Annotated in this window: 101 protein-coding genes and 2 pseudogenes; 67 read left to right on the plus strand and 36 right to left on the minus strand. The window is 73.7% G+C overall.

Annotated features, from left to right (window positions below):
- From SRB5_RS14715 to SRB5_RS14725, 3 genes are all read right to left on the minus strand, one after another.
- Positions 1–1,102, minus strand: a 1,102-nt coding sequence (locus tag SRB5_RS14715; protein WP_153452418.1) for a DUF2332 domain-containing protein, incomplete at its 3' end; no start/stop codon positions are given.
- Positions 1,103–1,109: 7 nt separating this feature from the next.
- A complete protein-coding gene (locus tag SRB5_RS14720; RefSeq protein WP_153452539.1) occupies positions 1,110–1,484 on the minus strand; it encodes a RidA family protein in 375 nt (124 codons plus the stop codon).
- Between the two features lie 60 nt (positions 1,485–1,544).
- Complete coding sequence (locus SRB5_RS14725) at positions 1,545–2,672, minus strand: acyl-CoA dehydrogenase family protein (RefSeq protein WP_153452419.1); 1,128 nt, start codon at positions 2,670–2,672, stop codon at positions 1,545–1,547.
- A 112-nt stretch (positions 2,673–2,784) separates the two neighbouring features.
- Between SRB5_RS14725 and SRB5_RS14730 the strand changes: the two genes are divergently transcribed.
- From SRB5_RS14730 to argF, 4 genes are read left to right on the plus strand one after another with little or no spacing between them, the layout of a single operon-like run.
- Entirely contained in the window at positions 2,785–4,416 is a 1,632-nt protein-coding gene (locus SRB5_RS14730; protein WP_153452420.1) for an AMP-binding protein, read from the plus strand.
- A gap of 9 nt (positions 4,417–4,425) precedes the next feature.
- Positions 4,426–5,229, plus strand: coding sequence for a PaaX family transcriptional regulator (locus tag SRB5_RS14735; RefSeq protein ID WP_323377919.1), 804 nt, complete (start codon positions 4,426–4,428; stop codon positions 5,227–5,229).
- Positions 5,230–5,256: 27 nt separating this feature from the next.
- Entirely contained in the window at positions 5,257–6,510 is a 1,254-nt protein-coding gene (locus SRB5_RS14740; protein WP_153452421.1) for an arginine deiminase, read from the plus strand.
- A gap of 41 nt (positions 6,511–6,551) precedes the next feature.
- On the plus strand, positions 6,552–7,550 hold the full coding sequence (gene argF / locus SRB5_RS14745; RefSeq protein WP_153452422.1) for an ornithine carbamoyltransferase: 999 nt from the start codon (positions 6,552–6,554) through the stop codon (positions 7,548–7,550).
- On the opposite strand, the gene SRB5_RS37725 is transcribed toward argF, so the two are convergent.
- Positions 7,519–8,559, minus strand: a complete 1,041-nt coding sequence (locus tag SRB5_RS37725; RefSeq protein WP_153452423.1) for a peptidoglycan recognition protein family protein — start codon at positions 8,557–8,559, stop codon at positions 7,519–7,521. The genes argF and SRB5_RS37725 overlap by 32 nt on opposite strands.
- A gap of 120 nt (positions 8,560–8,679) precedes the next feature.
- Between SRB5_RS37725 and SRB5_RS14755 the strand changes: the two genes are divergently transcribed.
- Genes SRB5_RS14755 through SRB5_RS14765 form a run of 3 tightly spaced genes read left to right on the plus strand, consistent with a single transcriptional unit; the run spans position 8,680 to position 12,439 of the window.
- Positions 8,680–9,507 carry an enoyl-CoA hydratase family protein gene (locus tag SRB5_RS14755; protein WP_153452424.1) on the plus strand — a complete coding sequence of 276 codons (828 nt, stop codon included), beginning with the start codon at positions 8,680–8,682 and terminating at the stop codon, positions 9,505–9,507.
- Positions 9,461–11,776, plus strand: a complete 2,316-nt coding sequence (locus tag SRB5_RS14760; protein WP_153452425.1) for a bifunctional salicylyl-CoA 5-hydroxylase/oxidoreductase — start codon at positions 9,461–9,463, stop codon at positions 11,774–11,776. The genes SRB5_RS14755 and SRB5_RS14760 overlap by 47 nt, the downstream gene beginning before the upstream one ends.
- Positions 11,777–11,824: 48 nt before the next feature.
- A complete protein-coding gene (locus SRB5_RS14765) occupies positions 11,825–12,439 on the plus strand; it encodes a histidine phosphatase family protein (RefSeq protein ID WP_323377920.1) in 615 nt (204 codons plus the stop codon).
- 95 nt (positions 12,440–12,534) lie between these two features.
- Here the strand turns inward: SRB5_RS14765 and SRB5_RS14770 are convergent, their stop codons facing one another.
- Both SRB5_RS14770 and SRB5_RS14775 read right to left on the minus strand, forming a co-directional pair.
- The gene (locus SRB5_RS14770; protein WP_153452427.1) at positions 12,535–15,081 is read right to left on the minus strand and encodes a polynucleotide kinase-phosphatase; all 2,547 of its coding nucleotides are present in this window, start codon (positions 15,079–15,081) and stop codon (positions 12,535–12,537) included.
- Positions 15,078–16,526: a 3' terminal RNA ribose 2'-O-methyltransferase Hen1 gene (locus tag SRB5_RS14775; RefSeq protein ID WP_153452428.1), complete on the minus strand. Its 1,449-nt coding sequence runs from the start codon at positions 16,524–16,526 to the stop codon at positions 15,078–15,080. Before SRB5_RS14775 ends, SRB5_RS14770 begins: the two co-directional genes overlap by 4 nt.
- Before the next feature lie 84 nt (positions 16,527–16,610).
- On the opposite strand from SRB5_RS14775, the gene SRB5_RS14780 reads away from it, so the two are divergent.
- The 8 genes from SRB5_RS14780 to SRB5_RS14815 all read left to right on the plus strand — a co-directional run bounded on the left by SRB5_RS14780 (position 16,611) and on the right by SRB5_RS14815 (position 23,574).
- Complete coding sequence (locus SRB5_RS14780) at positions 16,611–16,904, plus strand: effector-associated domain 2-containing protein (protein ID WP_153452429.1); 294 nt, start codon at positions 16,611–16,613, stop codon at positions 16,902–16,904.
- 347 nt (positions 16,905–17,251) lie between these two features.
- Positions 17,252–18,850, plus strand: a complete 1,599-nt coding sequence (gene abc-f / locus SRB5_RS14785) for a ribosomal protection-like ABC-F family protein (protein WP_153452430.1) — start codon at positions 17,252–17,254, stop codon at positions 18,848–18,850.
- Between the two features lie 63 nt (positions 18,851–18,913).
- A complete protein-coding gene (locus SRB5_RS14790) occupies positions 18,914–19,825 on the plus strand; it encodes a glutaminase (protein WP_323377921.1) in 912 nt (303 codons plus the stop codon).
- Positions 19,826–19,949: 124 nt separating this feature from the next.
- Positions 19,950–20,321, plus strand: coding sequence for a cell division protein SepF (locus SRB5_RS14795; protein WP_323377922.1), 372 nt, complete (start codon positions 19,950–19,952; stop codon positions 20,319–20,321).
- Between the two features lie 80 nt (positions 20,322–20,401).
- Positions 20,402–21,520 (plus strand): AAA family ATPase, encoded by a 1,119-nt coding sequence (locus tag SRB5_RS14800; RefSeq protein WP_153452431.1) that lies wholly within the window; start codon positions 20,402–20,404, stop codon positions 21,518–21,520.
- The gene (locus SRB5_RS14805) at positions 21,507–21,830 is read left to right on the plus strand and encodes a nucleotide pyrophosphohydrolase (RefSeq protein WP_153452432.1); all 324 of its coding nucleotides are present in this window, start codon (positions 21,507–21,509) and stop codon (positions 21,828–21,830) included. The genes SRB5_RS14800 and SRB5_RS14805 overlap by 14 nt, the downstream gene beginning before the upstream one ends.
- Complete coding sequence (mmuM, locus tag SRB5_RS14810; protein WP_323377923.1) at positions 21,827–22,726, plus strand: homocysteine S-methyltransferase; 900 nt, start codon at positions 21,827–21,829, stop codon at positions 22,724–22,726. Before SRB5_RS14805 ends, mmuM begins: the two co-directional genes overlap by 4 nt.
- Before the next feature lie 50 nt (positions 22,727–22,776).
- On the plus strand, positions 22,777–23,574 hold the full coding sequence (locus tag SRB5_RS14815; RefSeq protein WP_153452433.1) for a thioesterase family protein: 798 nt from the start codon (positions 22,777–22,779) through the stop codon (positions 23,572–23,574).
- Here SRB5_RS14815 and SRB5_RS14820 read toward each other — a convergent pair.
- Genes SRB5_RS14820 through SRB5_RS14850 form a run of 7 tightly spaced genes read right to left on the minus strand, consistent with a single transcriptional unit; the run spans position 23,571 to position 29,609 of the window.
- Positions 23,571–24,167 carry an MBL fold metallo-hydrolase gene (locus tag SRB5_RS14820; RefSeq protein ID WP_153452434.1) on the minus strand — a complete coding sequence of 199 codons (597 nt, stop codon included), beginning with the start codon at positions 24,165–24,167 and terminating at the stop codon, positions 23,571–23,573. The two genes, SRB5_RS14815 and SRB5_RS14820, sit on opposite strands and share 4 nt — an antisense overlap.
- A gap of 42 nt (positions 24,168–24,209) precedes the next feature.
- Positions 24,210–24,872 carry a GntR family transcriptional regulator gene (locus tag SRB5_RS14825; RefSeq protein WP_153452435.1) on the minus strand — a complete coding sequence of 221 codons (663 nt, stop codon included), beginning with the start codon at positions 24,870–24,872 and terminating at the stop codon, positions 24,210–24,212.
- A gap of 45 nt (positions 24,873–24,917) precedes the next feature.
- On the minus strand, positions 24,918–25,922 hold the full coding sequence (locus SRB5_RS14830) for a proline racemase family protein (protein WP_153452436.1): 1,005 nt from the start codon (positions 25,920–25,922) through the stop codon (positions 24,918–24,920).
- Positions 25,923–25,944: 22 nt separating this feature from the next.
- On the minus strand, positions 25,945–26,841 hold the full coding sequence (locus SRB5_RS14835; protein ID WP_153452437.1) for a dihydrodipicolinate synthase family protein: 897 nt from the start codon (positions 26,839–26,841) through the stop codon (positions 25,945–25,947).
- Positions 26,838–28,202, minus strand: coding sequence for an FAD/NAD(P)-dependent oxidoreductase (locus SRB5_RS14840; protein WP_153452438.1), 1,365 nt, complete (start codon positions 28,200–28,202; stop codon positions 26,838–26,840). Before SRB5_RS14840 ends, SRB5_RS14835 begins: the two co-directional genes overlap by 4 nt.
- Positions 28,192–28,464: a (2Fe-2S)-binding protein gene (locus SRB5_RS14845; RefSeq protein WP_323377924.1), complete on the minus strand. Its 273-nt coding sequence runs from the start codon at positions 28,462–28,464 to the stop codon at positions 28,192–28,194. The genes SRB5_RS14840 and SRB5_RS14845 overlap by 11 nt, the downstream gene beginning before the upstream one ends.
- Positions 28,461–29,609 carry an NAD(P)/FAD-dependent oxidoreductase gene (locus tag SRB5_RS14850; protein WP_323377925.1) on the minus strand — a complete coding sequence of 383 codons (1,149 nt, stop codon included), beginning with the start codon at positions 29,607–29,609 and terminating at the stop codon, positions 28,461–28,463. The genes SRB5_RS14845 and SRB5_RS14850 overlap by 4 nt, the downstream gene beginning before the upstream one ends.
- 408 nt (positions 29,610–30,017) lie before the next feature.
- Here SRB5_RS14850 and ssuE point away from each other — a divergent pair, with 408 nt between their 5' ends.
- From ssuE to SRB5_RS14890, 8 genes are all read left to right on the plus strand, one after another.
- The gene (ssuE, locus tag SRB5_RS14855) at positions 30,018–30,566 is read left to right on the plus strand and encodes an NADPH-dependent FMN reductase (RefSeq protein ID WP_153452439.1); all 549 of its coding nucleotides are present in this window, start codon (positions 30,018–30,020) and stop codon (positions 30,564–30,566) included.
- Positions 30,567–30,586: 20 nt separating this feature from the next.
- Positions 30,587–31,597, plus strand: coding sequence for an ABC transporter substrate-binding protein (locus SRB5_RS14860; RefSeq protein WP_153452440.1), 1,011 nt, complete (start codon positions 30,587–30,589; stop codon positions 31,595–31,597).
- A gap of 5 nt (positions 31,598–31,602) precedes the next feature.
- The gene (locus tag SRB5_RS14865; RefSeq protein WP_323377926.1) at positions 31,603–32,427 is read left to right on the plus strand and encodes an ABC transporter ATP-binding protein; all 825 of its coding nucleotides are present in this window, start codon (positions 31,603–31,605) and stop codon (positions 32,425–32,427) included.
- Positions 32,424–33,272: an ABC transporter permease gene (locus SRB5_RS14870; protein WP_153452441.1), complete on the plus strand. Its 849-nt coding sequence runs from the start codon at positions 32,424–32,426 to the stop codon at positions 33,270–33,272. The genes SRB5_RS14865 and SRB5_RS14870 overlap by 4 nt, the downstream gene beginning before the upstream one ends.
- Positions 33,269–34,582: an LLM class flavin-dependent oxidoreductase gene (locus tag SRB5_RS14875; RefSeq protein ID WP_153452442.1), complete on the plus strand. Its 1,314-nt coding sequence runs from the start codon at positions 33,269–33,271 to the stop codon at positions 34,580–34,582. Before SRB5_RS14870 ends, SRB5_RS14875 begins: the two co-directional genes overlap by 4 nt.
- Before the next feature lie 4 nt (positions 34,583–34,586).
- Complete coding sequence (locus tag SRB5_RS14880; RefSeq protein ID WP_153452443.1) at positions 34,587–35,471, plus strand: TauD/TfdA dioxygenase family protein; 885 nt, start codon at positions 34,587–34,589, stop codon at positions 35,469–35,471.
- Between the two features lie 61 nt (positions 35,472–35,532).
- Positions 35,533–36,984, plus strand: a complete 1,452-nt coding sequence (locus SRB5_RS14885) for a flavin-containing monooxygenase (protein WP_153452444.1) — start codon at positions 35,533–35,535, stop codon at positions 36,982–36,984.
- 9 nt (positions 36,985–36,993) lie between these two features.
- Entirely contained in the window at positions 36,994–37,395 is a 402-nt protein-coding gene (locus SRB5_RS14890) for a nuclear transport factor 2 family protein (RefSeq protein WP_153452445.1), read from the plus strand.
- A 79-nt stretch (positions 37,396–37,474) separates the two neighbouring features.
- Here SRB5_RS14890 and SRB5_RS14895 read toward each other — a convergent pair whose 3' ends face one another.
- From SRB5_RS14895 to SRB5_RS14905, 3 genes are all read right to left on the minus strand, one after another.
- Complete coding sequence (locus SRB5_RS14895) at positions 37,475–38,341, minus strand: universal stress protein (RefSeq protein ID WP_153452446.1); 867 nt, start codon at positions 38,339–38,341, stop codon at positions 37,475–37,477.
- Positions 38,342–38,550: 209 nt separating this feature from the next.
- Positions 38,551–38,763, minus strand: a complete 213-nt coding sequence (locus SRB5_RS14900) for a DUF397 domain-containing protein (protein WP_153452447.1) — start codon at positions 38,761–38,763, stop codon at positions 38,551–38,553.
- A complete protein-coding gene (locus SRB5_RS14905; RefSeq protein ID WP_323377927.1) occupies positions 38,760–39,632 on the minus strand; it encodes a helix-turn-helix domain-containing protein in 873 nt (290 codons plus the stop codon). Before SRB5_RS14905 ends, SRB5_RS14900 begins: the two co-directional genes overlap by 4 nt.
- A gap of 244 nt (positions 39,633–39,876) precedes the next feature.
- On the opposite strand from SRB5_RS14905, the gene SRB5_RS14910 reads away from it, so the two are divergent.
- Both SRB5_RS14910 and SRB5_RS14915 read left to right on the plus strand, forming a co-directional pair.
- Complete coding sequence (locus SRB5_RS14910) at positions 39,877–40,632, plus strand: GNAT family N-acetyltransferase (RefSeq protein ID WP_323377928.1); 756 nt, start codon at positions 39,877–39,879, stop codon at positions 40,630–40,632.
- Positions 40,629–41,468 carry a lysophospholipid acyltransferase family protein gene (locus SRB5_RS14915; protein WP_323377929.1) on the plus strand — a complete coding sequence of 280 codons (840 nt, stop codon included), beginning with the start codon at positions 40,629–40,631 and terminating at the stop codon, positions 41,466–41,468. Before SRB5_RS14910 ends, SRB5_RS14915 begins: the two co-directional genes overlap by 4 nt.
- On the opposite strand, the gene SRB5_RS14920 is transcribed toward SRB5_RS14915, so the two are convergent.
- Genes SRB5_RS14920 through SRB5_RS14930 form a run of 3 tightly spaced genes read right to left on the minus strand, consistent with a single transcriptional unit; the run spans position 41,461 to position 43,985 of the window.
- A complete protein-coding gene (locus tag SRB5_RS14920) occupies positions 41,461–42,624 on the minus strand; it encodes an oxygenase MpaB family protein (RefSeq protein WP_153452449.1) in 1,164 nt (387 codons plus the stop codon). The two genes, SRB5_RS14915 and SRB5_RS14920, sit on opposite strands and share 8 nt — an antisense overlap.
- A 28-nt stretch (positions 42,625–42,652) precedes the next feature.
- On the minus strand, positions 42,653–43,708 hold the full coding sequence (locus SRB5_RS14925) for a polyprenyl synthetase family protein (RefSeq protein ID WP_153452450.1): 1,056 nt from the start codon (positions 43,706–43,708) through the stop codon (positions 42,653–42,655).
- Positions 43,701–43,985: a polyprenyl synthetase gene (locus SRB5_RS14930; RefSeq protein WP_153452451.1), complete on the minus strand. Its 285-nt coding sequence runs from the start codon at positions 43,983–43,985 to the stop codon at positions 43,701–43,703. The genes SRB5_RS14925 and SRB5_RS14930 overlap by 8 nt, the downstream gene beginning before the upstream one ends.
- A 288-nt stretch (positions 43,986–44,273) precedes the next feature.
- On the opposite strand from SRB5_RS14930, the gene SRB5_RS14935 reads away from it, so the two are divergent.
- The 3 genes from SRB5_RS14935 (at position 44,274) to SRB5_RS14945 (ending at position 53,232) form a co-directional block, all read left to right on the plus strand.
- Positions 44,274–51,461 (plus strand): amino acid adenylation domain-containing protein, encoded by a 7,188-nt coding sequence (locus SRB5_RS14935; RefSeq protein ID WP_153452452.1) that lies wholly within the window; start codon positions 44,274–44,276, stop codon positions 51,459–51,461.
- 71 nt (positions 51,462–51,532) lie between these two features.
- Positions 51,533–52,846 carry an MFS transporter gene (locus SRB5_RS14940; protein WP_153452453.1) on the plus strand — a complete coding sequence of 438 codons (1,314 nt, stop codon included), beginning with the start codon at positions 51,533–51,535 and terminating at the stop codon, positions 52,844–52,846.
- 44 nt (positions 52,847–52,890) lie between these two features.
- On the plus strand, positions 52,891–53,232 hold the full coding sequence (locus tag SRB5_RS14945; RefSeq protein WP_153452454.1) for a VOC family protein: 342 nt from the start codon (positions 52,891–52,893) through the stop codon (positions 53,230–53,232).
- Between the two features lie 81 nt (positions 53,233–53,313).
- On the opposite strand, the gene SRB5_RS14950 is transcribed toward SRB5_RS14945, so the two are convergent.
- Together SRB5_RS14950 and SRB5_RS14955 are read right to left on the minus strand one after the other, a co-directional pair.
- Complete coding sequence (locus tag SRB5_RS14950; RefSeq protein ID WP_153452455.1) at positions 53,314–54,522, minus strand: helix-turn-helix domain-containing protein; 1,209 nt, start codon at positions 54,520–54,522, stop codon at positions 53,314–53,316.
- A gap of 103 nt (positions 54,523–54,625) precedes the next feature.
- Positions 54,626–54,820 carry a hypothetical protein gene (locus SRB5_RS14955; protein WP_153452456.1) on the minus strand — a complete coding sequence of 65 codons (195 nt, stop codon included), beginning with the start codon at positions 54,818–54,820 and terminating at the stop codon, positions 54,626–54,628.
- Positions 54,821–55,052: 232 nt separating this feature from the next.
- On the opposite strand from SRB5_RS14955, the gene SRB5_RS14960 reads away from it, so the two are divergent.
- From SRB5_RS14960 to SRB5_RS37105, 13 genes are all read left to right on the plus strand, one after another.
- On the plus strand, positions 55,053–55,724 hold the full coding sequence (locus tag SRB5_RS14960; protein WP_153452457.1) for a LuxR C-terminal-related transcriptional regulator: 672 nt from the start codon (positions 55,053–55,055) through the stop codon (positions 55,722–55,724).
- Between the two features lie 62 nt (positions 55,725–55,786).
- Complete coding sequence (locus SRB5_RS35880; RefSeq protein ID WP_194292934.1) at positions 55,787–56,530, plus strand: PaaI family thioesterase; 744 nt, start codon at positions 55,787–55,789, stop codon at positions 56,528–56,530.
- A 140-nt stretch (positions 56,531–56,670) separates the two neighbouring features.
- Entirely contained in the window at positions 56,671–56,868 is a 198-nt protein-coding gene (locus SRB5_RS14970; protein WP_153452458.1) for an MbtH family protein, read from the plus strand.
- A gap of 69 nt (positions 56,869–56,937) precedes the next feature.
- Positions 56,938–58,737, plus strand: coding sequence for a non-ribosomal peptide synthetase (locus SRB5_RS14975; RefSeq protein WP_323377930.1), 1,800 nt, complete (start codon positions 56,938–56,940; stop codon positions 58,735–58,737).
- The gene (locus SRB5_RS37495) at positions 58,734–60,023 is read left to right on the plus strand and encodes a cytochrome P450 (protein ID WP_323377931.1); all 1,290 of its coding nucleotides are present in this window, start codon (positions 58,734–58,736) and stop codon (positions 60,021–60,023) included. The genes SRB5_RS14975 and SRB5_RS37495 overlap by 4 nt, the downstream gene beginning before the upstream one ends.
- Positions 60,020–61,333, plus strand: coding sequence for a M20/M25/M40 family metallo-hydrolase (locus SRB5_RS14985; RefSeq protein WP_153452459.1), 1,314 nt, complete (start codon positions 60,020–60,022; stop codon positions 61,331–61,333). The genes SRB5_RS37495 and SRB5_RS14985 overlap by 4 nt, the downstream gene beginning before the upstream one ends.
- Positions 61,326–62,177 carry a GNAT family N-acetyltransferase gene (locus SRB5_RS14990; RefSeq protein WP_153452460.1) on the plus strand — a complete coding sequence of 284 codons (852 nt, stop codon included), beginning with the start codon at positions 61,326–61,328 and terminating at the stop codon, positions 62,175–62,177. Before SRB5_RS14985 ends, SRB5_RS14990 begins: the two co-directional genes overlap by 8 nt.
- The gene (locus tag SRB5_RS14995; protein ID WP_323377932.1) at positions 62,174–62,764 is read left to right on the plus strand and encodes a hypothetical protein; all 591 of its coding nucleotides are present in this window, start codon (positions 62,174–62,176) and stop codon (positions 62,762–62,764) included. The genes SRB5_RS14990 and SRB5_RS14995 overlap by 4 nt, the downstream gene beginning before the upstream one ends.
- The gene (locus tag SRB5_RS15000) at positions 62,761–63,786 is read left to right on the plus strand and encodes a BtrH N-terminal domain-containing protein (protein ID WP_153452461.1); all 1,026 of its coding nucleotides are present in this window, start codon (positions 62,761–62,763) and stop codon (positions 63,784–63,786) included. The genes SRB5_RS14995 and SRB5_RS15000 overlap by 4 nt, the downstream gene beginning before the upstream one ends.
- Positions 63,783–65,174, plus strand: coding sequence for a DegT/DnrJ/EryC1/StrS family aminotransferase (locus tag SRB5_RS15005; RefSeq protein ID WP_323377933.1), 1,392 nt, complete (start codon positions 63,783–63,785; stop codon positions 65,172–65,174). The genes SRB5_RS15000 and SRB5_RS15005 overlap by 4 nt, the downstream gene beginning before the upstream one ends.
- Positions 65,171–65,479, plus strand: coding sequence for an acyl carrier protein (locus SRB5_RS15010; protein WP_194292935.1), 309 nt, complete (start codon positions 65,171–65,173; stop codon positions 65,477–65,479). Before SRB5_RS15005 ends, SRB5_RS15010 begins: the two co-directional genes overlap by 4 nt.
- On the plus strand, positions 65,472–66,743 hold the full coding sequence (locus SRB5_RS15015; RefSeq protein ID WP_153452463.1) for an ATP-grasp domain-containing protein: 1,272 nt from the start codon (positions 65,472–65,474) through the stop codon (positions 66,741–66,743). Before SRB5_RS15010 ends, SRB5_RS15015 begins: the two co-directional genes overlap by 8 nt.
- Positions 66,740–70,048 carry a non-ribosomal peptide synthetase gene (locus tag SRB5_RS37105; protein ID WP_153452464.1) on the plus strand — a complete coding sequence of 1,103 codons (3,309 nt, stop codon included), beginning with the start codon at positions 66,740–66,742 and terminating at the stop codon, positions 70,046–70,048. Before SRB5_RS15015 ends, SRB5_RS37105 begins: the two co-directional genes overlap by 4 nt.
- Positions 70,049–70,335: 287 nt before the next feature.
- Here SRB5_RS37105 and SRB5_RS15025 read toward each other — a convergent pair whose 3' ends face one another.
- The 7 genes from SRB5_RS15025 to SRB5_RS15055 are packed head-to-tail and all read right to left on the minus strand — an operon-like array spanning position 70,336 to position 76,880.
- Positions 70,336–71,439 carry an acyl-CoA dehydrogenase family protein gene (locus tag SRB5_RS15025; protein ID WP_153452465.1) on the minus strand — a complete coding sequence of 368 codons (1,104 nt, stop codon included), beginning with the start codon at positions 71,437–71,439 and terminating at the stop codon, positions 70,336–70,338.
- Positions 71,440–71,464: 25 nt separating this feature from the next.
- A complete protein-coding gene (locus SRB5_RS15030) occupies positions 71,465–72,604 on the minus strand; it encodes an acyl-CoA dehydrogenase family protein (protein ID WP_153452466.1) in 1,140 nt (379 codons plus the stop codon).
- Positions 72,582–73,370 carry a thioesterase II family protein gene (locus SRB5_RS15035; protein WP_153452467.1) on the minus strand — a complete coding sequence of 263 codons (789 nt, stop codon included), beginning with the start codon at positions 73,368–73,370 and terminating at the stop codon, positions 72,582–72,584. Before SRB5_RS15035 ends, SRB5_RS15030 begins: the two co-directional genes overlap by 23 nt.
- Before the next feature lie 9 nt (positions 73,371–73,379).
- Positions 73,380–74,651, minus strand: coding sequence for a sulfate adenylyltransferase subunit 1 (locus SRB5_RS15040; RefSeq protein ID WP_153452468.1), 1,272 nt, complete (start codon positions 74,649–74,651; stop codon positions 73,380–73,382).
- Positions 74,651–75,583, minus strand: a complete 933-nt coding sequence (gene cysD, locus SRB5_RS15045; RefSeq protein ID WP_153452469.1) for a sulfate adenylyltransferase subunit CysD — start codon at positions 75,581–75,583, stop codon at positions 74,651–74,653. Before cysD ends, SRB5_RS15040 begins: the two co-directional genes overlap by 1 nt.
- Positions 75,580–76,143 (minus strand): adenylyl-sulfate kinase, encoded by a 564-nt coding sequence (cysC, locus tag SRB5_RS15050; RefSeq protein ID WP_153452470.1) that lies wholly within the window; start codon positions 76,141–76,143, stop codon positions 75,580–75,582. The genes cysD and cysC overlap by 4 nt, the downstream gene beginning before the upstream one ends.
- Before the next feature lie 2 nt (positions 76,144–76,145).
- Positions 76,146–76,880: a sulfotransferase-like domain-containing protein gene (locus SRB5_RS15055; protein ID WP_323377934.1), complete on the minus strand. Its 735-nt coding sequence runs from the start codon at positions 76,878–76,880 to the stop codon at positions 76,146–76,148.
- A 290-nt stretch (positions 76,881–77,170) separates the two neighbouring features.
- On the opposite strand from SRB5_RS15055, the gene SRB5_RS15060 reads away from it, so the two are divergent.
- The 12 genes from SRB5_RS15060 to SRB5_RS15115 all read left to right on the plus strand — a co-directional run bounded on the left by SRB5_RS15060 (position 77,171) and on the right by SRB5_RS15115 (position 88,028).
- Positions 77,171–77,335, plus strand: a complete 165-nt coding sequence (locus SRB5_RS15060; protein WP_153452471.1) for a lysine biosynthesis protein LysW — start codon at positions 77,171–77,173, stop codon at positions 77,333–77,335.
- Positions 77,332–78,219 (plus strand): lysine biosynthesis protein LysX, encoded by an 888-nt coding sequence (gene lysX / locus SRB5_RS15065; protein WP_323377935.1) that lies wholly within the window; start codon positions 77,332–77,334, stop codon positions 78,217–78,219. Before SRB5_RS15060 ends, lysX begins: the two co-directional genes overlap by 4 nt.
- A complete protein-coding gene (gene argC / locus SRB5_RS15070) occupies positions 78,207–79,241 on the plus strand; it encodes an N-acetyl-gamma-glutamyl-phosphate reductase (protein ID WP_323377936.1) in 1,035 nt (344 codons plus the stop codon). Before lysX ends, argC begins: the two co-directional genes overlap by 13 nt.
- A 27-nt stretch (positions 79,242–79,268) precedes the next feature.
- Entirely contained in the window at positions 79,269–80,111 is an 843-nt protein-coding gene (locus tag SRB5_RS15075) for a [LysW]-aminoadipate kinase (RefSeq protein ID WP_153452472.1), read from the plus strand.
- Positions 80,108–81,214 carry a M20/M25/M40 family metallo-hydrolase gene (locus tag SRB5_RS15080; RefSeq protein ID WP_153452473.1) on the plus strand — a complete coding sequence of 369 codons (1,107 nt, stop codon included), beginning with the start codon at positions 80,108–80,110 and terminating at the stop codon, positions 81,212–81,214. The genes SRB5_RS15075 and SRB5_RS15080 overlap by 4 nt, the downstream gene beginning before the upstream one ends.
- Positions 81,211–82,056 carry a transketolase gene (locus SRB5_RS15085; RefSeq protein ID WP_153452474.1) on the plus strand — a complete coding sequence of 282 codons (846 nt, stop codon included), beginning with the start codon at positions 81,211–81,213 and terminating at the stop codon, positions 82,054–82,056. Before SRB5_RS15080 ends, SRB5_RS15085 begins: the two co-directional genes overlap by 4 nt.
- A complete protein-coding gene (locus SRB5_RS15090; protein ID WP_153452475.1) occupies positions 82,053–83,021 on the plus strand; it encodes a transketolase family protein in 969 nt (322 codons plus the stop codon). The genes SRB5_RS15085 and SRB5_RS15090 overlap by 4 nt, the downstream gene beginning before the upstream one ends.
- A gap of 77 nt (positions 83,022–83,098) precedes the next feature.
- Entirely contained in the window at positions 83,099–83,293 is a 195-nt protein-coding gene (locus SRB5_RS15095) for an ApyA family aminopyruvatide-related RiPP (protein ID WP_153452476.1), read from the plus strand.
- A gap of 41 nt (positions 83,294–83,334) precedes the next feature.
- Positions 83,335–84,204 carry a multinuclear non-heme iron-dependent oxidative enzyme ApyH gene (gene apyH, locus SRB5_RS15100; RefSeq protein WP_323377937.1) on the plus strand — a complete coding sequence of 290 codons (870 nt, stop codon included), beginning with the start codon at positions 83,335–83,337 and terminating at the stop codon, positions 84,202–84,204.
- The gene (locus tag SRB5_RS15105) at positions 84,189–85,067 is read left to right on the plus strand and encodes a hypothetical protein (protein WP_153452478.1); all 879 of its coding nucleotides are present in this window, start codon (positions 84,189–84,191) and stop codon (positions 85,065–85,067) included. Before apyH ends, SRB5_RS15105 begins: the two co-directional genes overlap by 16 nt.
- Positions 85,068–85,069: 2 nt before the next feature.
- The gene (locus SRB5_RS15110; RefSeq protein ID WP_153452479.1) at positions 85,070–87,043 is read left to right on the plus strand and encodes a B12-binding domain-containing radical SAM protein; all 1,974 of its coding nucleotides are present in this window, start codon (positions 85,070–85,072) and stop codon (positions 87,041–87,043) included.
- Between the two features lies 1 nt (position 87,044).
- Positions 87,045–88,028: an SAM-dependent methyltransferase gene (locus SRB5_RS15115; protein WP_153452480.1), complete on the plus strand. Its 984-nt coding sequence runs from the start codon at positions 87,045–87,047 to the stop codon at positions 88,026–88,028.
- Between the two features lie 4 nt (positions 88,029–88,032).
- Here the strand turns inward: SRB5_RS15115 and SRB5_RS15120 are convergent, their stop codons facing one another.
- The 3 genes from SRB5_RS15120 to SRB5_RS15130 form a co-directional block, all read right to left on the minus strand.
- The gene (locus SRB5_RS15120) at positions 88,033–88,860 is read right to left on the minus strand and encodes an SAM-dependent methyltransferase (RefSeq protein WP_153452481.1); all 828 of its coding nucleotides are present in this window, start codon (positions 88,858–88,860) and stop codon (positions 88,033–88,035) included.
- 89 nt (positions 88,861–88,949) lie between these two features.
- Complete coding sequence (locus SRB5_RS15125; protein ID WP_153452482.1) at positions 88,950–89,495, minus strand: TetR/AcrR family transcriptional regulator; 546 nt, start codon at positions 89,493–89,495, stop codon at positions 88,950–88,952.
- Positions 89,496–89,542: 47 nt separating this feature from the next.
- Complete coding sequence (locus SRB5_RS15130) at positions 89,543–90,913, minus strand: MFS transporter (protein ID WP_153452554.1); 1,371 nt, start codon at positions 90,911–90,913, stop codon at positions 89,543–89,545.
- Between the two features lie 377 nt (positions 90,914–91,290).
- Here SRB5_RS15130 and SRB5_RS15135 point away from each other — a divergent pair, with 377 nt between their 5' ends.
- On the plus strand, positions 91,291–91,914 hold the full coding sequence (locus SRB5_RS15135) for a DUF4232 domain-containing protein (protein WP_153452483.1): 624 nt from the start codon (positions 91,291–91,293) through the stop codon (positions 91,912–91,914).
- Between the two features lie 76 nt (positions 91,915–91,990).
- Here the strand turns inward: SRB5_RS15135 and SRB5_RS15140 are convergent, their stop codons facing one another.
- Positions 91,991–94,315: a heavy metal translocating P-type ATPase gene (locus SRB5_RS15140; RefSeq protein ID WP_153452484.1), complete on the minus strand. Its 2,325-nt coding sequence runs from the start codon at positions 94,313–94,315 to the stop codon at positions 91,991–91,993.
- 180 nt (positions 94,316–94,495) lie between these two features.
- Between SRB5_RS15140 and SRB5_RS15145 the strand changes: the two genes are divergently transcribed.
- The 4 genes from SRB5_RS15145 (at position 94,496) to SRB5_RS15160 (ending at position 97,135) form a co-directional block, all read left to right on the plus strand.
- Positions 94,496–94,777: a hypothetical protein gene (locus SRB5_RS15145; RefSeq protein ID WP_153452485.1), complete on the plus strand. Its 282-nt coding sequence runs from the start codon at positions 94,496–94,498 to the stop codon at positions 94,775–94,777.
- Positions 94,774–95,172, plus strand: coding sequence for a PIN domain-containing protein (locus SRB5_RS15150; protein ID WP_323377938.1), 399 nt, complete (start codon positions 94,774–94,776; stop codon positions 95,170–95,172). Before SRB5_RS15145 ends, SRB5_RS15150 begins: the two co-directional genes overlap by 4 nt.
- A 783-nt stretch (positions 95,173–95,955) precedes the next feature.
- Positions 95,956–96,525 carry a hypothetical protein gene (locus SRB5_RS15155; protein WP_153452486.1) on the plus strand — a complete coding sequence of 190 codons (570 nt, stop codon included), beginning with the start codon at positions 95,956–95,958 and terminating at the stop codon, positions 96,523–96,525.
- A gap of 22 nt (positions 96,526–96,547) precedes the next feature.
- A complete protein-coding gene (locus SRB5_RS15160) occupies positions 96,548–97,135 on the plus strand; it encodes a hypothetical protein (RefSeq protein ID WP_153452487.1) in 588 nt (195 codons plus the stop codon).
- Positions 97,136–97,685: 550 nt separating this feature from the next.
- On the opposite strand, the pseudogene SRB5_RS36515 reads toward SRB5_RS15160, so the two are convergent.
- Positions 97,686–98,166: pseudogene (locus SRB5_RS36515) on the minus strand (type 1 glutamine amidotransferase domain-containing protein); the annotation flags it as partial.
- A gap of 115 nt (positions 98,167–98,281) precedes the next feature.
- On the opposite strand from SRB5_RS36515, the pseudogene SRB5_RS15170 reads away from it, so the two are divergent.
- A pseudogene (locus SRB5_RS15170) lies at positions 98,282–99,168 on the plus strand (LysR family transcriptional regulator).
- Between the two features lie 93 nt (positions 99,169–99,261).
- Here SRB5_RS15170 and SRB5_RS15175 read toward each other — a convergent pair.
- Positions 99,262–100,686 (minus strand): SPFH domain-containing protein, encoded by a 1,425-nt coding sequence (locus SRB5_RS15175; RefSeq protein WP_153452488.1) that lies wholly within the window; start codon positions 100,684–100,686, stop codon positions 99,262–99,264.
- Positions 100,687–100,753: 67 nt separating this feature from the next.
- Positions 100,754–101,260 carry a hypothetical protein gene (locus SRB5_RS15180; protein ID WP_323377939.1) on the minus strand — a complete coding sequence of 169 codons (507 nt, stop codon included), beginning with the start codon at positions 101,258–101,260 and terminating at the stop codon, positions 100,754–100,756.
- A gap of 410 nt (positions 101,261–101,670) precedes the next feature.
- Here SRB5_RS15180 and SRB5_RS15185 point away from each other — a divergent pair, with 410 nt between their 5' ends.
- The 8 genes from SRB5_RS15185 (at position 101,671) to SRB5_RS15220 (ending at position 112,363) form a co-directional block, all read left to right on the plus strand.
- Positions 101,671–101,886, plus strand: coding sequence for a hypothetical protein (locus tag SRB5_RS15185; RefSeq protein WP_153452489.1), 216 nt, complete (start codon positions 101,671–101,673; stop codon positions 101,884–101,886).
- Positions 101,886–102,437, plus strand: a complete 552-nt coding sequence (locus SRB5_RS15190; protein ID WP_194292936.1) for a MauE/DoxX family redox-associated membrane protein — start codon at positions 101,886–101,888, stop codon at positions 102,435–102,437. The genes SRB5_RS15185 and SRB5_RS15190 overlap by 1 nt, the downstream gene beginning before the upstream one ends.
- Complete coding sequence (locus tag SRB5_RS15195) at positions 102,434–102,967, plus strand: TlpA family protein disulfide reductase (protein WP_153452491.1); 534 nt, start codon at positions 102,434–102,436, stop codon at positions 102,965–102,967. The genes SRB5_RS15190 and SRB5_RS15195 overlap by 4 nt, the downstream gene beginning before the upstream one ends.
- On the plus strand, positions 102,964–104,775 hold the full coding sequence (locus SRB5_RS15200; protein ID WP_153452492.1) for an ABC transporter ATP-binding protein: 1,812 nt from the start codon (positions 102,964–102,966) through the stop codon (positions 104,773–104,775). Before SRB5_RS15195 ends, SRB5_RS15200 begins: the two co-directional genes overlap by 4 nt.
- Positions 104,769–105,212: a S26 family signal peptidase gene (locus SRB5_RS15205; RefSeq protein WP_153452493.1), complete on the plus strand. Its 444-nt coding sequence runs from the start codon at positions 104,769–104,771 to the stop codon at positions 105,210–105,212. Before SRB5_RS15200 ends, SRB5_RS15205 begins: the two co-directional genes overlap by 7 nt.
- Positions 105,213–105,435: 223 nt before the next feature.
- Positions 105,436–108,738, plus strand: coding sequence for an ABC transporter permease (locus SRB5_RS37500; RefSeq protein ID WP_153452494.1), 3,303 nt, complete (start codon positions 105,436–105,438; stop codon positions 108,736–108,738).
- A complete protein-coding gene (locus SRB5_RS15215; protein ID WP_153452495.1) occupies positions 108,735–111,470 on the plus strand; it encodes a hypothetical protein in 2,736 nt (911 codons plus the stop codon). The genes SRB5_RS37500 and SRB5_RS15215 overlap by 4 nt, the downstream gene beginning before the upstream one ends.
- Positions 111,467–112,363, plus strand: coding sequence for an ABC transporter ATP-binding protein (locus tag SRB5_RS15220; RefSeq protein WP_153452496.1), 897 nt, complete (start codon positions 111,467–111,469; stop codon positions 112,361–112,363). Before SRB5_RS15215 ends, SRB5_RS15220 begins: the two co-directional genes overlap by 4 nt.
- Before the next feature lie 4 nt (positions 112,364–112,367).
- On the opposite strand, the gene SRB5_RS15225 is transcribed toward SRB5_RS15220, so the two are convergent.
- Complete coding sequence (locus SRB5_RS15225; protein WP_153452497.1) at positions 112,368–112,997, minus strand: hypothetical protein; 630 nt, start codon at positions 112,995–112,997, stop codon at positions 112,368–112,370.
- Positions 112,998–113,228: the final 231 nt, after the last annotated feature.

The raw sequence follows: 113,228 nt of genomic DNA on the forward strand, positions 1-113,228 counted from the left end.
CGAGGAGAACACCTCCCAGAAGCGCCTGAACTACGACACCGTCCAGCCGAAGCCCATGAGGCGCCGCCGTCGCCAGGAACCGTTCCCGCCCCGCCCCCAGCCGCGTCGCGACGACGAACGGGCGCCCCCCGCCGACCCGCCGCGGCTCCAGCGACACGTACGCGAACGGCGCCGTGGCGGACGACGCCGCCGCCAGCCGCTCCAGCTCACCCGACACCGCCTCCCACTCCCCCCGCGGCACGTACTGCCGCATCACCGAGTGCCACACCACCGTCAGCACCCCCGGCTCCACCGCGACCCCCGCCAGGAAGTCCGCCGCCCCGGTCCGTTCCACCCGCGCCGGCAGCGTGCCCGCCAGTGTCAGGGCGCCGGACAGGCGCGCGTGGCGGGCGGACTGGTCCGGCCAGACGTATGAGCGCAGCGCCAGCGCGCCCGCCTCCGTCAGCGGGTCGATCGGCGTGAGGTCGCAGCCCCGCCGCTCCGTCACCCGCAGCGACGGGTGGGCGGCCGCCGCTTGCGTCAGCCAGGCCGGCGGTGTGCCCCGCCAGGCGTCCGTCAGCCGGACCGGGGAGTCCGGCGGTCCCCACGCGAAGCCGTCGGACTCGTACCGGAAGGCCTCCGCCCGGAGGTTGAGCCCCGCGCTCGCGCCCAGCTCCAGCAGGCGGACCGGGAGCGGGTGGTGGGCGACGGCGTCCAGCAGGCCGGCGAGGAGGGCGTTCGACCGGCCGACCTCGTTCGTCTGCGGGGGCCGCGTCATCCAGTCCCGGATCCAGGGCAGCTCGCCGCCCACCGTCTCCCGGAACGCCTCCCAGCAGGCGTCCGCCTCCGCCGGGGTCCAGCGTCCGCCGGCGGACGGGTAGTACGCGGCGAGGGCGGGGGCGCGGCCGGTGAGGACCAGTGCGTGGACCCCGCCGGCCAGCCGCAGCGCGATCGCGTCGGGGCCGGGGGCGTCCTCGTAACCCTCGACGGCCGCCGCGCACGGGCCGCCGGTGCGGACGTCGCGAGCGGCGCGGCGCAGGAGGTCGGCGTAGAGGGGTGAGTCGAGCTGGGCACAGGCGTCGGCCTGCCACTCGATCATGTCGGCGGCGCGTTCGAGGGTCATGCACTGATCATGGCAGGACGGCAATCCCGTCCAGCTCGACCAGCGCCTCCTCGTCCCACAGCCGCGTCACACCGATCAGCGCCATCGCCGGATACGTGTCCCCCGCCCGCCTGCGCCAGATCCGCCCCAGCTCCGCCGCGTGGTCGCGGTAGTCCCCGGGGTCGGTGGCATACACCGTCACCCTTGTCAGCCGGGAGGGGTCACCGCCCGCGGCGGCGAGGGCGGTGAGAAGGTTCCGCAGCGCCTGCTCGAACTGCGCAGGGAGGCCGTCGCCGGTGATCCGGCCGTCGGTGTCCAGGGCCGTCTGGCCGGCGAGGAACACGAGCGTGCCGCCGGTGGCGGTGACGGCATGGCTGAAGCCGGAGGGCTTGGCGAGGGACATCGGGTTGACGTGGTGCACGGTCACAAGGCACTCCTTCGGAAGAGGGGGCGATGACAGGGCTCACCGGTAAAGCTCCCGCGCGATGATCCCCCGCTGCACCTCGGTGGCCCCCTCGTAGATCCGGGGTGCGCGGACCTCGCGGTAGAGGTGCTCCAGCGGGTGTCCCTCCTGGAGGGCCCGCGCGCCGTGCAGCTGGACGGCGGAGTCCACGACCCACTGGGCGGTCTCCGTGGCGAACAGCTTCGCCATCGCCGAGCGTTTGGCGACGTCCGGGGCGCCGCGGTCGTACGCGCAGGCCGCCGCGTACACCAGGAGGCGGGCCGCCTCGGTGCGGGTGGCCATCTCGGCGAGCCGGTGGCCGACGGACTGCAGGTCCTTCAGGGGTCCGCCGAACGCCTCGCGGCGGCCCGCCCAGTCCACCGACGCGTCCAGCGCCGCCTGTGCCATGCCGACGGCGAAGGCGCCGACGGAGGGGCGGAAGAGGTTGAGGGTGCGCATCGCGACGCCGAAGCCGGCGTCGGGTTCGCCCAGGACGTCGTCCGGTGACACGGGGACGGCGTCGAAGCGCAGGGAGCCGATGGGGTGCGGGGACAGCATCCGCAGCGGTTCGCCGGTCAGGCCGGGGCGGTCGGCGGGGACGAGGAACGCCGTGACGCCGCGGGAGCCGGCGTCCGCCGTGGTGCGGGCGAATACCGTGTAGACGTCGGCGGCGGGGGCGTTGGAGATCCACGTCTTCTCCCCCGTCAGCCGCCACCCGGCGCCGTCGCGGGCGGCCGTCAGCGCGAGGGCGCCGGCGTCGGAGCCCGCGCCGGGCTCGCTCAGCGCGAACGCGGCGACCGCCCGCCCGGCGCGCACCCCGGGCAGCCAGCGCGCACGCTGCTCCTCCGTGCCGGCCTGGGCGACGGGGCAGGCGCCGAGGCCCTGCAGGGCGAGCGCCGTCTCGGCCTCGGTGCAGGCGCGGGCGAGGGATTCGCGCAGCAGGCACAGGTCGAGGGCGCGGACGGCGGGCCCGTCGGAGGGGAACACCCGCTCGAGCAGCCCGAGTTCGCCGAGGGCCGCGACGAGGGGGCGGTTCACCTCGCCGGGCGGGCCCGCGTCGGCGAGGGTACGCAGCGGTCCGGCGGCCAGGGCGCGCAGCTCCGCGCACCAGCGCTGCTCCTCGGGGGCGAGTTCGTACGCGTCGGGCATCGGATGACCTCCTCGTCGCCGACACGCACGTTATCGCGCACTGTTGACTGTCGTCACCGTGACGCTACGCTCGAAACGATTCTGCAGGCGTACGCAAGGGGGCGATTCCGCCATGCAGCTCAAGCCTTCCGCGCACGCCGACAGCTTCGCCCGCGACCATCTGCCGCCGGGCGACGAGTGGCCGGAGCTCCGCTTCGCCCTGCCGGAGCTGCGGTATCCCGATCAGCTCAACTGCGGTGCGGAGCTGCTGGACCGGACGGTCGAGCGGTTCGGCGCGGGACGGACGGCGCTGCGCGACGGCGGGGGTCAGGTCTGGTCGTACGGGCGGTTGCAGCGCCACGTCGACCGCATCGCCCACACGCTGGCCTCGGACCTCGGCGTCCTCCCCGGCAACCGGGTGCTGCTGCGCGGGCCCACGACGCTGTGGCTGGCGGCGTGCTGGCTGGCGGTGATGAAGGCGGGCGCGGTGGCGGTGACCGTGCTGGCGCAGCAGCGGGCGCACGAGCTGCGGACGATATGCCGGATCGCCGAGGTCACGCACGCGCTGTGCGACGTGCGGTCGGTGGACGAGCTGGCGAAGGCGGAGGTGGAGGGGCTGGCGGTCACGGCGTTCGGCGGGGAGGCGCCGGACGATCTGCTGCGGCTGGCGGCGGGGAAGCCGGAGTGCTTCACGGCGGTGGAGACGTCGGCGGACGACGTGGCGCTGATCGCGTTCACCTCGGGGACGACCGGCCGGCCCAAGGGGTGCATGCACTTCCACCGGGACGTGCTCGCGATCGCGGACACGTTCTCGGCGCATGTGCTGAAGCCCGTACCGGAGGACGTGTTCGCGGGCAGTCCCCCGCTGGGCTTCACCTTCGGGCTGGGCGGGGTGCTGGTCTTCCCGCTGCGCGCGGGCGCGTCCGCGCTGCTGCTGGAGCAGGGCGGGCCGGACCGGATGCTGCCGGCGATCGCGGAGCACGGGGTGACGGTGCTGTTCACGGCGCCGACCGCGTACCGGGCGATGCTCGCCAAGCGGGCCCCGTACGACCTGAGCGGTCTGCGCCGCTGTGTGTCGGCCGGCGAGAACCTCCCCGAGGCGACCTGGCGGGCCTGGTACGAGGCGACCGGGCTGAAGATCATCAACGGCATCGGGGCGACGGAGATGCTGCACATCTTCGTCTCCGCCGCCGACGACGCCATCCGCCCCGGCACCACGGGCGTCCCCGTCCCGGGTTACGAGGCCGCGGTGGTCGGCCCCGACCTGACACCCGTACCGGACGGGACGCCGGGGCTGCTCGCGGTGCGCGGGCCGACGGGGTGCCGCTATCTGTCGGACCCGCGCCAGCGGGAGTACGTGCGGGGCGGGTGGAACATCACCGGCGACACCTATGTCCGTGAGCCCGACGGGTACTTCCGGTACGTCGCCCGCGCCGACGACATGATCATCTCCGCCGGGTACAACATCGCCGGCCCCGAGGTCGAGGACGCCCTGCTGCGCCACCCCGGCGTCGCGGAGGCGGCGGTCGTGGGGCGGCCGGACCCGGACCGGGGGGAGGTCGTCGTGGCGTACGTCGTACGGGCTCCGGGGGCCGGGGAGCTGGGTGCCGGGGACCTGATCGAGTTCGTACGGGCCGAGATCACGCCGTACAAGTGTCCGCGCGAGATCCTCTTCGCCGACGCCCTGCCGCGCACCCCGACGGGCAAGCTGCAGCGGTTCGTTCTGCGTGAGCACGAGCGGCGGCGGACCGACGCCGATCGATAGAGTGATCGAGTGGCAGAACAGCGCACCCCGCGATCCCTGATCGTCACCTTCTACGGCACGTACGGGCGCGGCCCGGGCACGGGCCCGCTGCCCGTGTCCGCCCTCATCCGGCTGCTCGGCGCGGTCGGTGTCGACGCGCCCGCCGTGCGCTCCGCGGTGTCGCGGCTGAAGCGGCGCGGGTTCCTGGTCGCCGAGGGCGGGCTGTACACGCTGTCGGAGTCCGCGCGGGTGACGCTGGAGGACGGCGACCGGCGGATCTACGAGCGGCCGCTGCTGAAGGACGACGGGGAGTGGCTGCTGGCGGTGTTCTCCGTGCCCGAACAGGAGCGCGGGAAGCGGCATCTGCTGCGCTCGCGCCTGGCGCGGCTGGGGTTCGGACAGGCGTCGCCGGGGGTGTGGATCGCGCCGTCGCACGTGTACGAGGAGACGCGGCACACCCTGGTGCGGCTGGGGCTGACGTCGTACGTGGAGCTGTTCCGCGGGACACACGAGGGGTTCACGGCGACGGCCGACGCGGTGGCCTCGTGGTGGGACCTGGACGCCGTCGCGGCCATGCACCGGGTGTTCCTCGCCGGGCAGGAGCCGGTGCTGCGGCGCTGGGCGGCGGCCGACGCCCAGCCCACGCCCGAGGAGGCGTACCGGGACTATCTGCTGGCGGTGGACGCCTGGCGGCAGCTGCCGTACGCCGATCCGGGGCTGCCGTCGTCGCTGCTGCCGGAGGACTGGCCGGGGGTGCGGGCGGCGGAGGTGTTCGCGGCGCTGCACACGCGGCTGCGGGCACGCGGCGCGGAGTTCGTCGTCCCGGCGCCCTGAACACCGGTGTCGTGGCAGGGTGACGTCATGACCCCACCCGCGCACCCTGCCGGCGGTGGCTTCGGCGTCGGCTCCGAGACCGGGCGGCTGCGCCGCGTGATCCTGCACCGGCCGGATCTGGAGCTGAGACGGCTCACCCCGACCAACAAGGACGCCCTCCTCTTCGACGACGTGCTGTGGGTGCGCCGCGCCCGCGAGGAGCACGACGGCTTCGCGGACGTGCTGCGCGACCGCGGTGTCGACGTACACCTGTTCGGCGATCTGCTCGCGGAGAGCCTCGACATCCCCGAGGCCCGCGAGCTGATCCTTGACCGGGTCTTCGACGAGAAGGAGTTCGGGCCGCTGGCCACGGACCGGCTGCGCGCCTCGTTCGCCGCGATGCCGTCCGGGCAGCTCGGCGAGGCGCTGGTCGGCGGGCTCACCAAGCGCGAGTACCTGGAGGCGTACGAGGAGCCCGCCTCCGTCCGCTTCCATGTGATGGACCCCGACGACTTCCTCCTCGGCCCGCTGCCCAACCACCTCTTCACCCGCGACACCTCCTGCTGGGTGTACGACGGGGTGTCGATCAACGCCATGAAGTGGCCCGCCCGGCAGCGCGAGACCGTCCACTTCGAGGCGATCTACCGCCACCACCCGCTCTTCGCCGGCGCCGCATTCCACACCTGGTCCGCCGGCCAGGCCGACTACCCGTCGACCATCGAGGGCGGCGACGTCCTGGTCCTCGGCAACGGCGCGGTGCTCATCGGGATGAGCGAGCGCACCACCCCGCAGGCCGTGGAGATGCTGGCGCGCGGGCTGTTCCAGGCCGGCTCGGCCCGTACGATCGTCGCCCTGGACATGCCGAAGCACCGGGCGTTCATGCATCTCGACACCGTGATGACGATGGTCGACGGCGACACCTTCGTCGAGTACGCGGGGCTCGGCATGCTCCGCTCGTACACCATCGAGCCCGGCGCGGGCGGCGAGGAGCTGAAGGTCACCGACCATCCGCCGGAGCACATGCACCGTGCGATCGCCGCGGCGCTGGGGCTGGAGAGGATCCGGGTGCTCACGGCCGCGCAGGACGTGCACGCGGCGCAGCGGGAGCAGTGGGACGACGGCTGCAACGTGCTGGCGGTGGAGCCGGGGGTGGTCGTGGCGTACGAGCGGAACTCCACGACGAACACCTATCTGCGCAAGGAGGGCATCGAGGTGATCGAGATCCGGGGCAGCGAGCTGGGCCGGGGACGGGGCGGCCCGCGGTGCATGAGCTGTCCGGTCGAACGCGATCCTGTATGGTGATGCATTCACTCGTATATACATAAGGAACCGGGAGCCCGACCATGGCGATAGAGCTGAGTGGCCGCCACTTCCTCAAGGAGCTGGACTTCACCGGCGACGAGCTGCGCCAGCTGGTCGGCCTCGCCGCGCAGCTCAAGGCCGCCAAGGCGATGGGCGTCGAGGAGCGGCTCCTCACGGGGAAGAACATCGCCCTGATCTTCGAGAAGACCTCCACCCGCACCCGCTGCGCGTTCGAGGTCGCCGCCGCCGACCAGGGCGCGACCACGGTCTATCTCGACCCCTCGGCCTCCCAGCTCGGACACAAGGAGTCCGTGAAGGACACCGCCCGCGTGCTCGGCCGGATGTTCGACGCGATCGAGTTCCGGGGCACCGCCCACACGGACGTCGAGGAGCTCGCCGCCCACGCCGGGGTGCCCGTGTTCAACGGGCTCACCGACGACTGGCACCCCACCCAGATGCTCGCCGACGTGCTCACGATGATCGAGCACTGCCCCAAGCCGCTCGAGGAGCAGAGCTTCGCCTATCTGGGTGACGCCCGCTTCAACATGGGCAACTCGTATCTGATCACCGGCGCGCTGCTCGGCTTCGACGTCCGCCTCGTCGCGCCCGCCGCGTACTGGCCGGCGGAGGAGATCGTCGCCGAGGCCCGGAAGATCGCCGAGGGCACGGGCGCGCGGATCACCCTCACCGCGGACGTCGCCCAGGGTGTGGCGGGCGCGGACTTCGTGGCCACGGACGTATGGGTGTCGATGGGCGAGCACAAGGACGTCTGGGACGAGCGGATCACCGCGCTCAGGCCGTACGCGGTGACCTCCGACGTGCTGGCGGCCACCGGGAACCCGGACGTGAAGTTCCTGCACTGCCTGCCGGCCTTCCACGATCTGGGCACCGAGATCGGCCGGGAGATCCACGAGCGGCACGGGCTGACGTATCTGGAGGTCTCGGACGAGGTCTTCGAGTCCGCGGCGTCCGTCGTCTTCGACGAGGCCGAGAACCGGATGCACACCATCAAGGCGCTGCTGGTCGCCATGCTCGGCTGACCCCGGCGAAGCGGTCGGCGTACCGGGCGTACTCCGCCTCGACGACGCCCGGCGACGGGACGTGCGACGTGCCCGGCGGGACGGCGATCTGCGTCCCGGGCGGCCGGGCGTCGTCCGCCACGACCGCCGTCTCCGGCGTCTTCGGCACCGGTACGGCGGCGGTGGCCGCGCGGCGGTACGGGGGCAGCGCCTCGCCCGTGAGGCCCTGGAGGCGGGCGGCGGCCTCGCGGATCGCCGGGAGGCGGGCGGAGAGGGCGGCGCCGGGGCAGGAGGTCTCGTAGCCGGCGTCGTGGCCGGCGATCGCCGGGACCGTGATGGTGGTGCCGGCGGGGAAGCGGGCGTGGTCGTTGCTGGAGACCAGCCGCACGCCCTCGCGGGGGTCGATGAGCGAGCGCCCCAGCTTCCAGGCGGCGAACGCCGCGATCGCGTGCTCCATCACCGCCGGTACGGGCTGTCCCGCGGTGAACGTACCGAGGGCCGCGATGCCCGTCGTACCGCGATTGAAGCCCTGCGCGTGGGCGCCGACCACCGCGCGTTCGATGCCCCCCGCGCGGCCCTCGTAGATGGTGCCGCAGCGGTCGACGAGGAAGTTGTAGCCGAGGTCGTCCCAGCCGCGCACCTCCGTCTGGCCCGTGTACAGGGCGCGGATGATGCCGGGGGCGTCGGCGCAGTCGTAGCTGTTCGGGGAGTCCGTGTGGTGGACCACCACCGCCGTGACGCGTCCCGCGTACTTGGGCGGGGGCCGGTCGCGGGCGGTGTCGTGGATCCACGCCGAGCGCGGCACGATCGTCGGCCGGACGGCCGCGTGGAACACGGTCAGCGGGGGACCCGCCGCCCGGGGCTGGGCGGGAGCCGGCGGGGCGCCGCCGCCCGGCGCCAGCCAGACGCAGAGGCCGGCCACCAGCGCCGCCGCGGCGGCCAGTGCCGCGAGCAGCCGGGGCCGGGTGCGTATTCGCCCGGCGAGTGCGCCGTGCCCGGGTATATGTCGAAACCCTCTCAAGCCACGCATGTCCTCCACGATCGGCCGACCCGCCCGGGCGCGCGAGCGGACAGCGCCACGCGGACGACGGTCCGTACGGCTATCGCGTACCCGTGACGACGGTCACGGTTCGGTGATAGCTTCGGTTCCATGAGCCCGTTCACCGGATCAGCCGTGCCCACCGAGAACTGGCAGCACATCCGGCTCGACGTCACCGGCGGCGTCGCCACGGTGACCCTCGACCGGCCGGAGAAGCTCAACGCGCTCACCTTCGGCGCGTACGCCGATCTGCGCGATCTGCTCGCCGAGTTGTCCCGCTCCCGCGCGGTGCGGGCCCTGGTGCTGGCCGGGGAGGGGCGGGGGTTCTGCTCCGGCGGGGACGTCGACGAGATCATCGGCGCCACGCTGGGCATGGACACCGGGCGGCTGCTCGACTTCAACCGGATGACCGGGCAGGTCGTACGGGCCGTCCGCGAGGCCCCGTTCCCGGTGATCGCCGCCGTGCACGGGGTGGCGGCGGGGGCCGGCGCGGTGCTGGCGCTGGCCGCCGACTTCCGGGTCGCCGATCCGTCGGCGCGGTTCGCGTTCCTGTTCACCCGGGTCGGGCTGAGCGGCGGCGACATGGGCGCCGCGTATCTGCTGCCGCGCGTGGTGGGCCTCGGGCACGCGACGCGACTGCTGATGCTGGGCGAGCCCGTACGGGCCCCCGAGGCCGAACGCATCGGGCTGATCAGCCTGATGGCCGACGAGGGCCGGGCGGACACCGCCGCGCAGGACCTCGCGCGCCGGCTCGCCGACGGGCCCGCGCTGGCCCACGCCCAGACCAAGGCGCTGCTCACGGCGGAGCTGGACATGCCGCTGGCCGCCGCCGTGGAGCTGGACGCCAGCACGCAGGCGCTGCTGATGAACAGCTCCGACTACGCCGAATTCCATGCGGCGTTCACGGAGAAGCGGCCGCCCGAGTGGCAGGGGCGGTAGCGCCGTGCGGGTGGCGGTGGCCGGCGGCGGACCGGGCGGGCTGTACGCCGCCGCGCTGCTGAAGCGGCTCGATCCGGCGCGGGAGATCACGGTCTTCGAGCGCAACGCCCCCGACGACACCTTCGGCTTCGGGGTCGTCCTCTCCGACGAGACCCTCGGCGGCATCGAGCACGCCGACCCCGGGGTGTACGCGGCGCTGCGGGAGGAGTTCGTCCGCTGGGACGACATCGACATCGTCCACCGGGGGAAGTCCCTGCGCTCCGGCGGCCACGGCTTCTCGGCGCTCGGACGGCGCCGGCTGCTGGCCGTGCTGCACGAGCGGTGCCGGGAGCTGGGGGTGTCGCTGCGGTTCCGTACCGAGGCGCCGCCCGTCGGGGAGCTGGCTTCCGCGTACGACCTGGTGATCGCCGCGGACGGGGTGAACAGCGCGGCGCGGGGCGCGTACGCCGACGTCTTCCGCCCCCGGGTGGAGGAGCACCGGTGCCGGTACATCTGGCTGTCCGCGCCGTTCGCGTTCGACGCGTTCCGGTTCGAGATCGCGGAGACCGAGCACGGGGTGATGCAGCTGCACGGGTATCCGTACGCCGCCGACGCCTCCACGGTGATCGTGGAGATGCGGGAGGAGGTGTGGCGGCGGGCCGGGCTGGACCGGTGCGGGGAGCGGGAGTCCGCCGAGCGGTGCGCGGCGTACTTCGCCGACGCGCTCGGCGGGCGGGCGCTGACGGGGAACCGGTCGCTGTGGACGGTGTTCCGTACGGTGGTGTGCGAGCGCTGGTCGGCGGGGAACGTGGTCCTGCTGGGGGACGCGGCGCACACGGCGCACTTCTCCGTCGGGTCGGGGACGAAGCTGGCCGTGGAGGACGCCCTCGCGCTGGCGGCGTGTCTGCGTGAGCGGCCCGGTGTGCCGGAGGCGCTGGCGGCGTACGAGGCCGAGCGGCGGCCGGTGGTCGCGTCGACGCAGCGGGCGGCGCGGGCCAGCCTCGAGTGGTTCGAGGAGCTGGAGCGGTACGCGGGGCAGCCGCCGTACCGGTTCGCGTTCAGTCTGCTGACCCGCAGCCGGCGCATCACGCACGGCAATCTGCGGGTACGGGATCCCGGCTTCGTCCGGGCCGTGGAGGCGGAGGCGGGGGTGCCGGAGGGCACGCCGCCGATGTTCACGCCGCTGCGGCTGCGGGGGCTGACGCTGCGCAACCGGGTGGTGTGCTCGCCGATGGACATGTACTCCGCCGTCGACGGCCTTCCGGGGGACTTCCACCTCGTGCATCTCGGGGCGCGGGCGCTGGGCGGGGCGGGGCTGGTGATGACGGAGATGGTGTGCGTCAGCCCCTCGGGGCGGATCACGCCGGGGTGCACGGGGCTGTGGAGCGACGAGCAGGAGGCGGGCTGGCGGCGGATCACGGGATTCGTGCACGAGGCGGCGCCCGGCACGGCGATCGGCTGCCAGCTCGGGCACTCCGGGCGCAAGGGGTCCACGAAGCTGATGTGGGAGGGGATGGACGATCCGCTCCCGGCCGGCAACTGGCCCCTCGTCGCGCCGTCCGCGCTGCCGTACCGGGCGGGGGTCAGTCAGGTCCCGCACGCGCTGGACGCCGCCGGACTCGGCGCGATCCGCTCGCAGTTCGTGGCTGCCGCCCGCCGGGCCGCCCAAGCGGACTTCGACCTGCTGGAGCTGCACTGCGCCCACGGCTATCTGCTGTCCGGCTTCCTCTCCCCGCTCACCAACCACCGCACCGACGCCTACGGCGGCCCCCTCGACGCGCGGCTGCGCTTCCCCCTCGAGGTCTTCGACGCGGTACGGGAGGTGTGGCCCGCCGACCGGCCGGTGACGGTACGGATCTCGGCCACCGACTGGGCGCCCGGCGGGACCACGGCGGACGACGCCGTCGCGATCGCGCGGGCGTTCGCGGCGCACGGGGCGGACGCGATCGACGTGTCGACGGGACAGGTCGTCGCCGGGGAGCGTCCGGCGTTCGGCCGCTCGTACCAGACGCCGTACGCGGACCGCATCCGCGCGGACGTGGGCGTGCCGGTGATCGCGGTCGGCGCCATCTCGTCCTGGGACGACGTGAACTCGCTGCTCCTGGCGGGCCGCGCGGACCTGTGCGCGCTGGCCCGCCCCCATCTGTACGACCCGCACTGGACGCTGCACGCCGCCGCCGACCAGGACTACACCGGCCCCGGCGCGCCCTGGCCCGCCCCGTACCTGGCCGGCTCGCGCAAGCCGCCGACGGGGCGGACGGACGCGCCGAAGCCGCGGCCGGCGCTGTGACCGGCGGCTCGTACCGGTCGGCGCACACCACTGAGTTACCGTGATCATGTGACGACTCTCTTCCTCGCCCGGCACGGCGAAACCGTCTGGCACACGAGCGGCCGGTACGCCGGCATCAGCGACATCGACCTCACCGACCTCGGGCTGGCCCAGGCCGAGGCGCTGGGCACCTGGGCGGGGAAGGCGGAGCTGGACGCCGTCTGGTCCTCACCGCTGTCGCGCGCCCGGGCGACGGCGGCCCCCGCGGCCCGGGCGGCCGGGGTGGAGCTGCGGACCGACGCGGACCTGACGGAGCTGGACTTCGGCACGCTGGAGGGCCGCACCCTCGCCCAGGTCGCCGCCGAGGACCCGGACGCGGTGACGGCGTTCGAGGCGGACCCGGTGGCGAACCCGGTACCGGGCGAGGAGGACCCCCGGGCGGCGATGCGCCGCGGGACGGCCGCGCTGTGGCGCATCACCCACGCGCACCCGGGGCAGCGGGTCCTCGTCGTGTGGCACGGCACCCTGATGCGCCTGGTCCTGTCGGACCTGCTGCACATGCCCCCGGGCGACTACCGCCGCGTCTTCCCGGACATGCGCAACGGCGCCCTGACCGAACTCCGGATGGTGGAGCCCGGCCGGGTGAGCCTGCTGTCGTTCAACTCGCGGACGATGCCGTTCTGAGGTGGTACGCGGTCCCCTCCCGCCCGGGGGCCACGCCCTTCTCAGGCTAGCGCCCGCCACCGACAGACCCCGCGGTTATCCACAGCCCCGCCGGCTCACAGCCGCGGGTCCACCGGCTCCGACTCCAGCGCCAGGACCGCGAACACCGCCTCGTGGACGCGCCACAGTGGTTCGCCGTCCGCCAGGCGGTCCAGGGATTCCAGGCCCAGGGCGTACTCGCGCTGGGCCAGGGAGCGCTTGTGGCCGAGGAAGCGCTGGCGCAGGCGGGCGAGGTTGTCGGGGCGGGTGTACTCCGGGCCGTAGATGATCCGCAGGTACTCCCGGCCGCGGCACTTCACGCCCGGCTGGACGAGGCGGCCGTCGGCGTTGCGGACCAGCGCCGCCAGCGGCTTGACGACCATCCCCTCGCCGCCCGAAGCGGTCAGCTTCAGCCACCAGTCGACCCCCGCCGCCACCGACGCCTCGTCCGACGTGTCGACGAACAGCCGTCCCGTACGCCGCAGCAGCCCGGAGCCGTCGGCCTCGACCAGCCGGTCCAGCCACGCCAGCTGACGGTCGTGCGGCACGCCCGCGTGGCTGCGGCCCTCCGAGGCGAGCAGCTGGAACGGCGCCAACTGCACCCCCTCCAGCCCCTCCGTCGTCCAGCAGTAGCGCCGGTACGCCTCCGTGAACGCGTCCGCGTCCGCGGAGCGGTCCCGCTGCCGGGCCAGCAGCCCACCGGTGTCCACCCCGCGCGCCTGTGCCGCCTCGAGGGCTCCCAGCGCGCCGGGGAACACCGCGCGGGCGGCGGCGCCCACCGCCGCGTACTGGTGCCGCAGCAGTCCCGTCGCCTTCAGCGACCAGGGCAGCAGCTCCGCGTCCAGCAGCAGCCAGTCGGTGTCCAGTTCCTCCCACAGCCCCGCGCCGGTGACGGCCGCCCGCACCCGGTCGAGGAACCGCCCGGTCAGCTCCGCGTCGTCGAAGAACGGCCGCCCGGTACGGGTGTGCAGCGCGCCGGCGCCGAACCGGCCGTCCCCGTCGCGGGTGACCAGGGCCACCGCCCGCGAGCCCATGTGCTTCTCCTCGCACACGACCTCGCGCACCCCGTCCGCCCGGTACGCGGCGAACGCCTCCGCCGGATGCTCCAGATACCCCTCGACGTCGGACGTGGCGGTGGGCGCCATGGTCGGCGGCAGGTACATCAGCACCCGCGGATCCACCGCGAACCGGCTCATCACCTCCAGCGCCGCCGCCGCGTTCTCCTCCCGTACGGCGAGCCGCCCCATGTGCCGCGTCTCGACGATGCTTCCCCAAGCTCTCGGCTTCGCTCGAGCAGGGGATACCCCAATCCCGAGCACGTCCGCCAGATCCAGCGGCCGGCCGTCCGCGCCCCCGGGGGCCTCGGTGGCCAGCGGCTTCACCGGCTCGTACCAGACCTGCTCGGCGGGTACGTCGACCAGCTCGCGCTCCGGCCACCGCAGCGCGGTGAGCTTGCCGCCGAAGACGGCGCCGGTGTCGAGGCAGATGGTGTTGTTCAGCCAGGACGCCTGCGGGACCGGGGTGTGGCCGTACACGACGGCCGCGCGGCCGCGGTAGTCCTCCGCCCACGGGTAGCGCACGGGCAGGCCGAACTCGTCGGTCTCGCCGGTGGTGTCGCCGTACAGCGCGTGGCCGCGCACCCGGCCGGAGGTGCGGCCGTGGAACTTCTCCGGCAGGCCGGCGTGGCAGACGACGAGGTTGCCGCCGTCGAGGACGTAGTGGCTGACGAGGCCGTCGACGAAGGTCCGCACCTCGTCGCGGAACGTGTCGTCCTCCCGCTCCAGCTGCTCGATGGACTCGGCGAGCCCGTGCGTGTGCTGCACCTTGCGGCCCTTGAGCCAGCGGCCGAGTTTGTTCTCGTGGTTGCCCGGCACGCACAGCGCCGTACCGGCCGCCACCATGCCCATGACGCGGCGCAGTACGCCGGGGGTGTCCGGGCCGCGGTCCACGAGGTCGCCGACGAACACGGCCGTGCGGCCGTCGGGGTGGGCGCCGTCCGCGTAACCGAGCTTCGCGAGCAGCGTCTCCAGTTCGGAGGCGCAGCCGTGGATGTCGCCGATGATGTCGAAGGGGCCGGTGAGGTGGCGCAGGTCGTTGAAGCGGCGCTCGAGGGTGATCTCCGCGGCGTCGACCTCCTCGACGCCGCGCAGCACGTGGACCTTGCGGAAGCCCTCGCGCTCGAGGCCCCGCAGTCCGCGGCGCAGTTCGCGGCGCTGGCGGGGGATGACGTGGGCGGGCATGTCCTTGCGGTCGGGCTTGCGGGCGTTGCGCTCCGCGCAGACCTTCTCCGGGACGTCGAGAACGATCGCGACGGGCAGCACGTCGTGTTCGCGGGCCAGGGCGACGAGCTGGCGGCGGGCCTCCTGCTGGACGTTGGTGGCGTCGACGACGGTGAGGCGGCCGGCGGCCAGGCGCTTGCCGGCGATGTAGTGCAGGACGTCGAAGGCGTCGCGGCTGGCCGACTGGTCGTTCTCGTCGTCGGAGACCAGGCCCCGGCAGAAGTCGGAGGAGATGACCTCGGTTGGCCTGAAGTGCTTGCGGCCGAAGGTCGACTTGCCGGAGCCGGTGGTGCCGATGAGGACGACGAGCGAGAGGTCCGGCACGCCGAGGGTGCGGGTGGTCATGCCGCGGCCTCCTTCCTGGTGAACGTGGCGAGCTGGGTGGGCGGTCCGACCTCGGGGTCGTCGGGGCCGACGGGGGTGTACGCGACGGTGTAGCCGTGCCGGTCGGCCACCGCCTCGGCCCAGGTGCGGAATTCCGTACGGGTCCACTCGAAGCGGTGATCGGAGTGGCGGGAGTGGCCGGCGGGGAGGGTCTCCCAGCGGACGTTGTACTCGACGTTCGGCGTGGTCACGACCACCGTGCGGGGGCGGGCGGCGCCGAACACCGCGTACTCCAGGGCGGGCAGCCGGGGCAGGTCGAGGTGTTCGATCACCTCGCTGAGGACGGCGGCGTCGTAGCCCTTGAGGCGGCTGTCGGTGTACGCCAGCGAGCCCTGCAGGAGGGTGACGCGGTCCGCCTGCCGGGGGCCCATGCGGTCCAGGCGCAGGCGGCGGGCGGCGACGGTGAGGGCGCGGACGGAGACGTCGACGCCGACGACCTCGGTGAAGCGGACGTCCTTCAGCAGCTCGCCGACCAGCTGCCCCTGCCCGCAGCCGAGGTCCAGCACGCGCGCGGCGCCGGAGTCCCGGAGCTCGCCGAGGATCGCCTCGCGGCGCTGGACGGCCAGGGGTACGGGGCGCTCCTCGGTGTCGACGGCCTCGTCGACGGCGTTGTCCAGCTCCTCGGCCTCGGTGTCGTCGGTCTCCGCGAGCCGCGCCAGCTCCAGCCGCTCGAGGGCACGGCGGGCCAGGGACCAGCGGCGGGACAGATAGCGGGCGGTGATCAGCTTCTGCTCGGGGTGGTCCTCCAGCCAGCCCTCGCCGGCGCGGAGCAGCTTGTCGACCTCGTCGGGGGCGACCCAGTAGTGCTTGGCGTCGTCGAGGACGGGAAGCAGGACGTACAGATGCCGCAGGGCGGCCTCGAGCCTCAGCTCGCCCTCCAGCGTCAGGGACACGTAGCGGGACTCGCCCCACTCCGGGAAGCCGGGGTCGAGGGCGACGGGGTCGGCGGTGACCTGCCACCCCATCGGCTCGAACAGCTTCCGGACCAGGTCTGCGCCGCCGCGCGCGGGCACGGCGGGGACCTCGATCCGCAGCGGCAGGGGCTGCGCGGCGCGCTCGGGCCGGGTGTGGCAGATGCCGCGCATCGCGGTGCCGAAAACGCCGCTGAGGGCGACGGCGAGCAGCGAGCTCGCGGCGTACGGCCGGTCGTTCACGTACTGCGCCAGCGCGGAGTCCGGCGCCCCGCCCCTCCCCTTGCCCTTCCCCCGCCGCACGAGGGCGACGGGATCGACCTCGAGCAGCAGCGCGGCCGTGCACCGCTCCTCCCCCGCCTCCGGGTAGAAGACGTGCGCGGTGCCGTGCGCGGTGGAGAAGACCTGCGCCTTGTCGGGGTGCTTGTGCAGCAGGAACCCGAGGTCGGTGGCGGGGTGCTCGGGGGTGCCGGTGGTCGAGATGGTCAGGAACATGGGGGTGAGTATTCAGGGTGGGGTGGGGAGCTGACCATGCATATTCCGGTTCGGGGAATGGGTCGCCCGCGGCAGACTTCTCACATGTTCGTCGAATTCATGCGACGCCCCGAGGGCCGCGCCCTCGTCCTGGACGTCCTGCCCGCGGTCTTCCCCTGGGTGAGGTATCTGCCCGCGTCCGACGTGCGCGAATTCTCCGTGGAGCTGGTCGACGCCCTCGCGGCATCGGCCGACCTGGACAACCCCGCGGGCCTCGCCCAGCTGGTGACGGCGTGGCGCAACACGGCGGAGATCCATTCCGACCCGGACCTGCACGCGGCCCTGCGGACCGCCCACACTGGCGAGGACTACGGCCCGGTGCCGGACCCCGGGGAGTGAGCCCGAAACGCGGAGATCGCGCCACCCCGCCGGGCTACTGTCGTTGCGGCTGCCGGCGGCCGGCACCAGGCAAGACGGCCTGAGCTCGTCGCCTCGCGATATCCTGTACCAGCTGCCCCACGTAAGCCGCTGTTCGGCCGGGGGTCCGGGGGTTACCCCCGGGAGAAAACAGTAAGGAGCTGCGGACATGGCGGGTGACGACGACATCTCCGGGTGAGACCCGGATGTGATCGACCGCGGGCAGGCGCGCGAGGCGCCGCCGGGCGGTCTCCACGTCGTTCCCTCCGCCCCCTGTCCGCGCCGGCAGGAGCATCCCCCTGCCGCCTCCCCCGCGAGGTTCCCCACCCATGTCCGAATCCGCCGTCATCTGCTCGAACCTGTCCTTCGCCTGGCCCGACGACACCCCCGTCTTTGACGACCTGTCCTTCACCGTCGGAACGGGCCGTACCGGCCTCGTCGCCCCCAACGGCGCCGGCAAGTCCACCCTGCTCAAGCTGATCGCCGGCGAGCTGACCCCCCGCGGCGGCTCCCTGACCGTCACCGGCACCGTCGGCTATCTGCCCCAGTCCCTCCCCCTGACCGGTGATCTCACCGTCGGCGAGGTGCTCGGGGTGGCCGGCGTGATCCGGGCCATCGACGCCGTCGAGGCCGGGGACGTGGCCGAGGAGCACTTCACCGTCATCGGCGACGACTGGGACATCGAGGACCGCACCCGCGCCCAGCTCGACCGCCTCGGCCTCGGCGACCTCACCCTGGACCGGAGCCTGGCCACGCTGAGCGGTGGCCAGATCGTCACCCTGGGACTGGCCGCCCAGCTGCTGAAACGGCCCGACGTCCTCCTCCTGGACGAGCCCACCAACAACCTCGACCTGGCCGCCCGCCACCGCCTCTACGACGAGCTCGACACCTTCACCGGCGCCCTGCTCCTGGTCAGCCACGACCGGGCGCTGCTCGACCGCATGGACCGCATCGCCGAACTCGAACGCGGCGCACTGCGGCTGTACGGCGGTGACTTCACGGCGTACGAGGAAGCCGTCCGCGCCGAGCGGGAGGTCGCGGAGAAGAACATCCGCAACGCCGAGCAGGACCTCAAACGCGAGAAGCGCGAGATGCAGCAGGCCCGGGAACGCGCCGAACGCCGCCAGTCCAACGCCGCCCGCAACCTGAAGAACGCCGGCCTCCCGAAGATCGTCGCCGGTGGTCTGAAGCGCAGCGCCCAGGAGTCCGCCGGCCGGGCCGGCCAGACGCACGCTTCCCGGGTCGGCGAGGCGAAGGCCCGGCTCGACGAGGCCGAGCGCTCCCTGCGCGACGACACCCACCTCGTCCTGGAGCTGCCCGACACCGGCGTCCCCGCCGGGCGCACCCTCCTGCACGGCGAGGGCCTGCGGATCCGGCTCGGCGACACGGACGTCTTTGGCGCCGGAGGCGTCGACCTCGACATCCGCGGCCCCGAACGGATCGCCCTCACCGGCCCCAACGGGGCGGGCAAGTCCACCCTGCTGCGGCTGATCGACGGCGGCCTCGAGCCGGACGGCGGCGAGCTGCGGCGGGCCGGCGGACGGATCGCGTACCTCTCGCAGCGGCTGGACCTGCTGGACCCGGACCGTACGGTCGCCGAGAACTTCGCCGCGTTCGCCCCGCACCGTACCCAGGCCGAGCGGATGAACCTCCTCGCCCGCTTCCTCTTCCGCGGCGCCGGCGCCCAGCGGCCCGTGGGCGTGCTGTCCGGCGGGGAGCTGCTGCGGGCCACCCTCGCCTGCGTGCTGTGCGCGGAGCCCGCCCCGCAGCTGCTGCTCCTGGACGAGCCGACGAACAACCTCGACCTGGTGAGCACCCGGCAGCTGGAGAGCGCGCTGAAGGCGTACCGGGGGGCGTTCGTGGTGGTCAGCCACGACGAGCGGTTCCTCGCCGAGATCGGTGTGGAGCGGTGGGTGAAGCTGGGCTGAGCGCCCCGCCGGACGGCCCAGTCCCGCGCGCGGGACCGGGCCGCCGCGCCTAGCGTGGCGGGCGTGGACTACCAGCCGCTGCTCGACGAGATCGCCGCCGGGGTGCGGCCGCAGATCGGGCGCGGCGCCGTCGCCTCGTACATCCCCGCGCTCGCCGGCGTCGGCATCGGGCACTTCGGGATGGCCGTCGCCGACATCGACGGGCAGGTGGCCGGGGTGGGCGACTGGCGGCGGCCGTTCTCCGTGCAGAGCATCTCCAAGATCTACACCCTGGCCCTGGTGCTCGCGGAGGGCGGCGAGGACGTCTGGCGGCGGGTCGGGCGCGAGCCGTCCGGCACCCCGTTCAACTCCCTGGTGCAGCTGGAGTACGAGAACGGCATCCCCCGCAACCCCTTCATCAACGCCGGGTCGCTGGTGGTGACCGACCGGCTGCTCAGCCTCACCGGCGACGCGCGCGGCGCGCTGCGGACGTTCCTGCGCGCCGAATCGTGCAACCGCGGCGTCGACTTCGACATCGCCGTCGCCGACTCCGAGGCCGAACACGGCCACCGCAACGCGGCTCTCGGCCACTTCCTCGCCGACCTCGGCAATCTGGAGAACGACGTCGCGGACGTCCTCGCGCACTACTTCTCCCAGTGCGCCCTGGCCATGAGCTGCCGCGATCTGGCCCTGGCCACCGGGTTCCTGGCCCGGCACGGGCTGCGCGGCGACGGCAGCCGGCTGCTGTCCGTACGCGAGGCCAAGCAGGTCAACGGGGTGATGCTGACGTGCGGGGCGTACGACGCCGCCGGCGAGTTCGCGTACCGGGTGGGGCTGCCCGGCAAGAGCGGTGTCGGCGGCGGCATCGTGGCCGTCGTCCCGGGGCGGTGCACGGTCGCCGTGTGGAGCCCCGGCATCGACGAGCAGGGCAACTCCGTCGCCGGGGTCGCGGCGTTGGACCACTTCACGACGCTCACCGGATGGTCGGTGTTCTGAGCCGGACCCCGTTGTCGGTGGTCCTCGTTAGACTCGGCCGATGTCCGCACGTAAGGCACGAGAGATCCAAAACGGGGTTCGGATCCATGTCCATCAACGACGCGCGAACGTATGAGGTGGTCCGGTGAACGGACAGGACGTCACCGACGAGCAGTGGCGGGGGCTGGCCGAGGTGGTGCCCCTGCGGGGCAACGAATGGCCGTCCTGGACGGGGCACGAGGCGCTGCCGGAGACCGCGCCGGCCGAGGACGCGCGGCGGTTCGTCGTGATCCGCTGCCAGTGCTTCGCCGACGCCCGCCAGGTCGCGGAGTATCTGATCGCGCAGGTCCCGGTGCTGCTCGATCTCACCGTGGCCGACCACGACGTGGCCAAGCGCATCCTGGACTTCGCCAGCGGTGTCACGTTCGGCATACGCAGCACGATGCACCGCGTCGACCGGAACGTCTTCCTGCTGGCGCCGGTCGGCACCGAAGTGGAGCTCATGGCGGAGCGATAGCGCGGTTCTCCATCCGATCGGGCGAAGCGCGCGCAGGCGGAACGGTTCGGCGGGCCCGGCGATCACTAGCGTGTGCCGCCATGACCTCGCTCCTCGGCCTCACCGAACTGCGGCTGTCCACGTTCCGGTGCCACCGCGGACGGACCCTCCCGCTCGGCCCGGTCACCGTGCTCACCGGGACCGGCAAGTCCAGCGCCCTCCAGGCGGTCGCCGTCCTCGCCGCGCTGGCCGGCGGCGACCGGCTCCACGAGTGCTTCCGCGCCGTCCCCGGCGGCGCCCGGGCGTGCATCCCGCACACGGCCAGACCCGACGGCGGCGGGCGGCGGGGCTTCCGGATCGGCTGCAGCGCCGACGGGCCGTTCGGCGAGGTGCATCTGGACGTCGCCGTGCAGGCCGAGCCCGAACTGCGCATCGTCGGCGAGCGGTTGACCGGCGCCGGGCTCGAGCTGTTCTCGACCGCCTTACGCGATCCGGGGCGCCGGCAGGTGCAGGCCGGCTGGCGCACCGCCGGCTCGGTGCCCGTCACCCGCGCCCCGATGCCCGACGACCGGCTCGGTACGGCCTTGCTCCCGCTGCGGGTCGCCGGGCGCACCGAGGGCGAGCGGCTGGTGCTGGAGGCCGCGGAGCAGATGGTCGTGGCGCTGCGCTCCGTCTTCCCCTGCGAGCCGCGCCCCTCCTCGATGCGCGGCGCGGTGCCCGCGGACACCGCCGCGCTGCGCCCGGACTGCGGCAATCTGGCGTCCGTGCTGCACCGGGTCCGCGACGACGACGGGCACCCGGCCCTCGTCGACGCGGTACGCGGCTGCGTCGGCGAGCCGCTGCGCGACGTGCTCACGGAGGAGCTCCCGGGAGGTGTCGTACGCGCCGTCCTCGACCGCGGCGGCCGGCACACCCCGGTCGGCGGCCTGGGCGACGGCGAACTGCGGTATCTGGCCCTCGCGCTGACCCTGCTCGCCGGTCCCGGCGTACGCGCGGTCGACCCGGCCGGCGAGATCGCCCCCGCCCGCCAGGGCCTCACCGTCCTCGCCGACGGGCTGGACCGCTCGCTGGACGCCGCACGGGCCGCCGCGCTGCTGCGGCTGGCGTCCTCGGCGTGCGCCGGCGGGACCGTACGGCTGCTGACGTCGGTGGCCGGTCCGGCGGCGGCGGACGCGGGCGGCGGGATCACGGTGGTAGACCTGGGGCATGACGAAGCATGACGTGGCCGGACTGCAGCAGCGGCTCGTGGAGTTCGCCGCGCGACGGGACTGGGAGCAGTACCACACACCGAAGAACCTGGTCGCGGCGCTGAGCGTGGAGGCGTCCGAGCTGGTGGAGATCTTCCAGTGGCTGACGCCCGAGGAGTCCGCGCGGATCATGTCGGACCCCAAGGACGCCTTCCGGGTACGGGACGAGGTCGCCGACGTGCTGTCGTATCTGCTGCGGCTGTGCACCGTGCTGGACATCGATCCGCTGGACGCGCTCGCGGCGAAGATCGAGCGCAACGAGACCCGCTTCCCCGCCCCGTGAGCACCCTGGCCGCCGCGCTCGCCGCCGGACCCGTGGTCCTGGACGGCGGGCTGTCCAACCAGCTCGAGGCCCAGGGATGCGACCTCTCCGACGCGCTGTGGTCGGCGCGGCTCCTCGCCGACGCGCCCGGGGAGATCGCGGCCGCGCACGCCGCGTACGTCCGGGCGGGAGCGCGCGTGGTGATCACGGCGAGCTATCAGGCGACGTACGAGGGCTTCGCGCGGGCCGGCATCGGCCGCGAGAGGGCCGCTGAGCTGCTGGCGTCCAGTGTCCGGCTGGCGTCGGACGCCGTCGGGCCGGACGGGTGGGTGGCCGCCTCGGTCGGGCCGTACGGGGCGATGCTCGCGGACGGCAGCGAGTACCGGGGCCGGTACGGGCTCACCGTGCGGGAGCTGGCGCGGTTCCACCGGCCCCGGGTGGAGACCCTGGCCGCCGCCGGGCCCGCGGTGCTGGCGCTGGAGACGGTGCCGGACGCCGACGAGGCGGAGGCGCTGCTCGGGGTGTGCGCGGACGTGGGGGTGCCGGTGTGGCTGTCGTACACCGTCGAGGGCGGGCGGACCCGGGCCGGGCAGCCGCTGGAGGAGGCGTTCGCGGTGGCGGCGGGCAACGACCGGGTGATCGCGGTGGGCGTCAACTGCTGTGCGCCGGCGGAGGTGGGGGAGGCGGTCGCGGCGGCGGTGGCGGTCACCGGGAAGCCCGCGGTGGCGTACCCGAACAGCGGGGAGGCGTGGGATCCGGGGGCGCGGGCCTGGCGGGGCGGCGCGGGGCGGCCGCTGGCGGGGGCGCGGGAGTGGGTGGCGGCGGGGGCGCGGCTGGTCGGGGGGTGCTGCCGGGTGGGGCCGGGGGAGATCGCGTGGCTGGCGCGGGAGGTCGGCGAGAACCCCCCTGACATCTGAGCAAGCGCTTAGTAAACTCGCTGGGGTCCATCGCACCAGGGAGGCCCCGTATGACCGTCTCGACAGCCGAAGCCTTCTACGAACGGGCGGCCGGCGGCCGGTTCCTCTCCACCCGCAACACCACCGGCCCCTGGGACCCCGCCTCCCAGCACGCCGGCCCGCCCGCCGCGCTGCTGGCGCTCGCCGTCGAGGAACGGGCCGGGCGGCGCGGGGAGTTCCGGATCGCGCGGCTGACGTACGAGATCATGCGGCCGGTGCCCGTCGCGCCCGTCACGGTGCGCACCCGGGTGCTGCGCGAGGGGCGCAGCGTCGAGCTGGTCGAGGCCGAGCTGGCCCCCGACGACGGGCCCGCGGTGATGCGGGCGACGGCGCTGCTGCTGAAGGCCGCGCCCGGCTCCGTACCGGAGGTGCGGCCCGACCCCGAGGTGCCGGGGCTCGAGGAGGCGCTGGGGCGGGAGTTCTTCCCCGTGCCGTGGGAGCAGGGCTATCACACGGCGATGGAGCTGCGCTTCACGGCCGGGTCGTTCCTGGAGCTCGGGCCGGCCACGGTCTGGTTCCGGATGCGGGTGCCGCTGGTCGCGGGCGAGGGGATCACCCCGCTCAGCCGGGCCCTGGTCGCCGCGGACTCGGGCAACGGGATCAGCGCGACGGTCGACTACAGCCGCTACGTCTTCGTGAACCCGGACCTGACGGTCGGCATCGACCGCCACCCCGAGGGCGAGTGGGTCTGCCTCGACGCCCGCACGACGATCGACGCGGCGGGCATCGGCCTGGCGGAGGCGGGGCTGCACGACGAGAAGGGGCCGCTGGGACGCAGCGCGCAGACGCTGTACGTGGCGCCGCGTTAGGCGCTCTCCCCCGGCGCCAGCCACCGCATCGGCGCCCCGCACTTCTCCTCCACCCAGCCGACCGCCCCCTCCAGCCCCCGCTCGTTGATCTGCGCGTCATGGATGCCGAAGGCCCGCTCGGGGGCGATCGCGCGGACGAAGTCGATGGCCTCGCTGACCCGCATCCAGCTGCCGTGGAGCGGGACGAGGAGGGTCTCGACCGGGGCGTCCGGGACGTGGAGGGAGTCGCCGGGGTGGTAGACGCCGTCGACGAGGTAGGCGAGGTTCGCGCAGTTCGGTTCGTCGCCGTAGATCAGGGCGTGGCGGCCGCCGTGGGCCGAGATCCGGAAGCCGGCCGCCGTGAAGGTCTCCCCCGCCGTCACGGGGACGAAGTCGACGCCGGGCAGGTCCGCGTCGGCGGGGGCGTAGACCGTGGCCGGGTGGTCCTTGAGGTGGGCGGGGTCGATGTGGTCCGCGTGTTCGTGGGAGATCAGGACCGCGTCCGCGCCCCTCAGCGCCTCGGGTTCGGACCAGATGCCGGGGTCGATGACCAGGACGCCGCCGCCGGGCTGTTCGTAACGGACGCAGGAGTGGGTGTACTTGATCAGCCGCATGGCGCGGATGCTACGTGGGGCGGGCGGCACCGCACACGTGGTTTAACCCGCCGCCCACAGGGAGCGGACGTGGCCCAGATGGCGGGTCATGCACACCTGTGCGCCCGCCTCGTCGCCCGCCGTCATCAGGTCGAGGAGTTCCAGGTGTTCGCGGGCGGAGGGGAGGAGTTCGCCGCTCGCGTCCAGGGCCTTGAGGCCGTAGAGGCGGGAGCGGTTGCGCAGGTCGCCGACCGTCTGGACCAGGTGGTCGTTGCCTGCCAGGGCCAGCAGGGAGAGGTGGAAGCGGCGGTCGGACTCCAGATAGCCGATGAGGTCGTGGTCGTGGGCGGCGCGCACTATCTCCTCGGCGACCGGGCGCAGCGCCTCCAGGTCCGCGCGGGCGGCGGTGCGGGTGATGCGCACGACGGTGGGGATCTCGATCAGGGCCCGGATCTCCGTGTACTGGTCGAGGTCGCGGTCGCTGACGGCCGTGACCCGGAAGCCCTTGTTCCGTACGGGCTCCACCAGGCCCTCCCCCGCCAGGTCGAGCATCGCCTCCCGGACGGGGGTGGCCGAGATGCCGAAGTCCACGGCGAGGGCGGGCGCGGAGTACACCGCGCCCGGCCGCAGTTCGCCGGAGATCAGGGCCGCCCGCAGCGCGCCGGCGACCTGGTCGCGCAGCCGCTCGCGGCCGGCGTTGAGATCGCGGCGTTCCAGAGGGCCCATGGGGCGGGGGTCCTTTCTGCGGGTGGGGGGACACCGTACAAGCTGTCAGAGCAGGAAGCCCGCCGGGAACGGGTCCTCCGGGTCGAGGAAGTACTGCGCCGTCCCCGTGATCCAGGCCCGTCCCGTCACCGTCGGCACCACCGCCGGCAGACCGCCCACGGTCGTCTCGCCGACGAGCCGGCCCGTGAACCGGGTGCCGATGAACGACTCGTTGACGAAGTCCGCCCCCAGCGCCAGCTCCCCCCGCGCGTGCAGCTGCGCCATCCGCGCGGAGGTGCCCGTACCGCACGGGGAGCGGTCGAACCAGCCGGGCTCGATGGCCATCGCGTGCCGGGAGTGACGGGCGTCGGAGCCCGGGGCGGCGAGGTAGACGTGCTTGAGGCCGCCGACCTCGCCCAGCTCCGGGTGGACGGGGCGGTCGGGGGAGGCGTTGACCGCCGCCATGACGGCCAGGCCCGCGGTGAGGAGGTCGTCCTTGCGGGCGCGGTCGAAGGGCAGGCCCAGGGCGTCGAGTTCCACGAAGGCGTAGAAGTTGCCGCCGAAGGCCAGGTCGTACGAGACGGTCCCGAACCCCGGCACCTCCACCGTCCGGTCCAGGCCGGCGCAGTACGCGGGGACGTTGGTGAGCGTCACTGAGCGCGCGGCGCCGTCCGCCACCTCGACGTCCACCGCCACCAGCCCGGCGGGCGTGTCGAGGCGGACGGTGGTGACCGGTTCGGTGACCGGCACCATGCCCGTCTCGACCAGCACCGTCGCCACGCCGATCGTGCCGTGGCCGCACATCGGGAGCAGCCCCGAGACCTCGATGAACAGCACCCCGTAGTCCGCGTCGGGCCGGGTCGGGGGCTGCAGGATCGCCCCCGACATCGCGGCGTGGCCGCGCGGCTCGTACATCAGGAGGGTCCGCAGATGGTCGAGGTGTCCGGCGAAGTGCAGCCGCCGCTCGGCCATCGTGGCGCCGGGGACGACGCCGATGCCGCCGGTGATCACGCGGGTGGGCATGCCCTCCGTGTGCGAGTCCACGGCGTGGAACACATGACGCGTGCGCATGGGGCTACCTCCGGTGGACGGGTCAGCGCAGACCGTCGGCGACGGCCTTCTCGGTGGCGGCGCGCACGGCGGCGGCCTCGTCGCCGGTGAGGGCGGCGCGCGGCGGGCGGACCGGGCCGCCGTGGTGGCCGGTGAGGTCCATGGACAGCTTGATGGACTGGACGAACTCGGTGCGCGAGTCCCAGCGCAGCAGCGGGTGCAGCGCCTTGTACAGGGGCAGCGCGGTCGTCAGATCGCCGGCGACGGCCGCGTGGTAGAGGCGGGCGCAGTCCGTGGGGAAGGCGTTGGGGTAGCCGGCGATCCAGCCGACGGCGCCGGCGATCGCGAGCTCGAGGAGGACGTCGTCGGCACCGATCAGCAGGTCCAGCCCGGGGGCGAGTTCGGCGATGCGGTACGCGCGGCGGACGTCGCCGCTGAACTCCTTGACGGCGACGATCGCGCCGTCGCCGTGCAGCCGGGCGAGCAGCTCGGGGGTGAGGTCGACCTTGGTGTCGTACGGGTTGTTGTACGCGACGATCGGCAGGCCGGAGCGGGCGACCTCGGCGTAGTGGGCGCGTACGGCCGTCTCGTCGGCGCGGTAGGCGTTGGGGGGCAGCAGGAGCACGGAGGCGCAGCCGGCCTCGGCGGCCTGGTCGGTCCAGCGGCGGGACTCGGCGCTGCCGTATGCGGCGACGCCGGGCATGACGCGGTCGCCGCCGGCGACCTCGACGGCGGTGCGGACGACGCGGGCGCGCTCGTCGGCGGTGAGCGTCTGGTACTCGCCGAGGGAGCCGTTGGGGACGACGCCGTCGCAGCCGTTGTCGAGGAGCCGGCGGACGTGGGCGGCGTAGGCGTCGTAGTCGACGCTCAGGTCCTCGCGCAGGGGCAGCGCGGTGGCGACCATGATGCCGCGCCAGGGGCGGTCGGGGGTCCAGGTCATGGGGGTGGTGCCTTTCCGGTGTCGGGGGTGGTGACGAGTGCGGCCAGGGCTCCCAGGGGTACGGGGGCGGCCAAGGGCCTTCGGTCGGTATGGGGTTGCTTTACGAGGCAGCTGACCGCGGGGCCGCACATGCGGCCCTGGCACCAGCCCATGCCGGCGCGGGTCAGCAGCTTCACGGTGCGGGCGTCTCGGGCTCCGAGGTCTGTTCCGGCCTCGCGGATGCGGCCGGCGGTGACCTCCTCGCAGCGGCAGACGTCCGTGTCGTCGGTGAGCCAGTGGGGCCAGCCGGGGCCGGGGGCGTGGACGGCGGTCATGGTGGCGGCGAAGGCGCGCAGGCGGTCGCGGCGACGGCGGAGGGTGCGGACGCGGCGGGGGTCGGCGGGGCGGGCGAGGAGGCGGGCGGCGACGGCGAGTCCGGCCAGCTCGCCCTCGGTGCGGGCGAGGGGGCCGCCGCCCACGCCGCTGGTTTCGCCGGCCGTCCAGAGGCCGGCGACGGTGGTCTCCTGCGTTTCGTCGACGACGAGGGCGCTGGTGCCGTCGGCCAGGGTTCGGGTCCCGGCGCCCAGGGTCACGGCGAGGTCCGTCTGCGGGACGAGGCCGTGGCCGACGGCGAGGGCGTCGCAGGGGATGCGGCGTTCGGTGCCGGGAACGGGGCGCCAGGTCGCGTCGAGGCGGGCGACGGTGACGGCGGTGACGCGGTCGGTACCGTGGGCCTCGGTCACCGCGCTGCGAGTGAGGGGGCGGACGCGGTGCCGGATCAGCGCCGCCCCGTGGCGCAGGCCCTCTCCCGCCTTCCCGAGGGCCCGGGGATGCCGGGCGTACGGCACGTAACTCGCGGCCTCCACCAGCGCCGGGACCCGTGCCCCCGCGGACGCCAGCGTGCCCGCGACGGCGAGCAGCAGCGGGCCGCTGCCGGCCACCACGATGCGGCGTCCCGGCAGCGCCCCGCCGGACTTGAGCATCGCCTGCGCCCCGCCCGCGCCCACCACGCCGGGCAGCGTCCAGCCGGGGAAGGGGAGGTGCCGCTCGTACGCCCCCGTCGCCAGGAGCACCGCCCGCGCCCGGATCCGTACCGGCTCCCCCGACGCGCCGTCGTCGCCGGTGACCGCGTGCACCGTCCACAGGCCGGCGTCGCGGGTCACCGCCCAGACATGGTGGCCGGGGAGGTGGTCGGCGGTGAGCCTGCGGCGCAGGCCGGTGTACGCGCGGTCGGTGACCCGGCCCCGGTACAGCTGGCCGCCGACGTGCGCGGCGGCGTCCAGCAGGGCGACGCTCAGGCCCTGTTCGCCCGCGGCGACGGCGCCCGCCAGGCCCGCGCTGCCGGCGCCGATGACGGCGAGGTCGTACGGGTCAGAGGTCATGGCCGTGGCCCTCCTGCGTGGTCACGGCGTCGCCGGGGCGGACGGGGACGAGGCAGGCGCGGCGGTTGGGTTCGCCGTTGACGGTGGCGAGGCAGTCGAAGCACTGCCCGATGCCGCAGAAGGCGCCGCGCGGCCGGCCGCCGACCCGGGTCGTACGCCAGGCGAGGATGCCGTTGGCCCACAGGGCGGCGGCGATGGACTGGCCCGCGGCGGCGGTGAGCTCCCGGCCGTCGAAGGTGAAGGTGACGCTCTCCCGGCTCACGCGGCGAACCTCTCCGGTCGGAACGGGCGTATGTCCAGCGGCGGTTCGCCCCCGGTCAGACACGCCGCGACGATCGCCCCCGTGGCCGGCGCGAGGCCGATGCCGGCGCCCTCGTGGCCGCAGGCGTGCAGCAGGCCGGGGACGCGGGGGTCGGGGCCGATCGCGGGGAGGTGGTCGGGGAGGTACGGGCGGAAGCCGGCGTACGTGCGGATCGCGCGGACGCCCGCCAGCAGCGGGAACAGCGCGGTCGCGCCGGCCGCCAGCCGTCCCAGCGCCTCGGTGGACAGCGTCCGGTCGAAGCCGACGCGCTCGCGGGTGGCGCCGATGAGCACGGGTCCGGCCGGGGTGCCCTCGACCACCGGGGAGGACTGCAGGGCGGCGGAGTCGCTGGCCACGTCCGCCACATAGTCGGCCGCGTACACCTTGTGCCGTACGACGCGCGGCAGCGGCTCCGTGACCAGGACGAACCCCCGCCGGGGCAGCACGGGAAGCTCCACGCCCGCGAGCCGGGCGAGGTCTGCGCCCCAGGTCCCGGCGGCGTTGACCACGGCGGGCGCGTGGATCTCGCCGGCGCTCGTCCGCACGCCGCGGATCCCCCGCGGGCCGTGCAGTACGGCGTGAACCTCCACCCCCGGTCTGGCATCGACCCGGCCCCCTGCGGCGCGCAGCAGATGTGCGGCGGCGAGGGCGGGCATGACCTGGGCGTCCTGAGGGTAGTGGACGCCGCCGGCCAGACCGGGGGCGAGGTGGGGCTCCAGATCGTGGAGCCGGTCCTCGGGGACGTCGTGCGTGACGACGCCGCTGTCACGCTGCCGGGCGGCGAACGCCCGCAGCGCGGTGGCCCCGTGGGTGCCGGAGGCGACGACGAGGCCGCCCTTGGCCTCGTACTCCACCGCCGACGGCAGTGCGCGGGCCAGATCGGCCCACAGCCGGCCGGAACACAGGGCGAGTTCCAGCTCGGGTCCGGGCTCCTTGTCGGAGACGAGCAGATTCCCCTCTCCGGCGCCGGTCGTACCGCCGGCGACGGAGCCGCGGTCGAGCACGGTGACGCTCAGTCCCGCGCGGGCGGCGTAGTAGGCGCAGGCAGCACCGACGACACCGGCACCGACGACGATGACGTCCGGGGAGGGGGTTCCGCTGGACACTACAATAATATTTCACATGGCACCGCGGGTGCCAAGGGGGCTCCCCGACGGGCCCGTTGCCCCGGGCCGGCGCGGCCCCGCACACTCCTCCGAACGCCGCGGCGATCCATATTCCGAGATTCATCGGTAAATGATTGACGGCAGACCCGAGTTACCGTCATGCTCATTCTCGTGAGCCCTTCAGACATTCTTGTCTCGCGCCTGGACGTCGACCTTCGACGACACGCCAGCGCCCGCTGTTCCATGGCCTTCTGAGCCGGACAGCACTGCAACTTACCTGCTCACAGGCCCAAAAAGGCTTTCCTTTCAGGTTTATTAAATCTCTGTGAAATTTCGCCGCACATGGTTTTGCCGCCAATTTCACGCTGCCGTAACGGCATTCACCCCACCTCCGCCCTGGAGTGATTCATGACGTCCATTCTGGCCGTATCCGGAAGCCCCTCGGCCCACTCGCGGACCGCGCTCGTCGCGGACCATGTCGTGGACCGGCTCACCATGACCGGCTTCGACGCCCGCCATCTGTCCGTCCGCGCGCTGCCGCCCGAGGATCTGCTGTACGGCAGGGCGGACACGCCCGCCGTGGCCGCCGCCGTCGACGCCGTCGCGCTGGCGGACGGCGTGATCGTCGCGACGCCCGTCTACAAGGCCGCGTACACCGGGGTGCTCAAGGCGTTCCTCGATCTGCTGCCGCAGTCGGGGCTGGCGGGGAAGACCGTTCTGCCGCTCGCCACCGGTGGCACCACCGCCCATCTGCTGGCCATCGACTACGCGCTGCGCCCGGTGCTCACCGCGCTCGGCGCCCGTCATGTGGTCGCCGGCTGCTTCCTGCCGGACACCGCGATCGGCCGGGACCCCGACGGGTCCGCCCAGCTCACCGCCGAGGCGGGGCTGCGGCTGTTCGACGTCGTCGACGAGTTCGTGCACGCCCTGCCGGCGACCGCCGACCTGGCCCGCTGACCCTCACAAGGAGCATCCGCATGTCCCTCATCACCCCACGCCGGAACTTCCTCGCCCTGATCGGCGCCGCGGCGCTGACCGCGGGCTGCGGCACGGCCTCCGGCAGCGCGGGCGGCAACGGCCGCACCGTCTCGTACCAGGGCTGGGCCGGCACGGTCACGCCCGCCGAACTGGCCCAGGACCTCGGCCATCTCGACGGCCTCGAGCTCGACTGGGTCGGCAACACCATCAGCGGCCCGCAGGACATCCAGTCCGCCGCGGCCGGCGACGTCACCTTCGGCGGCGCCTTCAACGGCGCGGTCGTCAAACTGGCCGCCGCCAGGGCCCCGGTGACCTCCGTCATCAGCTACTACGGCGTCGACAAACGCCAGTTCAGCGGCTACTACGTGCTCGAGGACGGCCCCATCCGCTCGGCCCGCGACCTGACCGGCGCCAAGGTCGGCATGAACACCCTCGGCGCGCACGCCGAGGCGATGCTCGACATCTACCTCAAGAAGCAGGGCGTATCGCAGGACGGCGTCGAGCGGCTCGCGCTGCCGCCGGTCAACACCGAGCAGGCGCTGCGCCAGGGCCAGATCGACGTCGCCGTCCTCGGCGGCATCCTGCGCGACAAGGCCCTGGAGCGCGGCGGGATCCGCCCGCTGTTCGACGACTACAAGCTGCTGGGTGCCTTCAGCGCCGGTACGTACGTCATCGCCGACCGGTGGCTGGAGCGCAACCCGGACACCGCGAAGGAGTTCGTCACCGGTGTGGCGAAGGCCCTCGTGTGGTCGCGGGAGACCTCCCGGGAGGAAGTCGTCGACCGGATGACCGGGATCGTCCGCAAGCGCGACCGCGACGAGGACACCGACCCGCTGAAGTACTGGCACTCCTACGGCGTCGCCACCCCCGACGGGCGGATCGAGGCGAAGGAGCTCCAGCTGTGGATCGACTGGCTGGGCGACCGCGGGGACGTCGACCCCCGGCGGATCAGGGCGGCCGACCTCTACACCAACGAGTTCAACGGCCTCGTCACCAAGAACGGGGGCTGAGTACCGTGACCGCGAAGATCCACTTCGAGTCCGTCGGCAAGACTTTCCCCGTCCGCAAGACACGCGGCAGCGGCAGTGCCGGTAAGGTCGTCGCCCTCCAGGGCGTCGACCTGGAGATCCCGGCCGGCGAGTTCGCCGTCGTCGTCGGCCCCTCCGGCTGCGGCAAGTCGACGCTGCTCGACCTGCTCGCCGGGCTGTCCACGCCCACGACCGGCCGGGTCCTGCTGGACGGCGCCCCCGTCACCGGCCCCGGCCCGGACCGCGGCATCGTCTTCCAGCAGTACGCGCTGCTGCCCTGGCGCACCGCCCGGGGCAACGTCGAGTTCGGCCTGGAGGCGACGGGGATCCCCCGGCGCGAACGCGCCGAACGGGCCCGGGAGTTCCTGGCCCTCGTGGGGCTGAGCGGCTTCGAGGACCGGCATCCGCACGAGCTCTCCGGCGGGATGCGGCAGCGGGTCGCGATCGCCCGCTCCCTCGCGTACGACCCGGACGTACTGCTGATGGACGAGCCGTTCGCCGCGCTCGACGCGCAGACCCGCGAGTCGCTGCAGGACGAGCTGCTGCGGATCTGGCGGCGCACCGGAAAGACCGTCGTGTTCATCACGCACAGCATCGAGGAGGCCGTCTTCCTCGGCGGCCGGGTGGCCGTGCTCACCTCGCGCCCGGGCCGGCTCAAGGCCGTCGTGCCCATCGACCTGGGCGCCCGGCACGACGGCGGTGACGTGCGCTCCAGCCCGGAGTTCGCCGCCCACCGGCACCGGATCTGGGACCTGCTGCACGAGGAAGTCACCCGCGCGCAGCGGCTGGAACGCCAGGGGGCACCCGTATGAGCACCCTCACCGCAGAGCGGCCGGCGACGGCCGTCCCCGCCGCCGATCCACCGCACCGGCTGCGCCGCGCGGGCGGACTGCTGCTCACCGCCGTCACCCGGTCCGTGGCGATCGCCGCGCTGCTGGCGCTGTGGGAGGTCGCGCCCCGGCTGGGGCTCGCCGACCGGACGTTCCTGCCGCCGTTCAGCGAGGTGGCCCGCGAGTGGTGGACGATGCTCGCCGGCGGGGAGCTGACCGAGCACGTCGAGGCGAGCCTGATCCGCTCCGGCGCCGGCTTCGGACTGGCCGTGCTGGTCGCCGTACCGCTGGGCCTGCTGATCGGCTGGTACCGGCCGGTCGCGGATCTGCTGGGCCCGCTGCTGGAGCTGTTCCGCAACACCGCGGCCCTCGCCCTGCTGCCCGTCTTCGTGCTGCTCCTCGGCATCGGGGAGACCTCGAAGATCTCGATCGTGCTGTACGCCTGCACCTGGCCGATCCTGCTCAACACCATCAGCGCCGTCCGCACCGTCGACCCGACGCTGCTGAAGCTGGCCCGCTCCATGGGGCTGCCGGCCCCCCAGGTCTTCCGGAAGGTGATCCTCCCGTCCGCCGTGCCGACCGTCTTCACCGGCATCCGGCTGGCCGGGGCGACCGCGATCCTCGTGCTGGTGGCCGCCGAGATGATCGGCGCCAAGGCGGGGCTCGGGTATCTGATCACGTCCTCGCAGTACAACTTCGCGATCCACCGGATGTACGCCGGGATCCTCACGATCTCCCTGCTGGGCGTCCTCCTCAACCAGCTCCTCGTGGCCCTCGAGCGCCGCTTCACCCGCTGGCGGACGCCCGCCGGAAAGGACCGCGCATGACCCGGCAGTTCCACCTCAACGCCTTCCTCATGGGCGTCGGCCACCACGACGCCGCCTGGCGCCACCCGGCGAGCGACCCGGCGGGGGTCACGGACCTCGCGCACTTCCGCCACCTCGCCCGGGTCGCCGAGCGGGGCACGCTGGACTCCGTCTTCCTCGCCGACGGCCTGTCCCTCCTGGGCGACGCCCGCTACAACGCGCTCGGCGGCTTCGAACCGCTCACGCTGCTGGCGGCGCTGGCGGCCACGACGGAGCACATCGGGCTGATCGCCACCGTGTCCACCACGTTCAACGAGCCGTTCCCCGTGGCCCGCGCGTTCGCCTCGCTGGACCACCTCAGCGGTGGCCGGGCCGGCTGGAACATCGTGACCTCCGGGAATCCCGCGGAGGCCCGTAACTTCGGCCTCGCCGAGCATGTGGCGCACGCCCGGCGCTACGCCCGCGCGGACGAGTTCCTCGAGGTCGCCAAGAAGCTCTGGGACAGCTGGGACGCCGACGCCGTCGCCGCCGACAAGGCACGCGGGATCTACGCCGAGGAGGGCCGCGTCCGGGCGATCGACCACGAGGGCGAGCACTTCACGGTCGCCGGCCCCCTCAACGTCCAGCGCTCCCCGCAGGGCCGGCCGCTGCTCGTCCAGGCCGGATCCTCCGAGGACGGCAGGGAGTTCGCCGCCCGGCACGCGGAGGCCGTGTTCACCGCCCAGCAGACGCTCGCCGACGCCCAGGCGTTCTACAAGGACCTCAAGGCCCGCACCGCCCGCCACGGCCGCTCCCCCGACGCCGTCCGCGTCCTGCCGGGCATCGTCCCGGTGATCGGCTCCACCGAGGCCGAGGCCCGCGCGCTGGACGAACAGCTCACCGGGCTGCAGGTCCCCGCGTACGGGCTGGCGCAGCTGTCCGGGATGCTCGGCACCGACCTCACCGGGCTGCCCCTGGACGGGCCGCTGCCCGAGCTCCCCGAGGAGCGGGACATCAACGGCAACAAGTCCCGCTTCACCCTCGTCGCCGACCTCGCCCGCCGGGACGGGCTGACCATCCGGCAGCTCATCGCGCGCCTGGGCGGCGGGCGCGGGCACCGGGTCGTGGCCGGCACGCCGGAGCAGATCGCCGACTCGCTGCAGGAGTGGTTCACCCAAGGGGCGGCCGACGGCTTCAACATCATGCCGCCGCTGCTGCCGTCGGGCCTGGAGGTCTTCGTCGACGAGGTCGTGCCGATCCTGCGGCGCCGCGGCCTGTTCCGCACCGAGTACACCGGGCGCACCCTGCGCGAGCACTACGGGGCGCCCGTCACCACCGAAGAAGGGAAGTAACACCATGACCAGCATCGACATCCGGCGCATCGGCGGCCGTGTCGGGGCCGAGATCCGCGGCCTCGACATCTCCCGCCCGCTGCCCGCCACCACCGTCGCCGAAGTCAACCGGGCGCTCCTGGAGCACAAGGCCGTCTTCTTCCGGGACCAGGACCTCGACGACGACGCCCAGCTCCGCTTCGCGGCCTCCTTCGGGGAGCTGACCACCGCGCACCCCACGGTCGCGGCGGTCGACGGGCAGCCGCACATCCTGCCTGTCGACGGCGAGGAGGGCGTCCGCGCCAACCGCTGGCACACCGACGTGACCTTCGTCCGTACGCCGCCGAAGGCCACCTCCCTGCGGTCGCTGGTCGTCCCGGCGTACGGCGGTAACACCCTCATCGCGAACACCGCCGCCGCGTACCGCGATCTGCCGGACGTACTGCGGGAGTTCGCCGACGGGCTGCGGGCGGTGCACACCAACGCGTACGACTACGCGGAGCCCAAGACCGAGAGGGCGGCGGAGCACCGCCGGGAGTTCACCTCGCGGGTCTACCGCACCGAGCATCCGGTGGTGCGGGTGCATCCCGAGACGGGTGAGCGGAACCTGTTCATCGGCGGCTTCGCCCAGTCGATCGTCGGCCTGTCGCCGTCGGAGTCCCGCGACCTGCTGCGGATCCTCCAGTCGTACGTGACCCGCCCGGAGAACATCGTCCGCTGGACGTGGGCCCCCGGTGATCTGGTGCTGTTCGACAACCGGATCACCCAGCACTACGCCCCCGACGACTACGCCGACCAGCCCCGGCTGCTGCACCGGGTGACCGTCGCCGGCGACGTCCCCGTGGGGATCAGCGGCGAGCGCAGCCTCGCCCTGGAGGGCGACGAGGCGCACTACACCCCGGCGGCCTGAGCACGGCGGGTGGTCCCGGCGCGGGGGTGCGCCGGGACCACCCGGCCGGGATGATGTGCGGATGAGAGTCTGCGTGGTCGGGGCGGGCCCCGGGGGAATCGTCGCCGCGAAGGTGCTGCTGGACGGCGGCTTCGACGTCACCGTCTACGACAAGTATCCGCAGGTCGGCGGGATCTGGTCGGCGGGCGGATGCTACGACGGGCTGGCCAATCAGGCGCCGCGGCGGGTGTTCGAGTTCGCGGATCTGCCCAACCGGCTGCACTACGCGGGGGCGGCGGACACGCAGCGGTATCTGGAGGAGTACGCGCGGACGTTCGGCGTGCTGGAGCGGGTGCGGTCCGGGACCGAGGTGGTGTCGGTGCGGCCGGTGTCGGGGTCGTGGGAGGTGGGGGTACGGGGCGGCGAGGGCGGTTCGTACGACTACGTGGTCGTGGCCAGCGGGGCGCATCACCATCCGTATCTGCCGGAGTTACCGGGTGCGTTCCCCGGGACGGTGCTGCATTCCAACGACGTACGGGCGGGTACTTTCGCCGGCCGGCGGGTGGTCGTCGTCGGGGGCGGGAAGTCGGCGCTGGATCTGGCCACGCGGGCTTCTCGGGAGGCGGCCTCCGCCACGCTCGTCCAGCGCAAGGTCAACTGGATGATCCCGGAGAAGTTCCTCCTCGGCACGGTCTCCAACAAGTGGATCCTGTTCAACCGCCTCGCCGAGGCCCTTCTCCCCCGCTACCACGACCCCGCGTACGTCCGCGGCCTCGACCGCCTCCCCGACGGGATCAAACGGGCGGCGTGGTGGCTCATCACCCGCGACACCCTGGCCTCCACCGGCCTGTACGGCCTCCCCCGCCGGCTCCGCCCCGCCCACCCCCTCCCGTTCCATCTGGCGCACGCCGGGGTGATGCCCCGCGGTTACACCCGGGCGGTGCGGCGCGGGTCCCTATCCGTCCGGGTGGCGGAAGTCGCGTCGTACACCCCGGAGGGGCTGCGGCTGTCGACCGGCGAGGAAATCCCGGCGGACGTGGTGGTGTTCGCGACGGGACACCGCAGGGTCTTCCCGTTCCTGGACCCGTCGGTCGAGACGCACGACGCCGCCGGCCGGCTGCGCCTGTACCGGGGCATCGTGCCCCCGTCCGCGCCGGGCCTGGCCTTCGTCGGCTTCCGCCAGATCTTCAACAACCCCCTGGGCATGGAGCTCACCGCCCACTGGCTCACGGCCCACTTCGCCGGCCGGCTGCGCACCGCCCCGTCGCCCGCGGAGATGGAGGCGGCGATCACCGCCCGCCTGGCCTGGCAGGAGGCGGCCCTCCCGGGCTCCGGGGGCTACGACTTCGGCGCGTACGACATCCACACGGCGGACGAACTCCTCGGCGACCTCGGCCTGCGCCCCCACCGGGCGTCGAACCCGCTGGCGGAGTATCTGCTGCCGGGCGCGGTGGCGCACCGGTACCGGGGGCTGGGGCGGGTGGTGGTCCGCAAGATCGATTCCCGGGAGCGTCCGGCCGGCGGGCGGTGTTAGCGTCCGCCCATGTCCTCACGTACCGAAATCGACGCCCTGGCCGCCGAGTTCTTCGGCGCCTTCGACAACCGCGGCGGCAAGCCCGCCGACCTCGACCGGATCCGCCGGCTGATGATCCCCGGCGGGGTGATCGTGGTGACGGGGCCGCAGTACGCCGTATACACGGTGGACGAGTTCATCGAGCCGCGGCACAGGCTGCTGAACGAGGGGCGGCTGGTGGAGTTCTCGGAGTGGGAGACGTCCGGGCACACGGAGATCATGGGCGACATCGCCTGCCGCTCGGGCGGCTATGCCAAGTCCGGCACGCTGGACGGGGAGCCGTACGGGGGCGAGGGGCACAAGACGTTCCAGTTCGTCCGCACGCCGGAGGGCTGGCGGATCGCGGCGTTCTCCTGGTTCGACGAGCCATAGGCTCACGGGAGCGGTGGTCGCCGCAGCCACCAGCTCGCTGTGGACGGACACCGCTCCCGTGAGCGACGCGTCTGGGGCGTCAGTCGTGCGCGACCACCGCGACCGGTGCCACCGAGTGGTGCATCACCGCGTGGGCCACCGACCCGATGTGTACGCCGAACGGGCTGCGGCGGACGCGGCGGCCGACGACGACGAGCGCGGCCTCCTTCGATTCGTCGATCAGCCGGCCCGCCGGGCTGCCGAAGCCGGACTTCTCGGCCACCTCGACCTCGGGGTACTTCTCCCGCCAGGGCTTCAACACCTCGGCCAGCGCGCCGGCCTGCGCGTCGGCGATGTCGTCGCGCGGGTCGTAGCCACCGGCCAGGGCCAGGCTGTTCACGTACGGGGACGGCAGGTTCCAGGAGTGCACGGCGGTCAGGGGGGCCGACCGGCGCCGGGCCTCCTCGAAGGCGAAGGCGATCACCAGGTCGTCCGGGTGTGCGACGTCCAGCCCCAGCACGACGGACCGGCCGTCGGAGACCTCGCCCCCGGCCCGGACCAGCACCACGGGCCGGTCGGTACGGGCGACCACGGACTGGCCCACGGACCCCACCAGGAACCCGCCGATCCCGCCGAGCGCCCGCGAGCCGAGCACCAGCAGCTCCGCGTCCGCGGCGGCCTCCAGCAGCACCTCGGCCGGCGCGCCGTTGCGCTGCTCGACCGTCACCTCGACCTCGGGGTGCCGGGTCTTCAGCGCCTCCACGGCCTCCCGCGGAATCCGCTCGGCCCAGTGCTGGTGCGTCTCGTCCCCCAGGAACGACGCCAGCGCCATCGGCTCCGGCACCGGCTGCCACACGTGCACCAGGGTCACCGCCAGCCCCCGAAGCCCCGCCTCACGCGCGGCCCACTCCGCGGCGGCGCGGCTCTCCGTCGAGCCGTCGAGTCCAACGATGATCGTGCCGGGCATGACGCCCACCTCCTGCTGTCAGCTGTCCAGCTCCGAGCGTCCCGACCGTCGGCTCCCACCAGGCCCACCGACCGGGCCCACCGGAACCGGAAGCGTCCGTCCGCTTTCAATCACATTCTCACTCTCCCTCTCCCGCCCCCGGGAGGCGGGGTACCGCCGGGCCAGTCCGATGGGCCGGTCGTCCCTTCCCGGGGGGACGGTCGGCTCCGTCAGCCGTGGTTCCTGGCGAACTCCACGAGCCCGGCGAACCCCTCGCGGGTCAGGGTGAGGCGGGGGCCGTTCGGGTCCTTGCTGTCGCGGATCAGGAACTCGCCGGTGGCGCGGGCGTGGTCGGGGGCCCATTCGACGCACTGGCCGCCGTCGCCGCCGCTGTAGGAGCTCTTGACCCACCGCACGGACTGAGAGTCTGTCCTGCTGCTCATTTGACGTGATCCTCCATGATCCGACGAATCAGGGACAGCGATTCTTCCTCGGACAATGCCGCCATGCGAAGCCGATCGAACATGGCGACGGCATCCGTCACCACGCCGGGAGTGTCGTCCACTTGACCGCCGTGAGCGGGAGACTCGGTGTAGACAGCGTGGGGTGCGTTGTTCAACGAGAGCAGCGTACAAGGCAGATGGCTGGGCGCGGCACCCGCTGTAAACGGCAGCACTTGCACCATGACGTGCGGCGATTCCATCAGTCCGCCCAGATACTCCAGTTGCTCGGCCATGACGGACGGGCCACCGACGCAGGTACGCAGGACACCTTCCTGGATCACGACCCACAAGAGGGGCGGCTTGTCGCGGTCCATGGTGGCCCGACGCCTTATGCGCAGCTCAACGCGCTCTTTGATCTGATCCTCGGTCTCACGTGGGCGGGCAGCGCGGAAGACGGCCGTCGCGTACGCCCGCGTCTGCAGCAGCCCCATGAGGAACGTGCACGAGTAATCCGTGATCCCGCTCGCCGACTCCTCCATGGCGATGTACGGCACGAACCACTCCGGGTGCCCCTGCTTGCTCAGCTTGGCCCGCAGTCGGGTGTACACCCCCGGCGTTCCGGCCACGCGGTCCATCGCCTGGGCGAAGGCCTCCGACGCCAGCACCATGCCGTTCTCGACCTTGCAGACCTGCGCCGGCTGGTAGTGCAACGCCTCCGCGAACTCCCTCTGGGACATGCCGAGAGCTTCCCTCAGCGCTCTCGTCTCCCGCCCGAAATACGCCGCGGCGTTCATGGGTTCCCGCACCTGGTCCGCTCGCTCGCTCACGCGATCAACCCCCGGCATTCCGCGTTCCTCGGCATCCTTCAAGACCTTGGTAACGTACCGCCCCGACGTGCGCTGCGTGACAGAAGAGTCACACAGGGTGGCGATGCGATCGACCCGCGCCGGGGCCCGGCAGGTCACAAGGGCAGGCGGAACGCACAGGCCACCCCGTCGTTCAGCGGTTGCACATGCGTTCGCTTGGCCGTGGTTACGCGGAGGTCAGGCGGTGCGGGGAGAAACGGGGCGTAGGCCGCCGAAGGCTCGTCCCCACCCCCGCAGGGAGCTCCCCGTGACCGTGTCACCCGTCGTCGAAAGCCCCGCCGGTACCAACTACATCGTAGGACTCGCCCAGAGCGACGACGACGTGCGGGCCGCCCAGCGGCTCAGACACGACGTCTTCGCCGGGGAGATGGGCGCCCGGCTCGAGGGCGGGCTGCCCGGGCACGACGTCGATCGCTTCGACGCCTTCTGCGATCACCTCGTCGTCCGGGACGCCGTGAGCCGGCAGGTCGTCGGGACGTACCGGCTGCTGCCGCCCGAGCGGGCCTCCCTCGCCGGGGCGCTGTACGCGGAGGGCGAGTTCGACCTGGGCGCGCTCGACCCCGTACGGGCGGACCTGGTCGAGGTGGGCCGGTCCTGCGTACACCCCGGGCACCGGGACGGGACGGTCATCAGCCTCATCTGGGCCGGCATCGCCCGCTATATGACCGACCGGGGCCACAACTGGCTGGCCGGCTGCTGCTCCATACCGCTGGCCGACGGCGGCACGCGGGCGGCCGGTACGTGGGAGCGGGTGCGGGGGCGGAACATGGCGCCGGAAGAGTTCCGGGTCCGGCCGCTGCGGCCCTGGACGCCCGAAGGGATCGCGCCGGCGAAGGGCGAGCTGCCCGCGCTGCTGCGCGGCTATCTGCGGCTGGGCGCCTGGGTGTGCGGGGAGCCCGCGTACGACCCGGAGTTCGACGTCGCCGACCTGTACGTACTCCTGCCGATGAACCGGGTCAACGAGCGCTACCTGCGCCACTTCCTCTCCCTGGTCCCGGCGTGAGCGCCGTCTGGCTCCCCACCGCCCCCTGCACCCCCGCCGGCTGCGTCGACCCCGCCCGCACCGGGGCGGCCGCGGTCCGCGCCGTCCTGCGGCTCACGGCGCTGGCGGCCCTGCTCCTCGCCGGGATCGCGGCCTCCCCGCTCGGCGGCCGCGTCCCGGACGCGGTGATCCGCCGCTGGGCGCGGACGACGGTCCGGGCGGCGGGAGTACGGGTACGGATCACGGGGGCCGCCGTGGACCGGGGCGGGGTGCTGCTGGTCGCCCCGCATGTGTCGTGGCTGGACATCCCGCTGCTCGCGGCGGTGCGTCCGGCACGGATGCTGGCCAAGGCGGAGATCGCCGGCTGGCCCCTGGCCGGCCGGCTGGCGGCCCGGGGCGGCGCCCTGTTCATCGACCGCGACCGCGTCCGGACGCTGCCCGGCACGGTCGCGGTGCTGGCGCGGGCCCTGCGCGCCGGCACCGCCGTGACCGTCTTCCCCGAGGGCACCACCTGGTGCGGCCGCGCCCACGGCCCCTTCCGCCGCGCCGCGTTCCAGGCGGCCCTGGACGCCGGCGCCCCGGTCCAGCCGGTCCGTATCACGTACAGCCGGCCCGACGGCCACCCGGCCACCGCCCCGGCCTTCGTCGGCGACGACACCCTCCTCGCGTCCCTGTGGCGGGTGCTCACGGCGCGGGGCGTGACGGCGGAGGTGGAGATCCGGCCCCCGGTCCCGGCCGGCGCCCACGCCGACCGCCGCGCCCTGGCGGGGGCGGCGGAGGCGGCGTGCGCGGCGGGGGGCGGGCCGGATCCGCACCCGGCTCACCACCACCGCCCCCGTACGGCTCACCTCACGTGACTACCGTCGCCGCCGGCGGCACCCACCGCCGGGTGCGCGGCACGGTGGAGCTGACGCCGAAGTCCTTCTTCAGCTGCTCCGGGATCGCGTAATGCATCACGCGCCCGCGGGTGAGCGACGACAGCTCGAGGACCGACGTGAGATGACCGAGCCGGTCGAGCGCCCACGCCCCGAGGGGTGAGCGGTCCTCGATCGTCTCCAGGACGCCGAGCAGGGTGGGGACGAGCCTGGTGACGTTGTCCCAGGCGGTGGCCGGGACCTCGAGCCAGTCGGCGCAGGTGTCCCCCAGCAGATAGCGGATGAGGGCGGACACGACGGGGTCGAAGAACGTGCCGGGGACGATCTCCTCGTACATGTCGATCAGCTGGCGGGTCAGATGGGCGCCCTCCGCCGAGGGACCCATGTGCCGGGTCATGTACAGGTCGAGGAAGCCGCGGGCGTCCTCCAGGGTGCGGGGAGCGGCGTCCTGGTCGACGCCGAGCATCGCCCCGACCACCCGCCAGGCGTAGTAGTAGGCCTCGGCGCCCTCGGTCGACATATGGATGTTCAGCCGGTGCAGGCAGTCGAGGACCAGGAGGGAGAAGGCCATCTGGCCGCCGATCATGTCCTCCTGGCAGATCGGCACCCCCAGCGACGCCGTGTCCCAGCGGTCCCCGCGCGCGAGGTGGTAGCGGATGGAGGCGTGCAGCAGCCGCACCTTCTGCGCGGCGGGGACGAAGCGGCTGCCGGCCTCGAAGGCGTCGGGCTGCATCAGATAGACCGTGAACTGGCCGGTCTCCGCCATCCGCTTGGCCGGGAAGTTCAGCGCGTGGCTGGCCGAGAGCAGCTTCGCGGCGTGCGGGATCAGATAGCAGGCGGGCATGGAGGCGAAGGACAGCGCCGTGGAGATGTGCACGTTGTTGTCGATGAAGAAGAGCCGCGCCCGCTCCATCTCGTCCCAGTCCACCCAGGCCGGCGGTGTCGCGGTGGCCTCCAGATACTCCCGGGCGACGTCCGGCAGCCCGTCGGGCAGGGGTGAGCCGGCGGTGGAGACGTAGCGCATCAGGGTGTTGAACGTGCCGACCTCCCCTCGTTCGAACATGGTGGCCACGACGGCGTCCGCGAGTTCGTCGCCGGACTCGCGCAGCGCGTCCATCGAGGCATCGGTGCAGGTCATGTCAGTACCCCTTCGTGGGACTGGACGGTCAGCGGTGACGGTCGGTGGCCAGCCGGGCCAGTTCGGCCAGGGCCCGCCGGGCGTGGCCGGGCAGGCCGAGCCCGTCCAGCCGGCCGACGGCCTCGCCGACGCGGGAGGCGATCAGGTCCTCCACCTGTTCGGGGGCCTTGAGGGACAGGAGCAGTTCGCGCACCTCGTGCAGGTGCTCCTCGTCGAGGTCACGGCGTCCCAGCAGGGCGGTGAGCCGGTCCCGCTCGGCGGGCCCGGCGGTCTGCCAGGCCAGGGCGAGGAGGGTGGTGGGCCGGTGGGCGCGGATGTCGTCCAGGGCGGCCTTGCCCGTACGGCCGGTCTCGCCGAACAGGCCGAGGAGGTCGTCCCGCAGCTGGAACGCCTCGCCCAGGGGCAGTCCGTACGCGGAGAGCCCGGCGCGCAGGGCCGGGGCGGCGCCGGCGAGCCGGGCGCCGATGAGGAGGGGCTGTTCGACGGTGTACTTGGCGGTCTTGAAACGGGCGACCTTCAGGGACACGCCGGGGTCCGGGCCGGCGCCGGTGTGCAGGATCTCCAGACACTCGCCGGCGATCAGTTCGCGGGCGAGTGCGTCCCATACGGGCCGGGCTCGGGCGAGGTAGGCGGCGGGGAGGCCGCTCGTGACGAAGAGGCGGCCGGCCAGGGACATCAGATGGTCGCCGACCAGTATGGCCAGACAGCGGGCGGCGGCGGCCCGGGTCCCCGGGCGGCCGGGGACGGCCTCGCGCAGGGCGACATGGGGCGTGGGGAGGCTGTGGCGCAGGGGGCTGTCGTCGATGAGGTCGTCGTGGACGGTCGCCGCGGCGTGGACCAGTTCCATCGAGGCGGCCGCGCGCAGCAGGGCCTCGCCGTCGGGCTGGCCGGCCGCGCGCCACCCCCAGTAGCAGAAGGCCGCCCGCAGCCGCTTGCCGTGTGCGGCGGCCTGCCGCAGCTGCTCGGCCACCGGCTTCAGGGAGGCGTCGACGGCGAGCAGTTCACCGGCCTCCTCGGACAGGAAGCCGTCCAGTTCGGCGTCGACACGGTCCTTGAACCCGGCGGGATCCCAGGTCTCAGACATCGCCACCGGCCGCGGCGCGCCGGGCGAGCACGTGCTGGGCCAGTACCTCGAGATGGGCGGGCGGCGGCGCCCCGACGCGGTCCAGCGCGATCCGGCCCCGCGCCATCAGGTCCTGCTGCGCGTCGGAGGCGAGCTCCGGCCCGTCGGACCGGCGCAGCAGCTGCCGTACGGTCCCGGCGGCGGAGCCGAGGGCGTCCACCGCCAGATCCGCCAGCCCCGCCAGGAGCAGCACCGCCCGCTCGTCCGGCCCCCGGCCGCCCTGTTCGGTGTGTGTCATGTGTCCCCCAGTGGTTCGCGTACGCGGTCGTCCGCGCCGCGACGGCGCGGACCGCTCGCCCCCAGAACATCCGACCGGAGACCGTCGGGGCTGGTCACCGGGCCTCAAACCACACCTTCGCGGGAACCGGACCGGATCCGCCGGCCGGCCACGTCACCACCACGTCCACAACACCCCCCCGGGTCCACGCCCGGGTGGACGCGGTGGGACGGGTCGCGTGGTTATCGTCCGGGCGAGATCAGCCCGCCGTTTCGCCCCGCGAGGGTTCGCGCAGGAAGAGGACACCGCATGAGCGATCAGACCTCGCAGCCGACCGGGGGTGCCGGGGCCGGTGCGACGATCGAGGAGAAGCGGCGGGCGTTGCTGGCGCGGCGGTTGCGGGCGCAGCGGGCGGGGGACGAGCGGATCGTGCCGGTGGGCCGGGACGGGCTGCTGCGGGCTTCCTACCAGCAGGAAGGGCTGTGGTTTCTGGAGCAGTCGGCGCCGGGGGCCACGGTGTACAACGTGCCGTTCGCGCTGCGGCTGCGCGGGGCGCTGGACGTGGACGCGCTGGCGGAGGCGCTGTGGGCGCTGGTCGTGCGGCACGAGAGCCTGCGGACCCGGTTCGAGGCGCGGGACGGCGCCCCGTATCTGGTGATCGGTCCGGAGCCCGGTGAACGGGCGCTGGACGTGGAGGACTTGGCGGGACAGGAGGAGCGGGTCACCGAGCTGGCCGCCGCGGACGCCGTCGAGCCCTTCGACCTGGAGCGCGGGCCGCTGATGCGGGTCCGGCTGCTGCGGCTGGCCGACGACGAGCACGTACTGCTGTTGTGCCTGCACCACATCATCTCCGACGGCTGGTCGGCGGGCATCCTGACCCGGGATCTGGCCGCGCTGTACGGGGGCGCCGAGCTGCCCCCGCTGCGGGTGCAGCCCGCCGACCACGCGGCCTGGCAGCGGCAGCGGCTGGCCGGGGAGCGGGAGCGGGCGCAGCTGGCGTACTGGAGGGAGCGGCTGGCGGGGGTGCCGACCGTGGACTTCCCCACCGATCACCCCCGGCCCCCGGCCCCGTCGTTCGCCGGGGCCACCGTGGAGCGCACGCTGCCCGTCGCGCTGGCCCGGCGGCTGCGGGAGCTGGCGGGGGCGGAGCAGACGTCGCTGCTGGCGGTGCTGCACGCCGGGTTCCTGGCGGTGCTGACCCGGTACACCGGTCAGGAGGACATCGCGCTGGGCTCGGTGTTCTCCGGGCGGGCGCACCCCGACACCGAGCCGCTGGTCGGCTTCTTCGCCAACACCCTGGTGCTGCGGGCCTCCTCGGACGGCAACCCGACCTTCCGTACGCTGCTGCGGCGCTGCTCGGACGCCGTCATCGGGGCGCTCGCCCATCAGGACGTGCCGTTCGGCACGGTGGTGGACGCGCTGCGGCCGGAGCGGGCGCAGGGGCGCAATCCGCTGTTCCAGATCAGTCTGACGCTGCAGGCGGCGGGCACCGGCGGCCCGGAGTTCACGCTGCCCGGCATCACCGTCGAGCCGCTGGACGTGACCGCGGTGCACTCCCGCTTCGACCTCGGGGTCACGCTGGTGGAGCAGGCGGACGGCGGGCTGGAGGCGCTGCTGGAGTACTCCACCGATCTGTTCGCGCGCAGTCGTATCGAGCGGCTCGCCGCGCACTTCCACCGGCTGCTCGAGCAGGCGGTGGCGCATCCGGAGCGGCGGATCGCCGACTTCGACCCGCTGGGCGAGCGGGAGCGGCGCCGGGTGCTGGAGGAGTGGAATCCGGCGCCGGTGATCCGCCCGGAGGACGGGCTGCTGCTGCACGAGCTGGTGGCCCGGCAGGCGGCGGAGCGGCCCGGGGCGACCGCCGTGCGCTTCGCGGGGCGTGAGGTCTCGTACGGGGAACTCGTCGGCGCCGGCTGCCGGCTGGGGCGGCTGCTGCACGACGGCTACGGCGTGGCGCCCGGGTCCGTCGTGGGGCTGCTGCTGGAGCGCGGTACGGAGCTGCCGGCCGCCCAGCTGGGGGTGCTGGCGGCGGGGGCGGCGTGGCTGCCGCTGGACCCGCAGTACCCCGCCGACCGCCTCGCCGCCCAGCTCGCGGACGCGGGCGCGGACGTCGTCCTGACCACCCGGGACCTGGCGGACCGGGTGCCGGACGGCGTCACGCCCGTCTGCCCGGACGATCCGGCGGTACGGGAGGCGCTGGCCGCGCTCCCCGCCACGCCGCCGCGGGTGGAGGTGTGCGGCGACGATCTGGCGTACGTCATCTACACCTCCGGCTCCACCGGCCGCCCCAAGGGCGTGATGATCAGCCACGCCGCCGCCGCCAACTTCGCCCTGAACGCCCGGGACCTGTTCGGCCTCGGCCCCGGTGACCGGGTGCTGCAGTTCGCCAACCCCGCCTTCGACGTCAGCGTCTTCGACGTCTTCGGCGCGCTGGCGTCGGGGGCGGCCGTGGTGGCGGCGCCGCGCGGCACGCTGCTGGACCCGGACGCGCTGGCCGTGCTGCTGCGCGAGGAGCGGGTGACGGTGTCGGACCTGCCGCCCGCGATGCTGCGGCTGCTGGACCCGGAACCGCTGACGGACCTGCGGGCGCTGTGGGTCGGGCTGGAGGCCTTCCCCGCCGAGCTGGTGAACCGCTGGCGCACCCCGGGCCGCGCCTTCCACAACGGCTACGGCCCCACCGAGGCCACCGTCGCCTGCGTCGACTACGCCTGCCCGCCCGGGACGATGCGCGCCGCGCCGCCGATCGGCCGGGCCATGACGAACCACCGCGCGTACGTCCTCGACGACTTCCTGCGCCCCGTCCCGCCGGGCGTCCCCGGCGAGTTGTACGTGGCGGGGGCGGGACTGGCGCGCGGGTATCTGGGGCGGCCGGACCTGACCGCGGAGAAGTTCCTCCCGGACCCCTTCGGCCCGCCCGGCACCCGGATGTACCGCACCGGGGACCTGGTGCGCTGGAGCGAGGACGGGCTGCTGACGTTCCAGGGCCGGGCCGACCGCCAGATCAAGATCCGCGGTCTGCGCATCGAACCCGGCGAGATCGAGCACGCGCTGGGCGCCTGCCCCGGCGTCGCGCAGGGCGTGGTGGTCGTCCACCACCAGGGCACCCCGCAGGCCCGGCTGACCGGCTACGTCGTACCGGAGCCGGGGGAGAAGCCCGACGGCGAGGAGATCCGCGCCCTCCTGATGGACCGCCTCCCCCTGCACATGGTCCCCTCCGCCGTGCTCACCGTGGACCGGCTGCCGCTGACCCCCTCCGGCAAGCTGGACCACGCCCGGCTGCCGCTGCCGGAGGCGCAGACGGAGCACGTACCGCCGGCGTCCGGCACCGAAGAGGCGCTGGCCGCCGTCTGGCAGGAGCTGCTGGAGCTGCCGGACGGGCGGGTCGGCGCGTACGACGGCTTCTTCGATCTGGGCGGCACGTCGCTGCAGGCCACCCGGCTGATCTCCCGGATCCGGGACCGGCTCGGCGCGGCGATCGGGGTGCGCGAGCTGTTCGGCGCGCCGGTGCTGCGGCGGATGGCGGCGCTGGTGGACGCGGCGGCCGCCGCCACGGACGCCGCGCCCGTGCCGGTCGGGCGGGAGCGGGAGCTGCCGCTGTCCCGGCAGCAGGAGGGGCTGTGGTTCCTGCACCAGCTGGACCCCGGGGCCACCGTGTACCACGCCCCGCTGGCGCTGCGGCTGCGCGGGCCGCTGGACGTGGCCGCGCTGCGCACGGCGCTGGCGGGGCTGCTGGCGCGGCACGAGGTGCTGCGCACCCGGCTGGTCACCGACGGCGGGCAGCCCCGTCAGGTGATCGACCCGGTCCCCCCGGTGCTGCCCGACGGGGCGATGCCCGCGGCCGGGTACGACGAGGCGCGGCGGCTGATCGCCGCTGTCGTCGGGGAGCCGTTCGACCTGGCGGCGGAGCACGCGGTACGGATCCGGCTCGTACGGGCGGGGGCGGACGATCATCTGCTGCTGCTGGCGATGCATCACATCGTGACGGACGGCTGGTCCACCGGCGTGCTGCTGCGCGACCTGACCGAGCTGTACGCGGCGGCCCGCGAGGACCGGCCCGCGGACCTGCCCGAACTGCCCGTGCAGATCGCGGACTACGCGGTCTGGCAGCGCGGCAGGCTCACCGGGCCGGTGCTGGAGGAGCAGCTGGCGTACTGGCGCGGCCGGCTGACGGACCTCCCGGAGCTGGACTTCCCCACCGACCGGCCCCGCCCCGCGGACCCCACCCAGGCGGGCTCCTACTTCGACTGCGACCTCCCCGCCGAGCTGGCCGGCCGGCTGCGCGAGCTGGCCCGCGCCGAGAACGCCTCCGTGCTCGCGGTGCTGCAGGCGGGTCTGCTGGTCGTCCTCAACCGGGCCACCGGCAAGGACGACATACCCGTCGGTTCCGTCTTCTCCGGCCGCACCCGCTCGGAGTTCGAGCAGCTGATCGGCTTCTTCGTCAACACCTGTGTGCTGCGGACGAGCACGGCCGGCGACCCGACCTTCCGCGAGCTCGTCGGACGCTGCCGGACCGGGGTGCTGGAGGCGCTGGCCCACCAGGACGTGCCGTTCTCCATGGTGGTGGAGGACCTCAACCCCGAGCGGGTGCCGGGGCGCAATCCGCTCTTCCAGATCAGCCTCACCCTGCAGAGCGGCGCCACCGCCGAGGTGTCGCAGCGCTGGGGGGAACTGGCGGTGCGCAACGAGTTCCTGGCCGCCTCCACGGCCCGCTTCGACATCGGCATCGCCGCAACCGAGCGCCCGGACGGCAGCATCAACCTGCAGTACGAGTACGCCTCCGAGCTCTTCGACGCCGACCGGATCGCCCGTACGGCAGGACATCTGGCGCATGTCCTGGCCCAGGCCGCCGAACGGCCCGACGGGCACATCGGCACTCTGGCGATCGCCACGCCCGCCGAACACGCCGAGCTGGTACGGCACAGCCGCGCCCGCACCCACGACGCCCCGGCGGGTTCGCTGTACGGGCTGTTCGCCCGCCGGGTCGCCGAGCGCCCCGACGCGGTGGCCGTCACCGACGGGGACGGGCGGCTGACGTACCGCGAACTCGACCGCGAGGCCGGGCGGATCGCGGCCCGGCTGCGGCGCCACGGGGTCGCCCGCGGTGATCTGGTGGGCCTGTCGGCGGGCCGGTCGGCGGCGATGGTGGCCGGACTGCTGGGCATCCTGCGGGCCGGCGCCGCGTATCTGCCGCTGGACCCCGCGCTGCCCGCGGACCGGCTGGCGTTCATGCTGTCGGACGCGGCCGTCAAGACCGTACTGGCCGCCCCGGACACCGGGCTGCCCGAGGGGCCGTGGAACGTCGTCCCGCTGACCTGCGCGGACGAGGAGGACATCGAGGACCCGGCCGCGGTCGGCCCCGGCGACCTCGCCTATCTCATCTACACCTCCGGTTCGACCGGCACCCCCAAGGCCGTCATGGTCCCCCACGGCAACGTGATCCGGCTGCTGGACAGCGCGGACGTGCTGGGCTGCTTCGGGCCCGACGAGGTGTGGTCGCTGTTCCACTCCGTCGCCTTCGACGTCTCCGTCTGGGAGCTGTGGGGCGCGCTGGGACGCGGGGGCCGGCTGGTCGTCGTACCGCAGGAGGCGGTGCGGGTGCCGGAGGAGTTCTACGCGCTGCTGGTACGGGAGCGGGTCACCGTGCTCAGTCAGACGCCGGCCGCGTTCCGGCTGGTGGTCGCCGTCGACGAGGAGCAGGGGCGGGAGCTCGCCCTGCGGCATGTGGTGTTCGGCGGGGACGCGGTGGACGCCGACTCGGTGCTGCGGTGGTTCGACCGGCACGGGGAGGAGTCGCCGCGGCTGGTCAACATGTACGGGATCACCGAGACCACCGTCCACACCACGTACCAGGTGCTCACCCGGGAGCTGTTCGCGCCGGGCCGCAGTCCCGTCGGCGTACCGCTGCCGGATCTGTCCGTCTGGATCGTCGACCCCGCCGGACACCTCGCGCCCCTCGGGGTGCCCGGCGAGATGCTGGTCGGCGGGCCCGGGGTGGCCGACGGCTATCTGGGGCGGCCCGAGCTGACCGCGGAACGCTTCGTGCCGGACGGCTTCTCCGGGGAGGGGACCGGGCGGCTGTACCGGTCGGGCGACCTGGCGCGGCGGCTGTCCGACGGCACCCTGGACTATCTGGGCCGCATCGACCAGCAGGTCAAGATCCGCGGCTTCCGGGTGGAGCCCGGCGAGGTCACCGCCGCCCTGACCGCCCACCCCGAGGTCACCGCCGCGATCACCGCCGTCCGCGGCGACGGCGACGCCCGCCGGCTCATCGGCTACGTGGTCCCGGCCCCGGACGCCGCCGCAGACCTGCCGGCCCGGGTACGCGCCGCGCTGGCGGAGCGGCTGCCCGCCTACATGGTCCCCGCGGCGATCGTGCCGCTGGAGACGATCCCGCTGACCAACAACGGCAAGCCCGACCACCGCGCCCTGCCCGCCCCCACCACCGCCGCCCGGGCGTCCACGGCCCCCGCCACCCCCGACGAGCGGCGGCTGGCCGCCCTGTGGGAGGAGGTGCTGGGCACGGGCACGGTCGGCGCCGACGACGGCTTCTTCGACCGCGGCGGCAGCTCGCTCGACCTCATCCGGCTGCGCGCCCTGATCGACGCGGAGTTCGGCGTCCGGCCCGAGGTGCGCGCCCTGTACGGCACGCGCACGGTACGGGACATGGCGCGGGTGATCGCGGCGGGCGGGCGGACCGCGGCGGGCTCGCCCCTGGTGGAGCTGCGGGCCACGGGCGGCGCACCGCCGCTGTTCCTGGTGCACGCGGTCGGCGGCTCGGCGGCCCCGTATCTGCCGCTGGCCCGCGACCTCGGCGAGGAGCTGCCGGTGTACGCGCTGGAGGCCCCCGCGCTCGGCGGCGGGCCCGCGCCCGGTTCCGTGACCGAGACGGCCGCGCGGTATCTGGCCGCCGTGCGGGAGGTGCGGCCCGAGGGGCCGTACCGGTTCGGCGGGTGGTCGTACGGCGGGGCGGTGGCGCTGGAGATGGCGCGACTGCTGCCCGGCGGGGAGCGGGAGCGGGCGCATGTGGTGTGCCTGGACACGGAGTTGCCGGCGGGCGGCGGGGCGCGGCCCGACGAGGCGGAGCTGCTGACCGCGTTCGCCGCGGACGTGGCGGGGCTTCAGGGGGGCGATACGCCCGTACCGGATGCGGAATCGCTGCGGGCGCTGCCGGCCGGGGAACGGACCGGGGAGATGCTGCGGCTCCTCGAGGAGGCGGCTCTGGTACCCTCCGGCATCCGGGACGAACTCCGGGTCCGGGTACGGGTGTTCACGGCGAACCTGCTGGCCCTGCACGACCACCGGGCCGCCCCGGGCGCCGGGCGCGTCACGCTGCTCTCCGCCGCCGGCGGACCCGCGCACGACCTGGACCGCTGGCGCGCCCTGGCCGGCGGCGGCCTGGACCACCGGACGGTTCCCGGCACCCACCACACCATGCTGCACCCCCCGCAGCTGCGGACCCTGGCACGGACCCTGCGGGAGGTGGTGGCCGGGGAGTGAGCCCCGCAGCGAACCCTGATCGAGCCGGGGCCCCGGCGGCCCCGCCGACGCACAGTGAGGTGGAAAGGCGAATGAGCGGTCCACAAGGACGGCGACCTGGCGGGCTCTGGCGGAACACGGACTTCATGCGGCTCTGGTCGGGTGAGAGCCTGTCGATGTTCGGCGCCCAGATATCCATCGTGGCGGTGCCGCTGCTGGCGGTGAACACGCTGGACGCCACCCCGTTCGAGATGGGTGTGGTCAACGCGGCGCAGTTCCTGCCGTTCCTGCTCTTCACCCTGCTCGCCGGGGTGTGGGTGGACCAGCAGCGCAGACGGCCGCTGATGATCGGCGCCAATCTGGGCCGGGCCGTGGTGTACTCGCTGATCCCGCTGGCCATCGCGCTGGGCATGCTCGGCATCTGGGGGCTGGCCGTCCTCATCTTCCTGGCGGCGACCATGACCGTCGTCTTCGACCTCGCGTACCAGTCGTATCTGCCGTCGCTCGTCGGCACCGAGCATCTGGTCGAGGCCAACGGGAAGCTGGAGGGCAGCCGTTCCGTCGCCACCGCGTCCGGGCCGGGTATCGCGGGTCTGCTGGTCGGGCTGGTCAGCGCGCCGGTGACCATTCTGGTCAACGCGGTGACGTATCTGGTCGCGGCGGTCACGGCGATGCGGATCCGTACGCCGGAGGAGGCGCCGGCGCCGGCGGGGTCGCAGGGGTCGATCCCGGCGCGGATCGCCACCGGGCTGCGGCTGGTGGGGCGCAACCCCTATCTGCGGGCGATCGCGGGCGAGGCGTCCACCTACAACCTCTTCAACCAGGCGCTGTGGGCGGCGCTGATCCTCTATCTGACGCACGAGCTGGACTTCTCGCCGCTGACCGTCGGCATCGTGCTGGCGATGAGCGGGGTCGGGGCGTTCCTCGGCAGTCTGGTCGCCGGCTGGTGCGGGCGGCGCTTCGGGCTGGGGCGGGCGCTGCTGGTCGCCATGCTCCTGGGCTGCGCCTCGCCGCTGATCATTCCTGCCGCGCCGGACAGCGCGTACGCGGTGCCGGTGGTGGCGCTGGCGCTGCTGCTCAACGGGGCCGGGGTGGTCATCTGCAACATCCAGGTGATCAGCCTGCGTCAGACCGCCGTGTCCGGCGAGGTGCTGGGGCGGGCCAACGCCGGCTACCGGTTCCTGGTCACCGGCGCGGCGGCGCTCGGCTCGCTGCTGGGCGGCACGCTGGGTGAGCTGTTCGGGCTGCGGGCCACCCTGGTGATCGGCGGACTCGGTACGATCGCGGCCCTCGGCTTCTTCGTCGGATCGCCCATCCCGGGGCTGAAGGACCTGTCCGAGATCACGGCGGCCGGGGCGGAATCCGGCGCGAAGAAGGCCGTCGGGGACGAGGATCCGGTGGTCTGAGCTCGGCGCCCCCGGTCCGTACTACAGGAGAGGAACGGTCCGTCATGGCCGTGCAGTTGCAGAACGTCGTCATCGACTCCGCCGACGCCGGGAAGCTGGCGTCCTTCTGGGCCGAGGCCACCGGCTGGGAGCGCGCCGAGTGGTCCACGGCCGAGGAGGCGATGGTCCGTAATCCGGCGGGCGTGAACCTGTACTTCATGCGGGTGCCGGAGGAGCGGGCCGGGAAGAACCGCGTCCATCTGGACGTCGGCGCCGGGCCCGGCGGGACGGCCGGGGAGGAGATCGCCCGGCTGACCGCCCTGGGCGCGCGGGTGCTGGAGCGGCACGAGGGCAACACCGTGCTCGCCGACCCGGAGGGCAACGAGTTCTGCGTGACCGCCGACTGACCTGGCGCCCGCGGCGCGGGTGATGCTCCGCTCCGGGAGGTCACCCGCGCCGCGGGCGCCAGGGGTGGGGCAGCCGGTCCGCTACGCCCTGCTCTCCGCCGCCGCCCGCCAGACCTCGGCGGCGAGGTCGATCATGCCGCGCTGCTGGGACTCCTCCGCCAGCGTCCGCAGATCGTCGAACGCCGCGGCGTCGCCGCGGGCGGCCCGGATCCGGCACCGCAGCATCGTCAGCCGCGCCCGGTCCCGGAACACCAGCAGCTCGCCGGACTCGGCGGCCTGCTCGCACAGCTCCCACGCCTCGGTGAGGTCCCCGTACGCGTGGGCGAGCTGGGCCCGCAGAAAGAGGTACTCCTGGCCGTGCCGGCTGCTGCCCACCAGCTCCAGGGCCGACTTGGCGTCGTCCAGCCGGTTCCTGGCGTACTCCAGCCGCGGCGGGTTGGCCTGCAGCGCCAGCGCGCAGGCGGCCAGCCGCAGCCGCAGCCACAGCGTGAGGTCGTCCCGGCTGTCCAGCACCGTCAGAGCCTCGTTCAGCAGCGACGCGGCCCGCTCGTAACTCCCGTGTCTGGTCGCCACGGTGGCCGCGGTCCACAGCGCCTCGGCGGCCAGCGCGCCACGCTCACCGCGCAGTTCCTCGCACACGGCGCTGCTGATCGACAGGGCCTCGGCCAGATCGCCGAGCTCCGTCACCACGGACGCCAGCAGCAGCTTCAGCCGGATGGTGTCCGGTGTGGACAGTCCCGCCTCGGCGGCGATCCGCAGGCCCTCGAAGGCCGTGGTCCGCGCCGCGTTGACCTCGCCGAGGTGGCGCTCGCGGCGGGCCAGCAGATAGTAGGCGTGCACCTGCGGGATGGCGTAGCCGAGCCGGCGGCTCTCCGCCACCATGTGCGCCAGCGCCTCCCGCTCCCGCTCCGCCTCACCGGCCTCGCCGTACAGCCGGGCCAGCTGGGCGTAGGCCTGCCAGCGCAGGGCGCTGTCGGCGTCGTCGCTGCGCGACAGCGCCGACTCCAGCTGGCGCCGCAGACTGTGGCCCTCGTCCGCGCCCGGCAGGGCGAGGGCCGTGGTGACGATGTCCAGCAGGCTGGACATCTCCACCTGATCGAACGCCGACACGGGGACATCCAGTTTTGCCGCCAGCCCCTCGACCACTCTGGCCGTCGGCGGGCGCGAGCCCGACTCGAGCCGGGAGAGATAGGCGGCGGAGATATCCGGGCCGGCGAGGGCGGTCTGAGTCAGAGCCCGCTGCTTCCTCAGCTGGCGCAGACGCCGTCCGAACGCAGGCTGTTCGAGCATTCACTCTCACCCCCAACTAGAAAACGACACGCTAAATTATCACCTCATCCTGTCAATCCTTGACCTGGTGGGTCAAGTTCAATTATTCGAGCTTTCCTCGTTATTACGGGTGGCCGATTATCGGCTTCTCGACCTGCCACCCGACCGGCCACTCGATGTCGGTCGGATCCGTCGCCCGCACGGTCGCTCTCGTCCCGGCCTGCCCGGCCTCACCGACCGCGGAGTACACCGTTCCGGTGCACACCGCCGCCACGGCCAATGCCGCGACACCCAGGGCGAGTTGCTGGAACCTCGTCATCTTCGCTCCTCCAGGAAAGCCGCCGCGCCAAGCCCACGGCCGGGTCGCCGCAGCGGTCGGACGGACGCAGGGGTTGTGCCCCGCACGCGTTACCGTAGGGTCACTTTCCGCTCTCTGCAAGTATTGACAAGACTTGACAGAGGGCCATACTTTGCCGGGCGTCAGCTGATGTTCCGTCAGTCCGTGACCCGGACCGGCGGTCCAACGCGTCCGGCAGGGTGAGGAGTCGAGCGTGTCCATCAAAGTCCTGATCTGCGACCAGCTACCGCTCATTCGGGACGGACTGCGCACCGCACTGGACGCCTGTCCGGACATCGACGTGGTGGCTACGACCGACAGCGCCCTGCAGACCGTCATCCTGTCGCGTACGCACCACCCCGACGTGGTGCTGATCGGTCTCTCCGAACCGGCCCCCGATCTGGATCTCATCCGCCGGCTCTGCTCCCAGGAACACCCCGACCGGCGGCTGCCGCGGGTGGTGGTCTTCCAGTTCGAGTACAGCGACGCCGAGGTCGCCGATCTGCTGGCGGTCGGCGCGAAGGGCCTGATCAGCCGGGACTCCACCAGCGAGGAAGTGATCGTCGCGACCCGCTCGGCGGCCCGCGGCCGCACCGTGCTGGGCCCGGACATCGTGGAGCGGCTGGTCGGCTGGTTCCGTGACCGCGGCACCGCGTCGCCCGCCGGCGACCGCCCGGAGGCGGCGGCGCTGACCCGCCGGGAGCGGGAGGTGCTGCAGCTGATCGGGCGCGGTATGTCGATCGAGGACGCGGCGGCCAAGCTGTTCATCGGGGTCAGCACGGTGCGTACGCATCTGCACCGCATCCGCCACAAGGTCGCGCTGAAGGACCGGGCCCAGCTGGTGGCGTTCGCCTACCAGGCGGGCCTGATGCGCGAAGCCATCTGAGCCCCGGCCACCCGCCTGCCCGTACGGGACGCGCCGGCCACCGCACCCGCCGAGGAGAGCCCGTGACCGCCCCGCACGCCGACCCCACGCACTTCACGCTCTCCCCCCGCTTCAACGGCCCGCCCACCACCGCCAACGGCGGCTACGCCTGCGGCTACTTCGCCGGACTCGCCGCCGCCGCACACGGGCCGGACGTCTCCGTCACCCTGCTCGCCCCGCCCCCGCTCGGCCCCGGCCTCGTCCTGCGCCCCGGCCGCCGCAGGTCGCAGGTGCTGCACGGCGAGCGGCTGATCGCCACGGTGGCCCCCGGGAGCGGCGGGTTCGACGCCCCCGGGCCGGTCGGCACCGGGGCGGCGGCGGAGGCGGCGACCCGCTTCACGGGGACGGTGGGGCACCCCTTCCCCACCTGCTTCGTCTGCGGCACCGACCGGGCCCCCGGCGACGGTCTGCGGCTCACCCCGGGACCGGTGGCGGACCGCCCGGACACCGTGGCCTGCGTGTGGACGCCGGACGAGTCGGTCACCGGGCCCGGCGGGGACGTACCGCTGCCGGTCGTGTGGGCCGTACTGGACTGCCCGGGCGGCTGGTGCGGCGACCCGGCGCGCGAGCCGATGGTCCTCAGCCGGATGACCGCCCGGGTCGGCCGGCGGCCGGAGCCGGGCCGCCCGTACGTGGTCACGGCCCGGCGGCTGCGGCGAAGTGGCCGCACCGCGGTGCACGCGACCGCGCTGTACGACGCGCGGGGGGATCTCCTGGCCGAGGCGTCCGCGGTGTGGGCCGCGGTGGCGCCGGCGTCAACGGCATGACTACGCCCGTCCCGTCGCACGTCCACACCCGGGCCCTCCCCAATTCCACAGCCGCGTGGACGCCCCGCGGGCACCTCGCCGCATAGCTTCCCTGTGAGCTATCCGGACGGAGCGCCGACCGCGACAGGGAGTGCACCGAGATGACCGCCCAGGAATCCGAGACCGCCCGCTATCGCGTCGTCGTCAACGACGAGCAGCAGTACTCCCTGTGGCCGGCCGGCAAGGAAGTGCCCGGCGGCTGGCGGGCGGTCGGGCCGGAAGGCGACCGGGCGGCCTGTCTCACGTATATCGCGGAGCACTGGCGCGACATGCGTCCCCTCAGTGCCCGCCGCGGCTGAATTCCCCCTTCCCGCCCGCGTTCCGATTCCGTTTCCGGCGCTTGTCGTCCCCGGCAGAAGGATTCCGTTGTGGCCACCGATGCAAGAATGCGTGATCCGCTGCGCGCCGGCCGCGCGCAATCCGTTCCCCGGCTCTTCGCGATACAGGCGGAGTTGACCCCGGACGCCGTCGCGGTGAACGACGGAGGCACCCGGCTGGATTACGCCGCCCTGGACGCCGCGTCCAACCGGCTGGCCCACGCCCTGATCGCCGCCGGGGTGCGGCCGGGCGACCCGGTGGGCGTCTGTCTGGAGCGTTCCGTGCGGATGGTCACGGCGCTGCTCGCGGTGCTGAAGGCCGGCGGCGCGTATCTGGCGCTCGACACGGGCCAGCCGCGCGAGCGGCACCGGATCCTGCTCGAGGACGCCCGGCCCGGGGTCGTACTGACGGAGGAGAAGTTCGCCGGGGACGTGTCCGGGCTGGGCGCCGGGTGTCTGGTGCTGGACGGGGCGGACGCCGGCTGGGAGCGGCAGCCCGCCGGCACCCCGGAGGTCGCGCTGGACGGGGAGAGTCCCGCGTACATCGCGTACACCTCGGGCTCGACGGGCCGGCCCAAGGGGGTCGTGGTGCCGCACCGGGCGGTGCTGCGGCTGGTGACCGGGCCGAACTTCCTGACCGTCGGCGCGGACGACGTGGTGCTGCAGTTCGCGCCGGTCGCCTTCGACGCGTCCACCCTGGAGCTCTGGGCCCCGCTGCTGAACGGCGCCCGCCTCGCCCTGTGCCCGCCCGGCCGCGTCTCCCTCGACGAGCTGGCCGCGGTGGTGGAGCGGGAGGGCGTCACCATCCTGTGGCTGACCGCCGGGCTGTTCCACCAGATGGTCGAGGGCCCGCTGGAGCGGCTGTCGGGCGTACGGCAGCTGCTGGCCGGCGGCGACGTGCTGTCCGCCGCCCACGTGGACAAGGCGCTCGGCGCACTGCCCGGCGTGCGGCTCGTCAACGGCTACGGGCCCACCGAGAACACCACGTTCACCTGCTGCCACGTGATGACCGGACACCTGGACTCCGACACCGTCCCCATCGGCGTCCCCGTGACCGGCACCCGGGTGTACGTGCTGGACGAACACGGCGAGCCGGTGCCCGACGGGGAGCCGGGCGAACTGTACGCGGGCGGCGACGGGGTGGCCCTCGGCTACCTCAACCAGCCCGAACAGACCGCCGAACGGTTCGTCACCGACACCTTCGGCCCGGAGCCCGGCCGGCTGCTGTACCGCACCGGCGATCTGGTGCGCCGCCGCCCCGACGGGGTGCTGGAGTTCCTGGGGCGGGCCGACAGCCAGGTGAAGATCCGCGGCTACCGCGTCGAACCCGGCGAGATCGAGGCCGCCCTGCTGGCCCGCGAGGAGATCACCGACGCCGCCGTCGTCCCCCAGGACCAGCCCGGCGGGCGCCGGCTGGTGGCGTTCTACGTGGGCGACTTCGGTCTGTCCGTCCCCGAGCTGCGCGCCGCGCTCGGCGCCGTACTGCCCGCGTACCTGGTGCCCGGGGCGTTCGTCCGCCTGCCCGAGCTGCCCCTCACCGCCAACGGCAAGGTCGACCGTGCGGCGCTGCTCGGCGAGATCTTCCGCGACCGGCCGGAGATGGGCAGCGACTACCGGGCCCCCGAGGGCGCGGTGGAGCGGGAGCTGGCCCAGATCTGGGGCGATCTGATGGAGATCGACGAGATCGGCGCCGACGACGACTTCTTCGAGCTGGGCGGCCACTCCCTGATGGCCGTCCAGATCACCGCGCGGATCACCGCCCGCTGGGGCGTCGACGTCACCGCGCGGAACTTCTACGAGAACCCCACCGTCGCCGAACTCGCCGAAGTGATCGAGGAGCTGACCCAGTGAGGATCACCGTCCCCGCGGCGGACACCGTGCTCGACCCGGACTCCGTCGACCTCTTCGACCCCGCCCTGTACGCCACCGGCGACCCGCACGCGGTCTGGCACGTGCTGCGCGCGCGGTCCCCCGTGCACAAGCAGACCCTGCCGGACGGCCGCTCGTTCTGGTCGGTCACCCGCTACCGGGACGTCAACGACGTACTGCGCGACCACACGCGCTTCACCTCCAGCAAGGGCACCCTGCTGTCCATCCTCGGCTCACCGGACCCGGCGGGCGGCAAGATGATGGCCGCCAGCGACCCGCCCGTGCACACGGCGATCCGCGAGCCGCTGATGAAGGTGATGTCGCACCGGGCGCTGATCGACCGGCAGCCGCAGATCCGCCGCATCGTGCACCGCACCCTGCTGGGGCAGCTGCTGGACGGCGGGGTGTGGGACGTCGCCACGGCCGCCGCCGACTTCCCGATGGCGTTCACCGGCACCCTGATGGGGCTGCCGGAGCGGGACTGGCCGCGGCTGACGCGGCTCACGACGATGGCGATCGCGCCCACCGACTCCGAGTTCCAGGAGGGCAGCGGGCACGCCACGCTGGTCGCCGCCCACCACGAACTCTTCGACTACTTCTCCCGGTTCGTCCGCCGGCACCGGGGCGGCGACGACGATCTCGTCGGCTATCTCTGCGCCATGGACGCGAACGGGCGCAAGCTGCGCCACGACGAGATCGTCTACAACTGCTACAGCCTGCTGCTGGGCGCCAACGTCACCACCCCGCACGCCATCGCCTCCAGCGTGCTGGCGCTGATCGAGCACCCCGCCGAGTACCGGCGGCTGCTGGCCGACCCGACGCTGGTGGCGACCGCCGTCGAAGAAGGCCTGCGCTGGTCGTCGCCCGCCAACCACTTCATGCGGTACGCGGTACGCGACCTGAAGCTGCACGGCACGCAGATCCGCGCGGGCGACGCGCTGGTGACCTGGCTGGGGTCCGCCAACCGCGACGAGGACGTCTTCGCCGACCCGTACCGCTTCGACGTGGGACGGCGGCCCAACCGGCATGTCGCCTTCGGCTTCGGCCCGCACTACTGCATCGGGGCCCCGCTGGCGAAGATCGCGCTCAACCTGCTCTTCGAGGAGATCGTACGGATCGTCGAGCACTTCGAGATCGCCGGTCCCGTCGAGCATCTGGAGTCCAACTTCGTGGCCGGCATCAAACGGCTGCCGCTGACCGCACGGCTGCGCGACGGCGGCGAGGAGCTGCTGCGCGACGCCGTGCAGGAGGGGATGAGCGTCCGATGACCGATCCGCTCGGCCTGGCCCAGCGGCTGATCCGCTTCGACACCGTCAACCCGCCCGGCGCCGAACGCGACTGCGTGCTGTGGGTACGCGACCTGCTGGACGGCGCCGGACTGGACACGCGGATCGTCGCCCGGGACCCGCAGCGCCCCAATCTGATCGCCCGGCTACCCGGCCGTGGGCTCGCGGCGCCGCTGCTGCTGCACGCGCACGTGGACGTCGTCCCGGTGGCCGGGCAGGACTGGACCCGGCCGCCGTTCTCCGCCGAGGTGGTGGACGGCGAGCTGTGGGGGCGCGGCTCGGTCGACATGAAGGGGCATCTGGCGATGATGCTGGCCGCGCTGCTGCGGCTGGCCGCCGCCGGCACCCCGCCGGCCGGGGACGTGATCCTCGCCGTCGTACCGGACGAGGAGGCGGGCAGCGGGACCGGGGCGAAGTACCTGGTCAACGAGCATCCGGAGCTGTTCGACGGGGTACGGTACGCGATCGGCGAGGACGGCGGCGCCGAACTGGGTCTCGGCCGGCAGGTGCGGCTGCACCCCATCGTGGTGGCCGAGAAGCGGGCCTGCTGGGTCCGCGCCACCGTGCACGGCGAACCCGGCCACGGCTCCCGCGTCGCGGGCCCGGGCGGCGCGGCGCACAAGCTGCTGCGGCTGCTGACCGCCATCGACGGCGGCGGCCTCGGCGTCGAACTGACGCCGGTGGTGGACCGGATGCTCGCCGAGCTGTCCGCGGTCCTCCCCCCGCCGTACGACAAGCGGCTCGCCGCCTTCCGCGCCGACCCGGCGGACCCCGCCGCGCTCGCGGACCTGGACGACGCCGACGCCCGCTATCTGCGCTCCCTGGTGCAGCACACGGTGAACGCCACCGTGATCCACGGCGGCACCGGCACCAACGTGCTGCCCGCGCACATCAGCGTCGACCTCGACGGGCGGCTGCTGCCCGGCGACTTCGGCCGCGAGGAGTTCCTGGCCCGGCTGCGGGAGCGGGCCGGCGTCGAGATGGACCTCGAGATCCTCGTCGAGGGCGAGCAGATGCCCGAACCCGAACTGGACGGCTTCTACGAGCGCCTGGCGGACGTGCTGAAGGCGCGGGACCCCGGGGGCGTGACGTTCCCGATGGTGACGACGGCGTCCACCGACGCCCGGCTGTTCCCGCAGCTGGGGATCCGCTGCTACGGCTGGCTGCCGCTGCTCCACGACCCCGCCCGCTCGTACCGGGGCCGGCTGCACTGCCCCGACGAGCGGATCGCCGTCGAGGCGCTGGAGTTCGGCGCCGCCTGCTTCACCGACCTGCTGCTGGACCATGACTGAGGGGCCCGGGCCCGAGGTCACCGCGCTGGACCGCGCGGCGGCCGACCGGCTCGCGGACACGCTGGCCGCGCTGACCCGGGCCGCCTACCGGGGCTCGGACCCGCTGCCGGGACTGCCGGTGCCGGACGGGGCGTTCGAGACCGCCGCCGATGTACGGGCCGCGCTGGCGTCCGGCGCGACGGTGTGGCTCGCGTTCCTGACGCCCGGCAGGCCCGTCGGGGCGCTGCGGGTCCTCCCCCGGCCGGACGGGGCCTGGCGCATCGCCCGGGTGTCCGTGCTGCCCGCCGCCCGCGGGGCCGGGATCGCCCGGCGGCTCATCGCCGCGGTGGAGGTCGCCGCGCTGCGGGCCGGGGTGCCGGTGCTGCGCCTGGACGCGGTGGTCGAGCGCTGTCTGCCCTCGCTGTACGCCCGGCTGGGCTTCGCCCCCGTACGGCACTGGGCCAGCGGGGACAAACCGCTGACCGAGGTCACCATGGAACGGCTGCCGGGCGCGGCGCCGCTGCCCCGGCCGCGCGCCTGGCAGTCCCCCGGCCGGCTGCCCCGCCTGCACTGGCTGCTCACCGCCGACGGACTCCTCGCCTCCACGACCCCCCACCGGGCCGGGAAGCTGGCCGGGATCGACGTCTGGCACGGCGCCGGGGACCTGCGGACCCTTCTCGTCTCGCGCGGGGGCCGGCCGACCCGGGCCGGCGTGCTGTTCCCCGGCCGGCGCGCGGACACCGCCGTCCATCTGATGCCCCGCACCGCCGACCCCCGGCTGCAGGCCTGGTGCCGGCTGCCACCGGGGACGGAACTCCCCTGGCCGAATAACCATGTCCCTACTCAGGCAGGCAGGTCCACGTGAAGGAACGCTCCCGAGCCGTCCCGGTGGACCTGGCGCCCTACGCCGACAACACCGGGATCACCTCCGCGCGGGCCACCGCCGCCGGCGCCTTCAACCTGTGGGGCAACACCTTCCCCGCCGGCGAACTCCCGCCCCCGGGCACGGCCGTCGTCGACGGGCTGCCCTTCCGCTTTCCGCTCGCCCCGGCCGGCGAGCCGGACAACGTGCGCTGCGCCGGCCAGCTGCTGCCGCTGCCGCCCGGCCGGTACGACTGGATCCAGCTCCTCGCCGCCGCCGAGCGCCGCACCGAGGACCAGGCGCTGCTGCACTACGCGGACGGCGCGGTCGACCCGGAGTGGCTGCGGGTGTCGGACTTCTGGCCGCAGACCCGCTCCCGCTTCGGCGCGGCGCCCGCGTACGAGTGCCGGGTGCTGCACTACCCCCGCCACGTGGACGACAAGTTCGGTCCCGTGGTGTGGCGCCACCGGGTGCCCGTACCGCGCGAGAGCGACCTGGCCGCGGTGCGGCTGCCGGATAACCCGGCCATCCACGTCTTCGCCATGACGCTGGTCCCGGCGCTCGTCCCGGCGACGGAGGGCGCGGCATGAGCGTCCTGCTGGAGGACATCCGGCCCTGGCGGCACGATCTGGGCGGCTGTCTGCACGGCTGCCTGGCCACCCTGCTGGAGAGCCGGGGGGTCACCGCGCTGCCCGTGCTCGGGGCCGCGTGGACGTTCCGCCACTTCCCCGGCGGGGTGCGGCGGGAGGAGTACTACTACCCGTGCCGCGCCGGGGATTCGCTGCTGCAGGCCCTCGCCCCGTACCACCCGGTGCGGTCGGAGTGGCACGAACCGGCGGACGCGGCGGCGGGCTGGCGGGAAGTGCGCGAACAGCTGAGCGCCGGGCACGCGGTGGCCGTCGCGGTGGACAACTTCGAGCTGAGCTTCCGGCCCGCGTACCGGGACGTGCACTCCAACCACCTCGTCGTCGTGCACGGCTACGACGAGGAACGCGGCACCGTACGGGTGCTGGACGCCGTACCGCCCGCGTTCCACGGCGACATCCCCCTGGCCGAGCTCACCGCCGCCCGGAACTCGGGCAACGACCTGGTGCACGAACGGGACATGTTCTTCACCGGCGTACACATCGGCAACCGCTGGCTGTCCGTCGAACTCGGCGTCCCCGCCGACGAGTTCCCGCCCCTGGACCGGGACGAGGCCGACCGGGTGCTGCGGCTGAACCAGGAGCACTTCGCGGCCCGCCCCGACGGCGACGGCTACCGCGGACTGGCCGGCCAGGAGGCGTTCCTCACCGGCATGGTCAAGCGCCTCGCGGCCGGTGAGGCGATCCGCGACGAGCTGTTCGTCGCCGCCGGCGCCGCCCTCGCGTGCACCGCCGTACACGCCGACTGGCTGGCCCTGGCCGGCCGCACCCTGGACCACCCCGGCCTGCTCGAGCAGGCGCGGGCGGTGGACCGGGTCGCCCACCACTGGTCGGCGGTACGCATCTTCGCCGCGCTCACCAGCGACGGCGAGGTGTCCCCCGCCCGGCTGGCGCGGCGGGTGGACGCCCTGATGCGGGACCACGAGAGCGCCCTGACCGGGCTGGAGCAGGAAAGGACGCGACTGTGACCGGACGACAGGCGGACCGGCTCGCCATGCTGGGCGGGCGCCGCGCCGTGCCGAAGGAGCTGCGCATCGCGCCGTGGCCGCGGGTCACCGGGGAGGACGAGGCCGCGGTGATGCGGGCGCTGGCCTCGGGGCGGTTCACCGCCGCCGCGGCCGGCGAGCGGGAGATCCCGGGGCTGGAGCGGGAGTGGGCCGAGTTCACCGGCACCCGGCACGCGATCGCCGTCTCCAACGGCACCGCGGCCCTGTCCCTCGCCCTCGCGGCGCTCGGCGTGGAGCCCGGGGACGAGGTGGTGGTGCCGGCGCTCAGCTTCGTCGCGACGGCCGCCGCCCCCCTGCATCTGCTGGCGGTGCCCGTGTTCGCGGACATCGACCCCGTGACGTACAACATGACGGCCGCGGCGTTCGAGGCGGTGATCACGCCGCGTACGAAGGCCGTGGTGGTCGTCCATCTGCACGGGCTGCCCGCCGACCTGGACGAGATCGGCGCGATCGCCGCCCGGCACGGGATCGCCGTGGTCGAGGACGCGGCCCAGGCGCACGGCGCCGAGTACCGGGGCCGGCGGGTGGGGTCCATCGGCGCGATCAACACCTTCAGCCTCAACGTCAGCAAGAACCTGGCCACCTGCGGCGAGGGCGGGCTGATCACCACCGACGACGACGCCCTCGCCACCCGGACGACGATGCTGCGGCAGTTCGGCGAGCTGATCGAGGGCAGAGGCAGCCGGTCGTACGTGTCGCATCTGCTCGGCTGGAACAACAAACCGGCCGCGCTGCAGGCGGCGTTCACCCGCAGCCAGCTGGAGCGCTTCGGGACGGAGGCCAAGCAGCGGGACGCCAACGTGCGGCGGCTGCTGGCCCGGGCGGCCGCACTGCCCGGGTTCGTGGCGCCGTCCGCGCCGGCGGACCGGACGCACGCCTGGCACATCCTGCGGTTCCGGGTGGATCCGACGGCGTTCGGGCTGGCGCCGGAGCTCGCGGGACCGCTGCGGGCCGTGGTGCAGCGGGCGCTGCGGGCGGAGGGGGTGCCGGCCGCTCCGTACCAGCTGATGCCGCTGCCCGCGCAGCCGGTGTTCCGGGACCGGTCGGGGTTCGGCGGGCTGCCGTGGTCGCTGCACGGGACGCCGGAAGTGCCCTGCGGGCCCGAGGGGTTCCCGGCCGCGTACCAGGTGCTCGACGAGTCCTTCGCGCTGCAGAAGGCGCATCTGCATCCGGACGCCGGACCGCTGCTGGACCGGTACGCCGACGCGTTCGAGAAGGTCTGGGAGCGCCGCGCCGACCTGCTGGGCATCGCGGCGGCGCTGGAGCACACGCCCCCGTGGGAAGAGGCCGGGCGGATCGCGGCGGCCGAATGGGACGCCGCGTTCGCGGGTGGAGGAGAAACGGAATGAACGAGCAGGAGAGCGTCGCGCGGGAGATGACCGCGATCTGGTGTGAGGTCCTCGATCTGGGGGCGGACGAGATGGATCCCGACGAGTCGCTGTTCGAGGTCGGCGGGACCTCGCTGCAGGCGGTGAAGCTGATGACCCGGATCCAGGAGGCGTTCGGGGTCGAGCTGGAGCTGACCGTGGTGTTCGCCGAGGGCAGTGTGGCGCGGCTGACGGAGCTGGTGGAGGCCGATCTGCTGGCCGAGCTGGACGCCCTGGAACCGGCGGAGGTCGAGCGGCTGCTGCGCGAGGAGGCGCAGAATGGCTGACGCCGCCGCGCTGCCCGCGCTGGCGGTGGTGTACGACTCGGGCGCCGCCAGCCCGGTGGAGATCGCCACGGCGGCGCGCGGGCTGTGCCGGCCGGTGCTGGTGGCCGACCCGGCGGCGCCCGCCGTCCAGGGGTCGCTGCCGGTGTTACGGGCGCTCGGCACCCTCGTCGAGCACCCCGCCGGGACCGATCCGGACGTGACCGTACGGCGGTTGAAGGAGCTCGGGGTCACCGCGGTGACCACCTTCGCGGACCCCTGTCTGGACCTCACCGCGGCGCTGGCCGAGGCGCTGGGCGTGCGCTTCCACACCCCGGAGACCGCCCTGGCGCTGGGCGACAAGCTGCGCCAGCGGTCCCGGCTGGCAAAGGCCGGACTGCCGGCCGTGCGGTACGCGAAGGTGTCGGAGCCCGGGGACATCGACGGGGCGCTGGCGGAGGTGGGCCTGCCCGCCGTGCTCAAGCCGCGGCACAGCGCGGGCAGCCGCAACACGCTGCCGGTCGCGACCCCGCGGGAGTTCCGGACGGTCGCCGGGGAGCTGCTGGCGCTCGGGGAGCGCGGTCTGATCGCGGAGGAGTATCTGACGGGCGACCCCACGGTGGCCGGTGAGCGCTGGGGCGACTACGTGTCGGTGGAGTCGGTGGTGGACGGGGAGCGGATCACGCACCTGGGCGTCACCGGCAAGGAGCCGCTGGCCGAACCGTTCCGGGAGGGCGGGATCTTCTTCCCGGCCACGCTCGGCGCCGGGCTGTCCGGGGAGATCCTGGAGCGCACCGCCGGGGCGCTGCGCGCGCTGGGGATACGGTCGGGGGTCACCCACACCGAGTTCAAGCTGACCGCCGGCGGCCCCCGGCTGATCGAGGTCAACGGGCGGCTCGGCGGCTTCATCACCGACCTGGTGGGGCGTGCCACCGGCGTCAGCCCGCTGCGTATCGCCCTGGAGAACGCGCTCGGCCTGCCCGCCCCCGTACCGGAGCGGATCGACACGACCGCCGCCCGCGTCACCTTCCAGCACCTGTTCCAGCCCCCGGTCACCGCCACGGCCGTCGCCTCCGTCACAGGCGTCAAGGAGACCAGGAAGCTGCCGGGAGTGGCCCGGGTGGAGCTCGTGCGGCGGCCCGGGGACCCGGTGGACTGGCGGCAGGGCACGCAGAGTTTCACCGCCATCGTCTACGGCGACGCCCCCGACCACACGGCGCTCGCCGCCACCCTGGCCGCGGTGGACGCCGGCCTGTCGATCACCTACGACGGCGAGGAGCTTCCATGACCGGACCGGACGCCGCGGGCAGCGGGCTCGCCGACATCAAACGGCAGCTGCTGGAGGCCCGGCGCAGCCGGCAGCGCGCCGCGGCCGCGCAGCGCGACCGCATCGAGCGCGTCGACCGCGGCGGCCGGCTCGACGTCTCCGAACAGCAGCAGCATCTGTGGCTGCTGGACCAGCTGGCCCCCGGGCAGGCGGTCTACAACGTGCCGTACGTGCTGCGGCTGCGCGGGCGGCTGGACGTGCCCGCGCTGGCCCGGGCGCTGCGGGCGCTGGTCGAGCGGCACGAGGCGCTGCGCACCCGCTTCGGGTCCGGGCACGGGGTGCCGTACCAGATCATCGACGAGGCGCCGGACCAATGGCCGCTGCCCGTGGACGAGTTGCCGCGGGGCGACCGACTCGGCACCTGGATCCGGGAGCGGGCCGCGGAGCCCTTCGATCTGGCCGCCGGGCCGGTCTTCCGGACGCATCTGCTGCGGCTGGGCCCCGAGGAGCACGTGCTGGCCATGTGCCTGCACCACATCGTCGTGGACGGCTGGTCGGTGGGCGTGCTCACCCGGGAACTGGCCGCGCTGTACGACGGCGCGGAGCCGGCGGCGCCCGCGATCCAGCCCGCCGACCACGCGGCCTGGCAGCGCCGCCGGTCCGGGGAGCGGCTGCGCGGGCAGCTCGACTACTGGCGCGAGACGCTGGCGGACGTACCCGTACTGGACTTCCCCGCCGACCGGGCCCGTTCCCCGCAGCCGTCGTGGACCGGGGCGCAGCTCCTGGCGACGCTGCCGCCGGAGCTCGGGCCCGCCGTCTCCCGGCTGGCGCGCGAGCGCAAGGCCCCGCTGCTGGCCGTGCTGCAGGCCGCGTTCCTGGTGGTGCTCGGCAAGTACACCGGCGGCGAGGACCTGGCGGTCGGGTCGGTGTTCTCCGGCCGCACCCGCAGCGAGGTCGAGCCGCTGGTCGGCTTCTTCGCCAACACTCTCGTCCTGCGCACGAGCATCGCCGGCGATCCGGCGTTCGACGAGCTCGTGGGCCGCTGCCGGGAGACCGTGCTGGGCGCGCTGTCCCACCAGGAGGTGCCGTTCGGGACGCTGGTGGAGGAGCTGCGGCCGGCCCGGCTGCCGGGGCGCAATCCGCTCTTCCAGATCAGCTTCACGCTGCTGACCGGCGCGATGACCGGCAGCTTCCGGCTCGGTGAGCTGGACGTGGACACCCTGCCGTCCGATCCGGGCACCGCCCGCTTCGACCTGGCGTTCCAGGTCGAGCAGGACGTGGACGAGCGGATGGAGCTGTGGCTCGAGTACTCCACGGAGCTGTTCGACCGGGACCGGATGGAACGCCTTGTCGGGCACTTCCGCACGGTGCTCGAGCAGGTGGTGGCCGATCCGGGGCTGCGGCTGTCCGAGCTGCGGCTGGTGACCGGGCTGGAGCGGGAGCGGCTGCTCGAGGACGGGAATCCGGAGCCGGTGGTACGGGCCGGGGACGGGCTGCGGCTGCACGAGCTGGTGTCCCGGCAGGCCGCCGCCACCGGTGAACTGCCCGCCGTGTGCTTCGGCGGTGAACGGCTGACGTACCGCGAGCTGGAGGCCCGGGCGAACCGGCTGGCCCACCTGCTGGGCGGGTACGGGCTGGGGCCGGACGCGGTGGCCGGGGTGCTGCTGGAGCGCGGGACGGCGATCCCGGTGGCGGAGCTGGCGGTCCTCAAGGCCGGCGGGGCGTTCCTGCCGCTGGACCCGGGGCATCCGCCGGAGCGCCTCGCCGCGTGTCTGGCCGACGCGGGGGCCCGGGTGGTCGTCACCACGTCGGACCTCGCCGCCGGGCTGCCCGGCGGGGTGCCGGTGCTGCGGCTGGACGATCCGGCCGTACGGGAGCGGCTGGCGGCCGCCCCGGACACGGATCCGGGGGTCGCGGGATCGGCGGAGGATCTGGCGTACGTGATCTACACCTCCGGGTCGACGGGGGCGCCCAAGGGCGTGATGGTGCCGCACCGGGCCGTGACGCACTTCGTGCTCAACACCCGGGACATGTTCGGCGTCGGCCCCGGTGACCGGCTGCTGCAGTTCGCGAACCCGGCCTTCGACGTGTCGCTGTTCGACCTCTACACGGCGCTCGGGTCCGGGGCGGCCGTCGTCGGCGCCCCCCGCGACACGCTGCTGGACCCCGACGCGCTGCAGCGGCTGATGGAGCACGAGGGCATCACCGTGGCCGACGTACCGCCGGCCGTGCTGCGGCTGCTCGACCCGGAACCGCTCACCGCGCTGCGGGCGCTGTGGGTGGGGCTGGAGGCGTTCCCCGCCGAGCTGGTGAACCGGTGGCGGACCGCGGACCGGGAGTTCCACAACGGGTACGGGCCCACCGAGGCCACCGTCGCCTGCGTCGACTACCGCTGTCCGCCGGGCCCGATGACCGAACCGCCGCCGATCGGCACCCCGATGCCCAACCACCGCGCGTACGTCCTGGACGCGGAGCTCGAGCCGGTGCCCGTCGGCGTGCCCGGCGAGCTGTATGTCGCCGGGACCGGGCTGGCCCGGGGGTATCTGGGGCTGCCGGAGCAGACGGCCGAGCGGTTCCTGCCCGACCCGTTCGCGGGCGACGGGCAGCGGATGTACCGCACCGGTGACGTGGTGGTACGGCGGGCCGGCGGCGAGCTGGAGTTCCGGGGCCGGGCCGACCGGCAGGTCAAGATCCGCGGGCTGCGCATCGAGCCCGGCGAGGTCGAGCACGCCCTGGCGCGATGCCCGGGGGTGGCACAGGCCGCGGTGACGGTCGACGCGCCCGGGACGCCGCGGGCGCGGCTGATCGGCTACGCCGCCGCCGGGCCGGGGGCCGATCCCGATCCCGGGGAGCTGCGGGGGATGTTGCTGGACGCGCTGCCGGCGCATCTCGTACCGGCGGTGATCCTGGTGCTGGAGCGGCTGCCGCTCACGGCGAACGGCAAGCTCGATGTACGGGCACTGCCCGCGCCGGCCGCGGACGGCGGGGGCGGGCACGTCGCGCCGGAGACGGAGACCGAGCGGCAGCTCGCGGCGGTGTGGGCGCGGTTGCTCGACACGGCGCGGGACGGCATCGGGCGGCAGGACGGGTTCTTCGAGCTGGGCGGCAACTCGCTGCAGGTGACCCGGCTGGCCGCCCGGATCCGGGAGGTCTTCGGCGTCGAGCTGGAGCCCCGGGTGCTGTTCACCCACTCCCGGCTGGACGAGCTGGCGGGGCAGGTCGACCGGGGGCTGGCCGAGGCCCTGGCGGCGGAGGAGGCCCTGGCGGCGGAGATCGGCGAACTGTCGGAGGAGGAGCTGGACCGGCTGCTCGCCGAGGAGGCCTGACCTCACCCAGACCACCGGCCGGCCCGCGGGCCCCCCTCCACCGGGCCGGCCGGTACCGGATCCGCGCCCGCGGCGGCCGGCGCGGACGTACGTGCCCCGGGAACCGACGGGGGCCCGGGAACGTACGACCGCCCGATGTGGCGCCCCCCGGCGCCGCATCGGGCGGCAGCATGGGCCGGAGGCGATCGCCGGACTCCCGCCCGCGCCCGGAGCCTCTGCGCTCCCCCGGGCTCCCGGCCCGGCGTGTCCGGGCGGCGGGGCGCGGACACGCTTCGGCGACACCTCCCTCAGGCGGATTGCCCGGTGCGCGCCCTCAGCAGTGGCAGCACCTCCGCCCGCAGCCGGGCCGGGGAGCCCAGGGCGCGGGCCTCGTACAGCGCGCGGCGGTAGTACAGCTGGGCGTCGCAGTCCTCCGTGAGCCCGTACGAGCCGTGCACCTGCAGCACATCGCGTACGCAGGCCACGGCGACCTCGGCCGCCATCGCCAGCCCCTGCGCGGCGGTCAGCCGGCAGTCCTCCCCGAGGTCGGCCTCGCAGGCGGCGGCCCGGACCAGCAGCCGGGCGGCATCGATCCGCACCGCGAGCCGGGCCAGGGTGAAGGCGACGGACTGCTGCCGGGCGATGGGCTTGCCGAACTGACGCCGCTCCCGGGCCCGTTCGCAGCCCAGCCGCAGTGCTCCGGCGCCGAGGCCGACGAGGTACGCGGCCTGGAGGATCCGCCGCGAGGCGGTGAGCCCCGCGCGCCCCGCGTCGTCGAGCGGGATCCAGGCCCGCACCGGGGCCCGTACCGCCCGCGCCGCGTACAGCTCGCTGCGCCCGAGGTCCGACTGGCGCCGCAGGCGCACGGCGTTCCGGTCCAGCAGCGCCGTACGGGGCTCGCCCTCCGGGGTGCGGCCCGTGACGAGCAGCAGCCCGGCCTCGGCGGCGCCGACGAGGTGACGCCGTTCGGCGGTGAGCCGGCCGTCGGCGCCGGTGTCCAGGGGCCGGTCCCAGGGGTCCGCCGCGCCGTCGCGCCATGCGGCGGTGACGGTGGTGCCGGCGGCGATCCCGTCCAGCAGCGGGTCGGCGGGGCGCCCGGCGCGGCGGAGGGCCTCGGCGGTCAGGACCGTGTCCATCAGGGGGCCCTGGTAGAGGAGTTCGCCGAGGGCTTCGCAGACCCCGGCGAGGCTCTGCAGGGCGTACAGGTCGCCGGGGGCGGAGGTGTGGTTGAGGGCGGGGATGCCGAGGCCGGTGAGGGCCTGGGCGACCATGGCGCGGACCTCGGCGCCGTCGTCGGGGGCGTGCGGGGAGCGGTCGGCCATGCGCCGGACGAGGGGGGCGAGTTCGTCGTCGAGTACGTCGGTGAGGGCGCGGCGGATCTTGACGTGGGCGGGGGCGGGGGTGGTGTCCATGGGTGAGTCCCAGTCGGTCGGAGGCTCAGCCCGGGAGGCCCAGCCCGGATGCGATGAGCGTGAGCATGACTTCGGAGGTGCCGGAGGCCAGGGTGAGGCCCGGGGCCTCGCGTACGGCGGCCTCCAGGACGTCACCGGGGGCGTCCGGGTCGTCGGCGGCGAGGAGGGCGTCCGGGCCGCAGAGGTCGGCGGCGGCCAGGGCCACCGCGCGGGCGGTCTCGCCGGCGGCGTACTTCGCCGTCGCGGAGTGCAGGGCGTCGGGGCTTCCGGCGTCGAGGTCGTTGACGCAGCGCCAGGCGAGGAGGCCGGCCGCCCGTACCTCGGCGTCCAGGGCGACCAGCCGGTCGGCGTGCGCGGCGGCGTCGTCGCCGGTCAGGGAGCCGAGCGCCGTGTCCAGCCAGTACCGGGCCTTCGCCCGGAACTCGACGCCGGTGCGCTCCAGCCCCAGCACCTCGCCGATCAGCTGCCAGCCCTCGTCGGCCTCCCCGAGCACGTCGTCCCGGGTCAGCCGGATCCCGCCCAGCTCCACCCGGTTGAACCGGTCGGTGCCGATCGCCCGCAGCGGTGACACCCGGACGCCCGGGGAGTCCAGCGGCACCAGGAAGACGGTGATGCCGTGCATGCCGACGTCGGACGGGGTGGTGCGGGCGGCGCACAGGGCGAAGCCGGCGAGGTGGGTCTTGGCGCTGTAGACCTTGGTGCCGGTCAGCCGCCAGCCGTCGCCGTCGGGGACCGCCCGGGTGCGCAGGGCGGCCAGGTCGGAGCCCGCGTCCGGTTCGCTGAACAGCACCCCCGCCAGGCCCTCGCCGCGGGCGAGCGGCGGCAGCAGCCGGGCGCGCTGGGCGTCGGTCCCGTACCGCAGGACGGCCAGGCCCACGATGTCGATGGTGAGGGTGTGCGCGATGTCGGGGATGCCGCGGGCGATCAGCTCCTCGGTGAGGAGGGCCTTCTCCGCCATGCCGGTGCCGAGGCCGCCGTACGCGGCGGGCCAGTTGGGGGCGAGGAGGGACCGGGCGCCGAGCTTGCGGTAGACGTCGAGGAGGCCCGGTTCGGTGCCGGGGCGCGAGCGCGCGGCGGCCGTCTCCGCGCGTACCTCGTCGGTGTCCAGGACCTCCCGTACGGCCCGCAGGTACTGCGACTGCTCAGGCGACGGAGTCAGCCGCATCGGCTCCCCCGTGTTCGTCCAGCGCGCGCTGCATGGCCTCGCCGAGCAGCGAGGTCAGGGCCTCGGGGGCGTCGAGGAAGGCGTAGTGCTCGCCGGGCAGGACGGACAGATGGCAGCGGCCCGGGGCGGCGTACTGGTCCCACCCGGTCATCTGGCCGGGGCGGATCTCCTTGTCGGCGTCCCAGCCGACGGCGTACAGCGCGCCGGGGAGGCGGACCGGCTTGTCGAGGTGGTAGGCGCGGTTGGCCTCCACGTCGCCGCGCAGCACGCCCAGGCTCATGTCGATCAGCGCGGGATGCGGCTCGCCGCCCATGGCCCGGACCAGCGCGGTCAGTTCCACGGCGAGTTCGTCGTCGGTAAGGCCGAGGAAGCGGCCGTACGGGCCGTCGTGCGGGGACACCTGGGAGGAGATGAACACGGCGTCCGGGGTGGGCAGCCCCTGCTCGTACAGGTGCAGGGCGGCGGCGAAGCCGGGGAGGGCGCCGGCGCAGTGGCCGAAGAAGCCGAACGGGCGGTCCAGATACGGCAGCAGGGCCTCGGTGAGCGGTCCGGCGAGCTCCTCGTAGGTGCCGTAGTGCGGCTCACGCAGCCGGTTCTCCCGGCCGGGCAGCTGGATACGGATCACCTCGGCGGGGCCGACCCGCTGCGGCCACCTGTGGTACATCGACGCCCCGGTCCCGGAGTACGGGAGGCAGAACAGCCGGGCGGGGGCGTCGTCCTGGGGTTTGCGCAGCAGCCAGCGCGGCGGGCGTGGGGCGGGGGGCATGGGCGGGGATCACCTCGGGGCGGTGGTGGGTGCGGCGGCCATTCCGGCGGCGAGGGTCGTGCCGTCGGCGGGGTCGATGAGGAGGAAGGCGCCGGTGAGCCGGGAGTCGGCGTAGGCGTCGAGCGCCAGGGGCTCGGCGGTGCGCAGCCGGACGCGGCCGATGTCGTTGGCGGTCAGGCTGCCGGGGTCGCGGTCCTCGGTGAGGTCGGCGAGCGCGAGGCGGGAGGGGATCTCCGCGACGACGGCCCGGACGGTCCGGGTGGTGTGCTTGACCAGGACCCGCCGGCCGGGGGTCAGCGGGGAGTCGGCGACATGGCAGACGGTCGCCGTCACGTCCCGGGTGACCGGCGCGGGGGCGGCGGCGGAGGCGATCAGGTCGCCGCGGGACACGTCCAGGTCGCGGTCCAGGCGCAGGGTGGCCGACTGCCCGGCGCGGACGGCGGGGGCCGCGGTGCCCAGCACGTCGATGGCGGTGATGCGGGCGGTGTGGCCGGCGGGCAGGACGGTGACCTCCTCACCGACGCGGAAGGCGCCGCGGGCGACCTGGCCGGCGTAGCCCCGGTAGTCGGGCAGGTCGGGGGTCTGGGGGCGGATCACGTACTGGACGGGGAAGCGGGCGGCGCCGTCGGACGGCTCGTCGCCGGCCCGTACCGTCTCCAGATGCTCGAGCACGGTGGGGCCGCCGTACCAGTCCATGTTCTTCGACGGCTCCACCACGTTGTCGCCGGCGAGGGCGGAGACGGGGATCGCGGTCACCCGGTTCATGCCGAGCTTCCCGGCGTACGCGGAGAACTCACCCGCGATGGCGGCGAAATCGGCCTCCTCGTAGCCCACCAGGTCCATCTTGTTCACCGCGAGCACGATCTCCGGCACCCGCAGCAGTGCGGCGAGGGCGGCGTGCCGGCGGGTCTGTTCGACGACGCCGTTGCGGGCGTCGATCAGGATCACGGTGAGCCGGGCGGTGGAGGCGCCGGTGACCATGTTGCGGGTGTACTGCACGTGGCCGGGGGTGTCGGCGAGGATGAAACGGCGGCGGGGGGTGGCGAAGTAGCGGTACGCCACGTCGATCGTGATGCCCTGCTCGCGTTCGGCGCGCAGGCCGTCGGTGAGCAGCGCCAGGTCGGGGCCCCGGTCTCCCCGTGAGGCGCGCGTCACGGCCTCCAGCTGGTCGGCGAGGACGGACTTGGAGTCGTGCAGCAGCCGTCCGACCAGGGTGGATTTGCCGTCGTCGACGGAGCCGGCGGTGGCGAACCTGAGCAGGGCGGGCGGTGCGTCGGTCATCAGAAGTACCCCTCGCGCTTGCGGTCCTCCATGGCGGCCTCGGACAGCTTGTCGTCGGCGCGGGTGGCGCCGCGCTCGGTCAGCCGGGAGGCGGCGATCTCGGTGATGACCTGCTCGACGGTGGTGGCGTCGGAGTCCACGGCGCCGGTGCAGGACATGTCACCGACGGTGCGGTAGCGCACCCGCCGGCGCTCCACCCGCTCGCCCTCGCGCGGGCCGCCCCAGTCGCCGGGCGCCAGCCACATGCCGCCCCGGTGGAACACCTCGCGTTCGTGGGCGTAGTAGATGGACGGCAGCGCGACGCGCTCGCGGGCGATGTACTGCCAGACGTCCAGCTCGGTGAAGTTCGACAGCGGAAAGACGCGGACGTGCTCGCCGGGGGCGTGCCGGCCGTTGTACAGGTTCCACAGCTCGGGGCGCTGGCGGCGCGGGTCCCACTGGGAGAACTCGTCGCGCAGGGAGAAGATCCGCTCCTTGGCCCGGGCCTTCTCCTCGTCCCGCCGCCCGCCGCCGAACACGGCGTCGAACTTCCCGGCGGCGATCTTCTCGGTCAGCGGCAGCGTCTGCAGCGGGTTGCGGGTGCCGTCCGCGCGCTCGGTGAGGACGCCGCTGTCGATGTACTCCTGTACGGAGGCCACATGGAGCTCGAGGCCGTGCTTCTCGGCCGTACGGTCGCGGAAGTCCAGCACCTCGGGGAAGTTGTGCCCGGTGTCCACGTGCAGCAGCCCGAACGGCACGCTGCCGGGCGTGAAGGCCTTCACCGCCAGATGCAGCATGAGCAGGGAGTCCTTGCCGCCGGAGAACAGCAGCACCGGGTTCTCGAACTCCCCGGCCACCTCCCGGAAGATGTGCACGGCCTCCGACTCCAGCGCGTCCAGATGACCCAGGTCGCACCGGCCGGCGGCCACCGAGGATGCCGCTGTGGTGGTCATACGAGGCCTCTCTGCTCGAGCAGCGCGTGCAGCGCCGCCACCGACTCCGCCACGGTCCGCCGGTCGGAGGCGATCCGCAGCTCGGGCGACTCCGGCTCCTCGTACGGATCGTCCACGCCGGTCAGCCCGGTCAGTTCACCGGCCGCCCGGCGCGCGTACAGCCCCTTCACGTCCCGTACGGAGCAGACCTCCACCGGCGCGGCGACGTGCACCTCCAGATACGGGACGCCGGCGGCGAGATGGCGTTCGCGCACCTCCTTGCGGGCGGCGGCGTACGGGGCGATCACCGGGACGAGGACGAGGACCCCGTTGCGGGCGAGCAGTTCGGCGACCAGGCCGATGCGCCGGACGTTGGTGTCCCGGTCCTCGCGGGTGAAGCCGAGGCCGGCGGACAGGGCGCGGCGGACCTCGTCGCCGTCCAGGATCTCGGTGCGGCGGCGGCCGTCCTCGCCGAGCCGCTGGGCCAGGGCCTCGGCGAGGGTGGACTTGCCCGCGCTGGGGAGGCCGGTGAGCCAGAGCGTGGCGCCGGGCGGGCAGGTGCAGGTGGGCGGGGGTGTCATCCTCACACCGTCAGCCGGTGGGCGTGGAGCCGCTCGTAGAACGGGAGCTGGTGCGCCAGATGACCGCTGAGGACGGGGTGGCGGGCGACGTCCACGTAGTCGGGGCGGGCCTTGGCCGCGAAGCCGCTGCTGGCGCTCGCGTCGGAGTGCCAGCGGCTGCTCGGCTCCCATTCGCGGCGGGATTCGGGGCGCCAGTTCAGGGCGTCGGGGACGAAGGGGATGCCGACGGCGGCGCAGTAGGCCTCGACGACCTCGCGGGGCTTTTCCGTCAGGTCGTTGCCGTCGATGACCAGGGGGGAGGTGCCGGTCTGTTCCCGTACCGCTTTGAACAGCTCGTACTGCGCCTCGAAGCCGATCTGGTGGCAGGACACGTCGGGGTTGACCGCGTGGTACGAGGCGATGGTCTCCCGGGGGTGGCGGATCAGGAACGTGTGGATCGCGTCCGCGCCGAGGAAGTCCCGGTCGGCGAGGGCTTCGGGGTAGCGCTCGTCGGTGGTGTCCTTGAAGAACAGCGGGCCGGCGGCGGCCTGTGTGCGTATCGCGGCCAGCAGGTCCCGTTCGGTGTGGACGAACTTCCCGGCCACCTCGACCTTGCCGAACTCGGCGAGGTAGGAGAACGGCTCGTGCAGCACCTGGAAGTCGCCCCGCTCGCACATCATGCGGAAGAAGGCGGTGGAGCGGCTGCGGGGCGCGCTCCACAGCGCCAGGATCCTCGGTCCGGTTCCGGGGTCGCTCACGGGATTCCCTCCAGGGCCCGCGGCATTCCCCCGGGCCGGTCGGCGGAGGCCAAGTCAGACATGCGCGCGGGGCGGTGTAAAGGAGCGCACGGCCGGTACGGGCAAAGAGCGACGCCGTGTCGACGTGGCGTCGACCCGGCGGGGGCCGGCGTCGACACCCGCCCGGTACGCGGCACCGTCTCGTCGACCCGGCGGCGGCCCGCATTCATCGTCGCGGTGGACGTAAGGGAGGGGCCCGGCCGGATCTACTGTCCTGCGTTCCAGAGCCGTCGGAGGAAGGGAACTGCGACATGGTCACCTGCCCGGAATGCGAGGGCTCCACCACCCTCACGGAGCAGCCGAGGGTGGGCGAGATACTCGAGTGCGGCGACTGCGCCAGCGAGCTGGAAGTGCTCACGCTGGAACCGCTGCAGGTCGCACTCGCTCCCGAGGTCGAAGAGGACTGGGGAGAGTGACCCCCGCCACGCGCCCGGCTGATGCCGCCCCGTTCGGGGTCCTGGCCTCACGGCTGCGGACCGACGAGAAGCGCGTCCTTGAAGCGCTCGAACGACGGCGCATGCCCTATGAGTTCGTCGACAGCCGGGCGCTGTGGCGGGACCTCGCGGACACCACGGCCCGCTGGCCGGTCGTCCTCAACCGGGAGATCGGCCACACCCGCGCCCTGTACGCCGCCCGGGCCCTGGAGGCCGCCGGCTGCACGGTGCTGAACTCGGCCCGCGCCATCGAGCTGTGCGGCGACAAGTACCTCACCTCCGTGGCCCTGCGCGACGCCGGGCTGCCCACGCCGCGCACCGCGCTCGCGCTGACCCCGCAGGCCGCGCTCGACGCGCTGGAGGCGATCGGCTATCCGGCGGTGATCAAGCCGCTGACCGGGTCGTGGGGGCGGCTGGTGGCCAAGCTGCCGGACGCCGAGTCCGCGGCGACCGTGCTGGAGTACGTGGCGGCGCTGCCCTCCCCCGCCTCCCATCTGGTGTACGCGCAGGAGCTGGTCGACAAGCCGGACCGGGACATCCGCGTCATCGTGGTCGGCGACGAGCCCGTCGGCGCGGTGTACCGGCGGAGCAGCGACTGGCGTACGAACGTGGCCCGCGGTGCTGAGACCCTGCGGTGCGAGGTCACCGACGACATCGCCAAGCTGGCCGTGACGGCGGCCCAGTGCGTGGGCGCGGACATCGCCGGGGTCGACCTCATCGAGGACGCGGCGGGGCAGCTGATGGTGCTCGAGGTCAACCACGGCGTGGAGTTCTCCGGCTTCCGGCGGGCGCTGGGCGACGACGCGCCGGTGGCCGACCGGATCGTGGACCTGCTGGCGGCGAGGAGCGCGTCGTGCTCCGGGTAGCGGTGGCGGGCGGGGCCGGGTACATCGGCGGCGAGTTGCTGCGGCTGCTGCTGGGCCACCCCCGGGTCGACGTCGCTCTGGCCACCTCCGACTCGCTGGCCGGGCGCCGGGTGGACGGGCCGCACCCCAATCTGCGCGGGCGCACGGATCTGACGTTCGTGCGCCACGGGGAACTGGCGGACCGGCAGGGCTCGTACGACGTGCTGTTCCTCGCCCTGCCGCACAAGAAGACCATGGGCGCGATGGCCGGATACCTGGACCTGGCGCGGACGGTGATCGACCTGTCCGGCGACTTCCGGCTGCGCGACCCCGAGGTGTACGCGCGCTACTACGGCACCGCGCACACCGCCCCGGAGCTGCTGGGCGGCTTCACCACCGGACTGCCCGAGCAGCACCGGGACGCGCTGCGTACGAGCGACCGGATCTCCGTGCCCGGCTGCATGGCGACCGCCGGGATGCTGGCCGTGCAGCCGCTGGCGGACGCCGGCCTCCTCGACGGCGAGGTGACCGTGGACGCCAGGACCGGCTCCAGCGGCTCGGGGGTGTCGGCGGGCGAGGCCAATCTGCACGCCGAACGCAGCGGCGCCATGCGGCTGTTCGCCCCCGCCGGCCACCGCCACGAGGCGGAGGTCGCGCAGGCGTCCGGGCTGCCGGTGCGGATGACCGCGACCGGGGTGGAGGCGGTGCGCGGCGTGCAGGTGCTGTGCGGGGTGCGGCTGGCCGGCGGGGCGGGCGGGTCCGAGGTGCGGGCCGCGTACCGCAAGGCGTACGAGGGCGAGCGGTTCGTCCGCCTGGTCGCGTACAGGCGCGGCGCCTACCGGCTGCCGGAGCCCAAGATCCTCTCCGGCTCCAACTACTGCGACGTCGGCTTCGCGGTCGGCGACGGGGGCCGCGCCACCCTGGTCGGCGCCCTGGACAACCTGGTCAAGGGCGGTGCGGGCAACGCCGTGCAGTGCCTGAACGTGCGCTTCGGCTGGCCGGAGGACACCGGGCTGGAGTTCTTCGGCCTGCACCCCAACTGACGATCCGACCCCAGGCAAGGGACGAGCATGCAACAGACCCTCGTGGTCAAGTGCGGTGGCCACGGCGCCGTGGATCCGCAGGCGGTGTGCCGGGACCTCGCCGAGGTGCGGCGCGGCGGACGTGACGTGGTGCTGGTGCACGGCGGTTCGGCCGACATCGACGCGCTGGCCGCCCGCCTCGGCCTGCCGGCCCGCCGGCTGACCGCCCCGGACGGGGTGTCCGCCCGCTACACCGACGAGGCCACCCTGGAGGCCGTCCATCTCGCGCTGGCCGGCATCGCCAAGCCCCGCCTCGTCCGGGCGCTGGACGCCGCCGGCGTGCCCGCGGTGGGGCTGACCGGGCTGGACGGCGGGCTGCTGCGGGCGCGGCGCAAGAGCGCGCACCGGGCCGTGGTCGACGGACGGCGGACGGTGGTGCGCGACGACCACAGCGGACGCATCACCGACGTGGCCGCCGGGCTGCTGGAGCGGCTGCTGACGGCGGGATACGTGCCCGTCGTGTCGCCGCCCGCGCTCGCCGAGGACGGGCGTCCGGTGAACTGCGACGCCGACCGGGCCGCCGCCGCGGTCGCCGCCGCGCTGGGCGCCGCCGAGCTGGTGCTGCTGACGGGGGCGCCCGGGGTGCTGGCCGACCCGGCGGACGAGGGCTCCGTGCTGGACGTGTGCCCGGTCCCGGACGAGGGGCCGCCGCCGTACACCGGGGGCGGGATGGGGCTGAAGCTGGTCGCCGCGCGCGAGGCGCTGGCCGGCGGGGTGGGGCGGGTGCTGGTCGCCGACGGCCGCGGGTCCGACCCGGTGCGGGGGGCGCTGGCGGGGCAGGCGACGGAGATCGTGCGGGCGGCGGCAGCGGTGGGCGGGGCCGGCCGATGACGTCCCTGGAGCAGACGGAGACACACGCCGCGGCCCGGGCGGTGCGGCTGCTGCGCGGCATGCTGGAGATCGCGTCGCCGTCGTACGGGGAGGCCCGGCTGGCGGCGTATCTGGCCGCCGAGATGGACCGGCTGGGCTTCGCCGCCACGGTCGACGCGGCCGGCAACGCGGTCGGCGTCATCGACCGCGGGCCCGGGCCGACGGTGATGCTGCTCGGCCATCTGGACACCGTGCCCGGCGACATCCCGGTGCGCCTGAGCGCCGGCCGGCTGTACGGGCGCGGCGCCGTGGACGCCAAGGCGCCGTTGGCCGCCATGGTGAGCGCCGCCGCCGCGGCGGCCCGCTACCGGGGCCGGATCGTGGTCGTCGGCGCGGTGGAGGAGGAGACCGCCATGTCCCGCGGCGCCGTGCACATCCGCGAGACGCACGCCCGGCCGGACGCCCTGATCATCGGCGAACCCAGCGGCTGGCAGAACGTCGTCCTCGGCTACAAGGGCAAGCTCGACCTGCACTACCTCGTACGCTGCGCCGCCACCCACCCCAGCAACCCCGCCCCCAAGGCCACCGAACTGGTCTGCCGCGCCTGGGAGTCGCTGCTCGACCTCCTCGGCCCCGGGGCGAGCCACGCCGGCTTCGGCACCCCCGGCGCCACCCTGGTCTCCCTGCGCGGCGATCTCACCGAGGCGGAGGCCGAGTTCAGCATCCGTACGCCGATGGGCTACGACTGGCGCCGCCTGGTCGACGACCTCACCGCCCGGCTCCCCCAGGGCCGGCTGCGCCTGGTCAACGAGATCGCCGCCTGCCGCACCGGCCGCTCCGACCCCGTCGTACGCGCCCTCACCGCGGCCGTCGCCGACCTCGGCGCCCGCCCGGTGGCCAAGGTCAAGACCGGCACCTCCGACATGAACACCCTGGCCGTCAAATGGCCCGTCCCCATGGCCACCTACGGCCCCGGCGACAGCCGTCTGGACCACGCGGACGACGAGCACATCGAGGTCGCCGAGTATCTGCACGGCATCGACGTCCTCACCCGCGCCCTGCACGACCTGGGCCCCCGCCTCACCCCCTCCCCGTCCGCCCCCGAACCCGGTGGTGCCGTATGACCCCGTCCGAGGCCGCCGAACTGCGCTCCCGCGCCCACCGGGTGCGCGAGCTGATCGTCGACATGTGCGCCAACCCCGAGGGCGGCCATCTGGGCGGCTCCATGTCGATGGCCGAGATCCTGGTGACGCTCTACCACGGCGTACTGAACCTGGACCCCGCCCACCCGGACGCCCCGGACCGGGACCTGCTGCTGCTCAGCAAGGGCCACGGCGCCATCGGCCTGTACGCGGCGCTGGCCGAACGCGGCTTCTTCCCCGAGGAGCTGCTCGCCACGTACAACCGGCCCGACAGTTCCCTGACCGCCCACCCCAACCCCGCCGTCCCCGGCGTCGAACTGGCCACCGGCTCCCTCGGCCACGGGCTCTGCGTCGGCGTCGGGCTGGCCCTGGACATGAAGCTCACCGGCAGCGACCGGCGCTGCTTCGTCGTCACCGGCGACGGCGAACTGCAGGAGGGCTCCGTGTGGGAGGCGGCCATGGCGGCGGCCACCCACCGGCTGGACCGGCTGACCGTCGTGGTCGACCGCAACGAGCTGCAGATCACCGGCTCCACCGAGGACAGCGCCGCCCTCGAACCGCTGGCCGACCGCTGGCGCGCCTTCGGCTGGCACACGATCGAGGTCCCCGGACACGACACCGCCCGGCTGGCCGAGGCGTTCCGCGGCGCCCCGTACGCGCCGGGCACGCCCACCGCCGTCATCTGCCGCACCGTCAAGGGCAAGGGCCTCCCGTACATCGAGGGCCAGGCCCGCAGTCACTTCGCGCGGCTCGCCGGACGGGCGCACAAGCGCGCCGCCGCGGTGCTGCGCGCCCAGGCCAAGCGATCGGAGCAGCCCGTATGACCGGCCCCGAGCCCCTGCCCGCGCCGCGCGCCGGCCGCGAGGTGTACCGCGACACGATCGCCCGTCTGCTCGGCAAGGACGACCGGCTGGTGTGCCTGGACAGCGACACGGGGCTGTTCACCCCGGTCGACTGGGGCGCCGACGCGGACCGTTACATCAATCTGGGCATCGCCGAGCAGAACCTGATGGGCGCCGCCGCCGGTCTGGCCCGCGCCGGTCGCATCCCGTACGTCAACACCATGGCCACCTTCGCCTCGACCCGCGCGGTGGAGGCGGTCAAGCTGGACATCGCCCTCCCCGGGCTGCCGGTACGGATCGCCGCCACCCACTCCGGCCTGTCCGCGGGGCATCTGGGCGCCACCCACCACTCCCTCGAGGACCTGGCGGTGATGCGGCTGCTGCCCAACATGACGGTGCTGGCCCCGGCCGACGCCGCCGCGACGGAGGAGCTGGTACGGGCCAGCGTGGACCTGCCGGGGCCGGTGTATCTGCGCCTGGGCCGCGGCGCCACCCCCGACCTGCCGGCGGACCTGCCCCCGCTGCGGATCGGCGAGGCCCAGCGGCTGCGGGAGGGCGGCGACGTCACGCTGATCGCCACCGGGCCGTATCCGGTGCTGGCCGCGCTGGAGGCCGCCGACACGCTGGCCACCGAGGGTGTCGGGGCGGGCGTGCTGAACATGCACACCGTCAAGCCCCTGGACACGGAGGCCGTTTGCGCGGCGGCAGCCGCCACCGGGCACCTCGTCACCGTCGAGGAGCACTGGGCGGTGGGCGGACTGGGCTCGGCGGTGGCCGAGACGGTGACCGGGGAGGGCGTGCCCTGCCGCGTCTCACGGATCGCGGTGCCCGACCACTTCGCCGCGGGCCACGGCGGTCAGCGTCATCTGCTGCTGCGCAACGGAATCACCGCGGAGGCGATCGTGGAAGCGAGCCGGAATTCCCCATCTCGTAGACAATTCAAATAGAGTTGAACGGCCCCGGCGGGATCATTCGGGCGAGTCTCGCTTGACACCGGGAGCGGATCCCGGCGGAGAATGAGCCCATGAACGCACACGAAAAAGCCCAGGTCGTCATCACTCCGTCGTCCATGGTGTTCTCGCTGACCCCAGAACACCGCGAGAAGGCCCGCGCCTGCCTCGAGCGGTCGGGAAAGCTCGAGATTTCCTTCGAGTCGGTGTCCGTGACCAATCTGACCGAGATCCAGGAGCTCGGGAAGGAAGGCGTGATCGTCGACTGAACCGCCGCGGAAACCATCCCGGAAAGAACAGGGCAGGAACGGTGCGGCGCTTTCCCACATCGGCCGGTCCCGCGGTCGGGGTCGCCTACAGCAAGACCACTCCGGACTACATCCGGCGGAATCCCGGCTCGGTGGACTACGTGGAGGTTCCCTTCGAACTCCTGCGACACGACCCGGCGGTCGCGGCACGAGTCGGCACGACCCCCGTGGTCCTGCACTGCGCGAGCCTCTCCGTCGCCGGCTCCGTCCCACCGGCGCCGGCGGTCCTCGGCAGTGTGGCGGAATGGATCGGCCGGACCGGGACCCCGTGGCTCGGGGAACATCTGTCCTTCATCACGGCCGAGCGGGAGAATTCCGGCCGGTCCGCCGATCCGTACGCGCCGGGCGAGCCCTGGAACATCGGATACACGGTCAGTCCCCCCATGAACGCCGCGACCGTCGAATCGGTCGCCCGGTCGCTGGAGCACGCCGCGGCAGCGTTCAGTGTCCCTCTCATCCTCGAGAACCCGCCCATTTACTTCCCGATGCCCGGCTCCACCATGAGCCAGGTCGAATTCATCTCGGAAGTATGCGCGCGGTCCCAGGCCCGGCTGCTGCTGGATCTCGCGCATTTCTACATCACCTCCCAGAACACGGGAAAGGACCCCGAGTCCGAGCTGGACCGGTTTCCCCTGGAGCAGGTGGTGGAGGTGCACGTCTCGGGCGTCGACACCGACGCCGGCGGCTGCTGGGACCATCACGCGAGCCGTGCGCCGCAGATCGAGCTGGACCTCCTCGCGACGGTCCTGGACCGCGCTCCGGTCCGCGCGGTGACCCTGGAGTACAACTGGTCCTCGCGCTTCCCCGAGAGCGTGCTGCGGGAGGAGATCGCCCGCGTGAGGGAGGTGGTCGGCGCATGCCGGACACCCTGAACCCGGCCGCCCGTTCCCTGGTGGCCCGCTGCCTCCTCGACCCCGGATACCTGGAGCGCTTCGCCCGCGCTCCGCAGGAGGAGCTGGCGGCCCTCGAGGTCGGCGCCGAGGCCCGGACCGCGCTGGCCGGACTCGACGCCGAGCGCGTACGGCTCTTCGCGGGCTTCGTCGCCAAGGTCCAGCACAACGACCTGTGGGACGACTTCCCCCTCACCCGCGCACTGCTCAGGTACTACGGGGCCGAGCTCACCACCTTCGCCGACTACCGCCCCCACCAGCTGGAGCTGGCGCGCGCGGGCAAGCCGTCCCGTGCGGCGAGGACCGCCGCCTTCCTGGACTTCCTCACCGGCCGGCTCCGCGACCCGGCCCGCCCCCGCCACCCGGGCCTGCTGGCCGTCCTCACCCATGAGCGCCTGCACCAGGAGGTGACGCGGAGCATCGCCGACGGCCGCGTCCCGGCCCCCGGCCGGCCCGCCCCGGGCCCCGTCCGCGCCGGCGGGCGCGACCCCCGGGTGGTGGTCGCCCGCGACGTGCTCCGCGTCGCGGCGCTGGACCACGACCCCCGGGACGTGGCGGCCCGGCTGCGCGACGGCGGGCGGGAGCTGCCGGGCCTGGCACCGGACGCCGTCTGCCTGTGCTACTGGGGGCGCGTGGACCCGGGAACGGTGTCCGTGCTGACCGTCGACCCGCCGGTGGCCTCGGTCCTGGCCGCCGTCGACGGCCGGCGGTCGGTGCACGAGGTGCTGGACGGGGCCCGGGCCACGCTGCCCGAGGCCGGCCGCCGTGAGCTGGCCCGGGTGCTCGACACGGCGGTGGAGCGAGGGCTCGTACAACTGACCGACAATTCCGCGGCACTGGGGTAGACATGCGGGTCACCTTCATCGACAACCTCCTCCTCGAACAGCGGGCGGACGGCTACCACTTCGACCTCCAGCCGCATCTCGGGCTCATCTCCCTGCTCGCCGTCCTGCGTCAGGGCGGTCATCACGGGACGCTCGTCGACCCCAAGCTCGAGGTCCACTCGGGGCGGCTGGCGCTGGACGCGTCGCTGTACGAGAGCATCGCCGAACTGGTCCTGGCCACCCGGCCGGACGTGGTGGGCCTGACGAGCCTGGGCTGCAACTTCATGGCCACCACGAAGATCGCGGCGCATCTCAGGCGCCGCAGCCCCGAGCTGCCCGTGCTGCTGGGCGGCCCGCACGCCAGCATCCTGGACGTCCCCGTCCTGGAGCGCTATCCGCAGTTCGACCTCGTCGTGCGGGGCGAGGCGGAGCTGACCCTGCCGCCGCTGCTCGAGGCGCTGGAATCCCGGCGGTTCTCCGCGCTGCGCGGCATCACGTACCGCGACGCGCACGGCATCCGGCGCACCGGCGACGCCCCGCTGGTCGCCGACCTCGACACGCTGCCCCCGGCGGCGTACGACAGCTGTCCCCCGACGGGGCAGGAGATGATCCGCGTCGAGGCCGGCCGCGGCTGCCCGTTCGCCTGCACCTTCTGCTCGACCGCCGGCTTCTTCGGCCGCCGCTACCGGCTGAAGTCGGCGGACCGGCTCTGCGCCGACCTGGACCGGCTGCACGAGACCTACGGGACGCGCCGGTTCGCCCTGACCCACGACCTGTTCACGGTCAACAAGGCGAAGGTCAGGGAGTTCTGCGAGGCGGTGGCGCCGCGCGGCTACACGTGGACCTGCTCCGCCCGGATGGACTGCGTCGACGCCGATCTCCTGGACGCCATGGCGAAGGCCGGCTGCCGTTCCCTCTACTACGGCGTCGAGACCGGGTCACCGCGGATGCAGAAGGTGGTGTCCAAGCGCCTCGACCTCGCGCTGTACGAGCCGACGCTGGAGGCGACCCGCCGGGCCGGCATGGCGGCGACCGCCTCGTTCATCACCGGCTACCCCCAGGAGACCGCCGGGGACCAGCGGATGACCCTGGACCTCATCGGCAGCACCTGGCGCCGGTTCGCCGGCACGGTGACGACCCAGCTGCATCTGCTGACCCCGGAGCCCGGCACCGAGCTGCTCGGCGAGTTCCGCGACCGCCTCGGCTACGACGGCCGGGTCACGGACTTCAACCTCCCCGCCCTCGAGGCGGACGACGCGGACATCACAGCCGCCGATCCCGAGATCTTCGTCAACCACCACTACTACGAGGGTGTCCTCCCCCGCCCGCGGCACGTCCTGGTCACCGCCCTGTACCAGACCCTGTGCCGGCTCAGCCGCGACGTACAGCGTCATCTGCTCGCCCGGTACGACGACAGCCTGAGCGCCTTCACCGAGGCCGTGCTGTCCCGCCCGGACGCGCACGCCGACGCCGACCCCGCGCGGCTGCTGCGGGACTGCCTGACGGACCGCTGGGGCGCCGACGACTACCTGGTGTCCCTGGTCCGCTATCTGCTCGCGGCGACCGACCCGGCGGGGACGGCGTGCGGCGGCCCGGCGCAGCGGCCGCGGCCGGACACCGCCGACCGGCGGCGGCCCCTGCGGCTGTCGTCCGGCGCCGCCGTGCTGCGGGACATCCACGCCTGCCCCGAGATCCTCCGCGTGCTGGGCGAGGCCCCGGCGCCGGAGACCGCGCGGATCCCCGAGGAGCTGCGCACCCGGCGCGGCCACTGTCTGCTGCTGCCGGGCGACCGGGAACTCACCGTACGCAATCTCGCCCTCAGCGCCGGCTCCGTGGAGCTGCTGGCCTTCCTGGAGGTGCCGCGGAGCAGACCGGACATCGCCCGGCACATCGGCGTCACGGACGACGAGAGCGACTCGCTCGACGCGTTCCTCGGCCGGCTGCTCGACCTGGGCGTCCTCGAGCACGGGGAAGCCCCCGTGCCGGCCGGGGTCTGACATGCCGGCACAGGCCGTCATGGGGGTGGTCGAGGGCTTCTACGGCTCGCAGTCCGTATGGGCACTGCACCGGCTCGGGGTACTCGCCCGGCTCGAGGAGACCGTGGAAACCTCCCGTCTGGCCGGGGAGTTCGGCCTCGACGAGGAGACCCTCGGCGCGGTGCTGGACTACGTCCGCCGGACCACCGGCCTGCTGGTCCGCGAGGGCCCCGGCCACCGCCTCGCCCCGCAGTGCCGCCCGTACCGGCTGGTCGCCTTCCAGCTGGACAAGTTCCTGGGCGCCTACGGCCCCGCCGCCACCCGGCTCGAGGACGTCCTGCGCGATCCCGCGTCGGCGCCCGCGCTACGGGATCACGACGCCCTGGCCCGGGCGTTCGGGCGACTGCGGCCGGCCGCCCCGTCGGTGATCGCCCGGGTGCTGCGGGCGTGGGACGTCACGTCGCTGCTGGACCTGGGCTGCGGCGCCGCCACCCTGCTCGTCGAACTCGCCCGGGCGGACCCCCGGTTCCGGGGCCTGGGCGCCGACGCCTCGCCGGACATGGTGCGCGTCGCCGGGGACCGTATCCGCCGGACCGGCCTCGCGGACCGACTGACGGTGACGTGCGGCGACGTACGGGAACCGGCGGCGCTCCCCGCGCCCGGGAAGGTCCGGGCACTGCACGGGAGAAGCCTGCTCAACGAGTTCTTCGCCGGCGACGGCGGCGACGCGGTCCGCGTACTGACCGGCCTCGGCGCCCGCTACCCGGGCCGTCTCCTCTTCCTCGAGGACTACTACGGCCGCCTCACCCACGACCGCCCCGCGGCCGAGTCACCCGGCCATACCCTGGCCCAGGACCTGGCCCAGGTGCTCAGCGGCCAGGGCGTGCCGCCCCCGGACCTCCCCGGCTGGGGCCGCGTGTACGAGGCGGCGGACTGCGCCCTGGTGAAGGCGTACGAGGGCCACAACGACGGAATCACGTGGTTCGTCCACGTCGTGGCCCTCTGACGGATCACGGCTTGCGGGCGACCCCGCCGTAGCCGAAGACCGCGGGCGGCTCGCCGAAGGGGGTGGTCTCCGGACGCCACAGGGGCATGGACACCACGCCCGGGTCGACGACGTCCAGGCCCTCGAAGTAGGCCATGATCCGGCCCTTGGAGCGGTGCGCGATGGGCATCGGCGCGTTCTTGTTCCAGTACTCGGTGGCCTCGGCGTTCTTCTCGACGCCCTCCTGGCTGCCCAGCGTGGTGTCGAACGTGGCGTGGGTGATCGTCAGATAGCTGCCCGACGGCACGGCCTCCAGCAGCTCGTGCACGACCTCGAGCGTCCGCTCGTAGTCCGGGATGTAGTGCAGGACGCCCAGCAGCATGATCGCCACGGGGCGGTCGAAGTCGAGGGTGCGCTTCGCCGCGGCCAGGATCTTCTGCGGGTCGCGGGCGTCGGCCTCGAGGTAGTCGGTGGCGCCCTCGGGGCTGGAGGCCAGCAGGGCGCGGGCGTGCGTCAGGACGAGGGTGTCGTTGTCGACGTAGACGATCCGCGACTCGGGCGCGAGGGACTGGGCGACCTCGTGGGTGTTGTTGGCGGTGGGCAGGCCGGTGCCGATGTCCAGGAACTGCCGGATCCCCGCGTCCTCGACCAGGTGGCGCACCGCGCGGCCCAGGAAGGCGCGGTCGGTCCGGGCGATGTCCGTGATCTGCGGGAACACCTGCATGACCCGGTCGCCGACCTGGCGGTCGGCCTCGTAGTTGTCCTTGCCGCCCAGCCAGTAGTTCCACACCCGTGCGATGTGGGGAACGTGGGGGTTGATCCGGTCGAACCGGTTGGTTGTCTGGTCGCTCATGACCGGGGCTCCCTCGGGAGGAACAGGAGTTCGTACGACATCGCCAACACGCACCCTATAGCACGGTGTTGGTCCCGGAACCTCCGTGCTCAGGGGGTGAGGAACCGCTGGACCACGGGTGCGTATCTCCCGACGATCTCCTCCGGGGGCGTGCCGCCCAGCGCCTCCCCCTGGGCGATGCGGCACATCACGGTGAGGCCCAGCAGCATGCCGACGGCGAGCTCCGCGCGGACGGGCGCGTCCGGGCCGTCGAGGCGGCGGGCGAGGCGTTCGGTGATCTGGGTGCGGAAGTTGTCCCGCAGGACGTCGCCCCGGCTGCTGTGCACGGGGGCGAACACGATCCGCAGCAGGGGGTCGGGGCTGCGGCTGACATGGGCCTGGACCATGTGCCGGACCATGTGGGCGCCGAGTTCGGCGACAGGGGCGTCCAGCAGGGCGGCGCTGTCCTCCTCGAAGGACATCACGTGGGCCAGGAGGCTGTCCTTGTTGCCGAAGTACTTCAGGATCAGCGGCTGGCTGATCTCGGCCTGTTCGGCGATCGCCTTCAGAGTGATGTCGCCGTAGGCGCGGGTGGCGAGGAGCCGCCGGGCCGCCCTGACGATGGCCGCCTTGGTCGCCGCGGCGTCTCTCCTCATCCGGCTCCCGCTCTCCCTGGTTCCCGGCAGCGGCGGCCGCGTGAAGGTCACTTGGCCACACTGCCTCTGGGTATGGTCAGGGCGATTCCGCACCCGATCACGGCCACCGTACCGGCCATGACGAACGCCGTGAGGTAGCCGCCCAGCGCCGGGAACACGCTGCCGCCGGTCACGCTGTGGGCGAGGACGGCGGCGACGGCCGCGCTGCACAGGGACTGGCCGATGGTACGCATCAGAACGTTCACGCCGTTCGCCGAGCCCGTCTGCTCGGCCGGTACGTTGCCCAGGATCAGCGCCGGGAGCGACGAGTAGGCCAGGGCCGTACCCGCGGAGACGACGGAGCCGCCGAGGACGATCACCCACAGGTCCCGGCTGTCCGCCACCCGCACCACGTACCCCACCGCGATCACCGCGGCGCCCAGCGCCAGGGTGAGCCGGGGGCCGCTCACCCGGGAGATGCGGGCGGAGACCGGCGCGAGGACGAGCATCAGCAGACCGCCCGGCAGCAGGCACAGGCCCGCGCCGACCACGGAGAGGCCGAGTCCGTACCCGGTGGACTCGGGCGCCTGGACGAGCTGGGCGGTGACCAGCGAGTTGGCGTAGAACGCGAATCCGACGACGAGCGCCACGATGTGCGGGCGGCTGACGCTGGGCTTGACGGCGAGGGTGAGGTCGACCAGCGGATGCGCGGCCCGCCGCTGCTGGACGGCCCACAGCACGCCGATCACCACGGCCCCGACCAGCAGCGACACCACCGGCACACTGCCCCAGCCCCACTCCCCGCCCTCGGACACGGCGACGAGCAGACACACCAGCGCGGCAGTCAGCCCGAGCGCCCCCAGCACGTCGAACCGGCCGGGCCGGCGGACCGGCGACTCCGGTACGGCCCACAGCGCGAGCAGGACCCCGACGGTGCCGAGCCCGCCCGACACCCAGAACATGGTGTGCCAGTCGGCGTACTCCACGACGAGCGCGGCGGCGGGCAGCCCGAGGGCCGCGCCGACGCCCACGGTGGAACTCATGAACGCGACGGCGGAATACCGCTTCTCCGGGGGGAGTTCGTCGCGCAGGATGCTGATCGACAGCGGTACGACGGACGCGGCGGCACCCTGGAGCGCCCGGGCCGCGATGAGGACGCCGATCTGCGAGGTCGAGGCGCAGACGAAGCAGCCGACCGTCATCAGCGCGAGGGCGGTCAGCAGCACGCGCCGCTTGCCGTACATGTCACCGGCCCGCCCCAGCACCGGGGTGAGGACGGCGCCGGACAGCAGGGTCGCGGTCACCGTCCAGGACACGGCGCTGGGCGACGAGCCGGTCAGCCGCGGCAGATCGGGCAGCAGCGGGACGACGGCGGTCTGCATGACGGCCATGAGGATCCCGCCGAAGGCCAGGACCGGGACGGCCATGGCGGAGCGCATCCGGGCCACGGTGCCCGCGTCGGTCGGCTCCTGTACGGCGGTGTCGGATCGGGGGTCTTGCACGGAATTCCCTCCCTGGCGACAAGAGCTCGGATCTTATCAGGTGAATTTCTATTCACCAGCTTGGTGAATGTCTATTCACCAGCAAACCCACAAACACCATCCACCCCTCTTCAGGGACCTTCCTGATCGAATCACACATATCGCTGAAATCAGGACATACCAGGGCGTTCGCGCGCACTGACGGGGAGACGTTCCGCGGGAACACATGTGTCACAGCCCTGCACGCGTACGGTTCCGGCTCCGTGCAGGCAGGCCTGAAATCGCTCCCGGTACGACATGATCACCGTACAAACCGATTCCTCGGGGAGAATGTCATGTCATATGTAACTCAGTCCCGTTCTGCCCTCATCCTCGTCTCCCTTGCCCTGGGCACCCTCACCCTGACGGCGTGCAACGACACCGACAGCGGCGCACCGGCGCCGAAGGAGCCCGCCGCCTCCGCGTCCCCGGCGGGCGACGGGGGAAGCAAGCCGTCCCCGAAGGCGAAGCCCTCGCCGACGGGCGGCCCGGCGTCGGAGGAGGGCGTGGACGGCGACGTGGGGATGTGCAGGACGCAGGACCTGAAGTACTCGATCGTGGTCGCCGTGGCCGGCATCGACCACGCCCTGCTGACGGCGACGAACACCACGTCCGAGCCCTGTCTCCTCCCGGCGAACGACCTGATCGTCACCATCCCCGGCCTGGACGGCGCCGCCACCCACGCGGGCCCGACGGGCGCGAACCGGGGCCTGAAGCCCGGCGCCCGCGCCTACGCGGGCATCCTCTTCGCCCCCGGCGCGGCCGAGGACGCGGGCGGCCACACGGCGACCGAGGCGGACCTGGCCCTGACGGCGGCGGAGACCCCGACGACGGTGCCGGTCGAGAACGGCCCGGTGAACATCAACGACATGCGGGTCACCAGCTGGTTCGGCACAGCGGAGGACGCCCTGAGCTTCTGACCCGCCCCGGGGCCGCCGGCATTGCGTGGGCGGCCCCGCGCGGGCAGTCCGGGGATCGCGGCGACCGGGCCCGCGTTCAGGGCGCGAGGGAGAAGTAGTTCTCCTCCTCCTGGGTGAAGTGCAGGCGCAGGACCGTGTTCAGGCCGTAGAGGCACGAGCGCAGGTCGTCGAGCTGGTCGGGGGCCAGGCCGCCGGCAGCGCGGGCGAGTTCCAGATGGGTGGCGACGCGCCGGGAGAGGCGTTCGATCTCGGTGTGGGCGCGGCTCATGGTGGCGGTGGCCTCGGGACCGCCGAGGGTGGGGGCCAGGGCGGGGTAGAGCTCGTGTTCCTCCGCGTACTCGTGGGGCAGGAGCCGCTCGGTGAGCAGACGGTGGGTCGTCTCGACGGCGGCCAGCGCCCGGGGGCCGGGCGGGTCGGAGAGGCGGTCGGCGGCGTCGCGTACGGCGTCGAGGACGTCCTGGAGGTCGTCGTGTTCGGCGGCGAAGCGGTGGATGAGGGCCTCGGCCTCCGGGGTGAGGACGGGGCGTGCCGCCCGGTCCACGCGCAGGGCGCGCAGGGCGTTGAGGATGACGGCGACGTCGATGCCCTCCTGCAGCAGCGCGCCGGCGGCGGGCGGGAGCAGGCCCGCGGCGGCCGCGGCCATGGCGGCCAGGGACATCAGCATGCCGCCGAGGGCGCTCTGGACGGCGATCCGGCGGGCGCGCCGGGCGATGGTGACGGCGTCGGCGAGCCGGTCGACGCGGTCGGTGGTCAGGACGATGTCGGCGGCCTCGGAGGAGGCGGTGGAGCCGCGGGCGCCCATGGCGACGCCGACGTCGGCCGCGGCGAGGGCGGGGGCGTCGTTGACGCCGTCGCCGACCATGACGGTCACCGCGAGCTCGCGCTCGGCGCGTACGGCGGCGACCTTGTCGGCGGGGCTCAGTCCGGCGCGTACGTCGTCGAGGCCGAGGACGGCGGCGACCTCACGGGCGGGTTCGGCGCGGTCGCCGGTGAGCATCAGCAGCCGTTCGACGCCGGCCTCGCGCAGATGGCGCAGGGTGCGCGGGGCGTCGTGGCGCGGGGGGTCACTCAGCAGGACGGCGCCGGCGAGGCGGCCGTCGAGGGTGAGCCAGGCGACGGCCGCGCCGTCGAGGAGCGCGCGGTTGTCGACCGCCCCGGCCCAGGCGGGACGGCCGGCGGCGGGGTCCGGGCGGCCGACGGAGACCCTGCGGCCGTCCACGGTGCCGGTGGCGCCCCGGCCGGGTTCCTCGGTGACGTCCGCCGGGGCCGACAGCCGCAGCCCGCGTTCCCGGGACGCGTCGACGATGGCCCGGGCCAGGACGTGCGGCGAGTACTGGTCGACGGAGGCCGCCAGCCGCAGCACCTCCGCCGGTTCGAGGCCGGGCGCGGCGGTGACGTCGACGACGCGGGGGCGGCCGCCGGTGAGGGTGCCGGTCTTGTCGAGCAGGACGGTACGGGCACGGCCGAGGTTCTCCAGCGCGCCGCCGTCGCGGACGATCACGCCGAGGCGAGAGGCGCGGGAGAGCCCGGAGACGACGGCGACCGGGGCCGCCAGCAGCAGCGGGCAGGGGGTGGCGACCACCAGGACGGCGACCGCGCGCACCGCGGAGCCGCTGATCAGCCAGGCCAGCCCGGCCACCGCCAGGGCCAGCGGGAGGAACCAGGCGGCGTAACGGTCGGCCAGCCGCACCACCGGGGCGGACTCGGCCCCGGCCTGCTCGGCCAGACGCACGATCCCGGCGTACGTGCTGTCCGCCTCGCTGGCGGTAGCGCGCAGTTCGAAGGCGCCGCCCGCGTTGACCACACCGCTGCGCACCGCTTCGCCGTGGGCCCGCTCGACCTGGCGGGGTTCACCGGTGAGCACCGACTCGTCGAGGACGGCGGCGGCGCCCTCCACCCGGCCGTCGACGGGCACGACCTCACCGGGGCGGACGACGAGCAGGTCGCCGGCGGCGACATCTCCCAGGGGCACCGTGTCGAGTCCGGTGGCGGTGCGGCGGTGCGCCGAACGGGGCGCGTGTTCGAGCAGGGCGCGCAGATCGTGGGAGGCGCGCCGCTGGGCGGCGGCCTCCAGGGTGCGTCCGGTGGCGAGCATGAGCGCGATCAGGGCGCCGGCCAGATACTCCCCCACGGCCAGGGTGCCGCCGAGCGCGAGTACGGCGATCAGGTCGACCCCGGCATGCCCCTGCCGCAGCGCGCTCAGCACCCAGCCGATCGCGGGCACGACGGCGACGGCGGTACCCACGCCCCAGCACAGATCCGCGAGACCCCGGTCACCGGCCAGCCAGGCGATGCCACCCCCCGCCAGGGCCGCAGCCGTAACGACCAGGAGCACCGGTTCGAGCCGCGGGGACGCGACCGCCGCGCCCAGCCGGCGCAGTCGTGCTGCGTGATGCTCCATGGCGCACCTCGGTCCGTACGGCGCGACGGCAGTCCGCCCCGGTCCCATCGTGACAGCCACCCCGGACACCCGCACGGGACGCCCGGACCCGGTCCGAAGGGCCCTGGGCGAACAGGCGCCCCGTCCGTCAGCACTCCCCACTCGGAGACTCTATAGCATTTACAATGCTATACTCGCGTCATGGACGACGACACCGACTTCTTCCCCGGCAGCGGGCCCAGTCGCGGAATCTCCGTCACCCTGACCGCCGGCACCCTGCAGGCCATCCGCGAACGGGTCGGAAAGCGAGGCGTGTCCGCATACCTGGAGAAGGCCGCACAACGCCAGATCGAGCGTGACAACCTGGACGACCTGATCGCCGACTTCGACCAGGCCAACGGCCCGGCCGACCCGGAGGCCGTGGCCGCCAAACGGGCCAGGCTCACCGGCGACGCGCCCTCCGGCACCGGAGCAGCCGCGTGAGCGGCGCCCTCGTCCTGGACAGCGAGGGACTGGCCAAGGCCGTCCAGCGTGACCGCGAGGTCCACGAGTGGCTCACCGCCGCACGCGACGCGGACCTGCCCGTGATCACCTCAGCCGCGGTATTGGTCGAGGTCATTCATCCCAGGATCAACGACGCGGCCCTGAAATGGACCCTGTCCCGGCTACGAGTCGAACCGGTCACCCAGGCCGTCGCCCAGTCCGCCGCCGCCCTGCTGCGCACGGCCGGGCTGCACGGCCACACATACGCCATCGACGCCATGCTCTGCGCCACTGCCCTCATCCAGCCCGGCCGGGTCACCGTGCTGACCTCGGACGTCGAGGACATCTCCATGCTCACCAGCGACTGCACCCGGATCGCGGCCGAGAAGATCTGACGCTGCCCGAACGCGCGGGAGCGAAATGCGTCCCGCGGTCCGGCCCACGCCGCACGGGATGCCTGCCGCCGTCAAGCGCCGTGCGTATACGGGTTCGTACACGCACGGCGCCTCTGCCCCTGTCGAGGAGTCCGGGCCGGAGCTGCACCGGCCCGGTGTAGGCCGTCCAGGTGCCGTGCTGTGTGCGGTACTCGACACCTGCGACGCCGGCGGCGTTGTCCGTGACGTCGAGGACCAGCGCCGCGGGAGACAGGTAGGCACCCTGCGGTCCGCGCTTGCCGTCGACGGAGGCCGTGATGGTGGGGGCGGCCACGTCAAGGGCACGGTCGAGGAACTGCTGGACGTAGGCGAAGTTCGGCAGCTCGTCCGTGACCGGGGCGGCCGGAGTGCCGAAGTACTCACGGACCGGCTGCTTCTCGCACGTGGCCGGGTCGACCTGCTGGACCCTCCTGGTGGCATTCGCGACGCTCGCGGGATAACTGCCCGTGTGGCCCTGGCCGCCGACCCGCCTCCCGCCCGAACCGTCTGGAACGGCTGCGGGTCACACCCCTGACCCCGCACACCGTGACGGACCGCGCGGAGTTGGTGTCACAGCCGGCCGGCGCCATCGAATCGGACCTTCACGTCGCCGGTCGGTTCACCCCTGCACGCACAGCCTGACGGACGGGACGGTGCCGGTCACCGCCACAAAACCGCGCCCCGTCTCACACGCAGCCGGGATCCCCCACCACCCACACGGCCCACCTGCCGCAACCTTGACCGGCATACTGTCGTTCCCCCGGCATGTACCGCGTTAAGACGATCGTCGCAACTGTCGCCGCACTCGCCGCAACCGCGACGGTGCCGGCCCACTCCGACAGCCACGAGTACCACCCCCGGGCAGCGGCGACCGGGCAGTACAAAATCCTCGGGAGCCTCACGTACTCCGGTCCCGGCAATATGCCGCTGCGCCTGGGCTACTACCGCAGCGGGAAGGGGTTTGGATGGACGAAGATCAAGAAGAAGCACGCGCTCACCAGGTACACCGCCATCGAGTACGTCACCAGGGGGCCCAACCGCAGGAGCCAGGGCGGCACCTCGTACAAAATGTGGGCGTACGCCGGCAAGTACAACTGCCGTAATGGATCCTGCCGGCTGACCAAGCAGTACAAGGTCATCGTCTCCGTGCAGGAGAGCATTCGTCACTCCGGCCGCGATCACAAACCCAAGGGCGTCATCACCGCCTACTGCGAGGGTGTCGTGCGGTGCCCCGCATGGGTGTCCACGACCTTGAGCAAGCTGAACCAAGGCCAGGCCGTTGCCGACTCGAGCGACACCGAACCGACGCGCGCTTCGTACGAACCGCTGCCCTGACGGACAGGGGGAACCCCGGAATATGACCGAAGCGAGCCGTTACACCGCGTCCTACTCACCCCTGCCCGAGACCGCCGGCACCCCCGGCCCCGGCGAGCGGGAACCCGAGGGCGATCCCGGCGCCGACACCCGGTTCCTGTTCCGTGTCGCCGGACTGGTCCACCGGCTCGGAGCCGAGGGCACCGAACTCCAGCGCATCGACCTGATCCACCGCCGGTTCACGTTCGCCCAGTACCCACGCCCCGACGACAGACTCCCGGTCTACAGCATCGGCCCGGTCCCGGATGACGACAGCGAGCGGCAGGGCGGAGACTACATACCGCTCGCGCCGTCCCCGCCCTGGACGCAGATGACCTGGCTGCTCGAACAACTCGCCGTCCAGCTCACCTTCTTCGGCAGCCACGGCGCCCGGCTGACAGGCATCGAAGCACCGTCGCGGCGATGGGCCGATGTCACCGTCGAACACGAGGGAACCGTCTGGCGGGCACGCGTACCGCTGGAAGGACGCGCCGAGCCCATCGAGCAGCCCGGCATGGTGCTCGCCGAGCTGTTCGGCGAGAAGCGACACCTGGCCGTCGCCGACGGCACGATCATCCACAACGCGCTCTGAGACACCGCCCGGGCGCCGCGAACCGTGCCGATCCGGAGACCACATACCGGCACCGCAGGTCAGGCACCCTTCCCCGCCGGCCGCAGGATCACCACGCACTCCACATGATGCGTCATCGGAAAGATGTCGACCTGGAGGGGTCACGAAAAAGCCCAGGTCAGAGGCAGTCTGTCCGCCCGTTGTCCCGCGTACGGGAACTCGGAGCGTCAAACGAGCGTCACGCCACACAATCCATCCTCGCGCTTCGCGACAGGCCGCCCGCGCCCGAACCGACGACGCGCCAGCTGCGACGGACTAGAGGGATTGGCTGGAGTGAACCGAGCAGTGCTTCGTCAGGTCTGGCGTTCACGTCTGGTGCGGAGCACATTGCTGATATGAAGTCTGGGCAGGTGTAGCGGCTTCGCCGAAAGAGCACGACGGCTGACGTCCGGTCGGCTGGTCGACGCTTGATGAGGGACGACCGACGACGGTGGCGACGCCCAAGTCCCCCAGGTACCGCCACCGGCATGTCGGAGTCCCGTACTCCTCGTGGGGGCCCGGCCGACCGCACGCTCCACGCCTCACCGGCACGGAAGTCGGCGCCCGCCGACACGAGCCGGTCCTGGAGGAGCCACGGGGCCCGCTCCGCGAGGCCCGCCTGGGTCTCCTCCGCGTTCGTGAAGCCCGTCAGGCGGTAGCCGGCCACCGCGCTCCCGCCGTCCGGCCGCATCGCGGCCAGCAGCGCCGCCGACGCGTGGCACACCAGCGCGACCGGCTTGCCCGAGTCCAGGACCCGTACCAGCAGCGCGGCGAGCGCGTCGGCGATCCGGGCTGGCGCCCTCCGGGCCGCCGTTGGCGTCGGCGCCGAGGCTCGCGGGGTCGATGGTGGGCGGGACGCCGCCGGGGGTGGCGAGGACGATCTCGTGCCCCGCGGCACGGAACGTCTCGTACGGTGCGACCAGTTCCTCCGCCCAGATGCCGGTGGGGTGCTTCGTCCCGTCGGCCAGGGTCCAGTGATCGGCGCCGGTCAGCACGAAAACGATCTTCGACATCGGTGGTCTCCCGCGAGGATCGAGTGGCTTGCAGGAGCGACGCCAGGCTCTGCGACCCATCGGATACCAATGGGTTACCCCATGGCTGCCATAGGATGACGAATACCATGTCCCCGTGTACGGCCTGAACCTCCTCCGGACCTTCCTCGCCGTCCACCGGGCCGGCTCGTTCACCGCCGCCGCCTCCCTCCTCGGCCTCTCCCAGCCCACGGTAACCGCCCAGATCCGCGCGCTGGAACAGCAGACCGCTCGCGAGCTGTTCGAACGGCGCCCGCGCGGCGTCGTACCCACCCCCGCGGCCGACGAACTCGCCGTCCGCGTCGCGGCCCCCTCGACGCCCTCGCCGCGGCAGCCGGCGATCCGGCCGTGAGCAGGGCGCGACCGGTGCATCTCGCCGGGCCGGCGGAGCTCATCTGCACGCAGGTGCTGCCCGCCCTCGCGCCGCTCGTCGCCGGCGGGGTGCGGCTGCGGACCGCGACGGGGCTGACGGACCCGCTGCTGGAGGAGCTGCGCGCCGGGCGGCACGACCTGGTGATCGCCACGTCCCGGCCGCGCGGGCGGGCGCTGCTCTCGGTTCCCCTGGCGGACGAGGAGTTCGTCCTGGTGGCGGGCGCCGCCGCGGCGCCGGAGCTGATCCGCGGGCTCGCCTCGGAGGGGCCGGCGGCACTGCTCGCGGCGCCGCTGGTGACGTACGCGGAGGATCTGCCGATAGCGCGCCGCTACTGGCGGCACGTCTTCGGCCGCCGGCTGGAGAGCCGCGCGGCGCTCACCGTGCCGGATCTGCGCGGGGTGTGCGCGGCGGTCACCGCGGGCGTGGGCTGGACGGTGCTGCCGCGCTACCTCTGCCGAGCGGAGCTGGCGTCGGGGACGCTGGTGCCGCTGCACACGCCGCAGGACCCGCCGATCAACACGTCGTACCTGGTCGCACGGCCCGGGGCGGTGGACAATCCGCACGCGGTACGGGTCCGGAACCGGCTGCTGGAGGCCGCGCGGGAGTGGTGAGACGGCGAGCCGCCCCCCACCGGCCGGCGCCGTTCCCTCCCCACCCACTGCCGCGGCGGACGGTCGTGCGCCGGCCACCGGCCGGATGCCCTGTCAGTCGGTGAGCTCGATGGACCCGTTGGCGCCCGCGGTCTCGGCGCGCAGCCCCGCCCCCCGGCCCGCGACGCCCTGGAGCAGCGCGCCGAGGTCGACGCCGGTCGCGGAGGACAGCAGTTCCACGCCCTGGGCGACGTTGTTCGCCACGGTCCGGGGCAGCTGGCCGGCGCCGTCGGTGGAGATGACGGTCATCTTCTCGACGTTCGCCAGCGGCTCGGCGGCCTTGGCGACCACCTGCGGCAGCACCTCGACGAGCATCTGCAGCTGGGCGGCCTCCCCGTACTGGGCGAACGCGGCGGCCTTCTTCTCCATCGCCTCCGCCTCGGCGGCACCCCGCGCGGCGATCGCCGCGGCCTCCGCCTCGCCCTCCAGCCGCAGCGCCTCGGCCAGCGCCGCACGCTGCGCCTTCTCGCCCTCACCAGTCAGCCGGGCGGTCTCGGAGGCGGCCTCGGCCTCCTTGACGGCGGCGATACGCCGGGCCTCCGCCTCCTGCTCGGCCTGGTAGCGGGCGGCGTCCGCCGGCTTACGCACCCGGGTGTCCAGCTCGCGGTCGGTCAGCGCGGCCTGGCGGGCGGCGACCTTCTCCTGCTCGGTGAGGATCTCCTGGCGGCGGGCGGCGTCGGCCAGCGGACCGGCGGCGTTCGCCTGGGCGGCGGCGACCTCGGTCTCCGCCTTGATCTCGGCCTGGCGCAGATAGAGCGTCCGCTGGGCGAGGGCGATCTCCTCCTCGGCCTTCAGCCGGGCCTGCTCGGAGGCGCGGCGGGCCTCGGCCTCGGCGATGTCGGCCGCCTGGCGGGCGCGGGCGGCCTCGGGGCGGCCCAGGTCCTCCAGGTACGAGCCCTCGGTGGTGATGTCCTGGATCTGGAACGCGTCCAGCACCAGGCCCTGCCCCGACAGCGAGGCCTCGGCCTCCTCGGCGACCTGCCCGGCGAACGCGGCGCGGTCACGGATGACGTCCTCCACGGACATCCGGCCGACGATGGAGCGCAGCGCGCCGGAGAGGACCTCCTGGGTGAAGCCGACGATGCCGTCCTGCTGGATGAGGAAGCGCTGGGCGGCGGCGCGGATGGAGTCCTCGGTGCCGCCGACCTTGACGATCGCGACGCCGTCCAGGTTGGCCTTGACGCCGCGCAGCGTCACCGCGCCCCGCACCGCGACCGGGATGTGCCGGCTGGACAGGTCGAGGGTGAACTTCTGCTGGACGAACGGCACGACGAAGACGCCGCCGCCGACGACGACCTTCTGCCCGCTGTTGTCGGTGAAGGTACGGCCCGTCTCCGGGTCCACGGACTTCTTCCCGCGCCGCCCGGTGACGATGAACGCCTCGGACGGACCCGCGACCTTGTAGCGGGTCACGACGACGAGGGCGAGCAACACCAGGAGTACGACGACTCCTACGATCGCGGTGACGACAGGGCTCATGGGAAACCTCCCCTGCCTCCCTCGGGGGAGGCCGACTTGAAGAACGAGAACGAGGCACTGGGCGGGGTCAGCGGGTGACCGGCTGGACCGCGACCGCGGTGGCGGAGAGCGTGGCTTCCACCCACACCTGGGTGCCGCGGGCCACCGGTGCGGCGCTGCGGGCGGCGAGCTTGACCGGCTGCCCGGCCAGGTGCAGCATCACCTCGCCGTACCCGTCGGCCGGGATCGCGGTGACCACCGAGCCGGCGGTGCCGACCAGATCCGCCCCGCGCGGGCTGTCCCCCGGTTGCTCGCGCATCAGCGTCCGGCACACCCGCCAGGTCAGCCATCCGGTGCCGAGTCCGGCCGCCAGGCCGACGGCGGCGGACGCGCCCTGGTCGAGCCCGGTGACACCCAGGGTGAGGGCCGAGGCGAAGCCGAACATGGACAGGAACCCGGCCAGCACCGGCAGCGAGACCAGACCGTCGAAGGCGTCCAGCGCCCCGTCGAAGACGCCTTCCAGCACCCCGTCGAAAATCAGTGCGGCGGCGAGGAGAACCACACCGGCGATGCCGAGTCCGAGAAACAAGCCCACCGGGTCACCTCCTGGCCCATCGGCGTTCGTCCTGACCACGGGGATGGTCCCACCGTGGCGGGCGCGTTCACATTGCCGGTTTCCGGCAGTCTTTACGCGCCCTTGATGTCGTACTCCTCCGTGGATGGGTGACGGCCGCCTCCAGCAGCTCCGGGACTGCCTGTCCAGGCTCGTGCGTCGCTTTCAGGGATGAAAGAGCCACCGGGGCCTGGTTCGTCCTCCGCATGCGCCGCACACGGCTGCCCACCCACGACTGGCGTCACTTCCGGGCACTTTAGACCAATGACGACGCAGAAAGTGACTTGGATCACACCGTCATCGGCGCGGCTTGTGCGACCCCCCGGAGCAGGTGACTCTCGTCGCGTCCGTGACAACTCCTGTCACGTGCCCATCTGTTGAAGGGTGGCTCGGTGAGCTTACTGACCAAGATCGGTGACGCTGTTCTCGAGAAGCTGGTCCCCGAGGCCCGCGCCCAGGCCGCATGTGTGACCTGTGGCACGAACTGCGCCTCGTACAAGCAGTACAAGTGCGTCGACACCGTCAACTACGTCCGTTGCTGCTACGCGGCCGGGGGCGCCTGCTCGGCCCCGTACTGCGGGTCCTGGTATTACTGCGCGCACTGTTGATGATCTATCTCGCGTTCTCCTTGCGGCTCGCGCTGGCGGGCGTACTGCTCGCCGGTGCGGTCGCGAAGGCACGCGCGTTCGGCGAGGCCCGGCGCATGGTGGAGGTCACCGTGCGCCGGGCCTTGCCCGCCCCCGCGCTCGCGCGGCGGATTCCCGCCGGCGCGGCGGCCGGGCTGCTCATCGGCGCCGAAGCCGCTGTCGCGCTGCTGCTGCTCAGCGGGGCCGGGCAGGCGCGCCCCGGATTCGCCGCCGCCCTCGTGCTGTTCGTCTGCTTCACCGCCCTCGCCGTCTTCTCCGCCACCACCGGGGCCGAGCTGCCCTGCGCCTGCTTCGGCCGGTCCACCGCCCGGCTCGGACCGCGGCACGTACTGCGCAACGGCGTGCTCCTCGCGCTGGCCGCCGCCGGGCTGTATCTCGCGTCCGCGGGACCGGACGGGGACGGAATGCGGGCCGGCGGGGTGGCGGTGGGGATCGCCGCCGCGTTCGTGGTCACCGCGCTGACCGCCTACTACGACGACCTCGTGGACTTTCTGACGGAGGAGTTCCGATGATCTATCTCACCGCAGGACTGGTGCTCGTGGGCGCGGTCACCGTGCTCAATCTGCTGCTCACCCTCGCCGTCATCCGGCGGCTGCGCCGTCAGGAGTCGCACCAGCGGCCCGAGATGACGTCCGGTCCCGCGGTCGGCTCCCGGCTGCCCGCCTTCACCGCCGTCTCGGTCGGCGGCGACGAGGTGAGCGACGTACGGCTGGCCGGCCGTTCGGCCGCGCTGACCTTCCTCTCCACCGGCTGCCCCGCCTGCGACGCCGCGGTGAACGACCTGCCCGAGTTCGCCGAGCGGACCGGAATGGACGCCGAGCAGCTCGTCGTGGTCATCGCCGCGGACGACGAGGCCCAGGCCGCCGAGATGGCCGGGCGGCTCACCGGCCTCGCCACGGTCGTCGTGGAGGGGCCGGTGGGCGGGATCTCCACGCGCTACGGCGTCAGCGCCACCCCGACCACCGTGCTCGCCGGCGCCGACGGCCTGGTCACGTACGCCCAGGCGGGCACCAACCCCGTGCTCGACCGGCTGCCGGTATGACCGATGCCATCCGGCGCGCGGCGGCGGCCCTCGCCCTCGTCCGGCGGGCGGGGCCGCTGTCGTGCCTCGCGTATCTGGCGCTCACCGTCGTCCAGGGGCTGCTGCCCGCCGGCACCGCGCTGCTGCTGAAGTGGCTGCTGGACGCGCTGCAGCCGGGCGCGGACGGCAGCCCGGAGCCGCTGGTCGCGGGGCTCGCCGGGCTCGGGGTGGCGGCGGCCGTGCTGCCGAACGCGGGGGAGTATCTGCGCGCGCGGCTGAAGCGCGGCATCCTGCAGGTCGTACAGGACCGGCTCTTCGGCGCGGTCAACGGCTTCGTCGGGATGGGCCGCTTCGAGTCGCCGGCGTTCCTCGACCGGCTGCGGCTGGCGCAGCAGGCCGCGGGCAGCGCGCCCGACCAGATCACCCAGTCGCTGTTCGGGCTGCTGCAGCAGGCTCTCGCCCTGGCCGGACTGCTCGGGGTCCTGTTCGTCATCTCGCCCGTCCTGGCGGCGCTCACGGTGGTGGCGGCGGTGCCGGCACTGCTGATGCAGCTGTCGCTCAGCCGCCGGCGGGCGGCGGTGGCCCGGGGCATGAGCCCGCGCAACCGCCGTCAGCTCTTCTACCAGCAACTCATGCTCGACCTCCGCGCGGTGAAGGAGATCCGGCTGTTCGGTACGGGCGACTGGCTGCTCGGCCGGATGCGCACCGAGACCCGCGCCATCAACGCCGCCGAGGAGCGCGTCGACCGCCGGGTGGTGCTGACCCAGGCGCCGCTCGCCCTTCTCGGCGCGGTGATCGCGGGCGGTGGACTGATCTGGATGGTCCGGGGGGCGGCACGCGGCGACTACAGCGCCGGGGACGTGATGGCCTTCATCGCGGTGATGACCGGCGTCCAGGGCGGGCTGTCGTCCGTGGTGACCGACATCGCCGGCTGCCACCAGGCGCTGCTGCTCTTCGGCCATTACGTCGACATCACCCGGCTGCCGCCGGATCTGCCCCGGGGCACCGCTCGCGCGGGCGCGCTGCGGGAGGCCGTCGAGCTGGACGACGTCTGGTTCCGCTACCCCGGCGGCGACTGGATTCTGCGCGGGGTGAGCCTGCGCATCGCCAAGGGGCAGTCGCTGGCACTGGTCGGACTGAACGGCGCCGGCAAGTCCACCCTGGTCAAGCTGCTGCTACGGATGCACGACCCGGAGCGCGGCGCCATCCGGTGGGACGGCACCGATCTGCGCGAGCTGGATCCGGCGACGCTGCGGGCGCGGGTCAGCGCGGTGTTCCAGGACTTCGTCTCGTACGACCTGACCGCCGCCGAGAACATCGGCCAGGGTGACCTGACGCTCCTCGACGACCACGCCCGACTGGCGTCCGCCGCGAAGGAGGCGGACATCCACGACGAGCTCGAGGCGCTGCCGCGCGGCTACCGCACGCTGCTGTCCCGCAGCTTCCCGGACGAGGACGACCCGGAGGAGTCCGAGGGTACGGGCGTGCTGCTCTCCGGCGGCCAGTGGCAGCGGCTCGCCCTGGCCCGGGCGATGCTGCGCTCCGGCCGCGACCTGCTGATCCTCGACGAGCCGAGCGCGGGACTGGACGCGGCCGCCGAACAGCGGGTGCACGAGCAGCTGAACGCGTACCGTGACGGGGCGACGAGCCTGCTCATCTCCCACCGGCTGGGCGCCGTACGCGGGGCGGACCGGATCGTGGTGCTGGCGGGCGGCCGGATCACCGAGTCCGGCAGCCACGCGGAGCTGATGGCCGCGAAGGGCGAGTACGCACGGCTGTTCACACTGCAGGCGGCCGGTTACACGGATGCGGGGGAAGTCCTGTGCTGAAACGAGCTGTCGCGGCGGCCGCCGCGATCACCTGTACGGCCTGGTGGGTGCGCCGCACCTTCGTGGCCGTCACCGTGGAGGGGCACAGTATGGCCCCCACCCTCCAGCCCGGTGCCAGGGTCCTCGTCCGGCGCGGCACCGGCGGGCTGCGGCGGGGCCGTATCGTCGTGGTGACCTGCCCGGACGGCGACACGGGCTGGCGGGGGCTGCCGCCCGCGCCCCGGGATCTCGGGGCGCGGGAGTGGTACATCAAGCGGGCGGTCGCCCTTCCCGGCGACGCCATGCCCGGCGTGGACGGCCCCACCGGCGCCACCGTCCCGGACGGTCACCTCGCGGTGGTGGGGGACGGGAAGTTCAGCTCCGACTCCCGGCAGCACGGGCCGTGCCCGGATGACCAGGTGCTGGGCACGGTGGTGCGGGTGCTGGGCAAGGGGTGAGGGGCGCTCGGGGCGGCGGCCCCGGTAACGAATGAGTCAACGGGAAACCGACCCCTGCCGGGGCCGCTCCCCGCGCTCGTATGCTCAGGTCGGCTCGGAGGTCTGGACCACTTCGCGGAGAGTGGACGACATTGCAACTGCCGGCTCCTGCGGGGGAGAGCGATCGTTGACTGGAACGGCCGTGAGGCAGCGTCCTCCGATACCCGCGCCGCCCGCCGGACGCGTGCCCCGCGTCGTGCGCCGCTGGCTGCACCACGGGCCGGCGCTCGTGGCCGCCGCGCTGACGGTCCTGCTGGCCGGCACCGTGCTGGCCGCCCTCGGCACCCTGGCGGGCGAGGCGGTGGAGAGCGGGGCCCGGCAGCGGCTCGCTCGGGACCCCGACAGCGTCGTCCGGGTGACCGCCGACTACGACGCGGACGGGGTACCGAAGGCCGACAAGGCCGTACGGACCGCCCTGAGTTCCGCCTTCGGCGGGGTGCCGCACCACGTGCGTACGGCGATACGCGCACCGGCCGGACCCTCGTTCGACCTGCCGGTGCTCGACGCCGACGGGGAGCCGCGCCCCGGTGCGGGCGTCGTCGTCGCCGCGGTGAGTGAGGTACGGCAGCTGGCCCGGCTGACCGCCGGGGAGTGGCCGGCGGAGCAGGGCGGGACCCAGGCCGCGCTGCACGAGAGCCTCGGGCGGCGGCTGCACGCCGGGCCCGGCGACACCGTCGTCCTGTCCGGCGCCGGGGGCCGCGAGCTCCGGCTCAGGATCACCGGGCTGTGGCGTGCGAATGGCCGGGACCCCGCCGTCCTGTCCTCCCTGCCCGGCGAACCCGGCCGCCTCAACACCCTGGCCCTGGTGTCCGAACGGGGCTTCGAGGCCACCCCGGCGCTGTCCGGCGGCGCGCTGGCGGGCTGGTTCGGCGTCCCCGACGCCCACCGGCTGGACGCCGGGGAACTCGGCCCGCTGCGTGACCGCGTCGCCGCCTTCGCCGAGAGCGACTCCCGGCGCACGGTCTTCGGGGGCGGTTCGCCCCCCGTCAAGGGCATGGCCGTCAACGCCCCCATGACGCGGGCGCTCGACCGGATCGCGACGCCGATGGTGGCCGCCAGATCCGGGATGTACGTGCCGGCCGCGCTGCTTGGCGCGCTGGCCCTCGCGGCGCTGATCCTGACGGCCCGGCAGCTCACGGAGCACCGCGGAACGGACACGGCGCTGCTCGGCGCCCGGGGCGCCGGCACCCCCCGGATACTCGCGTCGGCCGGAGCCGAGTGGGCCGTGGTCGCCGTCCCCGCCGCGCTGGCCGCGCCCTTCCTCGCGGGCCCGCTGCTGGCCGCCCTCGACGGCGCCGGGCTGCTCCCCGGCACGGTCCCGCACTCCGCGCTGGGCGTCGCGGGCTGGACCGCCGCGCTGCTCGCGCTCACCGTGCACGGCTGCGCCGCCCTGCTGCCCGTACTCCGCGCCTCCCGCGACGGCGGCGCGGTGGCGAAACTGCGCAGGCGCGGACCGCGAACGGCGGCGTTCCAGCGGGCCGGTACGGATCTGGCGCTGGCCGCCGTGGCCGTCCTCGGCTGGCTGCAGCTCAGCCGCTACCGCTCGCCCGTGGCGAGCACCGGCGGCGCGGCCTACGCCGACCCGGTGCTGGTCCTCGTACCCGTCGTGATCACCGTCGCCGCGACCCTGCTCACGCTGCGGCTGCTGCCGCTCGCCGAGCGCGGCGCCGCGGGGCTCGCCCGCCGCACCGCCGGGCTGATCGTGCCGCTGGGCGGCTGGCAGGTCGGCCGCCGCGCGACCAAGCACGCCGGGCCGGCGCTGCTGATGGTCCTCGCGCTGGCCGTGGGCGCCCTCACCACCTCGGCGCTCGCCATGATCGACCGGAGCAACGAGGACCGCGCGCGCTACTCCGTGGGCGCGGATCTCCGGCTGACCCCGGACCTGTTCTCAGCCGACGCGCTGCCGGCGGCCGGGCGGTACGGCGCCTACACCGGCCTGCCCGGCGTCGAGGCCGCGACCCCCGTCGTCGACCTGCCGGTCGAGCTGTACGCGCAGACCACCGGCGTCACCGCCGTCGACACCGCCGAAGCGGCGTCCACCCTGCGGTCCGGCGCGCCCTCCGGACCGATGCCCGCCCTGCGTGACGACCTCGCCCACGGGGACCTCGCCGAGCAGCTGACCGCCCTGGGGAAGAACCCGCCCCGGGCCGGCGTCGAACTGCCCAGCGAGCCGGAGGCGATCGCCGTCGAGGTCACCGTGCGGTCGACGGGCACGCTCCCGGGCACGCTGGTGCTCACCGTGCAGGACGCCTCCGGTCTCGCCGGCACCGTCACCGGCACGCTGCCCGCGGCGGACGGCTTACGGCATGAGATGACGGTCCCCCTGGACGTACAGGGCAGAAAGGACCTGGTGCGGCACTATCCGCTGAGCATCACCCGGATCGGCTTCGAGCTGCCGCCGGAGCCGGTCCGCACGTCGTACGACATCACGCTTCACCGCTTCGGCTCCGACACCGCGAGCCCCGCCGCCGCCCCGGGACCGGAGGGGCAGTGGACGGAGCTCGGGAGCGACGAGTACGGGCCGTCGGACCTCGGCTGCCCGGGCGCCCCGCCGGTCGCCGGGGAGGTCACCTCCGCCGGGCTCTGCGATCTCCCGGAGGAGCAGCCGGAGAACGGGCTGCGGGCGCGGCTCATGGGACCGTCCCCCGTCCCGCACGCGCGGCGGCTGGTCGAGCTGGCCCCGATACGGGCCGACGGCATCGCCCCCGTACCGGCGCTGGCCGACGACGCGCTGCTGGCGAGCGACCGGGTCGGCACTGGCGACACGGCGACCGTCCAGATGCGCGACGGAACGCTCCTGACCGTCGAGGTCATCGGGCGCATCGGCGCGGTCCCGGGCTTCCCGGCCAAGGGCGGGCGGCTGCTGGTCGACAGCGCGGCGCTGGCCGCCTCGCTCGTACAGCGCGGCGGGCTGCAGCCGCAGGAGTCGTTCTGGTGGCTGTCCGCCCGCGACGGCGACCCCGCGGCCGCCGCGGCGGCGGTGCGCCGTACCGACGGCATGGGAACGACCCGGGACACACCCCGCGCCGCCGAACGGCTGCGCGACGATCCGCTGCAGCACGGCACCCGCGGCGTGCTCGTGCTGTGCCTGCTCCTCGCCCCGGCCTTCGCGGTGATCGGCTTCACCATGCACGCCGTGCTCTCCACCCGTGAACGCCGGGGGGAGTTCGCCCTGCTGCGCGCGATGGGCATACGCAAACGGCAGCTCACCGGGCTGCTGTGGACCGAGCTGCTGCTGATCGCGGTGATCGCGGTGGTGCTGGGTACGGCGCTGGGCACGGCCGTCGCCGGGCTGGTCGTACCGCTGGTGATCGTCGACGATCTGGGCCGGCCCGTGTTTCCCGGGGTGGTGGCCACCGTGCCGTGGGCGCGGGTGGCGCTGACGGCCGCCGCCACGGGGGTGCTGATCACCGGGCTGGTCACGGTGATGTCCCGGATGCTGGCCCGGGTGGATCTCGTACGGGTCATGCGGGCGGGTGAGCGGTGAGGGTCAACGGACGCTGGGTGGCCCGCGAGGCACGGGCCGGAGCCCCGTTGCTCGCCTGCCTGTTCGTGCTGGTGGCCGTGCTGACCTCGGTCGCGCTGGCCGGGCCCGTGCTGATCGACCGGCTCTCCGGCAGCGCGCTGGACGACCGGGTCTCGCGGGCGCAGGCACAGGGCGAGCTGCTGGTCACGTCGGCCGTGATCAACCCGTACGCCGACGGCGGCTTCGAGGCGCCGTCCGGGTCCGGCTCGATGGTGCCCGCGCTGCACAAGGCCGGCGAGAAGATGCGCGCCGAGGCCAAGGAGCCACTACGCGGCCTCCTCCGCCCCGGCCCGCTACGCGTCGTGCTCCCGCCGGCCGATGTCGTCGCGGGAATGCCTGGCAGGGCGCGGGCACAGCTCTCCCTGCTGTACGCGGACGACGCGCCGGCGAAGACGTCCTACGCGCAGGGCCGTCCGCCCGGACCACCGTCGCGGGGACACGCCGTCGAAGTCGCCGTGTCGACGGCGGTCAGGGACGCCTTCGGGCTGACCCTCGGCCAGCGGCTCACGCTCAAGCCGGGGGTCGAGGTGACCTTCACCGGCTTCTTCCGGCTCCCCGAGCGGGCGGACGGCCTGCCGCTCTTCCGCCGGCAACCGGGGCTCGCCGCCCCGCTCGACGAGCGGATCTCCGGCGCCCGGGTGCACCGCGCGCTCGCGGTGACGGACGGAAGCGGCGTGGAGGCGGTCCAGGCGGTCGCGGGGCTCGACGACACGCTCGTGATCTGGCGTACGGGGCTGGATCTCGGCGACGGGCGGCACGGCGGGGTCGACGCTCTGCGCGGCGCCGTCGGGCAGTTCGGGCGGGACGCGGGCGAGGGGCTGTGCCCCGGGGCGGCGAGCGGCGGGCGCTGCCGGATCGCGGGCAACGCGTTCGAGCCGCCGATGACCGCCGACGACCTGTCGCCGCTCTTCGCCGAGTTCGCCCGGGAGTGGGACCGGGCTCGCGCGCTCGCCTCGTTCGCGATCGCGGGCCTGATCGCCGTGGCCTTCGCGACCCTGGTCGTCTCGGCGCAGCTCGCGGTACGCCGTCACGAGGCCGGCGACAGGCTGCAGCGTGCGCGCGGCGCCACCCCGCTCGGCGTGGCGCTGGCCCGGCTGACGCAGACGGCCCCGGCGGTGCTGCTGGGCGCGGCCGCCGGCTACGGGGTCACCGTGGGCACGCTGGGCGACGACGTCTCGGGCGGTCTGCCGCTGACGGCGGCGGTCGTGGTGCTGGCGGGGCTGACACTGCCGGCTCTGACGTGGTTCACGGTGCGCGAGCGCCGGCCCGTACGCGGGGGGCGTGCGGCCGGCTCGGGGGCGGCGGGTAGCCGGCGGCTGCTCGCCGAGTCCGCCGTGCTGCTGCTGGCCGTGGCCGGTGTCGCGGCGATACGGGTGCGCGACGGCGGGGCCTCCGGCGGCGACCCGCAACTGGCGGCCACCCCCGTGCTGCTGGGCCTGGCGACCGTGCTGATCCTCATGCGGCTGTATCCGCTGCCCCTGCGCTGGCTCGCCTGCCAGGCGCGGCGCGGCACCGTCGCCTTCATCGCGCTGGCCCGGGTGGGCCGTACGGCGGCGGGACGGACGCCGGCGCTGCTGGTGCTCGTACTGACCCTGGCCACGGCGGTGTTCGGCGGCCTGATCTCCTCCACCGCGACCGAGGGACGTGAGCGGGCCGCCGCCTGGAACGCGGGCGGGCAGGCCGCCGTCATCGCCCCCACGGCCGAACCGGCGGCCCTCTCCCGCACACCCGGTGTCCGGCACACGGTCGTGACGCGGCGCGCGGAGATTTCCCTGGCGCGGGCCACGGACGGGCAGGTGCGCGGCACGACGGACCTGATCGGCCTCGACGCCGAGGCGCTGCGCGCGGCCGCCGGGGACTCCCCGCCGGCGGACGCTCTGCTGGCGGTGGAGCGGCGGCCGTACCGCGACGGGCCCGTGACGGTGCTGCCGGCGCTGGCCTTCGGACCACTGTCGGCCCGCCTCGGCGAGACGCTCCCGCTCACGGAGACCCTTGCCGTGCGGATCGTGGGCGAACTCACCGGCACGGCGGCCCGGGACCCCGCACTGGGGCCCGTCACGGGCGCGGAGCCGTCCGGCAGCATGCTGCTCGTCGACGCCGCCGCGTTCACGGACCGCCTGGACGTCGAGGAGAGCGCCGTGCTCGTCTACGGGGACCGGCTCGACCCCGTCGCGCTACGCGCCGCCGCGCTCACCGGCGTCGGGCCGGGCGCGCGGGTGCGCGTACTCGACGAGGAGCTGGCCGCGCTCCGCGACGACGGCCTGCTCCGCGCCGTCCTGCTCGTGTACGCGGCCGCCGGCGTCACCGGCGTGCTGCTGGCGCTCCTCGCGGTCGTACTGGAGCTGCTGCTCTCCGCCGGCGAACGCGGCCGCACGGCCGCCTATCTGCGCACGCTCGGCCTGGGCTCCGGGCCCACGGCGTTCGTGCACTTCCTGGAGATGCTGCCGATGGTGATCGCGGCCGTCGCGGGCGGCAGCGCGCTGGGGCTGCTGCTGCCGGAGATCCTCGGGCCCGCGCTGCCGCTCGGCGAGTTCACCGGCGGCCCCGGGGCCGGGCAGTCCACCGACTACGGCCTCACCGTGCTGCTCGCCGTGGGGCTCGCCGCCCTGATCGCCCTGGCCGTCGCCGTCGAAACCTTGCGCGGCCGGCAGCGGGCGCTCGGATCGGTACTGAGAGTGGGAGAGACCAGATGACTGAAGGCGCACGGGTACGCGGCGCGGACCCCCTCATCCGCTGCGAGAACCTGGTCCGCATCTACTGGGCCGACAAGGTCGAGGTGCAGGCGCTGCAGGGCCTGGACCTCACGGTGATGCCCGGCGAACTGCTCGCCGTCGTCGGCGCCTCCGGCTCCGGCAAGTCCACGCTGCTGGGCATCCTCTCCGGCCTCGACGTGCCTACGGCGGGCACGGCCGTGGTGGACGGCATGGACCTGCTGACGATGAAACGGAAGGACCGGATCGCCTTCCGGCGGCAGACGGTGGGCTTCGTCTGGGCGCAGACGGCGCGCAACCTCTTCCCGTATCTGAGCGCCGTCGAGAACGTCATGCTGCCGATGACCTACATCGGCATGAAGGCCCGCGCCCGCCGCTCCCGCGCCGAGGAACTCCTCGACCTCTTCGGCATGGCCCACGCCCGCGACCGCCGCCCCGACACGCTCTCCGGCGGCGAACAGCAGCGGGTCGCCATCGCCACGGCGGTGGCGAACAACCCCCGGGTCCTCTTCGCCGACGAGCCGACGGGCGAACTCGACACGGAGACGGGCACCGACGTCTTCACGGCGCTGCGCCGCGCGAACGCGGAACTGAACACCACGATCGTGGTAGTCACCCACGACCCCCTGGTCTCCCGCCACACCCGCCGCACCATCGGCATCCGCAACGGCCGCACGTCCTCGGAGGTCCTACGCGACGAGGAGGCCCAGTCGACGGAGGAATACGCGGTCCTGGACAGGAACGGCCGCCTACAACTCCCCCGCGCGTTCACGGACGCCTTGCACATGCGGGACCGGGTACGGCTGGCACTGGAGGACGATCACATTGGGGTGTGGCCGCAGCGGATGGGGGCGGGGGGCGGGGCGGAAGGGTGACCGGTCATTGCATGGGGATGACGTCGGCCCTGTCTCGGGTGTCCACCACCGTCTTGGACCTGCCGAGGGCCTTGCGCGTTGCGCGGACGAGCCGATGCGGCTTGTCGGGCAACTCCGGCACGTCGACGACCGGGACCGGCGGTGGCTGGGCGGCCTTCTCGGCTTCCTCGTCGATCAGGGTGAAGACGCAGTTACCGCGCTGTCGGCCCGACCAGCGGAGTTTGTGCTTTTCGGGGATGTGCCCGTGGTGCAGGGCCTCGTAGTAGGCAGCCCGCCACCGTCCCCGGGTGGTGGGTGCGGGGTCCGCGACCGTGAGCTTGCCCGAGGGGGCGGCCCGGAGGCGGGCGATCAGTTCCGCGCCGTCGGCGGGAGCGAGACGGGCCTGCTTCGCGTCGCCGGCGAGGCGTTCCTTTGCCGCGCGTTCCTCTGCGGGGTCCTTGCCGTGCTTGAGGTAGTAGCGGCCGTCCGGGGTGATAGCCGTCTCGCCGTACGGGCCGCCTTGACGCTTGACCAGCCCGCGCTTTGCCAGCGACCAGGCGGTGTGGGTTTGTTTTCCCTCGAGACGCAGCGGGCCAGGTGCTGCGGCGAGCTTTCGCAGCAAGGCTTTCTGCGGTTCCGACAGCGTGTACTTCACGGACCGGCCCCATCTCCAAGCAGCGGCGGACGCCGTCGAGCTAGGGCGGTCGCACGGCCGGTGGAGGGGGTCGTCACCTGTTCGAGTTACCTTGCCGCGAAGCGGCTTCCGGAGGGCTGGCGGCCGGTGTAGAGACCCTGATTTTCGCGGAACGCATCTTGAATCGATCTCGAAAAGGGCCCTCCGAACTGCGGCGAAGGGCCTTCCAGGACCATGATCAACGAGCGTCAA

Origin of the sequence: Streptomyces smaragdinus (assembly GCF_009604385.1) — a bacterium.
Lineage (GTDB): Bacteria > Actinomycetota > Actinomycetes > Streptomycetales > Streptomycetaceae > Streptomyces > Streptomyces smaragdinus.

What these genes read in the sequence shown, in the direction of transcription:
- SRB5_RS14720 (WP_153452539.1), bottom strand. Translation starts at nt 1,484, where the DNA reads ATGTCCCTCGCCAAGCCCTCCGGCTTCAGCCATGCCGTCACCGCCACC.
- SRB5_RS14725 (WP_153452419.1), bottom strand. Translation starts at nt 2,672, where the DNA reads ATGCCCGACGCGTACGAACTCGCCCCCGAGGAGCAGCGCTGGTGCGCG.
- SRB5_RS14730 (WP_153452420.1), top strand. Translation starts at nt 2,785, where the DNA reads ATGCAGCTCAAGCCTTCCGCGCACGCCGACAGCTTCGCCCGCGACCAT.
- SRB5_RS14740 (WP_153452421.1), top strand. Translation starts at nt 5,257, where the DNA reads ATGACCCCACCCGCGCACCCTGCCGGCGGTGGCTTCGGCGTCGGCTCC.
- argF (WP_153452422.1), top strand. Translation starts at nt 6,552, where the DNA reads ATGGCGATAGAGCTGAGTGGCCGCCACTTCCTCAAGGAGCTGGACTTC.
- SRB5_RS37725 (WP_153452423.1), bottom strand. Translation starts at nt 8,559, where the DNA reads ATGCGTGGCTTGAGAGGGTTTCGACATATACCCGGGCACGGCGCACTC.
- SRB5_RS14755 (WP_153452424.1), top strand. Translation starts at nt 8,680, where the DNA reads ATGAGCCCGTTCACCGGATCAGCCGTGCCCACCGAGAACTGGCAGCAC.
- SRB5_RS14760 (WP_153452425.1), top strand. Translation starts at nt 9,461, where the DNA reads ATGCGGCGTTCACGGAGAAGCGGCCGCCCGAGTGGCAGGGGCGGTAGC.
- SRB5_RS14770 (WP_153452427.1), bottom strand. Translation starts at nt 15,081, where the DNA reads ATGACCACCCGCACCCTCGGCGTGCCGGACCTCTCGCTCGTCGTCCTC.
- SRB5_RS14775 (WP_153452428.1), bottom strand. Translation starts at nt 16,526, where the DNA reads ATGTTCCTGACCATCTCGACCACCGGCACCCCCGAGCACCCCGCCACC.
- SRB5_RS14780 (WP_153452429.1), top strand. Translation starts at nt 16,611, where the DNA reads ATGTTCGTCGAATTCATGCGACGCCCCGAGGGCCGCGCCCTCGTCCTG.
- abc-f (WP_153452430.1), top strand. Translation starts at nt 17,252, where the DNA reads ATGTCCGAATCCGCCGTCATCTGCTCGAACCTGTCCTTCGCCTGGCCC.
- SRB5_RS14800 (WP_153452431.1), top strand. Translation starts at nt 20,402, where the DNA reads ATGACCTCGCTCCTCGGCCTCACCGAACTGCGGCTGTCCACGTTCCGG.
- SRB5_RS14805 (WP_153452432.1), top strand. Translation starts at nt 21,507, where the DNA reads ATGACGAAGCATGACGTGGCCGGACTGCAGCAGCGGCTCGTGGAGTTC.
- SRB5_RS14815 (WP_153452433.1), top strand. Translation starts at nt 22,777, where the DNA reads ATGACCGTCTCGACAGCCGAAGCCTTCTACGAACGGGCGGCCGGCGGC.
- SRB5_RS14820 (WP_153452434.1), bottom strand. Translation starts at nt 24,167, where the DNA reads ATGCGGCTGATCAAGTACACCCACTCCTGCGTCCGTTACGAACAGCCC.
- SRB5_RS14825 (WP_153452435.1), bottom strand. Translation starts at nt 24,872, where the DNA reads ATGGGCCCTCTGGAACGCCGCGATCTCAACGCCGGCCGCGAGCGGCTG.
- SRB5_RS14830 (WP_153452436.1), bottom strand. Translation starts at nt 25,922, where the DNA reads ATGCGCACGCGTCATGTGTTCCACGCCGTGGACTCGCACACGGAGGGC.
- SRB5_RS14835 (WP_153452437.1), bottom strand. Translation starts at nt 26,841, where the DNA reads ATGACCTGGACCCCCGACCGCCCCTGGCGCGGCATCATGGTCGCCACC.
- SRB5_RS14840 (WP_153452438.1), bottom strand. Translation starts at nt 28,202, where the DNA reads ATGACCTCTGACCCGTACGACCTCGCCGTCATCGGCGCCGGCAGCGCG.
- ssuE (WP_153452439.1), top strand. Translation starts at nt 30,018, where the DNA reads ATGACGTCCATTCTGGCCGTATCCGGAAGCCCCTCGGCCCACTCGCGG.
- SRB5_RS14860 (WP_153452440.1), top strand. Translation starts at nt 30,587, where the DNA reads ATGTCCCTCATCACCCCACGCCGGAACTTCCTCGCCCTGATCGGCGCC.
- SRB5_RS14870 (WP_153452441.1), top strand. Translation starts at nt 32,424, where the DNA reads ATGAGCACCCTCACCGCAGAGCGGCCGGCGACGGCCGTCCCCGCCGCC.
- SRB5_RS14875 (WP_153452442.1), top strand. Translation starts at nt 33,269, where the DNA reads ATGACCCGGCAGTTCCACCTCAACGCCTTCCTCATGGGCGTCGGCCAC.
- SRB5_RS14880 (WP_153452443.1), top strand. Translation starts at nt 34,587, where the DNA reads ATGACCAGCATCGACATCCGGCGCATCGGCGGCCGTGTCGGGGCCGAG.
- SRB5_RS14885 (WP_153452444.1), top strand. Translation starts at nt 35,533, where the DNA reads ATGAGAGTCTGCGTGGTCGGGGCGGGCCCCGGGGGAATCGTCGCCGCG.
- SRB5_RS14890 (WP_153452445.1), top strand. Translation starts at nt 36,994, where the DNA reads ATGTCCTCACGTACCGAAATCGACGCCCTGGCCGCCGAGTTCTTCGGC.
- SRB5_RS14895 (WP_153452446.1), bottom strand. Translation starts at nt 38,341, where the DNA reads ATGCCCGGCACGATCATCGTTGGACTCGACGGCTCGACGGAGAGCCGC.
- SRB5_RS14900 (WP_153452447.1), bottom strand. Translation starts at nt 38,763, where the DNA reads ATGAGCAGCAGGACAGACTCTCAGTCCGTGCGGTGGGTCAAGAGCTCC.
- SRB5_RS14920 (WP_153452449.1), bottom strand. Translation starts at nt 42,624, where the DNA reads ATGACCTGCACCGATGCCTCGATGGACGCGCTGCGCGAGTCCGGCGAC.
- SRB5_RS14925 (WP_153452450.1), bottom strand. Translation starts at nt 43,708, where the DNA reads ATGTCTGAGACCTGGGATCCCGCCGGGTTCAAGGACCGTGTCGACGCC.
- SRB5_RS14930 (WP_153452451.1), bottom strand. Translation starts at nt 43,985, where the DNA reads ATGACACACACCGAACAGGGCGGCCGGGGGCCGGACGAGCGGGCGGTG.
- SRB5_RS14935 (WP_153452452.1), top strand. Translation starts at nt 44,274, where the DNA reads ATGAGCGATCAGACCTCGCAGCCGACCGGGGGTGCCGGGGCCGGTGCG.
- SRB5_RS14940 (WP_153452453.1), top strand. Translation starts at nt 51,533, where the DNA reads ATGAGCGGTCCACAAGGACGGCGACCTGGCGGGCTCTGGCGGAACACG.
- SRB5_RS14945 (WP_153452454.1), top strand. Translation starts at nt 52,891, where the DNA reads ATGGCCGTGCAGTTGCAGAACGTCGTCATCGACTCCGCCGACGCCGGG.
- SRB5_RS14950 (WP_153452455.1), bottom strand. Translation starts at nt 54,522, where the DNA reads ATGCTCGAACAGCCTGCGTTCGGACGGCGTCTGCGCCAGCTGAGGAAG.
- SRB5_RS14955 (WP_153452456.1), bottom strand. Translation starts at nt 54,820, where the DNA reads ATGACGAGGTTCCAGCAACTCGCCCTGGGTGTCGCGGCATTGGCCGTG.
- SRB5_RS14970 (WP_153452458.1), top strand. Translation starts at nt 56,671, where the DNA reads ATGACCGCCCAGGAATCCGAGACCGCCCGCTATCGCGTCGTCGTCAAC.
- SRB5_RS14985 (WP_153452459.1), top strand. Translation starts at nt 60,020, where the DNA reads ATGACCGATCCGCTCGGCCTGGCCCAGCGGCTGATCCGCTTCGACACC.
- SRB5_RS14990 (WP_153452460.1), top strand. Translation starts at nt 61,326, where the DNA reads ATGACTGAGGGGCCCGGGCCCGAGGTCACCGCGCTGGACCGCGCGGCG.
- SRB5_RS15000 (WP_153452461.1), top strand. Translation starts at nt 62,761, where the DNA reads ATGAGCGTCCTGCTGGAGGACATCCGGCCCTGGCGGCACGATCTGGGC.
- SRB5_RS15010 (WP_194292935.1), top strand. Translation starts at nt 65,171, where the DNA reads ATGAACGAGCAGGAGAGCGTCGCGCGGGAGATGACCGCGATCTGGTGT.
- SRB5_RS15015 (WP_153452463.1), top strand. Translation starts at nt 65,472, where the DNA reads ATGGCTGACGCCGCCGCGCTGCCCGCGCTGGCGGTGGTGTACGACTCG.
- SRB5_RS37105 (WP_153452464.1), top strand. Translation starts at nt 66,740, where the DNA reads ATGACCGGACCGGACGCCGCGGGCAGCGGGCTCGCCGACATCAAACGG.
- SRB5_RS15025 (WP_153452465.1), bottom strand. Translation starts at nt 71,439, where the DNA reads ATGGACACCACCCCCGCCCCCGCCCACGTCAAGATCCGCCGCGCCCTC.
- SRB5_RS15030 (WP_153452466.1), bottom strand. Translation starts at nt 72,604, where the DNA reads ATGCGGCTGACTCCGTCGCCTGAGCAGTCGCAGTACCTGCGGGCCGTA.
- SRB5_RS15035 (WP_153452467.1), bottom strand. Translation starts at nt 73,370, where the DNA reads ATGCCCCCCGCCCCACGCCCGCCGCGCTGGCTGCTGCGCAAACCCCAG.
- SRB5_RS15040 (WP_153452468.1), bottom strand. Translation starts at nt 74,651, where the DNA reads ATGACCGACGCACCGCCCGCCCTGCTCAGGTTCGCCACCGCCGGCTCC.
- cysD (WP_153452469.1), bottom strand. Translation starts at nt 75,583, where the DNA reads ATGACCACCACAGCGGCATCCTCGGTGGCCGCCGGCCGGTGCGACCTG.
- cysC (WP_153452470.1), bottom strand. Translation starts at nt 76,143, where the DNA reads ATGACACCCCCGCCCACCTGCACCTGCCCGCCCGGCGCCACGCTCTGG.
- SRB5_RS15060 (WP_153452471.1), top strand. Translation starts at nt 77,171, where the DNA reads ATGGTCACCTGCCCGGAATGCGAGGGCTCCACCACCCTCACGGAGCAG.
- SRB5_RS15075 (WP_153452472.1), top strand. Translation starts at nt 79,269, where the DNA reads ATGCAACAGACCCTCGTGGTCAAGTGCGGTGGCCACGGCGCCGTGGAT.
- SRB5_RS15080 (WP_153452473.1), top strand. Translation starts at nt 80,108, where the DNA reads ATGACGTCCCTGGAGCAGACGGAGACACACGCCGCGGCCCGGGCGGTG.
- SRB5_RS15085 (WP_153452474.1), top strand. Translation starts at nt 81,211, where the DNA reads ATGACCCCGTCCGAGGCCGCCGAACTGCGCTCCCGCGCCCACCGGGTG.
- SRB5_RS15090 (WP_153452475.1), top strand. Translation starts at nt 82,053, where the DNA reads ATGACCGGCCCCGAGCCCCTGCCCGCGCCGCGCGCCGGCCGCGAGGTG.
- SRB5_RS15095 (WP_153452476.1), top strand. Translation starts at nt 83,099, where the DNA reads ATGAACGCACACGAAAAAGCCCAGGTCGTCATCACTCCGTCGTCCATG.
- SRB5_RS15105 (WP_153452478.1), top strand. Translation starts at nt 84,189, where the DNA reads ATGCCGGACACCCTGAACCCGGCCGCCCGTTCCCTGGTGGCCCGCTGC.
- SRB5_RS15110 (WP_153452479.1), top strand. Translation starts at nt 85,070, where the DNA reads ATGCGGGTCACCTTCATCGACAACCTCCTCCTCGAACAGCGGGCGGAC.
- SRB5_RS15115 (WP_153452480.1), top strand. Translation starts at nt 87,045, where the DNA reads ATGCCGGCACAGGCCGTCATGGGGGTGGTCGAGGGCTTCTACGGCTCG.
- SRB5_RS15120 (WP_153452481.1), bottom strand. Translation starts at nt 88,860, where the DNA reads ATGAGCGACCAGACAACCAACCGGTTCGACCGGATCAACCCCCACGTT.
- SRB5_RS15125 (WP_153452482.1), bottom strand. Translation starts at nt 89,495, where the DNA reads ATGAGGAGAGACGCCGCGGCGACCAAGGCGGCCATCGTCAGGGCGGCC.
- SRB5_RS15130 (WP_153452554.1), bottom strand. Translation starts at nt 90,913, where the DNA reads ATGCGCTCCGCCATGGCCGTCCCGGTCCTGGCCTTCGGCGGGATCCTC.
- SRB5_RS15135 (WP_153452483.1), top strand. Translation starts at nt 91,291, where the DNA reads ATGTCATATGTAACTCAGTCCCGTTCTGCCCTCATCCTCGTCTCCCTT.
- SRB5_RS15140 (WP_153452484.1), bottom strand. Translation starts at nt 94,315, where the DNA reads ATGGAGCATCACGCAGCACGACTGCGCCGGCTGGGCGCGGCGGTCGCG.
- SRB5_RS15145 (WP_153452485.1), top strand. Translation starts at nt 94,496, where the DNA reads ATGGACGACGACACCGACTTCTTCCCCGGCAGCGGGCCCAGTCGCGGA.
- SRB5_RS15155 (WP_153452486.1), top strand. Translation starts at nt 95,956, where the DNA reads ATGTACCGCGTTAAGACGATCGTCGCAACTGTCGCCGCACTCGCCGCA.
- SRB5_RS15160 (WP_153452487.1), top strand. Translation starts at nt 96,548, where the DNA reads ATGACCGAAGCGAGCCGTTACACCGCGTCCTACTCACCCCTGCCCGAG.
- SRB5_RS15175 (WP_153452488.1), bottom strand. Translation starts at nt 100,686, where the DNA reads ATGAGCCCTGTCGTCACCGCGATCGTAGGAGTCGTCGTACTCCTGGTG.
- SRB5_RS15190 (WP_194292936.1), top strand. Translation starts at nt 101,886, where the DNA reads ATGATCTATCTCGCGTTCTCCTTGCGGCTCGCGCTGGCGGGCGTACTG.
- SRB5_RS15195 (WP_153452491.1), top strand. Translation starts at nt 102,434, where the DNA reads ATGATCTATCTCACCGCAGGACTGGTGCTCGTGGGCGCGGTCACCGTG.
- SRB5_RS15200 (WP_153452492.1), top strand. Translation starts at nt 102,964, where the DNA reads ATGACCGATGCCATCCGGCGCGCGGCGGCGGCCCTCGCCCTCGTCCGG.
- SRB5_RS15220 (WP_153452496.1), top strand. Translation starts at nt 111,467, where the DNA reads ATGACTGAAGGCGCACGGGTACGCGGCGCGGACCCCCTCATCCGCTGC.